Raw genomic sequence first — 115343 nt, 5'->3', positions numbered from 1 at the left:
ATGTCGTTGCGTCAGACTAATGTCGTAAAACAGCAGGAAGGTCTGCTTTACTAATTAGAAGTTCTGACCAGAACACTTACCTGTTTTCACGTTGTAGTTACCGCAGCTAAGTGGCGCACGCCAATCTGAAATCAAATCTTTAGAACCCGGTAAGAAATCAGACCATGCATCGCCCGCAACCAAACCAGCCGTTTCCCAAACAGTTTGGAACTGACCGTCATCTTGGATTTCTCCAATCAAAACAGGTTTAGTGATGTGGTGGTTAGGCATCATGGTTGAGTAACCGCCAGAAAGGTTAGGTACAGAGGTCCCAATCAGCGTGTTTTGTACTGCTGCTGGATCTGTTGTGCCTGCCGCTTCAACCGCTTTCACCCACATGTTGAAACCGATGTAAGTCGCTTCCATTGGGTCGTTGGTGGTGCGTTTGTCGTCTTTGGTAAATTTGTGCCACGCTTCGATGAACTCTTCGTTTGCTGTTGAATCAACACTTTCAAAGTAATTCCACGCGGCTAAATGACCGACTAGTGGAGCCGTATCCATACCAGAAAGCTCTTCTTCACCGACGGAGAACGCCACCACTGGAATTTGGTCTGCGGTTACACCTTGGTTACCCAATTCTTTGTAGAAAGGTACGTTCGCATCACCGTTAACCGTAGAAACCACCGCTGTTTTCTTACCCGCAGAACCGAATTTTTTAATGTCAGATACAATGGATTGCCAATCAGAGTGACCGAAAGGCGTGTAGTTGATCATGATGTCTGATTCCGCCACACCTTTGCCTTTCAAATACGCTTCAAGGATTTTGTTGGTAGTACGAGGGTAAACATAGTCAGTACCTGCGAGAACCCAACGCTTCACACCTTGATCCATTAGATAATCAACCGCGGGAATCGCCTGTTGGTTTGGCGCAGCGCCTGTGTAGAATACGTTTTTCGAAGACTCTTCACCTTCGTATTGAACTGGGTAGAACAGAATGCTGTTCAACTCTTCAAATACTGGCAGTACAGATTTACGAGATACTGAAGTCCAGCAACCGAATACTGCTGAGACTTTGTCTTTTGAAATCAATTCGCGTGCTTTTTCAGCAAACAGAGGCCAGTTAGACGCTGGGTCAACAACCACAGGCTCTAGCTTTTTACCTAGCAGGCCACCCTTTTTGTTTTGCTCTTCAATCAGCATCAACATTGTATCTTTCAGTGTTGTTTCACTAATTGCCATAGTGCCTGACAATGAGTGCAACACACCGACTTTAATCGTGTCTGCTGCTAGTGCATGTGCACTCAGTAGTGACGCCGCCAGTACTGCAGTGGAGAGAAATTTCCGTTTCATTTTTCATCTTCCCTTGATTAATAAATGGTCCAAACTTACACCCCCAATGACAGGCATCAGAAGCAAGCTCCGGAAAAGTATCGGTGAGATAGAGAGTTAGCGGTATGCGCGTATTGCGCACTTTGTCTACGTCAAACTACGCATATTAGATTTAAACAAATCGAGCTATACTCGCGCGATCAAGGTATAAATAGAGTTGGTCGCAACCTGTTTTCAAGCGAAACACACAACAAGCTGCCAATGCCCATACTTGCAAGGAGTGCAGGTAAGAACTTAAAGGATTAAGAGACAATGAGATGCAGAAGGTTCCGATAACGCGCAGGCGTTATAACAAACTGGTTGGCAATGAATTACTGGAAGATTTTGCGCTGCGTTTTACCGCCAAACGTGCAAGAAAGTGGTCCGCAGGCTGGATAGCTAATACCGCTTTGGGTATCGTTTCGTTTCTGGTTCTTGAAGCCATCGGCGGCACTATCACTCTCAACTACGGTGTTATTAACTCGCTTTGGGCGATAGTCGGCGTTTCTCTGGTGGTCATTTTAAGTGGCATACCTATCTGCTATTACGCCGCCAAATATGGTGTTGATGCCGACCTACTTAGTCGTGGTGCAGGCTTTGGCTATATTGGCTCGACCATAGTGTCACTTATCTACGCTTCGTTCACCTTTATCTTTTTTGCCCTCGAAGCCGCTATTATGTCGATGGCGATAGAACTGCTGTTTGGGATTCCGCTGTTTTGGGGATACATCATCAGCGCCGTGATAGTGATTCCGTTAGTAGCGTTGGGTATATCAAACATCGGACGGTTTCAGATGTGGTCACAGCCGCTTTGGCTCGCAATGCAGCTCATTCCTCTGTTCTTCGTTTTCTCTCACCCAGACAGTCAAATTGACCAATGGCTTTCCTACGGGGGCTTGGTTGGACACAGCCCGGAGTTCGATTGGATGTTGTTTGGCGCTGCATCGGCAGTACTACTTTCGGTTGTGGCGCAAATTGGTGAACAGGTCGATTTTCTGCGCTTTCTTCCCGCACAAACTCCATCCACTAAATTGCGTTGGTGGGCTGCGATGCTGATCGGTGGCCCAGGATGGATGCTATTTGGCGCGTTGAAAATCGCACTGGGCAGTTTCTTGGCGTGGCTTGCTATCAGTCACGGTATTGCGCCAGATCTGGCAGGAGACCCTGCGCATATGTACGTCAATGTATTCAGATATATGACTGACAACACCAAACTCGCCCTTATCTGCGCTGGTCTGTTCGTTATCATTTCCCAACTGAAAATTAACGTCGCCAATGCGTATGCTGGATCTCTGGCTTGGTCGAACTTCTTCTCACGTTTAACCCATCACCACCCCGGTCGCGTGGTGTGGATGATTTTTAACGTTCTGATTGCCTTGTTGTTGATGGAGCTTGGTGTTTATCAACTCATTGAACAGACACTGCAAATTTATTCGGTGTTGGTGCTCTCTTGGATAGGCAGCATAGTGGCCGATTTAGCCATCAACAAACCACTTGGGCTTAGCCCGAAACACATCGAATTTAAACGTTCTAAGCTGTATGACATTAACCCCGTAGGGTTGGGTTCAATGATCATTGCATCCTTGTTTGGATTCGCGGCCCACTTTGGCGTGTTTAATGATGTAATCAAAGCATTCGCCTCATATCTTGCGTTTATTCTGCCATTTATCACTGCTCCATTAATTGCTCTCGCGACACGCAGTCGCTACTACTTAGTCCACGACGAAATCATTGTTCACCATGGACATCAAGAACATGAGTGTGTGGTTTGCCAACACACATTCGAGGAAGAAGACATGGCGATATGCCCTGCTTATCAAGGTCACATCTGCTCACTTTGCTGCTCTCTCGATGTTCGTTGCCATGATAAGTGCCGCCCGCAAGCCACCTTTCACGCACAGGTTAAACACGCATTAAAGCCTTATTTACCGCTCGCATGGATAAACAAACTCTCCTCTTCTATCAGCCAATTTTTTATGGTGATGGTATTAATGAGCCTTACGATTGGCGCGATTCTCGCCCTGGCTTACAGCCAGGTTCCGAGTTTAGATCCAACCAAAATGAATGCGCTCTCTATCAGTCTGTTTAAAGCCTTTGCATTGCTGCTGATTCCAATTGGGATAATCAGTTGGTTATTTGTCTTGGCTAGAAGCAGCAGCAGCCTTGCGATGAAAGAGCTTCAAGCACACACCAATTTGCTTTCTGATGAAATTACCGCGCACGAGAAAACCTCTCTGGAGCTTGAACGGGCAAAGAAAAAAGCAGAAAACGCCAACGACGCGAAAAGTCGTTATCTGGCTGGGCTGAGTCATGAATTGAGAACACCGCTTAACGTGCTACTCGGTTACGCCCAACTGCTCAGCAAGGATAAAGAGTTAACGCCGAAAAAACGCCAATATGCCGAAACACTGGAACGAAACGGTAAGCATCTGGGTGATTTACTGGAAAGTCTGTTAGAGATTTCAAAAATTGAAGCGGGGCGATTAGAGCTGCATCGGGACTCGTTTAACCTGCATTCTTTATTGCAACAACTGGTTGAAATGTTCCGAATGCAAGCAGAACAAAAACATCTCGCCTTCCATTATAGTTGTGCTGGTCATTTACCGGTGTTTATCAGTGCTGATAAGCAAAGGCTGAGGCAGATCCTTATTAATATGCTCAATAATGCGGTTAAATACACAGAATCTGGGCATGTACACTTCTCGGTGACGTATCGAAACCAAGTTGCACGCTTCAGTGTTGAAGACTCGGGGATTGGTATTTCACCAAACGAGCAGCAACTGATATTCCGCCCTTTTGAGCGTATTCAATCTGACCATACCAAGCATATCAGCGGAACAGGTTTGGGATTAACCATCTCTAATGCGCTAGCCGACTTGATGGGTGGTGAAATTGAATGTGTCAGCGAAAAAGGCAAAGGCAGTACCTTTACCTTGAAAATGATGTTGTCAGAAGTGAATGATTATCTGAATGAGCCTGAATTAACTAACCTTGATGTCACTGGTTATAAAGGACCGAAGAAAACCATTCTGGTAGTAGACGATATTGATGACCAGCGTATGCTTATCAGCAATATTCTAAGTCCTCTCGGATTTAATGTCCTTCAAGCAAATTCCGCACAAGCGGCATTGGAACTGGCGGAAAGCAAAGCGATCGACATTTTCATGCTGGATATTTTTATGCCACAAGTGAATGGCTGGCAATTGGCTATTAAATTACGTCAAAAGCACTACTATCAACCTATACTCATGCTCTCAGCTAATATTCAGGAGTTAGAAACCAACAATCAGCTATACAGTTATCACAATGGCTACCTGACCAAGCCCGTTTCACTGTCACTCCTGCTTGGAAAACTGAGCCAATTGTTGGGCATTGAATGGGTATATCAACCTGATGAAAAAGAGCGCCATCAAGAAATGGCGGACTTCTACCCGAATCATTCTGAACTTTATAAATTGAAAAGTTATGCCGAGATCGGATTTATGTCCGCATTCAGTGACCTGCTCGATCATTTAGAAAGCAACGGTCACCAAGGAACAAAATTTATCAGCACCATGCGAGAAGAGGCGCACCATTGCCGCTTCGCAAACATCGTCGAACATATTAATGGATTAATAGATTCATGAACGGTTTCTCAGCGAAAAACATCATCGTATTAGTCGTCGATGACTCTCCTGAATCATTGGGAATGTTAAACGCAACACTCAATGAAGCGGGACTTACCGTGCTGGTCGCACTGGACGGTCATCAGGCATTATCGATAGTGGAAAAAATCCAGCCAGACGTCATCTTGCTTGACGCCGTCATGCCCGTACTGGACGGCTTCGATACCTGTTTGAAGTTAAAGGAACGCTTGCCAGCGATTCCTATCATTTTTATGACGGGGTTAAATGACTCCAAACACGTCATCAAAGGGTTTGAAGCAGGCGGAGTAGATTACATCACTAAGCCAGTGGTTCCAGCTGAAGTGCTCGCTCGTATTCGTGTTCACAGCCATAACGCGCGCATGGCTAAATCTGCGCAAGCCGCGTTGGATTACGCTGGTCAGTTTATTTTCTGTGTCTCAAAGAACGGTGACTTGGAATGGGCAACACCGCACGCGCAAGAACTGTTGTGCGACATTAGCCGTCGCTCGGACAGCACGCAAGACATTGCGCATACTTGGTCGCAAATCCAAACCGACATCGCTCTATGGCTCAACAGTGGTGATACTTCTGCACCATTGTCCATTACCCAATTTGACTCGCCTCTCGAAGCAACCTTTGCAGGAAATGACAGTAATACGCATGTTCTGATTCGAGTCAATGTACCTAAACAAGCAGGAACCGAGGATGACCTACGCGAAGTGTTTAACATCACCAAGCGCGAATCTCAGGTACTCTACTGGCTCTCTTTCGGCAAAACAAACTGGGAAATTGCACAGATACTCGACATGAGCCCACGTACTGTGAACAAACATCTTGAGCAGATTTATAAGAAGCTGGAAGTCGATAACCGCACTTCAGCGGTAAGTATGTCGATACGGGTGTTGGAAAAGTCGTAGTGCCAGAAATATTGGGCAAACCACAGCAAGTTTGCCCTTCTCTTTTAACCAACTAACCGACGTTAGTTCAAACCTTTTAAATACTGCTTGTTTGTTGTCCCTATAATGTTTGATAACAACACTTGCTGCGCGGCTTCACCACCATCCAATGTTTGCTTAAACAGCTCAATCAACTCTGCTTTACTCACGGCCAGTTTGGTGTGGGTTGGGATATCTCGCAGATCAATCATTATGTCGGTAAACAGATTCGGCACTTCAGCTAATAGATCTAAGTTTAGGAAGTTCTCGTTTCCATACAGGCAATTGTGGTTGCCACGCTGTTTGTGAATGATATGAGACTGATCTTTTAAGTTGATTATTGATGCAGTTTTCTCACAGCGTTTCATGCAGCCTTTATTCATACTCTGCTTCTTACAGCCAATGCTTTGAATGAGCAGGCACTGTCTACTGGTCATCAAATGAATTGGATGATAGAGGCTGTAAAACAATCGAAAACCTTCCGGTCTCACTAACCGCTTCATCTGGTTAGCGCTCAGCTCATTGGAAATAAACGCACCGCTGCCCATAAGCTCTTGCTTAACACACTGCAAAGACAGTGAGTTAGTGATATTAAGTTGAGGCCCTGCTACCCAAGGTAAACCCATGCTTTGCGCTATTTCAGCCATACCCAGATTATTGGTCACCAACCATTTTGGTTTGATGTGTTCAAGTAAACGGCACGCGGCTTGATAATGTTCACCAATTAATATCGCAGGGAAATAAGGAATAAGGGTTGGATAGCGAGTAAACACATCCAAGACTTCTTGATACTGAAGCTCTAGAGCATCCGGTATTTGATAGAAAAACTCTGTTTCGCTAGCTTGTTCAATTAAATCTAAATCACAGGCATTGTTGATCAGTACCGAAAGCTTCTTAGCACCGTTTAACTTGGCGTTAGCATCGGACTTAGGTAGTGGAATATCCGCTATAAAGCCGTTTCCTTTCAAGCTCCGCTTGGCATTGACCGTAATTGGCATAGCCTGAGTAATCGCATCGACCTTGCGAATAAGATCGGTGTTGCGGTCATAAATAAACTTCTTCGCTTCTTGTAACGCTGCATCCGCATTAACTGCCTGACTTACTTGTGAATTCACTGGAGTAACGTTCTTTGCGGCAAATTCTTTATATGCCAAACCTTTAGAAGTTACACTTTTAGAAGCAAAATGAGCAGCCGCAAAATTTCTTGGATTATCAATGTACATATCGCGATGGATATCGCCTTTGAGAAAGCCATTGGTAAAGTCGCGATTGAAAACAGTATAAAGCTCAGACATATCACTGAGCATCTCACCCGTTTGGCAGTAATGGTCAATTTGTTTGCGCCAATTATCAACCACGGTGTAAACATAATGGGACTTCTTAATTCGCCCTTCCACTTTCAGCGAATAGACGCCCGCACGAGCCAGTGCTTCCATATCTTCAAAAGCAGAGTTGTCTTTAAGGTTGAGCGGATAGTTGCTACCAGTACGTGTGGTTTTGTACTGTTCACGACAAGGCTGACTGCAACGACCACGGTTACCGGATGAACCATTGAGCACCGAACTGAAATAACACAAGCCTGAGAAACCGATGCAATAAGAGCCATGCACAAACACTTCCATTGATACATTGCGCTCTCGTCCATATTGCGCCAGATGGGCGATTTCATCGATATTCAGCTCTCGGGATAAATTCACTCGGCTAGATCCGAGTTTGCTCAACAGCTTAATTTGCCCTTCATTATGTGTGTTCATTTGCGTCGAGGCATGCATATCCAAGCGAGGGAAATTGTGTTTGATGAGAAACGCTAGACCCAGGTCCTGAACAATAACGCCATCAACGTTAGTCTCGTTAAGCTGTATCAACAAGCGAATAATGGATGGTATTTCACTTTCAATCAGAACAATGTTGAGGGTGAGAAAGATCTTACAGTTGTGTTGATGAGCAAGTTCAACCACCCCCTCAAGGACATCAAGCGTAATATTGGTTGCGCGGTTACGTGCATTAAACCTATCCAGTCCGCAGTAAACTGCGTCTGCACCTGCTGCAATTGCTGCTTTAATCGAATCTAAATCGCCACCAGGGGCAAGTAGCTCAAATTGCTCTTTTAAAAAAACCAAACCACACTACTCTCTCAGCCAATATGAACAGAGAATTATAGCGACCTTGATCACAATTCCTTTGATATGGCTCAGGTGTCCATCAAGTTTGTACAACTCGTTCATAACCGGTGATTTATTAAAAACGAAGCTTGACAGCATCAACAAACAAGACTTTGCTCTTATGATAGCCAAAACAGTATGATGCAGAATCAGAAAACACCCATATTGTTGTGCAAAATGATTCGCTATGATGTACCCATAGCTATCTTTATCGTGCATAAAAAGAGCCCAAGCCCATGATCAAAAAAGCATTAAAATCACTTCTTTTACCTTTAGTCGCTCTGACATTTGCGGGTTGTGCAAGTTATAGCGTGACAGAGCAGGATATGACCAAGTATCTGCATGATAACGTCAGTTTCGAGCAGTCGGTTGGGGTTCAAAATGTTATGCATGCCTTTGTTTCTATTCACGATCTCGATGTGAATATTGGCCGAGCCGATGCAGACCGAGTGTCTGTGCTTGCAAACACCAGCGCCAAAGTACAAATCTGGAACCAACCTGAGAAAAAGTTGGAACTGGATTTAGAATTCAGTGCTGTCCCTGAATATGACAAAGAGACAGGCGAAATTTTCTTGAAATCTCTGCGTCTAGACCGCTTTGATGAAGAAGGTCAACTACTGACACCTGAAATTAAACAGCTACTGAAGCCAGCAGTTTCAATGATTGGCACAGCCTTATCACAGTATCCTGTATACAAACTGGACAGCAGTAAAGTGGAACAGGCATTATTGAAATCAGCTGAGCCAAATCTGGTGATCAAAGATAATAAGTTAGTTATTGAACTCTTTGACTAGACAAGCCATAGACATTCATGGTGTGCTAGACATTCTTTGTTACAAGTTCTAAACAATCGGGGAGACTGGAATATGAACAGAACGGTCACTTCAGCGGTAAAAGTAGCCGTTATGTACGCGCTGTTCGCAACCTTGTGGATTCTTTTTTCCGATCTTGCCGTTGAAACCCTAATACTCAATCCTCAAGCGAGGGCTGTCGCGCAGACATACAAAGGATTAGCCTTTGTAGTGCTCACAGCAGGACTGCTGCTTGCCATGGTCCTAAAAGGTAACAATGCTTTAGAAAAAGCCAACGACATGGATAGCCTAACGGGCTTACACAGTATGACCATGTTCGTTCGAACGTTAAACCTCACAATCAGACAACTCAAACCGAATGAACAGCTTATTCTTGGCTATCTCGATATCGATGATTTCAAAAGAATCAACGATTCTATTGGATTTGAAAAAGCCGATGCTTTTCTTCGAGACCTAGCCCAAGCACTTAATGACGCCTTATTACCCGGTTCATTTGCATCTCGCTTACATGCGGATCAATTTGCTAGCTTCGCCAAAATCGACAATAAATACGATATGGACGAACACATGCAAGATATCCAGCGTCTATACAATAGACTCGCCAAAGAGTACGGAATTGAGTCGACTTGCTGCATCAGTGTTGCCCTTTACCCTCAAGATGGCAGTACAGCTAAAGAACTAATGGTTTCGGCAACAGAGGCGCTCAATGTTGCGAAAGAGAAAAAAAACGCCATTCAGTACCACGATAAAGCACTAACGGAAAAAGCATTACAACGCCGCCAGATGATGTTGGATTTACGCAATGCCATCGACAATGACGTTCTCAGCGTTGTGTATCAACCCAAATACGATTTGAATACATTGAACGTTAATGGGGTTGAAGTCTTAGTACGTTGGAATCATCCATCCAAAGGATTTATCGCTCCCGATGTGTTTATCCCACTCGCTGAAATTCATGGTTTAACTGGCGCAATATCAAGGTTGGTGATCAGCAAAGTCGCCAATGAGCTGAGTTCAACAGACTTGTTGGGCAGTAAGATTAAAACCATAGCGGTTAACGTATCAGCGGCTGAATTCAACAATGCGGACGAAATGCATGAGTTAGTTAGGTTTATCCAGGCTCATGAATCTATTGCTCCATTCGTTAGCATTGAAATCACTGAAACTGCTACGTTAGACAACCTAAATAACAGTGTTGAATTGATTTCATCACTGCAGAAGTGTGGTATTGCGATTTCCATTGATGACTTTGGCACGGGTTATACGTCCCTTGCCATGCTTAAAGATTTAACTGTCGATGAAATCAAAATCGACCGCAGTTATATTGCCGAAGTCGATAACGATGACCGTTCCAAAACCATTGTCAGTGCCATCATTGCCATGACCAACAGCTTTGGTATTAATCTCGTCGCCGAAGGTGTGGAAACAGAAACTCAACTAAAAATCCTGCAAAAAATGGGCTGTCAACAAGCACAAGGGTATTATTTAGGTAGGCCCATGCCACTGCAGCAGTTGATTGAACACCTCGCCTAAACGAACCATCTTAGCGTCCCAACACCTTACCTGCTGACAACTGGTAGGTCGCGTCATCTCGAGACTTGAAAGCGAATCTCCTAACAATTGGCTCATTGTCACAGTACCAAATCAATTTTCTTTGCTGCGAATAGCAGTTCTTCCGTTTTAGCCTAAGCTATTAATTAATACATAAACTTTCTGACTAGTTCCACCTCTTAACCAGCCATTCTTTTAGCTGGCATTTTATGAGCCTCAAACTCTGTCTAACATCAAAATACGGAAGGTATTCACTCAATGTTAATTGATAAACTTACGCTAAAAAGCAGATTGATTATTACTGTAGCAATCCCCTGCTTGGCATTGATCTTTGTAGGTTTAGCTAGCCTGAACGCCATGTCGGCAATGGCCAGTAAAACCGAAGAAATGTACCTCAATACGGCAGCGCCGATGAGGGCTGTAGCGGAAGCGGCTTCCCGAATTCCCAGAATGCGTGTTGGCATTGACATGATGCTACTTCAGGAAACTAGCCTACGCGATGCTAAAGGGGTAAAAACCCGAGTTAAAGAAACGCGAGAAGAAGATATTCCACAAATGCGTGATGCGCTTAATCTTGCGGTTAGTACTCAAGTAAACCCAGAATTGAAAGCACAAGTGCAACGCTTGCTAAATGACTTTGAAAAGATGGTGAACACGGAGCTCAACCCACTGCTTCAAGCGCTTGACAACGATGACACAGCAACCGCACAACAAATATATAAAGAGAAATACGCGGTGACCTACGGCACGATGCGTAAAGATGCTAACACCTTATTGGAAACCTTGTTAGCTCAGGCGGAATCACAAAATAAGCTGAGCCACGATAGTTATATGTCCGGCAGAACAATGCAAATTATCATCATTAGTGCTGGTCTTATTATCTCCTTTATCATCTCTTTTGCGATTGTTATGAGCTTACGCAACAGAGTGGCAACATTAAGAGATACCATTACGACCGCCGCACAAGACATGTCATTAAATACGCGAATCAAGTTGGATGGTAAAGATGAGCTGACTGAGATTGGCGACAGCTTTAACTTGTTTATGGAAAAAGTCCACAGTGCGATTAATCAGGTAGCGGAAAACTCTCGTCAACTGGCAGTAATGGCGCGGGATGTATCAGAGCGAGCTCGCCATACTCAAAGTAACTGCACATCTCAACGAGACCGAACGGTGCAAGTGGCAACGGCGATTCACGAATTGGGCGCAACGGTAAGTGAAATAGCGGCCAATGCTGCTCAGGCTGCAGACGCAGCCAACGAAGCGACTCACCAGTCGAGTGATGGTCAGAAAGTCGTTATGCAGGCACGAGATCAAATTGGTGATCTGTCCCTTGAGCTACAAAAAGCGACAAATGTTGTTGAATCGCTTGCGAAACAAGTGAACGACATCAGTTCAACCTTAGATACAATTCGCAACATTTCCGATCAAACCAACCTACTTGCTCTCAACGCAGCCATTGAGGCCGCACGAGCTGGCGACCAAGGCCGAGGTTTTGCGGTGGTTGCCGACGAAGTCAGAACCTTGGCTAGCCGCTCAGCCAATTCAACAGAAGAAATTCAACAGGTGATCGATAAACTTCAATCTGAGTCCAAACGTGCAGTTGAAGCGATGCAGCAAGGTCGTGAACAAAGTGATCGAGTGGTTGAATATGCAGACAACGCCACCAGCGCCTTGGAACAAATCAACAGCCACATAGACCAAATTAGCGGACAAAACATACAGGTGGCGACAGCAACGGAAGAGCAATCTACCGTAGTCGTAGATATCAACCGCAATGTTGAAGAAATTAACCATCTGACCACTGAAACAACCGATATTGCAATGCAGCTAAATCAATCAAGTAACAGCCTGCAGCAGCTCTCCTGTCAGTTAGACAAACTGGTCGGTAACTTCAAGCTCTAACTTTTCCTAACGATACCCCTATGAACAAGTTTTTGAGTTCATAGGGGTCAACCCTGTTTTAATTAAACTCATTTAAATTTATGAAAATTCTATAATTCCTCGCAATCTAAGCATGTCGTCCTGCAAAACTGTGTCCACATTCACATCCGATTAAAAATCCACCGTTTTAATTATTGGCAAATTGGTAAAGTCCTTACCCATAACAGCAACAGACATGGACACTTACCGTTATGCTCATCAATAATTTCACATTAAAAACCCGTTTGCTTATTACTGTCACCATTCCCTGCTTGGCGTTAATTACGGTTGGCTTACAAAGCCTTAATTCAATGGATTCCATCGATAAGAAAACCGAAGCGATGTACTTAAACACTGCAGCACCAATGCGTGCCATAGCAGAAACGGCGTCTAGAATTCCAAGAATGCGTGTAGGAATAGATATGATGCTGCTACAGGAAACCGCCCTTCGTGATGCCAAAGGCATTGCTACACGCGTCAAAGAAGCAAGAACAGAAGACATACCTGAAATGAGAGTGGCTTTAGATGACGCAGTTAAAGCCCAGTCTGATTTAGTGCTTAAAGAGCGCGTTCAAAAACTCGCAGATGCATTTGAGGTGGTAGTGAAAGACGAACTCAACCCCATGCTCGACGCTTTGGACAAAGGTGACCTACCTACTGCACAACAAATCTACCGTGACAAATACGCGAAAAGTTACGGTGTAATGAGAAAGGAAGCCAATGTTATATTGGATACCTTGTTACAACAGGCAGAGGTACAGAACTCACTCAGTCACGAAACTTATATTTCGAACCGTAATACACTGATTGTGATCAGCATTATTGGACTGCTGGCTTCATTCATTATCTCGTCGTCCATCGTGCTGAATCTTCGCAGACGTGTCACCTATCTGCGTGAAACCATGAACAATGCAGCACAGGATATGGCATTGAATACCCGAATCGAAGTCGAGGGCAGAGATGAGCTGACCCATATCGCGTACAGCTTCAACCAATTCATTGAGAAGGTTCATACCTCAATGGTTCAAGTGGCAAGAAATTCACGTGATTTGGCCGAAATGGCTGGCAACGTCTCTGAACGTGCAGACCATACTCGCCATAACTGCACTTCGCAAAGAGATCGCACCGTTCAAGTATCTACCGCAATTCATCAATTAGGTGCGACCGTTGAAGAGATTGCTGCCAATGCCTCACAGGCTGCAGAAGCCGCAAACGAAGCAACGCATCAATCCAGCGATGGGCGTAATGTGGTCGGTCAGGCACGTGAGCAAATTGGTGAACTGTCGAGAGAACTCGAAGAAGCGACAGAGATTGTTCAGTCGCTAGCGAAACAAGTCGACGATATCAGCTTAACTTTGGACACTATTCGCAACATCTCTGATCAAACAAACTTACTGGCACTTAATGCGGCGATTGAAGCAGCGCGCGCCGGAGAACAAGGGCGCGGTTTCGCTGTTGTGGCCGACGAAGTTCGTACACTTGCTAGTCGCTCAGCGCAATCAACCGAAGAAATCCAAAACATCATCGATCGATTGCAGACTGAATCTCGTAGAGCAGTTAATGCTATGGATAAAGGACGAAATCAAAGTAACTTAGTTGTCGGCTTTGCCGATAACGCCACGACTTCTCTGGGACAGATCAGCAGTCACATTGAACAAATCAACGCGCAGAACATTCAAGTTGCGACAGCCACTGAAGAGCAATCGACCGTTGTTGTCGATATCAATCGAAATCTGGAAGAGATTAACCAACTGACTTCTGAAACCACAGATATTTCAGAACAACTTAATCAGTCCAGCACTCATTTGCAAAAACTCTCCTCTGAGCTCGACAAGCTGGTGGGTAACTTCAGACTTTAGCCAAGAATCATAAAATAAACCACACCAAGCCATTACTGGGCAAAGCAGAAGATGAATTTCTGATACATTCGGTAATGGCTTTTTACATTAAATAATTGTGAATTATTAACGAGATAGGTTGAAATTGGAGCTTGCTTTAGATATTCATGGCGCAACAACGATAAAGGAAGCTTATTTACATGTTCACTATCTTCAAAACCTTCTTCTGGTTAGGTTGGATTAGCTTCGGCGGCCCAGCGGCTCACATTGGTTATTTTCGCCAAACCTTCGTTGAAAAACTCAGATGGTTAGACGACAACGAATATGCTCAGATAGTGGCACTCAGCCAGTTTTTACCCGGGCCAGGTTCTAGTCAGGTCGGTTTTTCAATTGGCTATAAACGTGGTGGTTTACTCGGAGCCACAGCCGCATTCATCGGCTTCACTGCCCCTTCGATCATTCTGATGCTGATTCTTGCTTTAGTGAGCAGTCAGATCACCGATACTACTCTGTTCCACAACATCGTACACGGGCTTAAACTGCTTGCTGTGGTTGTGGTAGCCGATGCAACTTGGGGAATGTACAAGAACTTCTGCTCAACCAAACTCTCGGCAGGTTTAGCCCTTTTCACAGCAAGCATGCTGCTGATTGTTCCAAGTATTACCACGCAACTTTTGGTATTAATTTTGGCGGCTGTTATCGGCGCAATCTATATCAAAGGTGACACAGCCAAAGCACAAAGTTCATTCAAACCCAGCTATGTGCCGTTACTGTTGTTTGTTGCCATTTTGATTGGCACTTCTTTGCTATCGAGTCATCCAAGCGTCCAGTTGTTCGGTGATTTCTTCCAAGCGGGTAGCTTAGTGTTTGGTGGCGGACATGTCGTTCTGCCATTGCTGCAAAATCTTGTAGGCGATCAGCTTAGTCAAGATACGTTTCTAACGGGTTACGCGGCAGCTCAGGCAGTGCCGGGGCCGATGTTCACTTTCGCGACGTATTTAGGTTACGCTTTAATGCCCAACGCTCCAGTTTTGGGAGCATTGTTAGCGAATATAGCGGTGTTCCTACCCGGTTTCTTACTGCTGTTAGCGGTGTTGAAGAACTGGCATGCACTGGCAGATAACCCCACAATTTCAGGTGCGCTGAACGGCGTAAATGCTTCCGTAGTTGGTTTACTGGCCGCAGCACTATACCAACCGGTATTAACCAGCGCGGTGTTTAATGCAACCGACATTGCCTTGGTATTGGTTGGCTTTTATCTGCTTAAGCAGCTTAAGTTACCCATCGTTGTATGTGTCGCATTCTTCATTGTTGCAGGGGCAGCTTTAGGGATATAGTGTCCTCACGTTTTTGCTAAGGTCAGATGATCTTTAATATCGAAAATTGATGAATGCTTAATTCCAACTCTCTCTCAATTCGCTCATACAGCCGTCAAAAGAACGGGCATAGCCACGATTTTCATCAGTTGGTTTTGCCTGTTCGTGGTGTCATTAACATTGAAGTCGAAGCATTTAAAGGTGCAGTAAGGCCCGGAGAGTGCGTTGTTGTTCGCGCAAATGAAATGCATTATTTCGCGGCAGAAACAGAAGCGCGTTTTGTGGTGGCCGATCTAGAACATCTGCCACCACACATTTTAGATTCTGACACTATCGTCTTTTCAATCAGCCCACCCTTAATGCACTATTTGAGCTTTATAGAAGAGCAACTGAAGTATCAAGTGAATACACAAATTGAACAACTGATGTTAACCACTTTCTCGCTTTTGCTTAGTGAACAACAAATACTTAAGCAGTTCGACCATAGGATCAGGAAAGTTCAAGAATATATCGAAGCCCATCTCGCCCAGCCGCTTTCGATTACTCAACTGGCGACAATTGCTTTTTTAAGTCCAACTCAGTTAAAAAAGCTGTTCAAAGAGCAAACGGCTTTAACGGTTATCCAATACATTACTCACAAGCGAATGGAAAAAGCACAAGCGTTGCTTATCCATACTGACTACCCTATTCAAATCGTTGCGGAATCTGTGGGCTATGCCGACCACAGTGCTTTTAGCCGCCGTTTTTCGCAACATTTTGGTCTTCCTCCCTCAAAGTTAACCCGTTAAGTCCGTCTTCACTGCCAACACAAGCGTCCAATCTGCACAAACAAAATATGAAAATACGCATACCATTTCACTCGTATTAAGTCAGTTAATGGAGTGGCTATGTTGAAGAGTAATACCAATATCAGCGGAATATTCGCCGTTGTTTTAGCGAGTGTGTTCTGGGGAACAACCGGAACCGCCGCCAGTTTCGCGTCAGATATTAGCCCTCTTGCCATCGGTGCATCAGCCATGGGTGGCGGTGGCTTATTGCTGCTGATTAATGCCCGAAAGAAGCTGACCAAAGATATCGCCACACTGGTAAGAAACTACAAGCTTCTGTTATGTGGCGGCGCAGCTGTGGCTATCTACCCTCTAGCTTTTTATTCCTCAATGCGTTTTTCAGGCGTGGCGATTGGGACATTAATCTCTATTGCCAGCGCCCCTTTCTTTACGGTTCTTCTTGAGCGTCTAATCAGCAAAAAATCAATATCACTACACTGGGTGATTTCTTTTATTGTGGGTGCAATAGGAATCGTGTTACTCACGCTGGGTAAACAAGACGGCTCATACTCTGCCGAAGCCTCTCTGCTGCACTTAATCGGCATAGGGCTGGGACTTATCGCCGCGTTAACTTACGCAACGTATTCATGGGCGGCTCGCGGCATGATTGAACGAGGGGTGAGTTCTCAGTCAGCGATGGCGAGTATGTTTGGTTTAGCTGCCACACTATTGCTGCCGTCATTGTGGGTGACTGGTGACAACCTTTTTGCCGATGCAAAGCATACGGCTGTGGTGATCTATATGGCAACCATACCTATGTTTTTAGGCTATCTGCTGTTTGGTCATGCACTAAAACAATTGGAGGCCAGTACCGCAACATTGATCACTCTGCTAGAACCTGCTGTTGCCACTTTGTTTGCCGTGAGTTTAGTCGGCGAAAGGTTCTCTCTTATTGGCTGGTATGGCTTAGCGTTTATTGTTGTTTGCTTGTTGCTGCAAGTTGTTCCGTTTTCAACATCGCGACTTGGCAAGAATCCTGCGGCAGACAGTTATTAATCAGCGTTATAAGTTTACTCAGTAAATGCTCAATTTCCTTGTTTAGAGCAAACCCAATATTTATTCGAACACAATCATCGTAGCGTTGCGATTCGGTAAATACACTGCCAACCCGTATATCCATACTGGATTTAATCGCCTCGGCATTGAGTTTATCTGACTTTAAACCAGCAACCTGAAGCCAAAGTACCAGACCACCATCAGGTTGAGTAATGCGGCTGTTTTTCGGCAGATGCTGTGCTAAGAAACGGGTGTAATCTTGCTTGTTGATCGCCAGTTGATGTCTGGTGCGCTTGAGATGTCGGCTGTAAGCGCCAGTTTGAATGAAGTCGGCTATCGCAGTTTGAATAAGCGTGGGTACGCCTTCGTACTGCTGAGTATATTTTGCAACGAATTTACCCGGCCGGCACCAACCCAAACGGTAACTTGGTGAAAGAGTCTTAGAGAAAGAGCCACACCAAATCACATAACCACTTTCATCGTAATAGGCCGTCGGCAAATGCAATTTATCCGAATGATTCAGTTCGAAATACACGTCATCTTCAATCACAGGAATTTGATACTGGCTTGCGAGCAAACTTAAGCGCTGTTTCTGTTTAGCCGACATGGTAATGCCTTGCGGGTTCATATGCGTGGTGCAAAACAGCCCCGCTTGCGCTTGCTTGTTTTGAAACAGTCGCTCCAGAGCATCGAGATCGATGCCATCTTCTACAGATGGAATCTCAATGACTTTTAAACCCAAGTTAGCAAGTAATTCCAACAACCCGTTAAAGCACGGTGAGCTGACTGCAACGGTATCTCCAACATTAACGCAAATTTGCAATGCTGTTTTTACTGCATCCATACAACCATGTGTAATCACCAGTTCATCCGGGCGTAATGCAAATCCCAACTGACTGAAATGAGAGCACAAAGCTTCCCGCAGAACAGGTTCACCCTGTTTATTTGGATACTGTGTCAATCTGGATGGCGATTGCGTCATGACGCGGCGAAAACTCTTGTCCAACGCACGTTGTGCTGTGACATCCAACTCAATACAAGCGATGCCTAGTGGGCCCGATTTTACTTGAGGTTTAATACGTGGCCTAACATTTGTCGCAAGCTGAGTCGCAAATCGCGGCCAAGATGGCGTAGCCACAACAGGCGTTTGTGAACAGATAAAAAAGCCCGACTGAGGACGAGCTTCCAGCCATCCTCTCTGTTCTAGCTCTTGATAGCAACTTACCGCCGTCGAAACACTCACATCATGCTGTTTGGCAAACAAACGTAGTGAAAGCATACGGTCACCATGCTTAAGTTTGGTGGACTGAATATCTTCAATGATCTTCTCTGCTAACTGTTTGTATTTCTGCATAGCGATAAATTGTACTGATTAAATTTCCAAAAATTGTATCTGTACTGGTTTCATTACTCAAGCAATACTCTGATCATATTGTGAACACTAGGAGTTTATTGTGCAGGGAAAACATTTATTACTCGTTATTGGGGTTATGGTCATTTGGGGCGTGAATTTTTCCGCTATCAAACTCGGTGTAAACCAACTCGATCCTTTTTTGATTGCGGCTGCTCGATTCATACTTGCGACTTTTCCCATCATCTTTTTTGTTAAAAAACCTAACGTCCCAATCAAATACTTAATGGCTTACGGTTTAGTCTTCGGCACAGGTATTTGGGGAATGGCGTACTGCTCCATTGCTTTTGGGCTTTCATCGGGAATGGCCTCTGTTTTGCTGCAACTGGACGTGTTAACCAGTATCGCGGTAGGCGCTTTGCTTTATAAAGAAATCATCACCAAACAGATGTGGTTTGGGATTATAGCGGCACTGATTGGTTTAACTCTGTCGATTATCTATACCAATGGCAACATCACCTTGCTGGGTTTTGTTTTCATTCTTATTGCTGCCATTTGCTGGCCTATGATGGGCGTGATTATCCGCCATTCAGGCACCAAAGCGCCCTTCGCCTTTAACATCTGGGGAATGTTGTTTGCACCTATCCCGCTTGTTCTGCTGAGCATTGCCATTAACGGAGTGGAAGGCCTTATCACCACTTACGAGCAGTGGAATGGCAGTGCATGGTTCTCGGTACTGTTTCAAGCCTACCCGACCACCCTATTCGGCTACTGGGTTTGGAACAAAATGGTACTCAGCTATCCAATGTCTAAGCTTGCACCGCTAACCCTATTAACCAGTGTGTTTGCTTTGCTGAGCGGATATCTGTTCTTTGCTGAAACACTCTCCACCGTTCAGTGGATTTCGTGCACGCTATTTTTAGCAGGTATTGTGGCTGTGCTCTATCCGAGCAAAGAGAAGCCGAATACCAGCATTGGAAAATCTAAATATCGGCGCATTCCTACTTAATAGTGACATGGTTTATCTGTATACTTGACGGCTGTTTATCACTCGTGCAGCCAAGTTTCAGAGCTTGCCTAGTGGTAAGAAAACCAGATTAACCAAATGCGGAGAACTTGATGACTGAGCAAAATGTTGGGCAGATTCTCAAAGCCTTCAACAGTATTGAAGCCAAAATTGAACAACAAAACAGTGCTTTAAGAGAGCTCAATCTGAAAGTGAAAACGTTGGAAAGCCAAAACAAACAATTGGCACAAATGATTAATAAGCTTCAAACCCCGGCGGCGCCAAAAAACGATGTTGAGCAGGTCGCGCTAAACAAACAGTTTCAGGCTAGCGTTGCGAAAAGCTTGGATTCGATTGAAGACAAATCGAAGAAAGCGATAGAGCTGATTAAAGCGAACGCAGGCGGCAAGAAACGCGCTTGGCCGTAAAAATTCAAAAGGCTGCAAAATGCAGCCTTTTTCAATTCCAAACCATCCGGTTAACTCAAGCTCGCCAAACGAGCTGCGAATCCCATAAAGAACATACCTAACAAGCCATTACCTAGGTTCGCTAATGCTTTGTTGTTCTTAAACAGTTGAGTGAGTGATGTGCCTAAGAAGATAAGAGCACTTAAATACACAATGCTGAACACTTCCAAAATGGTCGCCAGAATCAGATAGGAAGCCCACGTGTGCTCGTAGTTGTAATCAATAAATTGAATGAAAAACGAGACATAAAAAAGAATCGCTTTTGGGTTAGTCAAACTCAGGGTCAGTGACTTAGCAAATACGTTCTCTTTTTTCTTAGGACGAGCAATATCATCACCATCGTCACTCTTTTTACTCATCAATTGATGAAGGATTTTAATACCCAAGTACAAAAGATACGCTGCGCCAAGGTAACGGATGATGGTAAACAACATAGGTGAAGCTTGAATCAAAGACGCAATACCCAAGTAAGAAAGCAGGATCAAAATAGCGTCACCCAGTAAAACGCCAGAAGCCGCTTTATAACCAGCCTTCACACCTAGTGATGAACTCGATTTCAATACATAAAGCGAGTTTGGGCCTGGCGCAAGAATGATCATTGTCAAACCTACCAAATATGTCCAAATATTGATAACGCCAAACGCTTCTAACATCTTGTCCTCGACTTAACTATTCAACTTCTCAATCTGTATAACCAAAACAACGCACCATGTCTATATGTCACACAATACTTTATGCATACTTCGTATCGCAATTAACCGAGGATAACCTCAATACCTTGTTGTTTTAAAAAGCTAAGGTCGCTTTGCGAAGCGTTATTATCAGTAAGAAGAATAGATATCTGGTCAAAACGTCCAATGGTCGAAGGGTATATCTGTCCGAACTTACTCGAGTCGGTCAATATGATATTTCGACGCTGTTTCGCCAATATTGTCGAGGCAATATCCGCGCGCATCATGTCCCGACTGGTAAAGCCCGTATCTTGATGAAAGCCATCCACGCCCAAAAATGCGGTACTAAAATGGATATTTTCAATACACAGCTTGGTTAACGGGCCAACGAGACTTTCACCTTGATGCTGATATACCCCGCCGAGCAATATGATATTGGCTGAGGTATTACGAATGAGGTGTGCGATATAGGCCGACGGAGTAACAATTGTAACGTCGCCACGCTCTGCAAGGGTTCTCGCTAACAAAGCATTTGCGCTTCCACCTTCGATTAGCACAGTTTCATTACGCGCAACCAAATCTGCGGCTTTATTGGCTAGAGATTGTTTGATATTGAAATGAACCTCCAAGCGGTTATCTATATCATCACTTTGCAGAGTGGTCGCCGCACCATGAACTCGTTTGAGATAACCTTCCTGCTCCAGAAAATTCAAATCTTGACGGATGGTAACGCCAGACACACCAATAAGCTCGACAAGTTCTGTCACTTGAACTCGTTTACGGTCATTAACCAACTGTACTATTTGATTTTGTCTAGCGTTCATAACATTGCTCTAAAATAAAAAGAGGCTCCATTATAGAACCTCTTCTTTTCATTTGAAACCAAAGTGAAAGTTTAATTACAACTCATGTTCCGTACGAGCAATGATATCGTCCTGCGCATCCGGTGACAGCGCTGTAAAGAAAGCGGAGTAACCTGCAACTCGAACAACCAAATCTCGGTATTGTTCTGGGTTCTTCTTCGCCGCCAATAAAGTCTCACGCGATACAATGTTGTATTGAACATGCCAGCCTTTGTGATGGTTAAAGAAGGTACGAATTAACATTGATAGCTTCAGTTTATCGCTTTCAGATTCAACAGCCGCAGGGCTTAACTTCTGATTAAGCAGTACGCCGCCTAAAATCTTATTGGCTTGGATCTTAGCGACAGAATTATAAACCGCAGTTGGCCCAAGTTGATCTGAGCCAGAAGCAGGGCTAGCGCCTTCCGCCAGTGGTGTTTTGGCTTTTCGGCCATCAGGAGTAGCCATGGTAGAGGCGCCAAACGGGACATTGGCAGAAATACTTGAAGTACCTGCGTAGTAACCACCACCTATCGGTCCACGTCCATGACGTGTATTCACAAAGTTGTCGAGTTCATCAATGTATACCTGATAAGCTTGCGCAAGTAGTGAGTCGACAGAATCATCGTCGTTACCATACTTAGGTGCAAAGTTGATAAGACGCTGACGTAGCTGTTCTTGTTCAGAACTTGCGAAATTATCAGCAAGAGCTTTAGCCAGCTCAGGTTGTGAAATCTGAGCGTCATCAAAGACCATGTGTTTAATCGCAGCAAGGCTATTACCTAAGTTAGCAATACCCACTTGCAGTCCCGATACCCAATCGTATTTTGCTCCGCCCTCTTTTACGGTTTTGCCTCGCTCTAAACAGCTATCGACCAACGACGAACAGAAAATATCGTGAGCTTGTTGCTCAAGCACAGTATCCACAACGGTATCAATTTCGATAGATTTACGAGTGTAGTAGCGGATTTGTTCTGCCCATGATGCCATCACTTCATCGAAGTTAGCGAAGCTGCCTTCCGCCAGCGATTTCTCGTGCGCTAAGAAGGTTTTACCTGAACTCGCATCTTCGCCCTTGTTCAATGCTGCAAGCAAAATTCGGGCGAAGTTAATAAAGCTCATTCCCGTACAACGGTAGCCCCATTTCCCCGGTACCGCCGTCTCTATACAACCAATAGAGGCATAGTTGTAAGCATCTTCTTTCTCTACCCCCAGCTTAATGAATTCAGGGATAACAATTTCATCATTATTAAATGCTGGCATTCCAAAACCGCATTTAATCACTTCAATACAACCCATTAAGAACTCTTGATTTAGCCCCTCGTGATAGCGAACGCTCAAATTAGGTTGTGTTGAACGAAGCTGACCACAAGATTCCAGAATCGCCCACGACAGAGGATTAACCGCATCTTCTGGTTCGCCGTTCGCATTGAGTTTTTGCCCACCAATACAGACGTTTTGATACAGAGGAGAACCCGCTGACGCTTTAGAGTGCGCGCCCGAACGGATCTTGTTCACTTCTAACAATTTCAGCCAGCAACTTTGTAGTAACTCAAGCGCAAAGCCTTTCTCAAGCTTACCGCTCTCCAAATCAGCAACATAGAATCGATTAAGGAACTGATCCATTCGACCAAACGAAACCGAGTGTCCGTTTGATTCGATTTGTAGCATCAGCTGAACAAAATAAGACAGTTGCATAGCTTGCCAGAAGTTCTGTGGGGCGTGGTAAGCCACGTGACGACAGTTTTCAGCGATAGCTTCCAACTCGGCTTTACGTTCTGGACGGGATTCGGCTAGCGCCATTTCCGCGGCCAGTGTGGCATAGCTAGCCATATGCTCTTGTATCGCTAAAAGCACGATTTCTGTCGCTTTGTAGAATTGCTCCTTTCTAAGCCCCTCGAATGTCGATATGTCATTGTGAGATCTTAATTCGCGAACTTCTGCAACTAACCCATTCATGCCTATTTTGAGAATTTTCTCGTTATCCACCGCAAGGTGAGCGTCACCTGAAGTCATGTTACCTTCAGCTTTGATGATGGTTGTTGCGAGGATATCTTGCTGCTCATCCGTAAACAGGCCGTAACAGCGATCTTGCACTGTCTTACCTCGCCAATATGGCGTCAGAGAATGAATTATCTCTTTATCTTGTTCAGTAACCGCAAAACCAGCTCCGGGTCTATCGGCCAAGTCGTCAATCTCTGCTTCTATCCAACGAACGGTGTACTCAGGGAAAATCGGTGCGGCTCTTAGCTTACTCGCTTGGTTACCAACAATTAGCTCATCATTTTTAATCCAGATAGTACGAGTTTCAAGGTGCTCTTTAAGTGCAAGAGCGCGTTGAATAATCACAGGTTTATCTTCATTTTCGGCGTATGCGCGTGTATATGCTTGGGCTCGCTCGGTACAAACCGGAGGCGTAACAATATTAATCAGTTCCGATTTGTGCGCTTTAATTCGCTCAGGTAAGTAATTTAAATCCATGATTAGCCTCTCACAGTGACATTGAGTTGAGTATGTTTACGCGCGTATTGTTGAGCTCTCTCTAAAAGTTGAGGGTTGCTCAGCGGTTTGTTTGAGCACAAGTACGGCATATCCAATAAACGGTATTTGTTGATCCCTAGCGTGTGGTAGGACAACAAGTGAAGTTCTTTGCAGCTTTGTAGAGAAGCAGCAAAGTCGATAATTTGTTTGAGTTCTTGGTCTGTATCGTTGAACTCCGGCACAACAGGTACACGGATAACGATGCGCTTGGCGATAGAATCTAACTTGCGGAAATTGTCCTTGATGCGCTTAAGTGAACCTTTAGCCCATTGATTGAATTTCACCTCTTCGGTGTGTTTTAAATCGGCTAACCAGCAATCAATAAAAGGCGCGACTTTTTCAACGTTTTTCCAAGGTGCGTGCATACAGGATTCAATTGCAGTAGAGACATTGTTTTGCTTCAGTTTTTTGGCAATATCGGCAACCAAATCCGCTTGCATCAAGGGTTCGCCACCAGAAAACGTAACGCCTCCAGAGCTTTGGTCATAAAAGGGTTTGTCTTTAATCAATTCTTTGAACAGTTGTTCAGCATCTGCTTCTTGCCCACACACGGTTAGCGCTTGTGTCGGGCAGATATTGTTTAGTTCTGCGAGATCTTCATCGGTAAGCAAATCTCTATCAATCGAAATAACACCGTCTTGTTTGCTGATTGCCGAGCACGCTTTACTGCATATGTCACAATCCTGTAGGCAGACTCTATGATCAAACAACAGCGAACGTTTTTCACTACGACTTTCAGGATTCTGGCACCAAGGACAAGCAAGCGAACATCCCTTCAAGAAAAGGATAGAACGGATTCCATCACCATCATGGGTTGAAAATCGTTGAATGTTGAAATACATGCCTTTCACCTAATAGCGCTAAATTCGATAATTTAGCTTTTTAAATTTTCCATATTTGAAATAATCAAACTTTCAAATGAAAGTTACATTGATCAAAATCAAAGGCTGGATAGGTAGTGTTCTTTATAGTTATGACAACGATGAAACTGAGATCTCGAACAGAGAGAGAAATATCATGATTGAACTGTACCTAGACACAGCCGATGTCGAACAGACAAAACGTTTTAACCAGTGCCTGCCATTGAAAGGAATTACCACTAATCCAAGTATTCTGGCCAAATCAAATCAAGGGTTAAAAGAGACGCTTCAAGGCATGCAACAAGCATTAGGTGGTACACCAAGATTCCATGCTCAAGTGGTCAGTTCTACAGCCCAAGAGATGTTGGAAGAAGCGCGCCAGATTAACGAACTGCCTTACGATATGGTGGTAAAAGTTCCAGCGACGGAAGTTGGTTTAACGGCAATTAAGTTAATGAAAAAAGAGGGAATTCAAGTTCTCGCCACTGCTATTTATTCAGCTCAACAAGGCTTTTTGGCCGCGCTATGCGGTGCTGATTACCTTGCGCCGTATGTAAACCGTATTGATGCAATGAATGGTAATGGCGTGGAAGTTGTTGCCGATCTTCAACTGCTTTTGGATCAAAATCAGTTGCCAGCAAAGATACTTGCTGCGAGTTTTAAAAATACTCAGCAGGCGATGGAAGTGATGAAACTTGGTATCGAAGCTATCACACTTCCTGTCGATGTTGCTGCTGCAATGTTTGCTCATCCAGCGGTTGCACCAGCGGTTGAGCAGTTCGATAAAGATTGGAAGGAAGCATTTGGTGATAAACTTTCATTTGAAAGCTAACTTATATAAAAATAACAATTGGCTGACCTTCTGGTCAGCTACTTGTATTAGCAGTAATAACAATAAAAACGCCACAACCATTTTTCAGCGCAATCTGACTATTCTGATGTAGAAGAACCGTGGCTTGATTTGGTATCGCAATACTTTGTTGTATCGCTTGCGACTGCACCAACAATTCACAATCACTGTTGGCATAGAAACCAGTGAACAGTGTGTTCGAATCGATAGTAATATCGCGAGATGCTTGAGAGAAAGCCGCTTCCACCTCCGAACTGGCTTTGCCTTCTCTCACCATAATGTTGAGATCTTCAATTGCCCCGTTTGATAGGGTCGCATAGGTACTATCACCACCAGCGAAATGCGCAACAGACAACACTTGTTCAAGGTTATGTTGATATTCTTTCTGTGCGTTTTTATGGGACAGAAGCATCCCGTTGCCTTTGAGCAAAACAAGCGTACGATGCAAACCAGAAAAATCTGAGAACGCACCATCTTCAACCACAGCAGCTTGGCTAACGCGATACAGCACCTCATCGTTTTCTCGACTCACCGCAATTTCTAGCGTTTCACCCAAACCATTTTTCCACGGCATGCGCAGATAGTCAGACTGAGGAATAACAGTAAACAAGCCTGTGTGATTAGACATCGTAAATCACCTTCTTAATCACTTTAGCGAACTCTGAACGGCTTATAACATCGAGCTCATGTCGACCTTCGCTAATCACTTGCTTGCCTGCAACAAACACATCTTTCACCACATTTTCGCTGCATGCGAACAACCAACGATTCAGTACGTCTTTTGATTCGCTTGCCCCAATAAACGGATGAGTATCATCAAGCACCATAAAGTCTGCACGGCGACCAACAGATAAGCCCAGCTCAACGCCACAAGATTGATTGCCGCCCAATAACGCTTGCTTAAACAGGTTATCACCAATGCTAGTTTGTTCGCCTCGGTATAGACGGTTACGTTGTTGATCACGAAGGCGTTGTCCGTATTCCAGAATACGCAATTCTTCAACGATCGACAGGCTCACATGGCTATCTGAACCGATACCCCAACGTCCATTCAAACATTCAAATTCAACGCCAGGGAAAATGCCATCACCCAAGTTTGCTTCTGTCGTCGGACATAATCCCACTACCGCTTTGCTGCTGGCAATTGCATTGAGTTCGTATTCATTCAGGTGTGTCGCGTGAATTAAGTTCCAACGCTCATTCAAACCTACATGTTCATGCAGCCATTCAACAGGGCGTTGACCGCTCCATGCCAAACAGTCATTCACTTCTTTCTGCTGTTCAGAAATATGAATGTGTACCACTTTGTTGCTGTCTAATGAGCTCAATACTTCTTTGATTTGCTGCTCTGTTACCGCACGTAGTGAATGGAAACAGATACCAAGGTTGTGCAGTTTAGAACCTGCTAAGGCTTGTTCACATTGACTTTGCAGTTCCAAATAAGAGTGTGACGAATTGATAAAGCGAGCTTGACCTTCGTTCGGAGCCTGCGCGCCAAAACCAGAATGAGAATACAGCACAGGTAGCAGCGTCAGACCAATACCAGAGCGATCCGCGGCATTGATTAACTGGTGAGACATCTCAGCTCGGTTGGCGTAGTGTTTACCCGCAACATCATTATGTAAGTAGTGGAATTCACCCACTTGGGTATAACCTGCTTTAAGCATGTCGATATAAAGCTGAGTCGCGATAACGTTGGCTTGTTCTGGCGAAAGTTTTTGTACAATTTTGTACATCAGATCGCGCCAACTCCAAAAGCTATCATTCGGGTTCAAACACACTTCTGCCATTCCCGCCATTACACGTTGGAAAGCATGTGAATGCACGTTTGCTAAGGTTGGCAATACTGGGCCAATAAGCTTTACAGCACCCTCAATAGCTGAAGTATCCGATTCGATACGAGTAAACACTCCATCGGTGACTTCGAAAGAGACATTGTTATGCCAACCATCAGCAAGCCAAGCTCGCTCAGCAAAGAAATAATGACGTGTTTGAGTCCCTGTCATGGTGAATTCCTAGTTCAAAAAAGTAATCACTTGCACTGTTTAAAATAAGTGTAATTTAGCTTTATATGTATATACAAGTTATATTTTACAACTCAATTCACCCACAGAAACAAGGGAATTCGATACAAGAAAAAGTGAGATAAACGCAATAATTAATTAACTTCTCACTTGCAACAACGTTTTATGACAGCTAGATTAACAAATGTATATACATTTAATAAAGATAACGGAGTATCTGTCAAATGAGTCAGCCAAATTGTGTGCGTTCACCATTCGAATTTCATCAAGGAAGCGTCCCTCTATTAGTGAGCATGCCTCACTCTGGTCTAGGTCTGACTCCAGAAGTTGAACAAGGTTTAACGCAAGCCGCAAAGAAACTTCCAGATACTGATTGGTTTATTCCAGAGCTTTATGAGTGCGTAAAAGAACTGGGTGCGAGTGTGATTTCAGCCAACTATTCTCGCTACGTGATTGACCTAAATCGACCAAGTGACGACAAGCCACTCTACACAACAAAAACGACAGGCTTGTTCCCAGAGATCCTTTTCGACTCAACTCCGGTTTTCGTTGATGGTAAAGCACCAAGCGAAAATGACCACGAACGCTACAAAGAACAGATTTGGCATCCATACCATTCCACTATTGAACAAGAACTCGCGCGCCTTAAATCCATTCACGGCTACGCAATCTTATTCGATGCTCACAGTATCGCCGCGCAAGTACCTATGTTGTTTGATGGAACGTTACCTGAGTTCAACTGGGGAACCAACCAAGGCGAATCATGCAGCAGCGCAATTGTAGATGCTGTGATGGGCGCTGTTTCTGACCGCTATAGCCAAGTAATCAACGGACGTTTCAAAGGCGGTTTCATCACTCGCGGATTTGGTAAACCGAGCGAAAACATTCACGCCATACAGCTTGAAATGTCACAAGACACTTATGTAAACAATGACGCGCTCACTCAAGGGAGATACGAGTTGGATGCGGACAAAGCCATCGCAATTAAATCGCAACTTAACGCGATTTTAAGTGCTGTTCTAAAGGCAAAGATTTAACTGTTCAAAGCAATAAACCTAAATATTTTCCGCTTGGATAAGCGGCGAGAAAAGAGCGTATAAACGCCAAGATTAAAAGTTCAGTCAAAAACACTGAGCACTGGGCAGAATGACTGCCTACGTTCAAAGTTTAACTCACTAAGGAAGGTAACTATGGAAGCAACCGGATCCATGCTCACTAAACCAATTTGGTCTTCAGCACTGAAACTGGTTTTGTTCAGCCTTATCGGCATCATCTTTTTCTTTGTACCGATCGAAATTAACGCAAAATCCACCATACCACTCGACCATATGGTTTCTTGGCTACGTGCAGCATCACCTAAAGGTGTTGAGATTTATGCACTGCTGATGATCATCGCTGGCGGTGTTTACCCTTTCATCTCTGGGAGTTGGAACGCAAACACAACACAGAAAGTGCTTTCTGTACTTAAAGTTGTCGGCGTAATTACTGCTCTAATGGCGTTTTTTTCAGTGGGCCCAGCACTGCTATTTGAGAAAGACATGCTGCCATTTCTATTTGGCAAACTTGTTGTGCCAGTCGGTTTGATTGTTCCTGTTGGCGCAATCTTCTTAGCGTTTTTAATCGGCTTTGGTTTGCTTGAAATGGTTGGCGTGCTGCTTCAACCTGTGATGCGCCCTATTTTCAAAACACCGGGTAAATCAGCCATTGATGCTGTTGCTTCTTTTGTAGGCAGCTACTCAATTGGCCTTTTGATAACCAACCGTGTCTACAAGTCTGGTCAATACTCAGCAAAAGAAGCCGCTATTATCGCGACTGGTTTTTCGACAGTCTCTGCCACCTTTATGGTTATCGTTGCAAAAACGTTGGGATTGATGGAGATCTGGAACCTGTTCTTCTGGAGCACATTAGTTCTGACTTTTGTAGTAACAGCCATTACGGTGCGTCTGCGTCCACTTGCACGTTTAGACGATTCAAAGCCCATTGCTGACGAAACACCAAGTGATTTGCCACGCATCAAACAAGCAGTGAATGAAGGTCTACAAATTGCAGACAAATCTGACCCCGTAGTAAGCAGCATCATTAAGAACCTAAAAGAAGGTCTGTTAATGGCAATGAGTATTCTGCCATCCATCATGTCTGTGGGTTTAATTGGTTTGCTTCTGGCTAAATACACGCCTGTATTCGAATGGCTAGGCATCCTTTTCTACCCATTCGCATGGGTCGCACAAATACCAGATCCAATGCTAGTTGCGAAAGCGTCGGCTACTGGCCTTGCAGAGATGTTCTTACCTGCACTGATTGCAGCAAAAAGTGATTTCATCACTCGCTTTGTAGTTGGTCAGATTTCGATTTCTTCCATATTGTTCTTCTCTGCGTCTATTCCTTGTATTTTGTCGACTGAGATTCCAATCTCAGTAAAACAGATCGTTGTAGTTTGGTTCCAACGTACTGTATTAACGCTGCTGCTAAGTTCTCCAGTGGCATATGCGATTCAGCATTTCGCGATGAATTAAAAACACAAACACTAACAACGTTTTCCATCCCCGCAAACTGCGGGGATTTTTATTAGTGAGCGACTTCAAGCGACCGTTTTGATCACTTCATAACAATATGATTATTTAGGAAATTAATATTATTAATTTTAATTAATCCCACAGTTAGCCACTTCTCGTTAACGTTGCCAACATATCAACACCTTATGATCATGCTCGGCACAACGCTAAAGATAGGATGTCATTTCAGGAAAGAGCGGCTCAATTGGAAAATTAAACATTGGGGTTATCTTATGAAGATATTCATCATCATCCTTGTTCTGACCGTTAGCGGTTGTGTATCTATCCAAACACCGACCTCTCCTCCAAACAACGATGTTCATTCAGTCACAATCGTTGAGGACCTCCCAAAAGATTTACCGAGTGGCACGGCACAGTTTAAACAGTCTCAATTGATTTTTGTTCATGCGGATCAAGCTTCGGAATTTGTTGCGGGTCTCTTAATTCCTGTTCCTTTTGTGACGGGCATTGTTGTCGACTATGTAAAAGACAGTGCAGCTGAAGACTATGAAAAGCGTCTGAATCAGCTTCGAGTGTACGATATCGTCAACAATGAACTCGCAAGCTATGACAACCTGCAATCAAGTCAAGATGGCTATAAATTGTATCCTCTAATCTTTATCGAAGAGTGCTATGACGATGTTTATCGCCTCTCTCTAACATATCAGATTGAAAAAGATGGCTGGGTTGGACGCTACTACTATCACTTACCCACCACAATCAAAACGGAAGACATCACCGCCCCACCTTTAGATGCGTTAGATTCAATTGTTGACGATTTACACGTAGAGGCGAGAACACTGCTTGACATGGTTGATCGTGATTTAAGAGGCGAACTGACACCTTCAGGTGAAAAAGCGAAAGTAGGTAGCTTATTTATTGTGGGTGGAAATATTTCAGGCGTGGTAACTCCAACCATTCTCGCATATAGAAATGCACAAATTATAGAGGAAACCGAATCTTCTGTTACATTAAGCATTCCTGGCGATCCAACGGGTAAAGCAAAAAATGGCGGCATGGCTTACGGAGTGCACTATTTTGAAAAAAGCCAACTACACACCTTTGAACCCGGGAAAAGTTAAACCTTTGCTTCTTACTTTTAACTCTGTCTCAAAATGAGCGAATCTGTCATGAACATGAAAAATGCCAATACCAAGCTTTGGATTGAAAAGTCTGGCGATGATTTCCCTTTCTACAACGGCAAACCCTGCACTATCAACGCCTATCAATGGGCTGCTTTGCTTGCATCTGTTGCTTTAGGCTTTGCCTTTTTGAGTGTGAAGATAGATGTGTTAAGCGGCACATTTGGCGGAATAGCCCGCTCAACTCTGTTTTTTGCCGTGCCTTTAACGGTGTTTTATCTGATTACTAATAAAGAGGTTACAGCTCTTTTTCGCAAGTTAAGATGGCGAGACGCGCGAGTAATGATTTCAATCGCTTTGGTAAATCTGCTTGTCACCATAGCATTAGGCGCGCTTTTTCATAATACACTTGGGGCTGACACCAACACCGCTATAGGTGCTTTGAAAGATTTATCAAACCACGAGCGCCTCTTGTTTTTCGTGCAAAGTTTGCCGCAACTTTTTGGCGAAGAGGTGTTAACTGTTCTACCATTTCTTGCGTTTTTACACTTTAGCTATCGCTATTTAGGGCTATCAAGAACGCGCTCGGTCTTGTTGGCGTGGCTACTGTCTTCGTTGGTTTTTGGACTTGTTCACTTACCGACTTACAATTGGAACTGGCTACAATGCATTATTGTCATCGGTAGCGCACGCCTCATCCTCTCATTGGCTTACATCAGAACCAAAAATATTTGGGTTTCAACAGGTGCTCACATCATCAATGATTGGGTTATATTTTCATTGGTCATGATCGCTCATTAACTCATGACTTATTTATAGGCGTGCAGCGTGTCTACTTTGCTTGCCAATTGTGTTTACTTAAGCCATATACCGCATGGTCAACAACGCGACCGTTGAGGTTTTCCGCGCAAGTAATAATGCCTTCCAAGTTGAAGCCTAAACGCTTACAAACGTTGCGACTAGGTGCGTTATCAACAGCGGCGGAAATCTGCACTTTCTGCATTTTCAATTCACGAAAAGCTATGTCGATGAGCTTGGATACTGAACGGGTGACGATGCCCTTACCTCTAAATTGTTCCCTCAACCAGTAGCCAATTTCGACCTTTTTAAGATCATGATTAATGGTATTAAAGCTGATGTTACCTACTAGTTCGTCCTCATAGAACATCGCGCACACTAGAGATTTTCCATCCGCATAATCGTGCAGTGAACGTTGAATGAAACTGAGGAAAAATTCTTCATTATCGGCATGAGGAGGCCAAGCCAACCACTGACTTAAATATTCACGTTCACTTTGAACAATTTCGAAATAGCGAGGTGCGAATGAACGCTGTACCAAAACCAGCTTTAAATCCTTTTCTATTTGCAGGCTAAACATTGTTTCCCTCTATAACGTATCGCATCATTTGGGCTCTTCAAATGGATGGCTGAGTTATCTTTGTTTATATGTACGGGTCTCAGAATGACAGCTTCAAATGAAAGTCGCAATCAAGGATAACTAATTAAGTTCATTGTGGTTCCAGAAGAACCTTTGCTTCTCTTTATCAATCGCTCCCAACTTGCGGTAAAAGCCAATGGCGTTGGTATTTGATGTTGGTGTTTGCCATTGAATTTCTGATAAAGAAAGTTCTTCAGCAAACTCTGAAGCTTTCATCAGCATCGCTTTGCCTATGTCTTTACCTCTGACTTCAGGACTAAGATAAAGACAGTCCAAGTAGAGATAGTGTTTCATATTCCATGTTGAAAACTGCCTTATCAGGCTCATATACCCCACAACAATGCCATCGATTTCAGCAACCCAAATTGTTGCGGGGTATATTTGATTCTGTAAAGTCTGAAGCTGGCCGGATTCCACCAGAGTGTGACCTTCATAATCCGCGTGCTCGCACATTAGTTGCCAAATATCGTAAGCATCATCTGAACAACTCATTCGGATATCGATTCGTTGATTCACTGTTTCACTCCAAGTTAACCTGTTCACAGCTTCAGCTTTATTTTACTCTCTTAAACCATCATTTAGCTTTGTGCATCACCTAGCCGGCGATTCACAGGGTATCGCTCGAAGTCTTCCCAATACTGAATTCCACCAATCATCTCTTTAACAGAAAAACCCAAGGCTGAAATTTTTTTAGCCGCTTTCGTCGCGCCGTTACAGCCGGGCCCCCAGCAATAAACAACAAAGGCAGTGTCTTTAGGATAATGCGCAAAAGATTCCGCACTGATGTTGGCGTGAGGCATGCTATCTGCAGTAATGGCGTGACTTTTGTTATAGGCCTCGACACTTCGAACATCTAGCAAAATGAACTGTTTGTTGTTCTCTCTGATATCGGCGTAAACATCTGAGCAATCCGTTTCAAAATTCAACTTGTTGCTAAAAAATGCATTCGCTGTTTCACTGTCAGCCGCTGGGTGGGCAAGTACACTCGACATAGTCATAATGATTTCTTTCCTTAACGTTGTATAACCAAAGCCATGTTGTTTCCTAGCCAGTGTATTGACCAAGCATAGCGATGAGAATTCGTAGTTTCTGAAGGGAGCGTTAAGAGAAAACAAATATACTTTTGCATCTGATAGCCGATAATGAGGCATCAATTGCTGCTAATGAAACGTGCTGGATTACATGGAATTTTATCACCTACGCTCATTTGTTGTTGTCGCTCAAACAGGAAACTTAACCCTAGCGGCTAAGCAACTCTATACAACGCCACCAGCCGTCAGCGCACACATCAAAGCGCTGGAAGAAGAACTGCAAGTTCCACTTTTTGTACGTACCAGTAAAGGGATGACACTGACCGAAAAAGGCGAACTGTTACTTAAAAAAGCGCAAAAAACCTTAGATTCCGCGTTTGATTTAGTGAACGCTGCTGCATCGAGTCAGGATGAAATTGTTGGTACGTTTCGCTTAGCATTGAATCAAAAACCAGCACAGCTTGAGATCCCTCGCCTAATAGAGAATTTGCTGCAAAGTACACCCGGTATTACATTGCAAATCTACCCTATGTCTACAGGGAAAACGATTGAAGCAATACGCGCTGAAGAGATGGACGGAGGTTTTGTGTATGGGGAAGTACCAAGCGATTTTTTTTCAGTGAAAGTTAAATCGCAAAAAATCACAACGATTGCCCCATTTGGTTTTGACTCCGATACGCCCTTAGAAAAGAGTCACTGGATTACCATGGGGTACTACTGTCCGTTTGATGATTTTCTAAAAATAAAGATGGGGAATGATATCAATGCCATTACCAGCAGTGATGATGATGCAACTCGCTTAGAACTTGTAAGAAGTGGGTTGGGGCTAAGCTTTTATGAATTTGAAGAAGCAAAGGAACATGTGCAGAACAATCAAATCACCATCATTCCAGATTTAGACTTCGAGGCTGAGCTCTATTTTATAGTGCCTAAAAACAAAGCTAATTCACCAATTGCCAAAGCCGTTATGCAAGAGATCTGTGTCATCTGGGAAATAGAGTAAACTTCTAGTACCTATCAGAAACCCCATATATTGACTGCTAAATAAGAGACTCCTAATACCATAAAAGCCGAAAGCAGGAACGATACATGGACTAGTGAAGCTCTACATTAAGATTTAGAGAAGAAATACCATTGATGTTTGCACTAGCTTTGTTCAACCGTTGACCAAGATCGCTTTCTTATTAGGAAAAATTTAGTAATGTTTTAAGAAAATTTTTAGAGAATTTTCCTTGGCAACGTTAAAAGACATCGCAGACAAAGTTGGTGTAGCATCATCAACAGTATCTAGAGTCCTGAATCAGGACGATACACTTTCGATCACTGCTGAAAAGCGACAGTTAATCAATAAAGTGGCAATTGAGCTAGGTTATCTTTCTCCTGTCCAGCGTAAGAAGCAGCGCCAACAACAAAATGCCATAGCAGCTCGCACCCACTACAAGCTGGCAAATGGAGACGCGCTAAACTTGGTGGTCGTTCATTGCCTTAGTCCCAATGAAGAACTAAACGACCCTTACTATACAGCGATTCGAATTGGCATAGAGAATAGCTGCCATCAACACAACATCGCTTTGCGTAATACTTTTGCCAATAACTTAGCTGCGAACAGCAGTTTCTTACAACAAGCTCAAGCCGTTATTTGTGTTGGCCATTTTAAAGATCAAGATGTCACCCTCATCCAGTCACTAAATCCTAACCTGATATTTGTTGATTCAAACCCGCTAGATAAACAGTGTGATGTAGTGCAATTCGATAGAGAAGCTGCCTCACGAGAAATTGTTGGCAATATGATATCAGCCGATGTTCAGCGACCTGCATTCATTGGTAATGATGAGACCCGTTTGCATGTATTTCGAGAAATAACCCAAACTCACGGCATTTACGATTCAGCACGCTGCAAGGTTAGCACGAACTTTTGCATTGAATCCGGCTATTTAGCGATGACAGAAATGCTGTCCACTCAACCTTGGCCTGATGTAGTTTTTGCTGCAACAGACATTATCGCCATAGGTGTCTATCGCGCTATCCAAGAAAGGGATATCGAAATCCCTAAAGATATCCAAGTGATCAGTATGAACGACATCCCTACCGCACAGCATATGAATCCAAGTCTCACAACGATGAGACTCTATGCGACGGAGATGGGTGAAGCAGCTGTAGCTCTATTTATGGAGCTCGTTGCTGGACGCCAGTATCACAAAACAGTTCAGCTCGGCTATGAGATGATATGGCGGAAAAGTTTTGCAAAACCACTCTAACTTCAGCTTCACCTATGTTTAGAAGCAAAATAGATAGAAAAAGCGGCCGTTCAACGACCGCTTTTCTTTTTATCAAGTTTCAAACGATTTCGTTAGTTTATACGCAGGCCTTCTTCATTAAACAGATGGCATTGTTCACTGAAGCAGCTCAGTCCAACATCACAGTAGCTTTCTAATACTTGATCTCCCACTAAGTGTACTTTGAAACTGTCAACGCCAGCACAATGGCCAAACATATATGTAGCGTTACCTAGCCGCTCTGTTACTTCATTACGCATCGTCAGATGAACATCCCCTTCTCTTTCCAAATTGAGATGTTCTGGACGGATACCGATTGTCACTGGTTGCCCTTCTGAGACCGTGTAATCACGGCGTAACAAGCTCACTGTATTGCCGTCCTTCAGTTTTATATTCACTCGTTCTTGTTCGCAGCTCACTACCGTTGCGGGTAACAAATTCATCTTAGGAGAGCCAATGAAACCCGCCACAAACAGATTTTGTGGCCTATTATAAAGATCGATTGGAGAACCCACCTGTTCGATTCGCCCATGATTGAGTACAACAATTTTATCCGCTAACGTCATCGCTTCAACCTGATCATGGGTAACATAAATCATGGTGTTCCCCATTTCCTGATGCAGCTTTGCTATTTGCAAACGCATTTCAACTCTTAACTCAGCATCCAAATTTGACAAAGGCTCGTCAAACAAAAATACTTTGGGGTCTCGAACGATTGCCCGTCCTATTGCGACTCGCTGACGCTGACCACCCGATAGCTCTTTGGGCTTACGATCGAGTAGCTGTTCTAGCTGCAACGTTTTTGCTGCTCTCTGCACCAGTTGCTCAACTTCCAACTTTGGTCGACCATTCATTTTCAGACCAAAACCGATATTTTCAGCAACCGACATATGTGGGTATAGAGCATAAGACTGAAACACCATCGCAATACCACGTGCCGCTGGGTCAAGTTCGTTTACTCTCTGGTCGTCTATTTCAATTGCACCATCAGAAATCTGCTCTAATCCCGCAACCATGCGAAGCAAGGTTGATTTTCCGCATCCCGACGGTCCCACAAAAACCACAAACTCTCCAGACTCAATATCCAGATTAACATTGTGTATGGTTTGAACACTGCCGTAACGCTTAACGATGTTTTCTAAAGTGATATTAGCCATATTGAACCTCATTTTGAGTTTTTTGGCTGATGACCTGTTGATGTTGAACCGAAATAGCTCGAGAGAATTCGCCAAAACACGAACTCTTCAGTTTGATTTCACCAGTTCCCTCTTGAAACGCTCGCACCCAGAAGCTGGCAACGCCGCCCTCTAAAGGTATTGCTGTTGGGCCGATTACAGCAAGATTGTCACTGCTGCTGATCTGAATAACATCTTTGAAATAAGGCAGTATTTGACCTTTTTGATCGAGAGCTTTAATGACCACGTGACAGGTATCACCACAGTGAGCATGTAAGCTATCTGTCTGCAAACTGATATCTAGTCGCGTTGGCAACGGAGAGGCCGCAAGTTCGGTTTCAATACAAGCAGTGCCATCCACATAACCAGTGAACTTAATATCTTGCCAAGAGTTACCCCAGTCGCCTACAGGCAGATCTCGCTGATTAGTCACATCAACCACAACAGGCGGGTTTGGCAGATTCGGGAAGCGGCCTTTGTCAGGGAAAAAGCTGCGACAAACTCCATCACCAATCTGAATATCAACACGATCGCAGTTGGTCAAAATAATTAATGGCAGAGCTTTTGCCTCCGGACGTTCACCACGAGTCCAGTAGGTCACAGGATTGAGAATGGCTTGATGTTTCGGCGATATCTGACTGGCATAAACTGATGCAGCAAACTTTGGAACCCTGAATGCGTCATTAACACCGTGGTAGCAAATTTTGTCACCACTTCCGAAATCCCTGTGGGTGTTGTAATCAAATAAACACCAAGTGATGGCGCCGCTAATATTCGGGTTCGAAAAACTGGCATTCAGCACTCGTAGATGACGCATCACATGCTCATTTTGCCAAACTTCGCAGTCAGTACGTTTGGTTGGGAACATATGCCCTGCATACTCAGTAACTAAATACGGAACAGGTTTATCTAAACCAGTCACAGTTTGCGGACTGCGCAGTTCAATATCCCCATGAGGATTCAAATGGCTATCGCTCAAAATGAAGTCGTTCATGGTATAAACATCCTCAAGATATTCACTGTTCTGAATGCAGCGTACACCACCCGTTTGTCGGCTAGGATCGAGTTTACGAGCCAATGCGTTTGTCTGAGTATAAAAGTCGTGATTGTCCACAGATTCATTAATGCGTACGCCCCACAAAATGATGCTAGGGTGATTCCAATCGCGTTCAATCATCGCTTGCACATTATCAATTGATTTTTGCTGCCAAGCTTGATCACCGACATGTTGCCAGCCTGAAATTTCCTCAAAAACGAGTAATCCCAGTTCATCGCATCGATCGAGAAAATGTACAGACTGAGGATAGTGAGAAGTACGGATCAAGTTGAAGCCTAGTTTTTTCTTAGCCAGCTCCGCATCGAGTTGTTGGGCGCGTTTGCCCATCGCATAGCCCGCATAAGGATAGCTTTGATGACGGTTTACCCCAACCAACTGAAGTCTTTCATTGTTGAGATAAAATCCATCTATCCTGAACTCCGCTTCACGAAGCCCAAAACGACACTGATAATGATCACTCAGATTTTCACCACGCAACTCTACTTGCAACGTATATAAATTCGGGTGGTCTGGATGCCACAATTGCGCCTCAGTAAGCGGCTCGAAACACACTTTTATCGCTTGTTCATCTGACTGGCAATTCGTGATTTGCTGACTAGCGACTGTATTACCTTCGGCAGAGACTAGTGTTAGCTTCATCGTCAATGGCGCGTTGTAATCAGCCAGTTTTTCTAGATAAACCGTTGCTTCCACTGTTGGCTTTGTCAGAACGTTAAAGGTATCGACTTTAACGTTCTTCACGCGCACCTCATCAAAGCGAGTTAAGGTCACGTCACGATAAATGCCAGGAAAGCAAAGAAAATCAATCATGCCACCAAAAGGTGGAATCGCTGGATTTTCTCGTCCACTTAACGTGACAGTAATGTGATTGTTGCCCTCTTGTAACCAAGGTGACAGATGTACATCAAATGGCGTATAGCCATCGCTATGCTGCTTGGTCAACTTACCATTAACGTATACGTGTGCGTCACACATTACCCCTTCAAAATGCATAACGAGTTGGTTGCTAAGATCGGTTTGCGTCGCTTTTAAGCAATACTGATAAGTAAAATCTTGATGAAGTTTTGTTTCGTCAAAATAGTTCAGAGGCACATCAACCGCGTTGTGCGGTAACTCTATTTGCTGGCTACCCTGCACTTGATCAAGTGAAGCGTTGATGTGAAAGCCTGGGCAAAACACCCAGTTTTGAGACAATAATTGGGTATTTCGCATTATTTAACGGCTCCGGTCATACTGGCGATAAATTGCTTTTGCATCGCGAAGAAAATCAAAAGGCTTGGCAATGTGGAAAGTACGGTGCCAACCATAATCAGCCCAAAATCGGGTGAATAAGCAGAAGCAAAGCTAGAGAGAATAAGGTTTATTGTTTTAAGTTCATTAGATTGCAGGACTATTAAGGGCCACAAGAATGAGTTCCAAGAAGACATGAATACGATAATGAAGGCGGCAGAGTAACTGGCTCGCATTATTGGCACGTAGACAAAAAGGAAAATTTTCCACTCCGCAACGCCTTCTACCCTAGCAGCATCAATAAGCTCCAGAGGGAAAGATTTGGTGCATTGGCGAAAATAGAAAATGATGAACGCGCCAGAAATGGTCGGCATTATCACAGCAAAGTGAGTATCGAGTAACCCCGCTTTACCAAACATTGTGAACAGCGGAATCATCAAGGCAGCAAACGGGATCATCATTGTCGTTAACAAAGCGGTATAAACACGTTCACGATTCTTACTTTGATAAATTTCAAACGCATAACCAGCAATAGAACATATCGCTAGTGTCGCGACTGTACTGATAATGGCTATTTTGGCTGTATTCCAGAAAATTAAAGCCAAATCCACTTGGCTAGTCAGATTGTTTAAATTAACCAGTAGTTGGTCGCCAAATGTATATTTCCCAATGTTGATATCGCTAGTACGGTTGGTACTCGATACCACCATCCAGTAAAACGGAAATAGCGAGAATAGACTGACAATACCTAAAAACAAGTGCATGAATAAGGTATAAAGTTCACTACGTTTCATGATTACTTGTTCCTCGCAGCTTTAAATTGCACGACAGCGAGAATCGCCGATAGCACAACAATCACATAAGAAACTGTGGCCGCGTAACCGAAGTTCGGCACATAAGAAAATGATAAGTTGTAGATATAGAGTGACAAAGTCATCGTTGAGTTCGCAGGCCCGCCATTAGTGATGTTCATTGCTTCATCAAATAACTGAAGCGTACCTATGGTGGAAGTTACCGTAGTAAATAAGATCACGGGTTTCAGTAATGGAACGGTGATGAAGAAGAACTGCTTTATTGGACTCACACCGTCAATTCGAGCTGCTTCATATATCGACTTATCAATATTCTGCATCGCCGACAGAAAGAAGATCATGTTGTAACCAGTCCAACGCCAAGTAATTGCGATGATAACCGTTACTTTCGCCCAGAATGGGTCGGCTAACCACGGAATCGGTTCAGAAATGATGTGAATCGCCATCAAGACCGAGTTCACAACGCCATCGAGCTCAAACATACTCTTAAACAGTATTGAGTAAGCCACCAAAGAAGTTACGCAAGGCAAGAAAATAGCCAATCGGAACCACTGTTTGTACCTTAATTTAGATGAATTCAAACACGATGAGACCGCCAGAGAAAGGAAGATCATGATCGGTACTTGAATGGCTAGAAATGTCAGAGTATTCCAAAGGGCTTTTTTAAACATGGGATCATAAAAAAGCCTGATCACGTTAGAGACGCCTGAAAATTCTAATATTACCCCACGACCGGAATGCAATGATAACCAAAGCGACTTTCCAATCGGATAGAGAGTCATTAAGGCAATTAAACCCACGGCAGTTGCGACAAAAGCCCAGCCGTTAATGTCATACAGCCTGTGCATCTTGGATTTATGCATGGTTACACCATTTAATCGGATTGAAGAGGCTTGGGGACGCCCCCCAAGCCGAACTGGTTTACATCAGTTGGTATTTAAGTGCGGTTTCGACGCGTTTTAACACTTCATCAACCGAATCACCGGATAGAAGAGCGGGAATTTCAGCAGAGATAGCGTTGTCTACTTCTTGTGTGTACATGCCATAAGAAACTTGCGGAATTTCTGCTACCCACTTGGAGAAATCAGAGAAAACAGGTTGCCCAGAGAAGAACGCATCTTCGACTGTATAGGCATATCCCACACTTGCTGGCAAATATGTGGCCAAAGCACCACGTTCAACTAGCAAGGTTTGGTACATGTCGTCATCAGCTGCGAATGTTTTTTTGAGGAAATTGATAGCAGCTTCTTTATCTTTGCTGGTACTTAGCACATACCAACTTGAACCACCTTGGTTGGAAGCATGTTTTGCATTAGGTAGATTAAGACTTGGGATTGGTGCCACTCGCCATTTACCTTTTTGCTCCTCAACGGCTTTAATTGAACCCATGATCCAAACACCAGACGTTACTGTCGCCACCTGACCCGCGTTAAAGCTGCCGACAAAACTAGACCAACCTGATGTTGGGCGAGTAATTTTAGCCTCATTGATAGCTTTGATGGTTTTTAGCGTCTCTTTAAGCGCTTGGTTATTAGCGATGTTCATCTCTCCTTCAGGAGTAAAGAACCATTCACCACCTGACTGCATCATGATGTGAGGTAACACTACGTCATTGATGTCATATGTGAGCATACTAATACCAGTCTTAGCTTTGACGTCTTTACCGATTTCAATAAACCTGTCCCACGAAATATTAACCAAATCTTTGTGGGTATAGCCTGCTTTCTCTAGATAATCACTTCGGTAAAACATTCCAGCGACACCAGAGTCAAAAGGAATGCCATACACTTTGTCACCAATGGTCATCACTTTAACTTTATATGGTGCAAACTGGCTGTAGTCGATTTGCTCCTGCAGCGGCAGAAAAGAGCCTGGGTAAGCCTGCAAATACTTCTGAGCATTGTAATCTTCAATTAAGACAATATCGGGCAACGAACTAGTAACACCGGAGGCCAGCATGGTATGTAGTTTTTGTTCAATGTCTTCCTTGCCTGAATCAATAACCTTGAGATTAAAACTAGGGTCGATTTTCTTATAGCGATCGGCAGCTTCATTCATGGCAGCCACATTGAAGTTTGGGTCCCAGGCCCAAACAGTCACATCAGCAGCTAAGCTTTTGGCAGAAATTCCAGCAGTAAGCAAAGTGGTTACCGCCAGCGAAAATACCTTATTCTTGTTGTTCATAGGCTTTCAGTCCTTTGTTTTAAGTAGCAGACTGAGGATAGGGTTGGTATGAGATAAAGACAACGGCGTTTGACCGCAAGGAAAAAGCATCTAGTGATAGCGTTCACATTACTTTTCAAGAAAAGTAAAAAAGCGGGATCCCAACAATAAATATTCAGGAAAATTTTCCTAACTACTATAAACAGCATCTAAGAGACTACGAATCCATAGACTATGACTACGAATTACCTTCACTGAACGTAGGATAGGTACATCCAATATCCATTTTACGTAACTGAAAAGCTGCTCGATTTAAGGCATAGCGCGAGAATTGAGCTAAGGGCCTGAACTGGCGGCTACATTTACATATTAAAAAGTGTATGAGTTTGACGCATGATTTTGCACTTAATTCTGTTGGAAACCTTGCTAATCGTTAGTTGGATTAACTAGAAGTGCAAATAAATGAGGGGGGAGTTAGGGATAGAAAGCCACAAGATCAAGCGAGACTGTGGCAAATCAATCTTGAGTTATTGGTGCTGCTTAAAGAAGCGTTCAGCACTAGCGAAAAGAGATTCACAGAGTTTTTCTTGCGCCTTGAATTCATCGGAACCAGCCGTCATCGTTTCAAGAGTCTCTTTTGCACTATGGTATTCACCTACCATTTGCGCAAATTTTGCTTCATAGCCACTTTTCCAAGCTTTCTTTGCAACTTTATCTCGTCTTTTTCTCATTCACTATTCCTATACTGAAAAGCATTTTTAAAAGATATTCACTTTGATATTTATAATTTATAAACAAGAATAAAAATTTAGTTACAACGAAATAAGAATCATAGTTACATCTAAATAAAATAAATTTAAAAATATCGATTAAATAGACTATTCAGGTCATTAAAAATAAGGTGTTCACTTGCGTGAATTTAGGATAAAAACTTATCGAAATATTTTTATCCTACTCGTTTTTCTTCCATTTAAATAAGCAACTCGTGCTTATTTATTTCAAGAGCTAACTTAAGCTGCTAAAACGTTAGTAGCTTGAGCGCCTTTAGCACCCTGCTCAACGCTAAATGTTACTTTCTGTCCTTCAGCTAAAGTTTTAAAACCTTCTGAAACGATAGAATTGAAGTGAACAAATAGGTCTGGACCGCCATTGTCTTGAGAAATGAAACCAAAACCTTTTGTTTCGTTAAACCACTTTACTGAACCAGTTGCTTTATTAGACATAATAAATACCTCGTTAATCATCATAAAATCCAAAATCGAGGCTATTTGATGGAAGATGAAGAATAAGTTGCCGCAGGAGTAGTATAACGAAATCGATCGAAAGAAAACTGAGAAGAGACTTGAACTAAACATTTCATAAATAGCTCACGTTTAAGAGCTGCGTGCACTATACACCGATTAGGTCAAATAGATATAAATATTTCCGAATATTTTTACCTTTTCACTTTAGAGAGCAATAAAATATGTCGTATTTGGGATGATTAAGAGTGATTTTTCATGCATTAAATATTTTCATTTTGTTGCTTTGATACAAAAAGCATTCGTCAGAATTACTGAATGAGAGACACCGTATATTTAACTCTATTTACTTGCCAGAAGAGAAAAAACCCGCACTTCACATCGTAAAGTGCAGGCTTTTCTCATTCAATTCAAAGCAATTACATTACGTATTCGTAAGGTGCTTGAATACCTAGTGGAATGCCCACCGCCCAGTAAGCAAGCAAGAAGGCAGTCCAACCAATCAACATGGCGATTGAGAATGGCATCATCAGAGAAGCCAGAGTACCAATACCTGTTGATTTCACGTAACGTTGGCAGTAAACCACCACTAGTGGGAAGAACACCATCAGAGGTGAAATGATGTTAGATACTGAATCACCCACACGGTAAGCCGCTTGAGAAAGCTCAGGTGAGATACCAACAGCCATTAACATTGGCACTAGGATTGGACCAATCAATGCCCATTTCGCAGACGCAGAACCGATAATCAGGTTTACTGAAGCAGTCAGAAGGATCATACCCACAATTGTTGCTTCACCCGGCAGGTTCATTGCTTTCAAACCTTCCGCGCCGTACAACGCTAGCATAGTACCGATGTTTGATTGTGCGAAAACCGATAGGAACTGTGCACAGAAGAACGACATTACGATGTATGCGCCCATGGTAGACATAGTCGTTGCCATTGCTTTGATGATGTCATTACTGGTTTTAAACGTGCCAGAAACTCGACCGTAGACATAACCTGGAATGATAAACAGGATGAAGATCAACGGAACAATAGACTTCATAATTGGCGCAGAAAACGCAGTAATTTGACCATCAGGCGAGCGCAAAGCTGAGTTTTCAGGCATTAGCGCTGCAACAAGAAGCGCGATACCAGCAACCATTGCCCAACCTGCGTAACGGAAAGCTTTTGATTCTAGCTCAGTGAAAGACGCAAGATCCGGTGCTTTTTCCGCATCTTCATCGATTGGCGTGTTTGCCAAACGAGGTTCGATGATTTTCTCGGTTACGTACCAACCAATAGCGACAACAACAACAGATGAAAGGCCAGTAAAGATGATATTGGCCAGAGGGTTCACCACGTATTCAGGGTCAAGAACTTGCGCTGCCGTCTGAGTGAAACCCGCTAGCAATGGGTCGATACCAGAAGGGATAAAGTTAGCCGAGAAGCCACCAGAAACACCAGCAAATGCCGCTGCAATACCAGCTAAAGGATGGCGACCCGCTGCGTGGAAAATGATACCACCAAGAGGAATAACCAGTACGTAACCAGCGTCTGCTGCGGTGTGTGACACAATCGCTACCAGAATCAGCATCGGCGTTAACAGTTTCGCTGGCGTAAAGTTCAGCATCTTCTTCAGGCCAGTAGTGATAAAGCCTGAAGAGTCGGCAACACCGACACCTAACATCGCAACCAACACGATGCCTAGCGGTGCAAAGCCCGTGAACGTTGTTACCATACTCGCAAGGAAATTCGCTAAAGACTCACCAGTAAGCAGGTTCTTGATTACCAGTGCCTCGCCTGTTCTTGGGTTTACAAGGTCGAACGAAACGTTTGATAAAAGTGCGGATGCAACCCAAGTAATAACAAGGGCCCAAAAAAATAAAATGGCAGGATCAGGGATCTTATTGCCTGCCCGTTCAATAAAATTAAGAAAGCGATCCATACCACTCGGCTTAGGTGATGACGCTTGATTTAATGCTTGGTTACTCATGGTAACTCCATAATCAAAGATGTTGGTTCCAAAGGCTTTCTAAAAATTATAATTTCAGCCCATTTTCAACGTTTGATTCTATTAAATCCACCACTCAAAAGCACATAGCACTACCTATATGGTAATACCTAGATACATATTTCGAAGAAACACAAATAATGTGCAACAAATAAACACCAAAGAAGATCGAAAGTTAAAACAACCCTAAAACCGATATGAAACAGAACTCAATAAAACTTAAAAAATAACCATGGTTAAACGAATATCTCTCAGCTAAATAGATAACGGTTATCTATTTGATTTTATGACGCTGTTAACATTTACTACTCAAGACAGTCAATGAATGTGCACTCTGACAATCTTTCACTTGTTTCATTTATTCACCTAACCGCTCACAAACCACCAGCAAGATCCAAAAAGTTACCTGTAGAAAATGATGACTTTTCTGAAGCTAACCAGTAGATAGCTTCTGCTACTTCTTCGGGTAAACCACCTCGTTGGAGCGGGATTTTGGATTTCAATCGTTCAATTCGCTCAGGCTCACCGCCATCAGCATGCATGTCGGTATGAATTAATCCGGGTCGGACGCAGTTAACGCGAATACCTTCAGCCGCCACTTCAAGTGATAAACCTTTCGTCAGAGTATCTATCGCGCCTTTCGATGCAGCGTAATCGATATATTCATTTGGGGAACCAGAACGAGAGGCGGTTGATGATACATTCACAATCACACCACCCTGCCCACCATGAAGGGTAGACATGCGTTTAACGGCTTCTCGGCAACAGAGAAAATAACTGGTGACATTATTACAAAGGATAGCGTTGATTCTCTCAGCGCTCATCTCATCCAGACGCGTCTGCTTTTGCAAAATCCCTGCGTTGTTAACGAGAACCGCGAGTGTACCCAACTCTTTATCAACGGTTTCAAACAGACGCATAACATCTGCCTCTTGGGAGACATCAGCCTGTACCGCAATACATTGACCGCCCATTACCACAATATCTTCCACAACACTTGCCGCCGCATCGGCATTTGATTTGTAGTTGATGCATACCACATAACCTTGGCGAGCAAAGAGTTTTGCTGTCTCTGCGCCAATACCTCGCCCACCACCGGTGATAATCGCGACTTTTCGTGAATTCATACTGCTTCCTTGTTGTCTGACTTTCTCAAGTTGTGAAAAGTTATCTTGACGTACAGTAACTTAATTACCGAGAAGCACAAAATGCCTGTAAACCATTAAAGACAAACCGTTTATAAACTTGATGAGAAAGCAACAGCAATTAAAGCATAGGAGGTGGTATAGATTCGGCGTTTCAAAGCAGTTGCCTCTACAGGCTATCCAACTCTTTCATTGCCACATTAACGGCATGAGTTAGCTCAGCATGAGTCATTCCCGAACGGGCAACAGCAATTTTATCCAGCAGCGCTTGATTAGCTTCAAGTGATCCGCCTTCTGATTTTTTAAGGCGATCGAATTCCAATACAACATAGTTAAAATCTAGGAAGGTTTGCTTTATCTGAGCTATCGACTTATCCGTTTCAAGGCCAGAGTGCTTAAGCTCTGCCATTTTTAACTTTGTTCGTGTCAGATCATTCATGATCCCGCCGCTGGATGGATGCTGCTTGGTGAAGGCATTAATATTGTTTGAAGAGAGAGTGTCGCCCCAGCCTGTGTATTTATCTTCATCACCACAGCCTACAAAGAAAATGCAGAGCAAAGAGATTAACGAAGAACCTATCCTTGTGTTCATCACAATTCCCGTTGATATCCAATCTTATTTATGAGAATTAATCAAAGCACAAATTTGTTCAAAATCCATTATCTCAATGAATATTAATCAATTTTTTATCAGACTTGTGGATTACATCAACATACAACACTTCATTCTGTTTGCTTAAGAAACTCGATATAAGCATTAGCGTCGAACGAGTAAAACTGAACGCTGTTATTTGTTAAACCAATCCAATTTGTTGTGCAGCTCGGTGACACTACCCACCACAATCAGTGCGGGACTTTGAGCTTGTTCTGCGAGTTGGGCTAATTCACTGAGTGGGCCTTGGAATACACGCTGCTCTGGTCGTGTGCCGTTTTCAATAATCGCACACGAGATCTGTGGGTCTAAACCGTGAGCAATCAGGTTTTCCATGATATGACCGCTCTGTTTTAAACCCATATAAAACACCAACGTGTTGTTTGATTGCGCCAGAGATTGCCATTCAATTTCACGGCCATCTTTTTGCACATGACCAGTAATAAACTGAACACTTTGCGCATGATCTCTATGAGTGAGCGGAATGCCAGCATAAGCCGTTGCGCCAGCCGCAGCGGTAATTCCCGGAACCACTTCGTAGGCAATGCCATATTCCGCAAGCTCTTCTAACTCTTCACCGCCACGACCAAAGATAAACGAGTCACCGCCCTTTAAACGCACAACACGCTTACCTTCTTGTGCTTTCTGCACCAGAATTTGATTGATTTGATCTTGAGGAACACAGTGATAGTCGAGCTTTTTGCCGACATAGATTAGCTCTGCACTTTCATCTGCTAAGGCTAGGATTTGCTCTGACACCAAACGGTCATACACGACAACTTCCGCCTGTTGAATGACTCGATATCCTTTCACGGTCAACAAATCTGGGTCACCTGGCCCTGCACCTACAAGAGAGACAAAACCCGTTTTTAAATCAAGGTTGTTCACAGTGATATCTGTATTCATAGCAACGCCTGCCGTTTCAAATTTGGATATAAAAAGAGGCACTCGTCGGTTATGCAAGTCACTGCTTTTTATAGCCAAAAATCTGTATTAAAAAAGGCTCCATCACTTTAATGACAGAGCCCATAAACATTATTTGCTGAGTGCTACTTCTGCGTTTACTTCAGTTTCTGCACTTAATGCTGGCGCTGTTTTCGCGTGAGTTAGGTATAGAGGGATACAAGTAAATACCAGACCACCTACGATGTTGCCAAGAATGGTTGGGATTAGGTTGAAGTTCAACCAAGTTGCCACGCCGAAATCCGCACCTAGCATCATACCTAGTGGGAACAGGAACATGTTTACGACTGCGTGTTCAAATACCAAAGCGAAGAAAATGAAGATTGGGAGCCACATTGCTGCAATTTTGCCAGCAACAGAACGTGCGGTCATATTACCGATGACACCTAGGCACACCATTAGGTTACAAAGGATACCGCGCACAAAACAGGTAATCCAACCATCAGCACCTAGGTTTTCAAAACCTACTGTACGAGCTGTTGCAACAGCAATGAATTTTTGACCAACGGCATTTGGCTCTACGCTAAAGTTCATAGTTAAAGAGAGTGCGATTAAACCAGCCACGATCAATGAACCTACAAGGTTACCGAAACCAACAAGTCCCCAACAACGAAGAACGCGACCCCAAGTGATACCAGGGCGGTTTTCAAATTTAGCCAGTGGTGCAATGCCAAACACTCCTGTAACTAGGTCATAGCCCATTAAGCTCAGAATACAGAAGCCCACAGGGAACACGAGTGCGCCTACAACGCCCAAGCCTGTTTGAACAATCGTTGTAATCGCAACAACAACCGCTAACGACAAAATCACACCTGCCATCATGCCACGTAAAATAAGGTCACGAGTGCTAGTTTTTACTTTTGCCTCACCAATGTCGATCATGGTTTGGACAAACTCTACAGGTTTTAATGCAGACATGTGGATCTCCTAAAATTTAAAATATAAAAATGTGTAAAACGGAAGATTAAATAGAGAAAGGCTTTCAAACGGATTCTCGACTAAAGCCTTTGCCTATTGAATCTGCCCCTCCCATTGAGAGGGGCATCAATCAGTTAGGCTGCGATTTCAACTTCGCCTTTGGTGACTCGCGCTTGGTAAGACTTCACGCTAAAACGTTCATCTTCCATGCACACACCTGTCGCTAAGTTGAAGCGCTGCTTTTTCAGCGGGCTTGCTACCCAAAGTTCGCCTTTGTGCTCACAAATTAAACCGCGAGACAGCAAGTTCGATTGGTAAAACGGGTCGGTATTACTGATAGCAAACACTTCTTCGGCATCAGTAGGACGAAACACAGCAACTTGCTCACCGTTCACCAGCGCACAAACGCCTGTACCCGGAATGATGTCGCTAATTTGGCAAATTTTTTCAAATGACATATCTAACCTTCCCTTATGCTTCTGTCGCAGCTACGTGCAAAATGTCGCCTTTCGCTTCAGGATGCTTTTCCGTGAAGGTGGCTGGGCGGTGTTGCTCGCGCTCTGGCACAAACACAACGTTTTCATCACGCTGGTCTGAGTTAATAAAGTGAGCAAAACGAGTCAGCTGTGATTTATCATTGATGGTCGCAGCCCACTCACATTCGAACTCATCCACTAACTTCTCTAAATCAGCTTCAAGTTGAACATTGATGCCTAGCTTGTCTTCAACAATCACTTTACGCAGGTAGTCCACACCACCTTCCATGTTATCCATCCAAACCGATGTGCGTTGCAGTGGCGCAGCCGTACGGATATAGAACATCATGAAACGGTCGATGTACTTGAGCAGCGTTTCTTTGTCTAGGTCGCTTGCTAAAAGATCGGCATGGCGAGGCTTCATACCACCGTTACCACACACGTACATGTTCCAGCCTGCGTCTGTCGCGATAATGCCTAAGTCTTTACCTTGAGCTTCCGCACATTCACGAGTACAGCCAGACACACCAAACTTCATCTTGTGAGGAGTACGAATGCCTTTGTAACGGTTTTCAAGCAACGAACCTAAACCAACAGAATCCTGAACTCCGTAACGACACCAAGTAGAGCCCACACAAGTCTTCGCCATACGTAGTGCTTTGGCATACGCTTGACCCGTTTCAAAACCAGCTTCAATCAGCTTGCGCCAGATCTCAGGTAAATCATCTTTTTGCGCACCAAACAGACCAATACGTTGAGCACCGGTCACTTTGGTGTAAAGCTTGTATTCTTCAGCTACCGCAGCCAGAGCGCCTAACGCTTGTGGTGTTACTTCACCACCCGCCATACGAGGAATAACAGAGTAAGTACCGTCTTTCTGGATGTTGCCTAGGAAGTTGTCATTGGTGTCATGCAGTTTCACTAACTGAGGTTTCAGAATATGCTCACCCCAGCAAGACGCCAAAATAGAACCTGCTAGCGGCTTACAGACTTCACAGCCGTAGCCTTTGCCATATTTGGCGAGTAGTTCATCGTAGGTTTTGATTTCTTCAATACGGATAAGATGGAATAGCTCTTGGCGCGAGTAAGCAAAGTGCTCACACACATCACTCTTCACTTCGATACCAGACTTAGCAAGTTCGGCATTCAAAACAGAAGTGACCAATGGAACACATCCACCACAGCCTGTGCCTGCACCAGTTACTGCTTTGATATCTGCAAGAGTATGATGGCCATCGGCAACCGCTTGTGCGATCTTGCCTTTGGTCACATCAAAACATGAACAGATCACCGCGCTTTCTGGCAGAGCATCTGCACCTAACGCTGGCTTTTCTGCACCAGCATGAGCCGGCAGAATCAGTGCGTCTGGATGTTCAGGCAAGTCAATCTCATTCAGCATTAACTGCAGCAAATCGCCATAGTCAGACGTGTCACCAACCATAACAGCGCCAAGTAATTTCTTGTTGTCTTTAGATACGATCAGGCGTTTGTAAACTTCTTGCTCTTCGTTTTGGTAAACGTAGCTTTTACAACCTTCAGTGCGACCATTCGCATCACCGATAGAACCGACTTTCACACCAAGCAATTTCAGTTTTGCAGACATATCTGCACCTTCGAACTTGCTTTCCGTTTTTCCAAGTAAGTGATCAACCGCTACTGTCGCCATCTTGTAACCCGGAGCCACAAGACCGAAGAACATTTGATTCCAAGACGCACATTCACCAATCGCGTAAATATTTTCATCTGAAGTTTGGCAGTGGTCGTTAATTGCTACACCACCACGAGGAGCGATATCCAGATTCATCTGACGAGCAAGTTTGTCTTGCGGGCGAATACCTGCGGAAAATACCACAAAGTCGGTTTCTAGCTCGGTGCCATCAGCAAAACGCATTACGTTACGTGCGCTTGTGCCTTCTGGTGCAATTTCCAACGTATTTTTGCTGGTGTGGACTTGTACGCCCATACGCTCTATTTTCTGGCGTAACTGATTACCACCAGCCAAATCTAATTGTTCTGCCATCAATTTAGGCGCGAACTCAACAACATGAGTTTGCACACCCAAGGCTTTTAAAGCGCCCGCAGCTTCAAGGCCTAACAGACCGCCACCGATAACAACACCTGACTTGCTTTTCTTCGCACAAGCTTCGATTGCTTTCAAATCTTCAATTGTACGGTATACAAAGCAATCTTTACTTTCATGACCTTTAATAGGAGGAACAAATGGGAAGGAACCAGTAGCAAGGATCAGCTTGTCATATTGAATTTCACGACCAGTGCTTGAATACACAATTCGGTTTTCGCGGTTAACGTTAATTGCACGCTCACCAAGAAGAATGTTGATGCCGTGCTTTTCATAGAAACCTTCTTTAACTAAAGAAAGTTCATCCGCGGTGTGATGTGAAAAGTAAGAGGACAAATGCACACGGTCGTATGCTACGCGAGGCTCTTCACAGAAAACCGTGATATCCATTTGAGAGACATCGGTTTTCTCGACTAAATCTTCGATGTAACGGTGACCTACCATCCCGTTACCGATAACGACTAGCTTCAACTTGCTCATTATAATTCCTAAGGGTTAGGTTCTTAACTAAGCGAAGTTTTATTTTTCTGCGTAAATTAATACATGATGTAGGTCAATTGAGCTTTTAAACTACCCTAAAGTGGTATGAGATTTATCAATAAATTGAGTGGAATTTATTAATAATCAATTGTGTTTTACTAAACGACGGCATCTGTACTCGGTCATGCCTTGAATGGTGAGTTGGATACATCTAACAATCTCGCGTACAATAGCCGCCATTCAAATTAACCAATGATCATCTGACTTCTTAGATTTGCTGTATAGCAACGCACATTTCAGATGAAGACTAAGGCAATAAATTCAAATGGTTAACAACAATATTCAGTGGTTTCCTGGGCATATGCATAAAGCGCGCAAGGAGATCGAAGAAGTTATTCCACAAGTCGATGTGATCATCGAAGTGTTGGACGCACGTATTCCTTTCAGTAGTGAAAACCCGATTATTTCGAAACTTCGCAAAGAAAAGCCTTGTGTAAAAGTGCTGAACAAGCGCGACTTGGCTGATCCTGAAATGACTCAGCTTTGGATTGAGCACTTAGAGAAAGAACAAGGTGTAAAGGCGATTGCGATTACCACTTCTAACCAGAATGAAGTGATGCAAATCATGGAGTTGTGCCGCAAGTTAGCGCCAAACCGCGAAGCTTTGGGCAAAAACGTTCGCACCATGATCATGGGTATTCCAAATGTTGGTAAATCAACCATTATCAACTGTTTAGCAGGTCGTGCGATTGCTCAGACTGGCAACCAGCCTGCGGTTACTCGCCGTCAGCAACGTATTAATCTGCAAAACGGTATTGTGCTTTCTGATACGCCGGGGATCTTATGGCCGAAAGTGGAAAACCCGCACAGTGGTTTCCGTTTAGCGGCGACAGGCGCAATTAAAGATACGGCAATGGAATATGAGGAAGTGGCGTTCTACACCGTAGAATACCTTGCTGAACGTTATCCTGACCTATTGAAAGCACGTTACAACATTGACGAATCGCCAGAGTCTGACCTTGAGTGGATGGAAGAGATTGGTCGCAAACGTGGTGCGCTGCGTGCCGGTGGTCGTGTTGATTTACACAAAGCGTCCGAAATTCTTCTGCATGAACTGCGTCAAGGTATTCTGGGGCAAATTACCCTTGAGCACCCTGAGATGATTACTCAGGAACTGATTGAAGTGGAAATCGAAGAAGCGCGTAAAGCGGAAGAGAAAGCGAAAAACAAAGAAGAGCGTCGTAAGCGCTATCTACGTAACAAACGTTAATCTTTTCGTTATAAATAAAAATTAAGGGCGACTCATGTCGCCCTTGTTGTATCTTCTGTTTATCACTTATGAAGTAACTTGGTGGTTACTTGGAAATTCCTGCCAGTTTTAGCAGAATGCTTTCCAACTGATCCCACGGCATTAGCTGAGAATCAATCACTTCAAGGCGCGACTCAAAGCCTTCAAGACTCAACTCATTCACGGAAACCACACCATTGGCTGAGTTAAACGCGTAGCAACCACGGTCTGTGTTCACTACTGCTTTGACACGCTCTGCGGTTAAATCGCTGATCATTGAGAAAAGCTCATCAAAGTTAAAACGGTACTCAGCACCAAATAACCAACCACAGCTGTAATAACCCTGCCCTTTGTTCTCTTTACGAGCAAAAGCTTGGTTTGGATTTAACTGGAACTCAGGTTCCATCTGAGCATGCTGATGATGGTGAGATTCAATATGAGATGATGCGCCACCATGAACTCGTTCAATATCTAATACTTCAATCGGTAGTTGACCGCGCGTGACCAGTTTATGGAACACTTTTGCTGGTGTTTGGTCCGTTACCCAGTCGTTGAATACGTCGATATCATGAGCGGTACACTCATCCACCTTGTTACCAATGATCACATCTGCCGTTTGCAATTGGTCGTTGAAATTCTGGTTGCTGGTGTATTTTTCATTACTCAAGTTTCGCGGATCAACCAGACCAATAGTTGCTTTAAGGTTGACATACGGTGTGTATTGGTCAGAAGTTAAAGTGGCAATCACTTGTTTAGGATGTCCAAGCCCTGTTGGTTCGATGATCAAACGGTCAGGTTTCTGGCGTAACAAGGCATTAATACCCACAGACATAGGCACACCTGCGGTACAACACATACAACCACCCGGTACTTCTTTAATCAAAGCCCCTTGGTCAGTCATCATGGCTCCATCAATGCCAATTTCACCAAATTCATTCACAAGCACAGCCCACTTTTCGTTTTCAGGCTTGTTGTTTAAAAGATTTAATATCGTTGTCGTTTTCCCTACCCCGAGGAAACCCGTGATGATATTGGTTGGGACTTTATTCGTCATGGTCATACTCCTTTTCCAAGGAGTATACATAGGAGGTTAAAAGCTTTCTATATACTCGCTTCTACAAAGCAATGAGTGATAACCAGTGGGTGAGAATTGCTCAATGATTGACGCCCAGCATTACAATTAACACAGCTGATAGTTAGAAGCAGGAAACGGGAAGTAAGCAGAACAAATAATATGAGCAGAAAGCAGACAGTATAAAGGCGCACTGCGGGAGCGCGCCTTATATCCTCGTTACTCAATCGTGAGTGTGCGGATTCTGTCATCTGTAGATAGATGTTATTGAATCAAATACGAGGTCAATCGAATAGAATTTTGATTCCTTCCAAATTGTAAGTAAGGCTCTTTTCACATCCTCCGTAAGAAATATCGATAAACGCCTTACGATTTAAATATGGCTCATATCCCTTGAAATACAAGTTTCTCAGCCAATTTTATAAGTAAAATTTTTATCTAAATCACCTTTTTGAAAAGTGGTAAAAACATCTGTTTTCATTTCAAAGTCATATATGAAATTCTAATTTGCAACTTTGCAGCTATAGTTGACTGTAATGGTAAGTATAATCTGACATTCCTCACATAAAACCAACCAAGAGACCCGTTTTAAATGACCAATAGAGAGAAGTTTACGCACAGCCTTCTAGCAAAAGTTCCAAAAGATGCTATCAACCAGTTTCTCTCTAAAGACAAAACGCCCATCTCTGTTCTCTTTCTCTCTCTAGCAGTCGGTATATTAGCTGGCATTGTTGGTACTTACTTTGAAAAAGCTGTTCATTTCGTCTCAGAAACCCGTACAGAATGGCTAAGAAGTGAGATTGGTAACCTACTTCCATTATGGTTAGCGGCGTTTATTATTAGTGCGGTATTAGCGCTTGTTGGTTATTACCTTGTTCACCGTTTTGCACCGGAAGCGGCAGGCTCTGGTATTCCTGAAATTGAAGGGGCAATGGACGGCATTCGACCTGTTCGTTGGTGGCGCGTCATTCCTGTGAAATTCTTTGGCGGTATGGGTGCATTAGGTTCCGGTATGGTTTTGGGTCGTGAGGGTCCAACCGTCCAAATGGGTGGTGCTATCGGCCGTATGATTTCTGATATCTTTCGCGTTAACAATGAGGATACTCGTCACTCACTTCTCGCATCCGGTGCAGCAGGTGGTTTGGCAGCGGCTTTTAATGCGCCTCTTGCTGGCATCATGTTTGTTGTAGAGGAAATGCGCCCTCAGTTTCGTTACTCATTGATCTCCATTCGTGCAGTTATTATTTCTGCGGTTTCCGCCAATATTGTGTTTCGCTTAATCAATGGTCAGGAAGCCGTCATCACCATGCCGGAATATGATGCGCCTGAGTTGAAAGCGCTTGGTCTATTTCTGTTTCTGGGTATGTTGTTCGGCATTTTCGGTGTGATATTCAACCGCCTGATTACGTTTTCTCAAGACATATTTGTTCGTATCCATCAAAACCAACGCAAACGTTATTTGATCACTGGCTCGCTGCTTGGCGGTTTTTTTGGTTTGACCCTGCTTTATGTTCCTGAGCTGACTGGTGGTGGTATCAGCTTTATTCCTGATATTACCAACGGCAGCTATAGCGCAACAGTGCTGCTCCTGTTGTTTATTGGACGAATATTTACCACGGTAATCTGTTTTGGTTCAGGCGCTCCGGGCGGCATTTTTGCCCCAATGCTGGCTCTAGGTACACTGTTTGGTTATGCCTTTGGACTGTTTGCGAAAAGCTTCTTCCCAGAACTTGATATTGAACCGGGCATGTTTGCAATTGCTGGTATGGGCGCTCTGTTTTGTGCCACAGTTCGAGCACCGATTACGGGTATCTTACTAGTTATCGAAATGACGGGTAACTACAACCTGATTCTGCCACTGATCATCACCGGCTTAGGCGCAGTGATCTTTGCGCAGATGTTTGGTGGACAACCTATCTACAGTCAACTTCTGAACCGTACATTGAAGAACGAAAAACTTCGTCAGCAAGATCTGCCGCAGCAGGAGTAAAAAGAGGATTAATATTTAGTCTTCCGCCTAAATGTTATGAATTTGCTGCGTATTTTGTGACAATCGCACACATTATTGTCGTACAGGAAGTGACGAAACTTGTTAATATCGCCACCCAAATGACAGTGGTAACGGTGTGCCTTATCTAAGACACTAAAACTGCATGACACCACTGTATGGCGATGGAATGCGGAGTTTTCGTTGAACTGGAAAAGGTTTCTTCAAGTACAAGCTGTTCCCCCTTCTCAGGCAGCCCTTGCATTAGGCATGATTGGCTTAGGTCAGGCGTGGGCTCTATATCTGCCAACGTTCGGCCTTGCTGTACGTCCTTATCTGGTTGCGATGGGCGCTATATTACTGTTGCCCGTTCTAGCGAAGTACCTCACCAGTTACAAAACTTTTATTGCTGATATTAAGCACCCGCTTTCTGGCAGCCTTATGGCTCCTATGAGCATGGCACTGTTGATTCTGTGTGATTACCTAGTGGTGATCTCACCACTGATTGCCTACCCATTATGGGCGTTAGCGCTCATGCTGCATTTTACAATGATGATGTTGTTCTTCGGCTTTCAGTTAATGAATTTCAAGATGTCGAACATCGTACCTAGCTGGTTCTTATATCCGGTGGGAATGATCAGTAGCTCATTGGCGGGAACACAGTTTGGTCACAACTTATTTTCTGAAACACTCGTACAGGTGTGTGTCGCTATCTACTTTATTATGTTGCCTGTGGTGTTGTATCGCTTGGTGTTCTTTGGTTCGCTACCACGTAGAGCGAGACCAACGCTGGCTATTATGGCGGCACCGATTAACTTAACCCTTGCTAGCTATCTGGTCAATTTCTCTGACCCTGACCCGATATTGACCGGAGCGTTGGCGGGTATTGCCATCACCATGACACTACTAATCTACCTGTGCTATTTACGACTATTACGTTTGAAGTTTCAGCCTTCAATAGCAGCAGTCACTTTCCCATCCGTGATCAGCGCCATCGCAATGCACAGGCTGACAACCTTTTTTGCGTCAGATTTTCCGCACTGGCACTGGCTACACAATTTCGGATTTCTTGAACTCACCATTGCGACAGTATTGGTAATATGGGTTTCAGCCGGTTATATCAGAATGTACTGGCCAGAGTTTTTCCCAAAAAAGAGCAACCATTAGCTTTCGTCGGCATTGATGTAGGCCACGCCGTTTTTGCCGCTGTGTTTTACTTGATACATAGCTTTGTCCGCAAGTTCATAAAGCTCTTCGAAAGTGTAATTGGAAGTGGTGAACTCGCACACGCCGATACTAAAACCGATATGAGCTAATCCATTGTCGACTTTCATCGGCTCACTGACATTCGTCAGCAACTGGTCGATATATCGACTGATGACTTCCCTGGGATGATCCACGCACAGAACGACAAATTCGTCACCACCTAAGCGCGCAATAATCGACTCGCTCGGAGCGTACTGGTTGAGCCATTCTGCAACCTTTATCAACACAGAGTCACCCGCTTTATGACCTGAGTGATCATTCACTGTTTTGAAGTTATCAAGGTCGATAAATATAAGAGAGGCGGGTTGGCCCAATAAACCGCGACATATTTCATTGCACTTTTCGACCAGCACTTTGCGGTTAAGTAGATTTGTGAGTGGGTCTAACGTCGCTAATCTCGATAGTTCGAGTTCGTAACGCTTTTCTTTGGTGATGTCGATGTGTGTACCCATCATGCGCAGCGGTTTACCATCTTGATCGTATTCAACAACTCGTCCCCGATCTGCTACCCAACTCGTACTACCGTCATTGTGGATCATGCGATGAATCACCTGATAAGTATCGACTTTACCATTGACGTGATCTTCGAACGCACCAACGGCCAAATCATAATCATCGGGATGAAGGCGGCTTTTCCAAATCTCAACAGTCGCTTCCAGTTCCTGAGGCTGAAAGCCCAGCATCTTACCCCACTCCATATTAAATATGGTGAGTTTGCCTGTGGGTAAATGATTCTCCCACAAACATAAACCGTTGCCATCGAGTGCGACGTTAAGCTTTTCTTCCAAGCGCTGGTTTTCACGAGTCAGTTTTTCTACTTGCTGTTCTAGCTGATTAATTCGCTTTAAGTAATCTTCCATGAATTCCAGTACTTCTAGTGCGCCTAACATTTGAAAGCTAATAGTTTAGCACCATATCAATAGACGTAAATTATGATTCGCTAGCAAAATGCAACTTCACTCCATCAATGAAAAGCGCCGAAAAGAAATTATCAGTTGCTACTGTGGGGTGAAAGCCTCAGAATGTCGCACTTTTCGCCATCAATAAACTTTTATCTGTGGCGAGTATTAATTAAGTACAATATTGAGAATTAAATATGGGTTTTACCTCGTTAGGTCTATCTGCTCCAATCCTTAAAGCTATTGAAGAAAAAGGATATACCACTCCTTCACCTATTCAGATGCAAGCGATTCCGGCTGTATTAGAAGGCAAAGATGTAATGGCGGCGGCACAGACTGGTACAGGTAAAACCGCTGGCTTTACTCTGCCTATTTTAGAGCTTCTATCACGCGGACCAAAAGTTCGCGGCAATCAGGTTCGCGCTTTGGTTCTCACTCCAACCCGTGAGCTTGCAGCTCAAGTTGAAGACAACGTCAACACCTATGGCAGCCATTTACCTCTGACAAGTGCTGTAGTTTTTGGTGGTGTGAAGATTAACCCGCAAATGCTGCGTTTACGTAAAGGCGCGGATGTTCTGGTAGCAACACCGGGGCGTCTGTTGGATCTATACAATCAAAATGCGGTTAAGTTTGACCAACTGGAAGTTCTGGTTCTTGATGAAGCAGACCGCATGCTTGATATGGGTTTCATCCGTGATATCCGTAAAATCCTTGAGTTGTTACCGAAGAAACGCCAGAACCTGCTGTTCTCAGCGACTTTTTCTGACGAAATTCGTGCCTTAGCCAAAACGATGGTCAACAACCCAGTTGAGATATCAGTAAGCCCTGCTAACTCAACAGCAAGAACGGTAGAGCAATGTATTTACCCAGCAGATGTGAAAAAGAAAGCACCGATGCTGGTGAAACTGATCAAAGACGGCAACTGGCAACAAGTGCTGGTGTTTACCAAAACCAAGCATGGCGCAAACAAGCTGTCAGCATTTTTAAATGATGAAGGTATTACCTCAGCACCAATTCATGGCAACAAGAGCCAAGGCGCGCGCACCAAAGCACTGGCGGATTTTAAATCTGGCGAAGTTCGCGTGCTCGTGGCAACCGATATTGCTGCTCGTGGTATTGATATCCCTCAGCTACCACAAGTGGTGAACTTTGAACTGCCTAAAGTAGCCGAAGATTATGTGCACCGTATTGGTCGTACAGGTCGTGCTGGCGAAGTGGGTAAAGCGATTACTTTGGTGTCAGCGATTGAAGCACCAGAACTTTTTGCTATTGAGCGTCTTATTCAACAAGTGCTTCCACGTATGGAGCTGCAAGGATTTGCGCCAAGCAATAAAGTACCTGAATCTGTTTTAGATACTCGCCCGATAAAACCAAAGAAGCCTAAGAAACCGAAAAAGCCTAATACTCCTAACGCAGAAGGTAACCGAACTGCTCAAGGGGCTTCAAAAGATGGCAAACCTGCTGCTAAAAACACCTCGAAGCCCAAACGCCATAAACCAAGTGGTGAAGGTCATCGTGATGGAAATCCAAACGGTAAGCCAAAAGCCAATGGCGAGAATAAACATCGCAGCAAAGGATTTGGTGACAAGCCAAATTCGGATAACAAGCCAAATGCCAACAAACCGAGTGGCAGCGGTAAACCAAACAGAAATGGTAAACCTAGCTCAAATGGCAACCCTGCTACAAGCGGCAAGCCAAGCGGAAACAGAAAGCCGAATCGCGGTTCAAACCAAAACCGCAATCAGAACCGCAGTCAAAACAATGGTAAGCAAGCGCCATCGGCATAATATCGGTTCCTAAAAAAAGAGTGTGGCCCCAAAGCCACACTCTTTTTCATTCCGCGTCCTTACTCTTCAATCCTGTCTTCTCATTCTCACCATACGACTTGAGTTGACACTAGCTTGAACCGTTACGATTCCATAGGCACAACTAAAATATCAATCGGTGACTTGTTAATCAGGTCTCTTGAGTAGGAAACCATATTGCTCCAGAAGTCATGATGATGACCGCAGATCAACAGATCGTACTCGTGTTGCTCGATAACTTTTTTAAGCTTGCTCCCCAAACTGCCTGTACCAACCCAGAAATGTTTGAGCGGAAAATCGGGAAACTGTTCTTTGGTATAGTTCTGGAATTTATGGAGGAGATCATTGGCATGCTGATTGAGCGGCTTTTGTGTTGGATCCTGTTGAATATCAATTAACTGGCTATAAACCTCACCAACCGCCCCATCTACATGTATGAATGAGACATCAGCATCAAACGTGTCCGCCATTGCGATCGCTTTGTTGATTAAAACTTTGTTCTCTTCGGTCAGCTCTAACGCGACCAATATATGTTGGTATTTCATCATTCTGCCCTCATGCCAATATGACTGTTGAGAGCATAGTCTTTATGCAGAAAAAAGGTGTCACTGAGATCACATGATGAAAAGAACAGTTAATCCTGAAACTTCAAAAGCTTAATAAGCAACTTTCCCACGTAAAGACTTGTTCGTGCCATTTCGTTTCTTAGCCTCGACACGGCGATGTTGCGATGCTTTGGTAGGCTTGGTTGGTCGACGTTTCTTCACCACCACCATAGCGGCGACAATCATCTCTCGCAGACGATTCAGCGCATCTTCTCGGTTTTGTTCTTGAGTTCGGTAATTCTGCGCTTTAATGATAATCACCCCTTCTTTGGTGATTCTGCTGTCTGAAAGCGCAAGCAGTTTTTCTTTGTAGACTGGCGGTAGTGTGGAGCGCGGAACATCAAATCGTAGATGAATAGCACTCGATACTTTATTCACATTCTGCCCGCCACTGCCCATTGCGCGAATGGCTGACAACTCGATTTCCCAGTCCGCCAGTTCTACAGTGTTTGATATTTTAAGCATGGCATTATGTTCAAAGGTAAAGAATGAGCCGTCATTCTAGAGAACTTCTGCTATGAATTCTATGTTTAAGACTAGCTCGACTCTGAACCCGACTGAAGCTTAGAACACAAAAGCTCGCCGATAGAATCGATGGTCAAAGGCGGCGCAAAATAGTAGCCCTGAACGGCATTACAACCATATTCAGCCAATTCATTGTACTGTTCCATCGTCTCCACCCCTTCGGCAACCACGGTCATTTGACACGATTCACCGATGGCAATGATCGCTTTTACCAAAGTCTTGGTTTGCTCACTGATTAACAGCTTCTCTATAAAAGAGCGATCGATTTTAATCTCAGTAATTGGAAGGGTATTGAGATAGCTCAGTGAAGAATATCCCGTACCGAAGTCGTCTAACGAGAGTCCAAAGCCAAAACTTTTCATGCTATTGAGACGTTCGGCAACGGTATCTAAATCCTCCAATAAAACGTTCTCGGTGATCTCTAGTATTACGCGATAAATATCAATCCCCACTTCTTGCGTAATTTCAACTAAGGTTTCAGGAAAGTTCGGTTCCATCAGTTGTTTAGGTGATATGTTGATTGAAACACCCATAGCCTCAGGGCCATTAGGACTGATCGACAGAATATCATCACAAGCTTTACGGAAGACAAAACGACCCAGCTCATGTATCACCCCAATGTCTTCTGCCAACGCGATAAATTTTACTGGCGATATTGGTCCTAATCGAGCGCTGTTCCAACGAGCCAGCGCTTCAACACCGATGATCTTGCCACTCTCTACGTTGACTTGTGGCTGATAGAGCACTTTAAACTCATCGCCTTTGAGAGCTTTTCTCAGCTCTTCTTCTATCATGTAATCGAGCTGTATTTCTTTATTGACGTCGCTGCTATAAAACATGGAGCTGCCTTTACGCTGCGCTTTTGATTTATATAAAACAACATCCGCTTTGCGAATCAACGCCTCTGGCTCAGTATCATCACGCGGGAACATAGCCACACCGATACTGCAATTGGTGGTCATTACGTTGCCGTCAATAATGAACTTATCTTCAAAGACTTGCTGTATTAGCATCACTTTTTCTTGGGCAGCCATGTCATCAGCCAGATCAGGGAAACAGAAAATAAACTCATCGCCGCCAAAACGTGACACGGTATCGTGAGGACCTAATAGGGTCTCAAATTTACGGCTGATGGTTTTAAGAAGTTTGTCTCCTGATGAGTGCCCATGAAGATCATTGATCTTCTTAAAATCATCCACATCCAGCAGCATTACCGCGCCACAACTTTGGTTGTGATGAGCATAGTCAATCCCCGTGTGAATAATGCCGTTGAGAAGAAGTCTATTGGGCAAGTCTGTTAAAGAGTCATGCTCCGCCAAATATTTAAGCTTGTCTTTGACTTGGTTGAGCTCAGTGAAATCTTTAGTTATACGCTCCTGAAAACGGTTGAATCGATCACCAATTACCCGTCCCAATTTGAGTGAAAGTGCAATGATAACTAGCGTGGAAATCAAACTTGCATACAAGACGCGTTTTAATTCCTCATTGTTACTGGCCTCTAGAGCGCGAATATTTTCGGCCAGATAAGCTTCAAAACGCTGCACATAAAAGCCAGTACCGATTGTCCAATCCCAACCATCGATCATCTTGAGATAACTGATTTTCTCTCCACCATTGGGAGCTCCAGGCATGTATTTCGCCATGTAATGAGTAAAGCCGGAACGATCGGTATCTTTTGCTCGAATTTCATCAATCTGCAGTCGCAGTTCGTCAGAGACAGGAGTGTTAACCATGGAAGCTTCAGGGTGTGAGAGGATTATCCCTTGGTTATCAATAACAAAGATATAATCATTGTTGCCATATCGATAATCACTCAACCAATCTATAACCTGTTTTTGTATGTCAGCTTGTACATCAACGACATATTCCCCAGTACCGATATACCAACCATAGGGCTCAAAATACTTACCAAACCCTATTTTCTCGAAATGCTTGTTAGGGTCTTCATTTGGCTTGCTATACCACCAGCGATAAAAAGCTTCACCACCAGAGTTGTTCACTTTGTCAATGTGCTCCTGAACAATCAAGGTACCTTTAACGTCTTTGGTTTCCCAAACCGACTGCCCTTCTAACTGTGGGATATAACTGTGCAGGACATTCATACCTTCACGATCGAAAATAAAGAAGTAACCACGCCCAGAGTTGAAACGAATGGGGCGCAGAGCTTCCCTTATCATACGGACAACATCTTCTTTCGGTTTGTCTCTATGCTGCAGATAAATATTGGTGGCTATGTTGTGCGCTTCATACACACGACTTCGCAACTGATCTTCCAGAGTTTTAACCGTGAGGCTCTTTTGTTTTTCAATTTGATTGGAGATTTGTTGAATTTGTTCTTGAACAACCTGCTTTTGCTGTTCAACAATATTTTCGCGAATGAAGTCTATCTTTTCTTCTGACTCAACCCGATTGCTTTGAATCAGAATAACGTTAACCACAACAGCAAATAGTGTGATGAACACTGCTGGTGCATATCGGATAATATTCAGCAATTTTCTATCATTTAGTGGAGTCATCGCTGCCTACTTAAGGATGTGGTTACTCATTAAGAATAGTCAATTTTAACTAGTTACAAGTAATGAAAGATCTAAACTGATAATTCGAGCAAGTTAGAGTACAGTTTAATGATTTTGAAGATTTTCAGACGTAACAAAAAAGCGAACCGTTTATAAAACAGCTCGCTTTGAGGAACATTTTCAAATTGTTAAGCAACCAGTTTAATTGAACTGCCCGTTCTCGCAGCTTCAACATCCAGCCTTAGCGAAATCTGTTCTTTGAGCTCACTGACATGCGAAATAATGCCAATCGTTCTGCCCCCCTGCTGTAAATCAATTAAGGTTTGAATCGCCAAATCGAGCGATTCAGGATCAAGACTGCCAAAACCTTCATCAATAAACAGAGTATCAAGACGAATGCCTCCGCTATACGACTGCACCACATCCGACAAGCCAAGCGCCAGCGAAAGCGCAGCCATAAACGATTCACCACCGGAAAGGGTCGCGACATCTCGCCATTTTCCGGTGTAGCCGTCTTCCACCATCAGATCCAAGCCAGAACCACTATTGCCTTTTGCTCGCTCCTCTTTACGTTTCAGAAGATAACGACCTTTGCTCATTAATTGCAAACGCTGGGATGCCTGAATCAAGACATCATCCAGTAGCACGCCAAGCACAAAACGATGCAAGCTGACTTTCGCTCCCGTTCTTCCGTTGGCAATATCACTTAATGTGCCAAACACCTGATAGGCTTTTTCTAACTCTTCATTCTTCGCATAAAGCGCGGTGAGTTTCTGTTGAACTTGATTAAGGCTATCCATTCGTGAGCGAAGTTGCGTATAGCTTTGCAACGCTTGTTCGACTTGTTGCTGTTTTGCCGTCAAGGCTTGTTCTAAAGGCTCTAACTCAGGTTGCTGTTTGTCTTTCAACTCACCATTAATCGATTCAAGCTGAGTTTTCAGAGATGCCCCTTTATCTTCGTATTGACGAATTGTCGATTCCAGTTCGGCTATCGCCGCTTCTACCAGTTTGGCGCTTAAATAGGCGTCTTGGTTTTCAAACGAGCTTGCAGACAGTGCTTCTAACCAAGCTTTTTCGGTGCTCTGCTTTTCATCAGACCACTGTTTCTGTAGCGCCAAAGCATCATTTAATGATGATTCAATCGCGGAAAGCTGCTTCTGTGTTTCAGCAAACTGTTGCTGCATCTGCTGCTCGGCTTTTTGTAGATCTTCGATCTGCTTTTTAACTGCAACATATTGTGCTCTTACCTGCTCGACATTATCGAAACCAGATGAAACACCTTCGAGCAGTGAAGCCACTTCCGTTTCAAAAACCGTCATTGCATGTTTGCTGTCCGCAGTGCCTGCAATAGACTTTTCAAGATTAGCCTTGGTTTGTAAATGACGACCTTCCAGAGCTTCCAACTGAGCTTTCAATGCTTGAGGCTGCATTGATGCCAAAGTTTGAATCTCTTTCTCTAACGTTTCTTTGCTTTGCCCAAGCACCGCGAGTTCGGCTATCGATTGCTCTGCAATTTTGGCTAACAATTGGTTCAGTTCACGTTCAATTTGACCAAGATTTGATACCGCAGACTGATGATTTTTCAGCGCTTCGAGCTCGTTTGACGCGCACAACTGCTGCGCATCTCGTGCAACTTTCACTTCCGCACGCGTAACCACGTCACCGGTAAAACTTGCTAGCTGAGGATGTTCCAAACTGCCACAGACAGGACAAGCATCACCCTCGCTTAACGACTTCGCCAATTCAGCCGCTTGGTTGGTGTGCCAGATCATTTCCAGTCTGTCAGCATCTTTCTTAGCATTAACGGTGGCGGCTTGCGCTTCGGCATATCTTTTTTCCGCCTGAGCCACGGCTTGCTTAAGTTTACTTTGTTGTTCGTTTAGCTGTTCACTGCTTTGACGAACTTTGATCTGTTCAACCACATTCGCGAGCGACAAGCGCTTTGCATCTAGACTCGATACTGAATGAGTAATTTGTTCGTATTCCGCTCGTTTGCTTTGAATTTCTGTATCCAGCTCTTTTAGCTGTTTCTCAAACGACTCTTCTTCAGCTTTCGCTTTGACAAAGGCTTGCTTAGCCGTCTCAAGCGCTTTTTGTTTGTCATCGAGTATGCGGTATTTTTTTCCTATCTCTTCGAGTTGATAAAGCTGTTGTGACAACTCAGGAGCCACTTGCACATTCTTAACCGCTTGCTGCCACAATGATTCCGCTTGTTCAACCTTGGCTTTAGTTTGCACTACCAGCAGTTGTTTCTCGGTAACGCTTTTTTCTGCCTGTTCAAATTGCTTCGTTGCACTGACCCATTGGTTAAACGGCAGATCGAGCGTCAACGCTTGCCTTGCTTTGGTCCTTTTCTGGCGCAACTGTTCAACATTCGGCAACTCAGATTGATGTTCGGTTACCGCTTTCTCAATCTCGGTCTTCTGTACAAATTTCTGTTTCAGATCCTGAGCAGCGTTGAGTCGTTTTTTCGCTTCATCCAGCTGCTGTTGTAGTGATTGATAACTCTGTTCGCTTTGCTTTAGTTCAGGTTTAAGTTTTTCCTGTTCTTCTTTCAACTCTTCTTCCGAAGCCACAGAAACAACATTCAGCGCACCTTTGATCTGGTTATCGAACTCATCTTTTTCTTTACGAATTCCCGCTGCTTTTTCAAACAGAGCGCGCTCTATCTGAGTATAAATTTGTGTTTGAAATAACTGACCAAAGATTTGTTCACGTTCTTTTGAGTTAGCGACTAAAAGCTCCCGAAACTTACCTTGTGGAATCACCATCACCTGGCGGAACTGCTTCACATCTAGGCCAATCAAATCCACCATCGCTTTTGCAACAGGGTTCGGGCGGTTTGCCAGTAGCTTCTGTTCACAGTCTACGATTTCAACCAAGGTAGCGGTGTGAGTCTTTTTGGTTGTGCCCTCGCCCCGCTTTTTCGGCGTTTCCTGATCTGGGCTGCGGATCACAAGGTACACTCGACCTGCAAGTTCAAACTCAAACTCAATTTCCGTTATAAGTTCAGCGTCTGCATAATCACAGCGCATCTGATCACCAGTGCGTTCGCTGCCAGTGGTTTCACCATAAAGCGCAAAACAGATCGCATCTAAGATCGAGCTTTTGCCTGCCCCAGTAGGGCCATTAATTAGAAACAGCGGAGATGCACCAAGGCTGGTAAAGTCCACCACCTCTTTGCCAGCAAAAGGACCAAATGCTTGAATGGATAATCTTAATGGGCGCATTCTATTCCCCTTGCTTCAATGACTGGATAACAGCACTAACAGCTTGCTCTTGAGCTTCTGTTAATGTTTCCTGCTTGGCTTCTATGAAGAAGTCTTTAAACATCTCCATTTCTCCGCGTGCAAGACGAGCCTTGCCCATTTCCTGATCAACACCAATTAACATCCCCGGTTTTTCAAGGTGCAACACATTTGGGTAGACCTTACGCAGCTTTTCCATTGGGTCGAGAATCGCATGCTTGTCTTGCAGACGCACCAGCAGGTAATCATGGCTATTTGGGTCCGTTCGACCTTGCTCTAAAATCTGGTCTAACTCACCTTCAACAATTCGCATGTTATGAGGCGCATTGAGTGGAATTTGGTTGGTAGAGACAAAACCTTCTTTATTAATCTCAACCAAAGTCATCGCTTTCTTGTGGTGCTGCTCACTGAAGCTGTACTTCATCAAAGAACCGGAATAGCGAATATAGTCAGTACCTTTCATTTGCGGCTGATGCAAATGACCAAGAGCGACATAATCAAAGGCTAAAAAGTGTTCGTGACTAACTCTGTCAGAACCACCGATAGAAAGTGGGCGTTCTGACTCTGACTCAATAGCGCCATCAACAAAACAATGGCTGATCAATACGTTTTTTTGAGAAAGCTTAAACTGCTCAGTAATTAACCCGCAAAGATGCTGATGCGCTTCGTCATGAGTGCTAACCGCAGTTTGATAGTAGTGACGTACCAACTCAGGATCGTTATAAGGCATGCCGTAAAAAGCAACTTCACCGGCTTGTTCACTGGTAAGAACCACTGGCTCAAGCATATGTTCAAAGTCAGCGATGATGTGCAAACCGGATTGCTTCATCTGTTTCGCCGCAAAGCCTAATCGCTTTGCTCCGTCATGGTTGCCCGGTATGACAAGCATAGGTACGCCAAGCTCACCACAAATCTTCGTGACGACGTCATCCAGCAACTCAATAGCAAGCGTTGGAGGAACAGAACGATCATACACATCACCGGCGAGCACTAAGGCATCAACCGAGTTAGTTTTTATGTAATCAACGATTTGAGATAATACGTGCCTTTGATCTTCAAGTAGCGACACGTTATGAAACTGACGGCCTAAGTGCCAATCTGAGGTGTGAAGAAACTTCATGCCTTTCCTGTGCAACGAACACTTTTTAAAATAGTTGCCGAATATGATACCCGTTTTACTAGCAAATGCGACGCTGAAAAGACAAAGAGTGAGTGATGATGCAGGAATGATTACCCTTTGTATTTCATCAACGAAATCAAAGGGCAATCAGGATCGAGATTTATTTGAGCGCTTATCTTACGCTCTGACTTTCAAACGACGTGGAACCAACTCAACACCGGATTGATAGCGTTTTGCTGAAGCATTCAACGCAAGCGCCAACGCACTGTCGGCAATCACTTCAAACTGTTGTGGGAGTGAATTGATTTTCACTGGTAGAAAATCCAATAAACGGTTATCACCAAACGTTGCTAAACGAATTTTTTTCAGCAGGTCTGGATGCTCCATCAACACATCTAATATCCCTTCTAGCAGAGTATAAGACGTCGTCACTATCGCATCAGGCAAGCGCTCTTTCTTCACCCATTGTTCAAATACTCTGCGTCCTTCTTCACGGTTAAAGTGTTCGCCATAACCGAGCATAAATTCGCGCTGGTTTGATTTAACCGCAGACTCAAAACCAAGTTGACGCTCTTGAGAAATGTTCAGCTCGGGTAACGCTCCAATTAAGCCGACACTTTTCACGTTGTCTGTCAGCAGTGAAGACGTTAAGTCAAAGGCTGCACCGTAATCTTCACTGATCACACAGGCGAAGTATTCGTCATCCAACGGACGGTCAATCGCAATAACGGGAGTGCCTGAGTTTTGCATTTTCAAATAGTAATCACTGGCGTTTGGAATTGAACTCGCGACAAAAAGCGCATCTATTCGTCTTGATACCAACGCCTCTGCTGCACTGATTTCAGTTTCAGGATCATCATCAGAACAAGCTATCAAAATCTGGTAGCCCGCTTGACGAGAGTTTTGCTCAATCAATTTTGCCAATCTGGCGTAACTGGTGTTCTCTAGATCCGGAATAATCAAACCGAATGAACGGCTGTTACCCGCTCTCAAAGAGGATGCCGCGTGGTCAGGTCGGTAATTGTATTCATTAACCACAGCCATCACTTTTTGCTGTGTCTTTTCACTAATACGGTACTTCTGGGCTTTTCCATTGATCACATAGCTTGCAGTCGTTTTCGAAACTCCAGCTAATTTTGCTATTTCATCTAGTGTCATATCAACTGCTCTATTTATGTGCGGCGGATCATAGAAACAATTTTTCGATCCTCATTGGTGTTGAATTATACGCTGAATCGATTCAGTATAAAAGCTGAAAGGATTCAGCAAAGTTGGGAATTGATAACGGTGTCAATGTTTACGGTAAAATTCTCAACAATCGGTAGATGTGCCACCCGCTTGTAAAAAAGTATCTTGGCAACTTTGCTGAATTTTTTTGGACCAAATGCTGAATCGTTTCAGCCAAGGTTAAGCGAAAGTTACTACAATAAAAAAGAACTAAAAAATCATCCTGTCTAACTACGACAGAAGAAGGGGCAAACAATGCTGCAATTAACCACTCAAAATATCCAACTTAGTCAAGCTCACGCTAATAAGTTGGACGCAATTCGCGCTATCGCTGCCGACCTCACCCAGAAAGGTTTAGTCGACAGTGGCTACGTTGAAGGCATGTTAAACCGTGAAGCTCAGAACTCTACGTTCCTAGGTAACGGTATTGCTATTCCTCACGGCACAACTGACACACGTGATTTAGTGAAAAAAACTGGTGTTGCTGTTCACCACTTTCCTAACGGTGTGAACTGGGGTGACGACAATACGGTTTATGTTGCTATCGGCATCGCTGCGAAGTCAGATGAGCACTTAGGTATTCTAAAACAGTTAACCAAAGTGCTTTCAGCTGACGGCGTGGAAGAGAAACTGAAAAATGCAAAATCTGCAAATGACATCATTGCTCTGCTCAATGGTGAAGTTCAGTTCGAAGCTGATTTCGACGCATCACTAATTCAACTTCTTTTCCCTGCAAGTGACATGGTGCAAATGAGCGCTGTTGCTGGCGGTCTGTTAAAGAATAGCGGCTGTGCGGACTCTGAGTTCGTTGCTGACCTAGTGACTAAAAAACCAACTCACCTTGGTAAAGGTCTATGGGTTGTGAGCAGTGACAAAGCCGTAAAACGCACAGGTATGTCTTTCGTTTCTACTGCTAATAATTGTGAATCCGAGGGTTTACCAGTTAAAGCTCTTATCGCGTTCGCGGCCTGCAATAGCGCACATGAAAACATGCTAAACACGCTGTCACAAAAAGTCTTTGCTGGCGAACAAGACGTGTTCCTGAAAGCAAACCCTGAACAGCTACTAGCTTTATTCAACAACGAAACGGAAGAAGAAAAGGTAACAGAAGCGACTGGCGATAATGTTGCTGTATTTAAGATTAAGAACTCACACGGTCTTCATGCTCGTCCGGGCGCGATGCTGGTTGCTGAAGCGAAGAAATTCGAATCTGCAATCAAAGTGTCTAACTTAGACGGCGATGGCAAAGTTGTTAATGCTAAGAGCTTGATGAAAGTCATCGCACTAGGTGTTAAACACGGTCACCAACTTCAGTTCACTGCTGAAGGCCCAGATGCGGCTAAAGCACTGGAGTCCATCGGTGCTGCTATCAACGCTGGCCTAGGTGAAGGTTAAGGGGCGACTTATGCTAAATAACGCCATGACAAAGAAAGTCGTCACCATCACCCTAAATCCAGCGCTGGATCTTACTGGTAGCTTGGACACGCTCAACGTGGGCACTGTGAGCCTTGTTAAAAAAGGTTCACTGCACGCGGCAGGCAAAGGTGTGAACGTAGCGAAAGTACTGAGTGACCTTGGTGCAGACGTTACTGTGACTGGCTTTCTAGGCAGAGACAATCAAGAGATGTTCTGCCAGCTGTTTGAAGAGATGGGTGCGCATGATGAGTTCATCCGCATTCAGGGCTCAACTCGTATCAACGTTAAACTCGTTGAAACGAGCGGTGAAGTTAGCGACATCAACTTCCCAGGCATCAACGTAACCAACGAAGATATTGCGGCTTTCGAAGAGACTTTACTTCGCCTTGCGAAAGACCATGATTATTTCGTTCTTGCAGGCAGTCTGCCTACAGGTGTTTCTCCAAGCTTATGTGCTTCTTGGATTGAAAAACTGCATTCATTAGGTAAACGAGTTCTGTTTGATAGCAGTCGTGATGCTTTGGCAGCAGGCTTGAACGCTCACCCTTGGCTGATTAAGCCAAACGATGAAGAGCTATCTCAGTTTGTTGGTCGTGAGTTGGTTACTCCTGAAGAGTGTCGAGCAGCGGCGGCTGAACTTGCAGAAAAAGGTATCGAAAACATTGTTGTCTCAATGGGAGCCAACGGGACTATGTGGCTTAACCAAGGCCAATGGCTTCATGCAAAACCACCACGTATGAGCGTTGTCAGCACGGTCGGTGCAGGTGACACCCTCGTTGCCGGTCTTTGCTGGGGTCATATGCAAAATATGGACAAAGAATCTTTAATCACATTCGCTACAGCGTTATCTGCCCTCGCAGTTACGCAGGTAGGTGTGGGTGTGACTTCAGAAACTCAACTAATCACCCTACAAAAAGAAATCCAATTACAACCAGTTGGTACTTTTGAAGTATCTAACAAATAAGGACAGAAGGTCGTACTATGAATATTGCTATTATCACTGCATGCCCTAGCGGCGTTGCAAACAGCATTATTGCTGCAGGACTGCTTGAACAAGCCGCAAAATCACTAAACTGGACTTCCGTTGTGGAATGTCACTCTTCTGTGATTGAAGGCTACAAGCTTACCGATTCAGACATCAACAACGCTGAAGTCGTTATTATTGCAACCAATACACCTGTGGATACTACTCGCTTTGTTGGTAAAAAAGTCTACCAAAGTGATATCTCAGCATGCACAAGTAACCCAACGGCTTACTTAAAAACAGCGGTTGAACAAGCGTCTGAGCTTAACGCAAGCGCTGCAACAACTTACCAAGCACCTGCTGCTCCTACTGCAAGCGCGAAGAAAATTGTTGCTATCACTGCATGCCCTACTGGTGTTGCACACACTTTCATGGCTGCTGAAGCGTTGGAAGAGACGGGTTCTCGTCTTGGCCACAAAGTCAAAGTAGAAACACGCGGTTCTGTTGGCGCAAAAAACCAACTGACTGCTCAAGAGATTGCTGAAGCTGATCTTGTTATCATTGCTGCAGACATCGACGTTCCGCTTGACCGCTTCAACGGCAAAAAACTTTACAAAACCAGTACGGGTCTTGCTCTGAAGAAAACAGAACAAGAGATCAACAACGCATTCGAAAAAGCAACGGTTTATACCCAAGCTGAAGCTTCTAGCAGTGCTGAAAGCACTGGTGAGAAAAAAGGTGTCTACAAACACTTAATGACAGGTGTTTCTCACATGCTACCAGTGGTAGTTGCCGGTGGTTTGATCATCGCACTGTCTTTCGTATTCGGTATCGAAGCATTTAAAGAAGAAGGTACTCTAGCAGCGGCATTGATGACTATCGGTGGTGGTTCAGCATTTGCTCTTATGATCCCTGTACTTGCTGGTTTCATCGCGTTTTCAATTGCTGACCGTCCTGGACTTGCACCGGGCTTGATTGGCGGTATGTTAGCAAGCTCGACTGGCGCAGGTTTCCTAGGTGGTATCGCTGCTGGTTTCATCGCGGGTTACTCGGCGAAGTTCATTGCTGATAAAGTTTCTCTTCCACAGTCAATGGAAGCATTGAAACCGATTCTTATCATTCCATTTATTGCTAGCTTAGTAACTGGTTTGATCATGATCTACATCGTTGGTGGACCTGTATCGAGCATCATGACTGCGATGACAACGTTCCTTAACGACATGGGTTCAGCAAACGCAGTACTGCTTGGTATTATTCTTGGCGCAATGATGTGTTTCGACCTTGGTGGTCCTGTCAACAAAGCGGCTTACACATTTGGTGTTGGTCTGTTGGCTTCACAGACTTACGCACCAATGGCAGCTATCATGGCAGCAGGTATGGTTCCGGCTCTAGGTATGGGCTTAGCGACTTTCCTTGCTAAAAACAAATTTGAACCAAGCGAGCGTGAAGCAGGTAAAGCATCATTCGTACTTGGTCTATGTTTCATCTCTGAAGGTGCTATCCCATTTGCAGCGAAAGACCCAATGCGTGTTATCCCAGCATGTATGGCAGGTGGTGCGCTAACTGGCGCTCTATCAATGCTATTCGGTGCAAAACTGATGGCTCCACACGGCGGTTTATTCGTACTAGCGATTCCTGGTGCTATTACTCCTGTGTTTATGTACCTAGTAGCAATCGCAGCGGGTACTGCAGTAACAGGCTTTGGTTACGCTTTCTTTAAAGCTCGCGCTACTGAAAAGTCTGCAGTAACTGCTTCTTAAGCTAAAACAAGAAGCTAAGCTCTAAGCTTAGCTTCTTATGAGTATCCAAGTCTTTGCCCCCGAAGGCTATTGCCAGTGACATTGTTCACTGGCTTTTTTATTTTAGTTCGATCATACGAATGACCAACTTGCTCTACTAACCACTGTTCCATAAATGTGTTTCACTAATGACATCACAGCCGATTAAGATAACTAAAGTTCACAAAGCACGTCAGAAATTGTCTAGGATCGAAGAATGGGTGCTTGAAGCGAACGGGGATTATAGCGGCCCTTCACAGTATTCATCACAACAGTGTGATTGTTTAACTTCAAAACCTTATTCTCTAACTTATTGAATTTATAGAAGTGTCATATCTATGTCGTCTATATGACGTTCTATGCTGGATACACAGTTGGTAAGTTCTGTTTCACAGCAGTAGAAGGAAATTTTAAATGATTATTAGAAAACTCAGACTAAAACATGGTTGGTCTCAGGAACAGTTGGCCGATCTAAGTGGCTTAAGCATCCGTACTATTCAGAGAATTGAACGTGGCCAAAAGCCTGGTTTGGAGTCACTAAAATCCCTAGCTGCTGTCTTTGAAACCAGTATCGAAGAACTTCAGCAGGAGCCAGAAATGACCAATGACACAAAGTATACTGAAGAAGAACAAACGGTGATCGACCAAGTCAGAGCTATCAAGGGTTTTTACTCTCACCTGATGACTTACGTTATGGTGATTAGCCTACTTTTCACCATCAACCTATTAACCAGTTCTGACTATATCTGGGCTTGGTGGCCTGCTCTAGGCTGGGGTATTGGAATTTTAAACCATGGGTTAAACGCCTTTGAGGTGTTTAATCTCTTTGGTCCTAAATGGGAAAAGCGTCAAATTGAAAAACGCCTTGGTAGGAAAATGTAAAAGATAGAAAAAGCCAGCTTCCGCTGGCTTTTTGATTATCCATTTCGAGCTTATTTGTGTTTTGGTTGAATGTACTTACGGCTTACATCCACCAGCGCAACATCTTTAAAGAAGCTGCGACCTAGCAACACAGGGAAAGTCAGGTGACTTCTATCTGTAAGCGTAAACTCAGTATATTCTTTCAAATCACCGATTTGGATCCACGCCATAACCACAGCGCGACGTTGCGTGCCTTCTGCGCTTGACTGACGAATATCAACCCAACGCTCAACAGGTAAAGCAAACTCTTTGCTCATCACATCGTCGTGTGCAATCTTGAATTTTACCCAGTCTTTACCGTCACGCTCGAATGGTACAACGTCGACAGCACTGACTGAAGAGGTTGTCGCACCTGTATCAATACGGGCACGAAAGTTCTCTTTCAAGCCCGTAACATAAACCCATTCTTGTTCCCCAAGAATCAAACGGCCATCGGCTGTTTTCTTAGCGTCAACCACTACCGGTGGTTTGGGATCCGGCTTTGGTTGTTGTTCAGGCCTTACTTCCGGCTTAGGTTCAGCAATAGGCTCAACCTTTGGCGTTACGGTTTCATATTTACTGAGGTCTCTTTCTGGTTGAGAAACCTCTTGTTTAGGTTCTTCAACTTGAACAGCTTGATCCTTTGCATCACCTTCATTAGACGTTGTAGAGCAAGCCATTAATCCGCCACTTAGCATCAAAGGAATTAAAAATTTCCACTGTTGTTTCATTCGTTCACCTACTCAAACTGAAAAATATCTATAAAACTTTCATTATCGCATCCGCCACATAAGGGATGTCTTTTTCTGTTAAACCAGCAATGTTAATACGACTATCGGCAACCCCATAGATACCGAAGTCTTCGCGTAGTCGTAACATTTGCTCTGCTGTTAAGCCTAGCATAGTAAACATACCTTTGTGACTTTCTATGAAATCAAATTGTGAAGTATTGTGTTGATTTCTCAACTGGTTACATAAACTTTTACGAAGACTTAACAGACGCTGTTGCATTTCAACCAACTCATTCTTCCAAATTATGGTCAATGCATCGCTTTGTAATACTGTTTTTACTAAAGCTGCGCCGTGGTCAGGCGGCATAGTGTAGGTGGTGCGCGCTAAAGTCAGCAGTTTCCCTCTAGCATTGGTTGCTTCTGTGGCATTTTTTCCCAGCACCATCGCAGCCCCAGTACGTTCGCGATACAGGCCGAAATTTTTTGAACATGAGGTCGTAATCAGCATCTCTTCTACACGCTCTGCCATGTAGCGAATGCCTTTTGCATCTTCTTGCAAACCATCACCAAAGCCTTGATAGGCAATATCCACAAAAGGCATAACACCATTTTTCTGTGCCAGTTCCGTTATCGCCTGCCAAGCTGAAAAATCAATGTCTGCACCCGTTGGGTTATGACAGCAGCCATGGACGACAACCACATCTTTTGGCCCTGCATGCGCCAAGTCAGCAAGCATGCGGTCAGCGTTCACCATTTTGGTCTTTTGACTAAAGTAGCTGTAAAACTTCACTTTAAGCCCTGCGGCTTCCATGATCGGTTTGTGGTTAACATAACTTGGGTCTGTTAACCAAACCGTTGTTTCTGGCTGAGCAAAATGCATGAGATCAGCAAGCATACGTAATGCGCCACTGGCACCCGGAGTCTGAATTACGGAGAGTCGTTCACGTACAGGCGTGTCACCTAGTACTAAGTCCGCCATGCATTGGTTGAACTCTTCGCATCCTGCAAGGCCAACGTACGACTTTGACTTCTGTGTTTTCGCTACAATATCTTGAGCTTGTAAAATGGCTTGCATGATTGGCGTTTCGCCTAAGCTATTTTTATAAACACCAATGCCTAAATCGACTTTTTCAGCTCGAGGATCGTCGCGGAAAGCCGCCGTCAGTGAAATGATTGGGTCAAGAGTTGGAGCAGTTAAATGAGAGAACATGAAAGTCACAGCCTTTTGAAATTCAAGTGATGAGTTTCAAAGTAACACTATCGCTGAAACGGCTCAAGATACTTGTTTCTTGGCAAGTTATTAGCTCCTAAACCGGAGCTAATAATTAAAATTGTGCTTAAGATTTGAGGTAGTGAATAACTTGATTACTGCTGCCTCGCCAATCTAGGCTTGGATCAGCAAGATCTTTAATAAATTTCCCATCTATCAGCACATCAATGTATTCCAGTACCTGTTGTTGCGCTTCGCTCAGTTCCGAGAGCAGATAACCCGTCCATAGCCAGATATCTTTATCGGTACATTCTTGCTTAACGCGTTTCACCAAATTGAGAATGGCAGAGACATTTTGCGGATGCAGTGGATCACCACCGGACAACGATAAGCCACGTTTCGGTATGCGGGTATCGCTCAAGTCCGCAATGATGCGATCTTCTAAATCTTGAGTATAGGGATGACCAGAGCGCAAAGACCATGTGCTCTGGTTGTAGCAACCTTTACAGTTGTGTTCACAGCCGGAGACAAACAGTGTACAGCGTGTCCCCGGTCCGTTGACCACATCAATAGGATGATATTGGTGGTAGTTCATTGCTCAATCGTATTTCGTTTAAAGGTGCTTAACGCGACGTTTAACTTCTTCTTGTTTACCGAAGTTGAACGGACGAGCATCAGGGCTACCCAAATAACCGCATACACGACGAGTTACGGATACTTTAGACGAATCATGGTTGCCGCACTTCGGACATACAAAGCCCTTGCTAGTACATTCAAATTCGCCAGTAAAGCCACAGTCGTAACACTCATCAATCGGTGTATTTGTGCCGTAATAAGGCACTCGAGAGTAGCTGTAATCCCAGACATTTTCTAACGCTTCGATATTGCGCTGCATGTTCGGGAACTCACCGTAACAGATAAAACCACCGCTCGAAATTTCTGGGTAAGGCATCTCAAAATCGATCTTATCGTATGGGTTTACTGTTTTTTGCACATCCAAGTGGAAGCTGTTGGTGTAATAACCTTTGTCAGTTACACCCTCAATAACACCAAACTCTTTTGCATCGATACGACAGAAGCGGCTACATAAGTTTTCGCTTGGTGTACCGTACAGGCTAAATGCGTACCCTGTTTCTTCTTTCCATTGGTCTACGGCGTTACGCAGACGTTGGATGATTTCAATCGCATGCTCACGCAGTTTTGCATCATCATAAACATGATCGTCAGCGCCGAACAATGCTGTGATAGTTTCATGTACACCGATGTAACCCAGTGAAATTGAAGCACGACCATTTTTGAAGATTTCAGTGATTGAATCGTCGGCTTTCAGACGAACACCACATGCGCCTTCCATATACAGAATTGGAGCAACACGAGCTTTCACCTTTTCCAGACGGCTGATTCGCGTTTCAAGTGCGCGACGAGCTAATTTCAGCTTCTCATCCAACAACTCGTGAAACTTTTTGATATCACCATTTGCTTTCAAAGCGATACGAGGTAGGTTCAAGCTCACTACACCAAGGTTATTACGACCTTCGTGAACAAGTTCACCATTTTCTTCGTATGTATTCAGGAAGCTACGACAGCCCATTGGAGTTTTAAATGACCCCGTAACCTCAACTACTTTGTCGTAGTTCAAAATGTCTGGATACATGCGTTTAGATGCACATTCCAGCGCAAGCTGTTTGATATCGTAGTTTGGATCAGCTTTCTTGTGGTTCAAGCCGTCTTTAATCGCGAATACCAGTTTAGGGAACACCGCCGTTTTGCGGTTTTTACCTAAGCCCGCTATACGGTTTTTCAAAATAGACTTCTGAATTAAACGCGATTCCCAACAGGTACCTAAACCAAAACCAAACGTCACAAATGGTGTTTGACCATTAGCCGTGTGAAGTGTGTTTACTTCGTATTCCAAAGACTGGAATGCGTCATAACACTCTTTCTCGGTGCGCGCTTTAGCGAACTCTTCAGGGCTGTGAATATCCCACTCTTTAGCGATTTCTAAATGTTTCTCATAGCTCGCAGCTACGTAAGGCGCAAGAATTTCATCGATACGGTTGATTGTAGTACCACCGTAGATATGGCTCGCGACCTGAGCGATGATTTGAGCTGTTACCGCTGTCGCAGTCGAAATTGATTTTGGTGTATCAATTTCCGCATTACCCATTTTAAAGCCGTGTGTTAGCATGCCCTGTAAGTCGATCAGCATGCAGTTAAACATCGGGAAGAATGGTGCGTAGTCAAGGTCATGATAGTGAATATCACCTTCTTCATGAGCCTGAACGATGTCACGAGGCAGGATGCGAGTTTTCGCATAGTGCTTAGCAACGATACCTGCTAACAGGTCACGCTGTGTTGGAATCACTTTGCCATCTTTGTTGGCATTTTCGTTTAGAAGATCGGCGTTGCTTTCTTGAATTAAGCCTTCAATTTCTCTGGTCAACGCGCTTTGCTTTTCACGAGAAATATCGCGGTCATGGCGATACTCAATGTATGAACGAGCTAATGCTTTGTACGGACCTTGCATTAGCTCGTTCTCTACCATCGTCTGAATTTCGGCGATGTGAACTTCTTCGTAATCTTTCAATTTCAGTTCAACAGCAAGTGCTACATTAAGAGCGTAAATAGCCAACTCTTTATCCACATGATCTGCGGCACTTTCAACTGCAGATTGAATACGATCCCTGTTAAACGGGGCTTTAGAGCCATCACGTTTGATCACGATAGGTTTCAAAATTTCTCCTTACCCCAGCATACTCACAGACTTATCCACAAACACACTATATAGGGCTTTTTATTATCCAACTGACACTATATGTTGTGGCGTATTTAACCTCCGACATCAAGTTGGAGTATTGATATAGATCAATGGATTTGGACCACCGAGCAGAATTGATTCAAACTTACAGCTCAAGATCTCAAACTCGTAAGAAATGCTGCAAACCGCAAAAATTGTGATATCCGTTGTTGATTTTTTAGGAAGCCTGATAAATTAAGCGCTGCAGAAATATCTATAAAAAACACGACACAAGGATTAATAAAATGCGCCTATTTTATGCTCTATTTGCAAGTGTGATTTCCTTAGGAATGCCACTCACTGCGCATGCTGAAAAATTAACCATGAGCACTTGGAATATGGAATGGCTCACCGTCAATCCAAACCATAGTGTCTATGAAGGGAAGCGAAACAATAACGATTTTTCTGCTTTGAAAGGCTATTTTGAGAAACTCAATGCGGATGTGATTGCTTTTCAGGAAGTTGATAGCATCGACGCATTTAAGCGAGTAAGCCAACCCGATTACACTATCTTATTGTCTGACAGAAAGATGCCGAAATATGCTCACCACCAGTTTTCAGACATCAATCAATACACGGGCTTTGCCATTCGTAATAACGTGCCTTTTTCTGATCCCAAAGATATCGACTTGTATGGCAAAACTAATCACAAACTAAGATTTGCTTCTTATGTCATTCTCTACCCTGATAGTGCCACACCTGTCCACGCGCTTTCTTTGCATCTCAAAGCGGGTTGCGTGGGGAAATTCTATTCTCAGAAAGAGACCTGTCAGACTCTGTTAGCACAAGGAAAAAAACTTAACCGTTGGATTAAAGAACGTGAAAAACAGGGACAGGAATATGTGATTATGGGGGATTTCAATCACAACCTGAGCTTTAATGGCGACTGGTTGTGGCAAGAGTTTACGCAGGGTTTGAAACAGAAACCTGAACTGGCAACCCGCAATACTCAGGCTTTATGCAAGGTTCGCAAACGCAATGATGCTTCACAGCTACATCAATTTCGTTCCGTGATTGACCATATGGTTATCAGCCCTAAACTTAACGCGACGCCGCCCAAACAAATGGTCTATAAAGACCAAGATGTACTCAACTACCACCTAAGTGATCACTGCCCTATTGTTTCTCAGTTCAATTGGTAGCTGCAGATACTGTTCAACTCAAAGTGACAAATACAAAAATGCCTCACACTGTATTGGCTTACATTGTGAGGCATTAAGACAAGTTTACTGACTACAAATCCCTATACCTAAACAGGACTTTTTTCGAAGCGTTTTCTCATCACTACGTAGTATAGGACAGGGATAACCAACAAGGTCAAAATTGTCGATACGAATATCCCGAAAATCAAACTTATAGCCAAGCCGTTAAAGATCGGGTCATCGAGGATGAATACCGCGCCTATCATCGCAGCCAGTGCTGTCAGCATAATGGGTTTAGCACGTACCGCTGCGGACTGAATCACCGCTTCAGAGAACACAATACCCTCTTCTACTTGTTGGTTGATAAAGTCCACCAGCAAAATCGAGTTACGCACGATAATACCGGCCAAAGCAATCATGCCGATCATTGAAGTCGCCGTGAACTGTGCGCCTAATAAGGCGTGCCCCGGCATCACACCAATAATGGTGAGTGGGATTGGCGCCATGATGATCAACGGCACTAAATATGACTTAAACTGCGCTACAACCAACAGGTAAATCAGAATCATACCGACAGCGTAAGCGATACCCATATCGCGGAAGGTTTCATAGGTGATGGTCCACTCACCGTCCCACAGTATAGAAATGCCGTTTAAACCATCTGGCTGATTGATGTAGTACTGATCCACCGTCATCGCCTTATCGATTTCACTACCAACCGTGAACATGCCGTACAGTGGGCTATCAACGCTTCCCGACATATCACCTACGACCATGACCATAGGCACAAGGTTCTTATGCACAATGTAATCTTCCATGGGCGATTGACGAACCGACACCAAATCAGACAGTGGATAAGCGTTACCCGTCATGCTGCCCACTTTCATATTCAGCACTTGTTCTAAACGCACTTTTGCTGTTTCACTCGCCTGAATCTGAATTGGGATCGGATACTTACTGTGCTCACTATGCAGATAAGTCACAGGTTTTCCGCCAATCGACGTTGCCAAGGCATCAACAATCGAAGCATAAGGTACTTGGTAGTGGGACGCTTTGCTTCTGTCGATCACCACTTGCCATTTCTGGTGCAGCTCTGGCAGGTACATGTCCACATCAACAATATCCTGAGTAGTACGGAATACTTCTCTTACTTGTCTTGCGGCTGCATTACGAATTTCCGGCGTTGGGCCATACACTTCCGCCAATATCGGAGACCAAACAGGAGGACCCGGTGGTACTTCAACCACTTTCACCTTACCGCCAAATTTATCTGCGACCGCTTTTAATACAGGGCGAATTGAGCTGGCGATTTCATGGCTGTCTCGATCACGCTCTTTGCGTCCAGCAAGGTTAACCTGAATGTCGCCCTGATTCGCCTGATTGCGCATAAAGTAGTGACGAACCAAACCGTTGAAGTTAATCGGCGCAGCCGTACCTGCATAGATTTGGTAACTTTCCATCTCTGGCACTTTGTTCAGTTCTGCGCCCATTTCGAATAATACGCGCTGAGTTCTCTCCAAAGACGTACCTTCCGGCATATCCAACACAACTTGAAACTCTGATTTGTTATCAAACGGCAACATCTTCAGTACAACCGCTTGGAACACAGGTAGCAGAATAGATCCCGCAATCAAGGCCAGAATAGCCAACAGCAGCATAAAACGATTACGCCCCTGATTTTTCGCCGTCACAAACGGAGTCATGATGCGATGGAATATAGAGTTGGTTGCGCCGCCTTCTTGATGACCATGCGCCGCGGGTTTTAAGAAATGCCCAGCAAGCCATGGCGAAACAATAAATGCCACCGCTAATGAAATCAGCATACCCATGGATGCATTGATTGGAATCGGGCTCATATATGGCCCCATCAAACCAGACACAAATGCCATAGGTAAGAGTGCCGCGATAACCGTTAATGTCGCGAGAATGGTTGGCCCGCCAACTTCATCAACCGCAGGAGGGATCAACTCGCTCAGCTTTTGCTTACCCATTGCCATATGTCGGTGAATGTTTTCCACCACCACGATCGCATCATCGACCAGAATACCGATTGAGAATATCAGTGCGAACAATGAGACTCGGTTAAGCGTAAAACCCCATGCCCATGAAGCAAATAGCGTGATCATCAACGTAACCACAATCGCTAAGCCTACCACTGCCGCTTCGCGCCAACCCATGGTTAGTACCACCAAGATAACCACCGCAGTGGTCGCAAACGCAAGTTTACCAATCAGAGTGTTACTTTTATCCGCGGCGGTTTTACCGTAATCACGGGTAATATCAACATCAATGCCTTGAGGAATAAGCTGGTTTTCTAACTCAACCAAGCGAGACTCGATAGCGTTCGCTACATTTACTGCGTTTTCACCACCTTTTTTGGCAATCGCCAACGTCACTGCAGGATAAATACCTTGCTTATCACTGGTCCAAACATTTTGCGTTGGTGTGTTGACCCCAAATTTTACGGTAGCGATATCTTCCAGATACACGGGCGTATTGTTGTGTAAGCCAACAACCAGTTGTTTGACTTCTTCCACACGAGTGAGGAACTGACCGACTTGAACCGGAAATTGTTGGTTATCATGAGTGAGTGACAGCATAGTCGAACTTGAGTTCGCTGAAGGCAGATGCTGATTCAGTTGATCAAGCGTGATGCCAAAGCTGTTCATTTTCACCGGATCAAGACGCACATCGACGATGGTGTTGTGCCCACCCACAGTGTAAATATCGCGAGTACCATCAATGCGCTTCAGTTCGGTTTCTAAACCGTGGGCAACTTGCGTCAGCTGCTGCTGATCAAACTCACCGCTCTTATCCGCCAAAGTGATGGTGACAATAGGCACATCTTCAATGCCCTTCGGTTTAATAATAGGTTCACCTACCCCAACACCTTGAGGCATCCAATCCTTGTTGGAATACAGTTTATTGTAGATACGAACCACAGCGTCATTGCGCGTTACACCAACATCAAATATGGCAACAATCATCGCACCGTCAGGCTGAGAGAAAGAGTAGATCTTGTCTATACCCTGAATTTCAGAGATCACTTGCTCCGCAGGCGTAGTTACTAAGCTTTCAACCTCAGCAGGAGAAGCGCCGGGGAACGGAATATAAACGTCTGCAAATGTTACATCTATTTGAGGCTCTTCTTCTTTCGGCGTCACAATGACCGCAAAAAGCCCCATCAACAGCCCGACTAAAGCGAGCAAAGGTGTCATAGCAGAATTTTGGAAGGCCGCGGCAATGCGACCCGAAATGCCGAGTCGTTTGTCCATAATTACTTACCTTCTGCGTTAAGAGCGGTTGTCGAAATGACGTCGCCTTCTTCAAGGCCAGACAACACTTCGGTGTAGTCGCCATAAGTTTGTCCTAATCGCACTGGATTAAGCACTCGGCTGTCCTCCTGAATTCGGTATACAGAACTCAGCTCGGCTCTGCGAACCACTGAACTGTTCGGAATCAGAATCGTGTCTCTGTTGCCGTAATGGAATTCAGTCTTCACCCACATGCCCGGAACAAAAGTCGAGATATCTTCGGGTAAGTTAAGACGGATTTTAAAGGTGTGAGATTGCGGGTCCGCGTAGCTGAACAAACTGTATTGCGTCGGAAGTATACGTTCACCTTGAGGTGAAACGACTTCAAATTGAGCAACGTCAGACACAGCGGGTTGGTAGCGTTGAGGTATTTCAGTCTCAACACGAAGTTTGTCAATCGAGAAGCCACTGACAAGCGGGGTTCCCGGAGCAACGGTTTCACCCAGTTCAACATGTCTTTGAGTCACAACACCGTCATAAGGTGCGGTCACACTGGTATAACCAAGAGATTCTTTGGCCTGAGCAACCGCTGCTTGAGCAGATTTCACCGCTGCAGATGCACTGCGAGCTCTTGCTTCAGCGGAATCCATCACATCTTGTGAAATCGCACCTTTGGGGAAAAGTTGACGATAGCGTTTCACTTGCGCTTGAGCTTCTCTGTCTTGTGCAATCGCACTTGCCAACTGAGCCTGAGCAGCATCTAAAGAAGCGGATTGCTGAACAGCACTGATTTCCAACAGCACTGTTCCTTTTTTCACATAGTCATTCACGTCGACATTTAAGCCAACAATGCGGCCCGATGTTTGTGAAGCTACCGTACCTTGATTAATGGGCTGAACCACGCCATCAAGTTGCACAACTTGCGCGAGTGACTCACTCTTTACGATGTAACGTTCACTGGCTTGTTCTGCATTCGCATAACCAGCACTGGCGAGTGCCGCAGCAATACTAAAAGTTAACCATCTCATAAGTCACTCTCCTTAGTGCCTAAATACTGCTCAAGACTATCTCGTTTGTATAAGCTACTCACTCATTTCTATAAGTCGTACCTACACTCGATTTCTATACCACTAATAGCATAGTGTGGCTAAGCTGTTTGTGATTGAACTTGTTTATTATTCTTAATACAGATCAATAAGTTTGTTGCGCCAAGGCCGACCATCATACTAGCGAAGAAAACCCACGCTCCTGAGTTGCCTAAAGCGAGGCTTGAAACCACAGGTCCCGGACAAATACCCGCGATACCCCAACCCAAGCCGAAGATCGCCGCACCGCTAAGTAAACGGCTGTCTACTGTTTTATTTGTGGCTAAACAGAATTTTTCAGCATTCACTGGCTTTTGCTTTGGCTTAATCAGTAAGAAATAAGCAGGCATAAACACCATCAGTGCGCCACCCATGACAAACATCAAACTCGGATCCCAATTTCCAGCGACATCAAGGAAACCCAGCACTTTTTCAGGATCTGCCATGCCAGAAATAATCATACCAATACCAAACAAAACACCCGCCAACAAAGACGTTAATCGAAACAACATATTATTCATTTGAATGCACCTATTAGTTTTAAATAAACCCAGTTCTTAAACCAATCTGGTTTTTAAACCACTGAGTTTTAAGCTTATGTTTTAACTATAAAAGCTAAAATTAAAGAACATGGAAACGGACAAACACCGTTGCTGCTGCTACTGCCATAAATACGCAAGTAGCGACAATCGAACGCTTAGATAAACGCCCAATGCCACAGATTCCATGTCCGCTGGTACATCCGTTACCTAAACGGGTACCAACGCCAACTAATAGGCCCGCAATTGCGAGCATCGCACTACTTGTTTCGAACTGAACCGGAGCTTCACCACCCAGCATTAACGCTGCCAGAACACCACCTGAAATCATTCCCAGAGCAAACAATAGTCGCCATGCGAAGTCCTTCGTTTTTGGTGTCATCAAGCCAGTTAAAATACCGCTGATACCTGCTACTTTTCCGTTCATTAGCAACATCAATGTCGCTGAAATACCTAATAAAATGCCTCCGGCTAAAGATTCCCATGGAATGGAAAACGCCATAACTACCTCTATACATTAAAGTTTTAAATTAAAAATTATTATCCACAAAATGTCATTTGTAGACTTTGAATCAATTGAGTTACACGGTTGTCTGCGAGCGAATAAAACACTTGTTGTGACTCTTTACGAGCCTTGATTAGACCATGTTTACGTAGCACGGTTAAGTGTTGGGAAAAAGCAGACTGACTCAGTGATGAGCCTTGTTGTAACACACCCACGCCAACTTCACCTTTAGTCAGTTGGCATAAAACCATTAGACGCTCAGGATGCGCCATAATTCTCAGAATTTCAGACACTTCCGCTGCATTTTGCTTCATTGTTTTAATGTTGACAGCTTCCATTGTCTTACCCTCATTTAAATCGATGAATTAGATTTTACTAATAAAACAATATTAGTCAACGCTTATTTAGATATTTAAAAATTAGCTCAATTAACATTAGACTTTTCTAATTAAAGGTTCTATAGTGACCTCATTAATCCAGCGGAGGGTAATATTATGACTATTGAAAACGGTGTAAGAGTATTAGCGGGCAGTATGATACTGATCTCAGTAATTTTAACTGCATTCGTTCACCCTAACTTTGTTTGGTTGACGGTATTTGTTGGTGCCAACCTGATTCAAAGTGCCTTCACAGGGATATGTCCAGCAGTTTATTTTCTGAAAAAATTAGGCTTACGTTAGTTGCTCGTCACAAGGCTGACAAATTGCTTTGTTAGCCTTTCGAGCCAGAACAAAAACTTGGAGTAAATTATGACTAAGATCGTGATCATTGGTGGTGTTGCAGGTGGCGCTTCTGCCGCGGCTCGTGCTCGTCGCTTAAGCGAAGATGCACAAATTATTATGTTTGAACGTGGGCCGTTCGTCTCTTTAGTGAAATAGATAATTAACTACATTTTTGACTTTTCCTTTTTAATTTATCTATCTCATTGATTTTATGGAGATTAACATGACCAAAATCGTAATTATTGGCGGTGTTGCAGGTGGCGCATCAGCAGCAGCTCGCGCAAGACGTCTTAGTGAAGATGCCGAAATCATTATGTTTGAACGCGGACAGTTCGTTTCGTTCGCTAATTGCGGGTTGCCATATCACATCGGTGGAGACATCAAAGAACGCGGTAATCTTCTACTACAAACGCCGGAAAGTTTCCTCGCTCGTTTTAATGTAGACGTACGTGTGATGAATGAAGTCCTCCGCATTAACCGTGAAGAAAAAACCATCACAGTTCGTAATCTGTTAGACCAAAGTGAATACACAGAAAGCTATGATTTTCTACTTCTAAGCCCAGGTGCTGGTCCAGTAGTTCCACCGATCCCAGGTTTAGATAACCCATTGACGCATTCACTGCGCAACATTCCAGATATGGATAAGATTATCCAAACCATTAATACCAACCAAGTTGACCACGCAACGGTTGTGGGTGGTGGTTTTATCGGTTTGGAAATGATGGAAGCGTTCCACCAACTTGGAATTAAAACCACTCTGTTAGAGATGGCTGACCAAGTGATGACGCCAGTAGACCGTGAAATGGCGGGGTTTGCTCACGCAGAGATCAAAGCAAAAGGCATCGACTTACGCCTATCTACTGCTCTGAAATCGGTAGAGTTCAAGCCAACAACATCACTAGCAAGCATGGATTCTGGTCAAGCAGTGCATCAACATGTGAATGGAGAACTTGAGCTAACGCTAAGCAATGGCGACACACTTACCACTGATATTCTTATCATGGCAATTGGTGTACGCCCTGAAATCAAATTGGCGTCAGAAGCAGGTTTGCAAATTGGTGAACTTGGCGGTATTTATACTAACGATTACATGCAAACCAGCGACCCATCTATCTATGCGGTTGGTGATGCTATCGAAGAGAAAGATTTCGTAACGGGCAAGCAAACATTGGTGCCTCTTGCAGGACCTGCAAACCGTCAAGGCCGTATGGCAGCAGACAACATGTTAGGCCGCAAAGAAACTTACCAAGGTACTCAAGGTACTGCGATTTGTAAGATCTTCGATTTGGCTGTCGCTTCAACTGGTAAGAACGAGAAGCAGCTAAAACGTGAAGGCGTTGAGTACGAAAAAGTGTATGTACACACAGCTAGCCACGCAAGCTACTACCCAGGTGCAGAAGTGGTTTCGTTCAAAATGTTGTTCGATCCAAAATCAGGCAAAATCTTCGGTGCGCAAGCGGTGGGTAAAGACGGTATCGACAAACGTATCGACGTGATGGCTGTTGCTCAACGTGCAGGTATGACTGTTGAGCAGTTACAGCACCTTGAGCTTACTTACGCGCCACCATTCGGCAGTGCGAAAGACGTGATCAACCAAGCGGCATTCGTAGCAAACAACCTCATCAAAGGCGATTCAACTGCAATTCACTTTGACGAGATTGATAACCTAACTGAAGACCAACTACTGCTTGATGTGCGTAACCCAGGTGAGCTGAAAAATGGTCACCTACCAGGTGCAGTAAACATCCCAGTAGACCAGTTACGTCAACGTATGAATGAACTGCCAAAAGACAAAGAGATTGTGATCTACTGTCAGGTGGGTCTGCGTGGAAACGTGGCGTACCGTCAGTTAGTTAACAACGGTTACAAAGCACGTAACCTGCTAGGTGGCTACCGCACTTACCTGTTTGCTAAAGCGTAATAGAACATTAGCTTCTATAAACTAGAGATTGACCAGCACACCTGTGCTGGTCTTTTTTATATTAGGGATAGATATATCTTGCACAGTCGCCATAATGGATTTATTTAATATGCACTGAATGTGTAATGATCTTGGGAGGGATAAAATATGAAAAATCGCGTATTGTATTTTGATGTCGGTAGCCTACTGCTGTCTGCCCCTTACAGAGAACGTTCACCAAAGGTGCAACAAACATTCGATTGTATTAGTCAATTTAGTCCAGAGTTCTTTGACAATATATCTTTAGACAGAGAGGCGATTGAATTGTTAACTGAATTTAGCCAAAAAGCTGATGTTCTCCTTTACCCTATACAGAAACGCTTTAATCGAGCGTTTTTAATCGAACAAGGATTCAATGAGTCTGTCTTAGCTCCTGACGCCTCATACACCGTGAGATACGGCGACGCTAATGAAGTAAACCATAAAATTTCACATGCGCACGCAATTGATTCGGATTGGTTCTTTGTAAGCGGCGGGGACGACAAAGCGTATATCGAACCTCAATTCCCTGAACGTTTTATTGACGCTGGAACTAAAGGTGTTTCACCTGATTTGATTCAAAATCTCATGGATAAATTTGATGTCACCGAGAAGTGAGACCTAATGGTCTCAACATCTACTTAAAACACTTTTGGACAATTCCGTGCCAGTGACTTTGCTAAATTAGCATTTCACAAATAACTACCAGTATGGGAAAACCGCTTATCTGACATCCCGTATTGATGGTACAGATAAAGTTGAAAGACTAACACTTCATATGACTTTTAAAGTTAATTTATCAATAAGATGAAGTAAGAGGTTTTAAACCCCTACTTCATTTTTTAGATACCTATTTTCCCTAGTGCGATAAAGAGCCATAGCAATCCACCCAATCTTGATGGAATTTATTAATTGCATCGTTTACACATGGGTTCTCCATCATTTGATACGCAAGCTCAACAGGTATGGTCACGCTAGATTGGCTGACACTTAAACACTCTATGACTTGTTTTGTGTTTTTGAAACTAGCTCCGATGATTCTGCATGTCTGAGCATGATAACAAAGTAGATGCGATATAGATTCAACAGTTTCAATAGCATTGCCTGTAAGTGTATCGATTCGATTGAAGTAAGGAGCAACAAAAGAAGCACCAGCTAGCGCAGCCAAAATGGCTTGTTGCGAAGTGTATATAGCTGTACCTAAGGTAGCAACACCTTCGCTTTTTAACATTTTAATAGCTCTTATTCCCTGCATATTAACCGGAATTTTCACTATGAAATTGTCAACCATCTGATTGAGCTTTAATGCCTCATCCACAATTTCATCTGCATTAGTGCTAATTACCTGCCCAAAAATCAGCCCATCACTAGCTAAAGCCTCTCGAATCTGAGGTAACAAATTGACCATTTTCACCCCTGACTTCGCCACGATTGTTGGATTAGTCGTGACACCTGCAATAGGTAATAAATCTGATAACGTCTTAATTTGTTCAATATCACTAGTATCAAGGTAAACGGACATAATGAGCCTCTCTTATCGCATTTTATAAAAAGGCTAATACAGGTAATTAGGAGCTTTGGGGGAATACCTGTATTAGCGCGTATTTGGAGTTTTAATTTCTACAAAATTCCTGCTTGGTGGATGGTACTTACATTGATGACACCTAAGAAGATGTCACTTTCTCGTCGAATGACAGGTAAAGCTGTTATTGAATTTTCATTCATGTATTTCAACGTGCTACTGCATAATTGGTCTGAATATGTGCACTTGAAACTCGACGTCATCACCTCACCAATGGGTAACATCAGGTCATCGCAACGATGAATAGCTCTGCGTAAATCACCATCAGTAAAAACACCGGAAACTTTGCTGTCCGACAATATCGCGATCAATCCAAACCCTGTGTTGCACATTAGATCTACCGCATCCGCTATTCTTGTATCGGCATTACAAAATGCTTGTTGATGTTTATCGCTAATTAATTGATCTAACGTGAGTAATAATTTATTACCTAAGGCTCCAGCAGGATGAGATAGGGCAAAATCATGCTTACTAAACCCCTTCATTGTCATGATTGTAAGAGCCAGTGTATCCCCTAAGATCAGAGTGTTAACGGTGCTTGCACTTGGTGCTAACCCTAATGGACAGGCTTCTTTATCAACCGCAGTCGATAAACGGTATGCACACTGCTTGGCAAGAACGCTATCAAGATTTTGAGTTATAGCTATGGTTGTTACCGCTTTTTTTGCTAGTAAGGGAGCCATTATTTTGAATTCTGGTGCTTCGCCTGAATTCGAAATAAAAATAATCAAATCTTCAGATTCAATCATCCCTAAATCGCCATGTAAGGCTTCAGCTAAATGAACAAAAAATGATGGAGTTCCAGTTGATGCAAATGTGGCAGCAATTTTTTTGCCTATATGCCCTGACTTTCCGATCCCAGAAACAATTATTTTGCCTTTACATTCACATATAGCTCGGCAGACATCAGTAAAGTTACTATCAATCACATCAACAAGCTTACTTGCTTGTGCCAGCTCCTCTTTCATTATTCTGAGTGCTGTAGAGCAAACCATTTCTGTTGTATGAGAAACTTTCATTTCGCAACGTTCATCTTTCATAATATTTCACTTGTCGAACTTAATTTTCATTTTGATAATTTAACTGGTTTACTCAACCAATTCAATTACCAAAATTTTTATTTAAATATAAAAACAAAAAAACATATCAACATATATCATTGATAAATATAACTTTAAAATAAAATATCTTTCGTTTTTACATTTCATGATTTTCATGTAGCTTTCATTTGATTTTCATAATGTGAATTAGATCGCTTTCATTGTGAAAATCAATGTGCATAATGCACCCACCAAATAACAAAAAGGTGAAACAACATGGATACCATAATTTTAGGAGCAGAATGGTTTATCGGACTATTCCAAAAAGGCGGAGAAACTTTGCTGGGTATGATGACAGGCATTCTTCCACTACTCATTTCCTTACTCTGTGCAATGAATGCATTGATTGCATTTATTGGAGAACACCGAGTAGAAAGACTGGCGAGCAGATGTGCAAGCAATCCAGTCTCTCGCTACTTGATTCTTCCCGTTGTCGGCACATTCATTTTTTGTAACCCGATGACTCTCTCATTGGGTAAATTTTTGCCAGAACGTTACAAACCGAGCTACTACGCAGCAGGTTCGTACTCGTGTCATTCGATGAATGGCTTATTTCCACACGTAAACCCAGGTGAGCTATTTGTTTACCTAGGTATTGCAAGTGGTATCACGACGTTAGGTTTACCTCTAGCCCCACTTGCTGTCGCGTATTTATTTGTAGGTATGATTTCGAACTTCTTCAGAGGTTGGGTAACTGACTTCACCACCATGATGGTCGAAAAGCAGCAAGGCATTCAATTGGACCGTGAAGTTCATTTCGGTTAATGAGGAAGAGAACATGACTACAACATTAAAAATCAAAGCAGGTAAAGGCGGTTGGGGTAAAGAGCTGATCGTTGATTTCCCCAAAAATAAAAAAATTATGTACATGGTAGGCGGTACTAGACCAGCACTCGTGGACCGTTTAGTTGAGTTGACTGGCCTAGAAGCGGTTGATGGATTCGCCGACGGTTGTGACTATGAGGACATGGCGGTAGCCGTAATTGACTGCGGTGGTTCAATGCGCTGTGGTCTGTACCCTAAAAACAATGTTCCTACTCTCAATGTGATGCCTACCGGAAAATCTGGCGTAATGGCGAAATACATAAATGAAAGTAACTATGTTTCTAGCGTTAATGCTGATTGCGTAAGTGTGGTTGACGCCTCTGAAGCTGTAACTCGGACTTCAGCGATTGCAGCTAACGAGATTTCTATCGATTCGAACGGCGCAGCCTTGATGACCGGGGGCATTGATACCACTAAAAAACTTACCGAACAATCTGATGGACTTTTAGCTCGCATCGGTATGGCTATGGGTAATGTTATGGCAGTGTTTTTCCAAGCAGGTCGAGACACGATTGATACCGTTATGTCCACCATCATTCCATTCATGGCATTCGTTTCGATGCTCATTGGCGTGATATTGGCAAGTGGTATTGGGGACACAATAGCTCACGTGCTAGTTCCTCTTGCAACTAATCCTGTTGGTTTAATCATATTGGCACTGATTTGTTCATTCCCGTTCTTGTCGCCATTCTTGGGTCCTGGCGCTGTTATTGCTCAAGTCATCGGTGTGTTGATCGGTACTCAGATCGGCTTAGGTAACATTCCACCACAACTAGCTCTACCTGCTCTATTTGCTATCAATGCTCAAGCTGCTTGTGACTTTATCCCGGTAGGTCTAGGCCTTGCTGAAGCGAAACCAGAAACGGTGCGTGTGGGCGTTCCATCTGTCCTTTATGGACGTTTCTTAACAGGTGCACCAACAGTGTTGTTGGCATGGTTTGCATCAATGTTCATTTACAACTAAGGACAAGAAGATGAGTTTGTATAGTGTTGAAATCATTAAAGTTGGTGAGTGTGCGTTAGAAGCACTTGAAGACGACATGTTGATTTTATTTAACCAGTCAGTGCCAGTTGATGCCGCGGAGTACTGTTTTGTGCACACTCATGATCAATTGAAAGGTGAAATTTCTGTTGGAGGTGAGGTGGTTATCGATGGCAATACTTACCCAATAACCGCTGTCGGTGATGGTGTTAATCAAAATTTAGGTAATTTGGGACATATTACATTGCGATTTGATTCATCAAGCGAAGCTGACTTCGTAGGTAGCCTTCATTTAGCCGGTACTCAACCTCGTTCATTGAGTGTTGGTTCAACTATTAGCTTTATTTGATTTTTTGGAGGTGTGCATAGCACCTCCACATTTTAGGAGATTCGTTATGAAAACAGCAGTCGTTGTCGGTGGTGGTCAAACACTTGGTGAGTATCTTTGTAAAGGACTTGCAGAAGCAGGATACAAAGTGGGGGTTGCTGACCTAAACGGCCAAAATGCAACAAAAGTAGCTGATGAGATCTGTACATTAAAAGGGCAAGATATCGCGGTTGGCGTCACTATTGATGCCACCGATGAGCAGAGTGTGGTCGATGCATTTAGAACCATCGAAGAGCAGCTCGGTAGTATTGATGTTTTGGTTTATAGCGCAGGTGTAGCAAAAGCAACGAAGATTACCGAGTTCACATTGCAAGATTTTAATTTTAACGTGAATGTAAACTTAAATGGCTACTTCTTGTGTGCTCGAGAAGCGGCTCGTTATATGGTTCAACAAGGTAATGGCGGACGCATTATTCAGATTAACAGCAAATCAGGTAAAGTGGGTAGCAAACACAATGCAGGTTATAGTTCAGCAAAATTTGGCGGGGTGGGCTTAACTCAGTCTATCGCACTTGACTTGGCCGATGACAAAATTACCGTAAATAGCTTGATGTTAGGAAACCTTCTGGAATCCCCAATGTTCCAAAGCTTAATCCCACAATATGCTAAAAAATTAGGTCTTGAAGAGCATGAAGTCATGCAGCATTACATTGACAAAGTTCCACTAAAAGCTGGTTGTGGTTATGATGACGTTTTAAATGTTCTCAAATTCTATATCAGTGACGGTGCTAAATACTGTACAGGTCAGTCGATCAACATTACAGGTGGTCAGGTGATGTTTTAATGGCTAACTAAGCAAACAGCATAAGTATACAGGGGCTTCAAAGCCCCTTAATTTTTCGTAGTCAGGAGAATGTTATGGATATCATTTTTGCTATTGGTCTATTACTTATTATGTCTTGGTGGACAAAGCTGTTCCTTAATCATATGAAGTTCACACCAAAGGCAAAAATCAAAGATAAAAAGATTGATAGTCAGTAAAGTAATTTTATCATTATGAAAATAGTGATAATCACTAGTTTCATGATCCGTCCTTGTTTTCATTAACCAAAGTATTCTGACTATTACTTAGAGGTAATCTATGGACTCTATTTCTTTATTCATCAGCATCGCTATTGTCGCCTGGGTCGCACAAATAGCGATGAGCTTTTTCCAAATCCGTGCCTTTAATAGGATGATCCAATCTATGGCAAGCAAAGGTAAAGTAAAAATTGGACGAACTAAAAGTCGTTGGAAAGCAAGAACAATTGTTGTCATAGTTGAATCTGAGGAAGGTATTATTACGGATGCCAAAGTACTCAATGGGGTTACAGTATTTGCACGCCCTAAAACATTGACCGAAGTGGTTGGAAGTTCATATCCACTCGATAAACATATTCTAAATGGGTTGAGTAACGGGATTCAGGAAGCTCTGTACGTTGCTTTTCAAACTGAATAACAGAATTTTCAAATCACATTCAATATGATAATAATCTGGTGTAGAATAACCTCAAATTAATCGGTAGATATAATGATGAGTATTGATAGCAGACAAAGTCAGTTGGTTTCTTACCTCCAAAAGAACGGCAAAACAGCAGTAAACGATCTTGCCTCTATTTTCCAGACATCTGGGGCCACGATTAGAAGTGATCTGAGAGCTTTAGAAGAGAAAGGCATTGTGGCAAGACGCTACGGAAGTGCGGAAGCAGTTTCCAGCAATGGTGCTACAACGAGCGCTTCTGAAGAAATTGCTATGGATGAAAAGAAAACTTTAAATCTTGATAAAAAAATCCGTATTGCAGAAAAAGCAGCTCAGTTAGTTCGAGATGGGGACTCCATAATCCTAGATTGTGGTAGTACAACACTACAAATGGTTCCCGAGTTTGAAAAAATTATGTCCTTGACTTTAATGACAAATAGTCTGGATATTGTTCATGCTATGAACGAACTAAACTCCGAACATACGGTGATTATGCCTGGAGGAACTTACAGAAAACGTTCAGCTTCGTTTCATGGAAGTTTAGCGGAAAGTGCCTTTAGTCATTTTACGTTTGATAAACTTTTTATTGGAGCTGACGGTTTTGATTTAACTCAAGGTTGTACGACTTACAACGAAGCTTATCAAGTTAGCCAAGCGATGTGCAAATCTGCCAAACAAATTATTGTTGTACTAGACTCGTCAAAATTTGGTCGAAGAAGCCCGAATGTTGTTGTTCCCCTAGATCTGGTTGATATCGTCGTCACTGACACAGAGCTATCAGCAGAACATTTAGGCGGATTGAAAAGTAAAGGAATTACTGTTTATCAGGTATGAAATTTTTAATTTGAAAATTTTTCTTTGATGATTGAAATCACATTTCAACACACTGATTGTGTTTAGCCTGTCGTTATGTATCAAAATAGCCCGACTGTTGTATCTGTATTTAGGTGGCCGTTATGGAGTATTTCACTTTAAGTGCCGAGTGGTTTTTAGGGTTGTTTGAAAAAGGTGGCGAAGTCCTTGTAAGCATGGTTACAGGAGTTCTTCCAGTGTTGATATGTTTGCTGATTGCCATGAATTCACTAATCCGCTTTATTGGTCAGCATCGAATTGAAAAACTGGCGGAAAAATGCGCTAGTAATCCTGTCTCTAGATACTTAATTCTTCCTGTGATTGGCACATTTGTTTTCTGTAATCCAATGACTCTGAGCCTAGGTAAGTTTCTCCCTGAACGTTATAAACCATCTTACTATGCTTCGGCTTCTTATAGTTGCCATTCTATGAACGGTATGTTTCCTCATGTTAACCCAGGTGAGTTGTTCATCTATCTCGGTGTAGCAAGTGGCTTGACTCAAATTGGTTTATCTTTAGCACCTTTAGCAATGAGCTATCTATTGGTCGGGTTAATTTCAAATTTTTTCAGAGGTTGGATAACTGATTTTACCACGGCAATGGTGTCTAAACAGCAAGGAAAAATATTGTCTGACCAAGTTAGTTTTTCAGACGGTAACAAGTCATGAAACGTACGTTAAGCGTAGTTGCGGGCAATCAAGGATGGGGTGGGCCCCTTCATATATCAATAATCTCAGGAAAGAAAATACTGTATGTCACTGGTGGGACTAAGCCTAAAGTTGTCGACTACATTAGCCAACTGACAGGACTTGAGGCAGTTGACGGCTTTAAAAACATAATTGCAGATGAAGATATTGCCCTAGTGGTTATTGATTGTGGTGGTACTCTGCGTTGTGGTTTATATCCCAAAAAAAATCTGTATACCCTAAATATTCATGCAACCGGAAAATCAGGACCTCTTGCCCAGTTTATTCATGAGGGAATCTATGCTTCTTCCGTAGATGAATCTTGTATCAGCATCGTGGAACACGACAACGTAGACGAACCAGAAAATGGAAAAATCAACGAAGATCATCCACTGACTTACGAAACAGATAAAAAGTTAAGTGAACAAAGTGGTAGCATCATTGCCAAAGTTGGCATGTCGATGGGCAATATCATGTCCACATTTTACCAAGCGGGTCGAGATACCATAGACACAGTGATAAAGACTATTTTGCCATTTATGGCATTTGTTTCGATGTTGATTGGGGTGATTCTTGCGTCAGGCCTTGGAGATTTAGTTGCCCACCTACTCACGCCGCTATCTTCTAATCCACTTGGCTTGATTGTTTTAGCTCTAATTTGTTCATTTCCGTTATTTTCTCCGTTTTTAGGCCCTGGAGCTGTGATTGCACAGGTCATAGGAGTACTAATCGGTGTGCAGATAGGTACAGGAGCAATTCCTCCTCATCTGGCACTACCCGCCTTGTTCGCTATCAATTCACAAGCAGCCTGCGACTTTATTCCTGTGGGTTTAGGACTTGCCGATGCGAAGCAGGAAACCGTAGAAGTGGGAGTACCTTCTGTGTTGTATTCCCGATTTATCACAGGTGCTCCAACAGTATTGTTAGCATGGTTTGTATCTATGTTCATATACCAATAGGTGGGGCGATGACTTTCCACTTTAAAGCAACAATTATTGAGATAGGTATGTTAGCGAATGAATCGCTAGAAGAAGACATGATCATTTTGTTTAATCAAACTGCACCAACAGACGTGAAAGACTACTGCTTTATTCACGATCAAGGGCAGCATATCGGAACGATCACGACTCAAAGCACATTACTTATTGCAGACAAAGACTTTATCGTCACGGCAGTCGGGAGTGCTGTAAGTCAAAATTTAGCCAATTTAGGTCATATTACGATTAAATTTGATGGACAACTCAAGCCAGAGCAACCAGGAACTGTGCATGTGATAGGACATTGCCCGAGTTCAATACATGTCGGTGATGAAATTGTATTCGGCTAATGGCTATGTTCCCTTTAACTGTTGCTATACTTGAAATAAGCAACGATGGAGAGAACATGGCCTTTAAAATAAATTAGATTGAATAATGACATGATGACCAAATTATTGGTTTGCTCCTTTTCGTAATACCTCAATATGTCGCTTAGGTGATATTCCAAAAAGCCTAGTATATTCACGACTAAAATGTGAAGGACTTTCATAGCCTACTTGAAATGCTGCACTTGATGCTTCTGAATTCTCGTTAAGCATCAGACGTTGGGCTTCGTTTAATCGTAACCATTTTTGATATTGCAAAGGACTCATCGAGGTATGTTTACGAAAATGGTGATACAACGTCGTCGTACTCATTTGTATGTATGAAGCCAACTCTTCAATATTTAATGGTTCGGAATAATGAACTCGAAGCCAACCGATAGCTTTAGATATTCGGTTAGCTTGATTTCCAGATAATGCAATCTGCCAAATCCGGCCTGCTAGTTCACTAGTAAGAAGACGATAATGTATCTCTCTCACAATGAGTGGCGAAAGTGTTTTAATGGCTTCAGGCTCATCAAGTAGATCTAATAACCGAATAAGCGGAACTAATAAATTTTCCTTCACCGTTCCTATGGCAGAGCTTCCATTGCCGGAATCATCATGAGGAGGGTTCATATCATTTTGAGCAATAATATCGGCCATAAGCTGCATATCAATTTTCAACATCAGCCCTAAACATGGTTTATCCAAGCTAGCATCGACGACTTGCGAACTAGCTGGCATATCCAATGAGTTGAGTAAAAAATGCTGTGTATCATAAATGAAGATTTGCTCTCCAACTAACAACTGCTTGCTTCCTTGAACGACAAAAAGAACACTTGGTTCAATTGCACAAGCGCAAGGTTCCGTGATCACTTCCCTACGAAACAAAGACAAACTTTCAATTGAAGTTGAACTATCTTCATTACCTACCGTTTTTTGCTCGATGATCTTCGCTAGCTTAGACTGCATATTGCTTATGTTCATATCTAATTGTCTATTTTCAGCTTTCGATTCATGTTGAGCTGTCATTCGATATCCCTCAAGTTTGATTTACTCAATCATAGGTCGCTCCATCCCTATAGTCACCTGAAATTCTAGCCACTCGGTGGATTGGGCAATCATTGAGTGGGATCTTGCTACCGTAAATCAGACAAAACTGTAAAACTTAATTCTAGTAAACAAATCACCCACTTTATTTCTTTACTTGGGTAAATATGAATGCCTATAACACGGGTCGAAAAGATTCATATCGACCAAATGTTTAGACGCTTTACACAACATGTACTCTGTAATACTCGGTCAATTTATCAGGAGAAAACCATGGACAAAGCCACTGAAAACGCCAACGTTATTTCTCAAAGAAATGAAGTCAATGAAGGTCGTAGAAATATGATGAAAATGGCTGGAGCCGGCGCTATTGCTTTAGGTGTAGGCTCGATCGTTTCAACTCAAGCTTTTGCTCAACCATCACTAAAGTTAAGCGATGAATGGGACAAAAAATTTACAAAAAGTGATAAGGTCATTCATAAAAAAGTCACTTTTAAAAATCGCTATGGTATTACCCTCGCAGCCGATCTTTACCAACCCAAAGAGGCTGAAGGTCAATTGCCAGCGATTGTGGTTGGTGGCCCTTTTGGTGCAGTGAAAGAACAATCGTCAGGTCTTTACGCTCAAACAATGGCTGAGCGTGGTTTTGTTACGCTTGCCTTTGACCCGTCTTACACCGGTGAAAGTGGTGGTGAGCCGCGTAACATTGCATCACCTGATATCAATACAGAAGACTTTAGCGCGGCGATAGATTGCATTGGAGTGCAAACAAATGTGGATCGTGATCGTATCGGGATGATAGGCATATGTGGTTGGGGGGGGATGGCATTAAATGCGTCGGCCTCCGACAAACGTGTCAAAGCTGTGGTCGCTAGCACTATGTATGATATGACTCGAGTGATGTCTAAAGGTTATAACGACAGTGTCACTCTAGATCAGCGCACACAAGCACTCGAACAGCTAAACCAGCAACGTTGGGAAGATGTCAAAAATGGCACGCCAGCTTATCAAGCACCTTACAACGTATTAAAAGGTGGAGAGCCTCAATTTATGCTTGATTACCATGAGTATTACATGACACCACGCGGATATCATCCACGTGCGGTTAACTCAGGTAATGCTTGGTCGCAAACGACACCACTATCCTTTATGAATATGCCAATATTGACCTACATAAATGAAATCTCACCTCGTCCGGTTTTATTCATTCATGGTGCAAAAGCTCATTCACTTTATATGGCTAAAACGGCCTATGAGAATGCTGCTGAGCCAAAGGAGTTAATGATTATTCCCGGTGCTAGCCACATTGATTTATATGATCAAATGGATGTTATTCCATTTGACAAGCTCACTAGTTTCTTCACGCAACATCTAGCTTAATCAATAGTTAGCATTTTATCGCTATATAGAGGTCTGGGCATAAGATCGTTCTTTTGCCCTTATTAACTCATTAATTGAATACGGCTTTTAAGTCAGGTGCGTTGTTTAAGTACATAAGGCACTTCTATAAAACCAAGGCTAAATAAACGAACTTATGAAATCAACGACGACCTCTGGTGGTTCATTTCCTGACTCAACGGATAAGTGCACCACGACACACAAAGCTCATTGGAGTGGCGTATTTGCCATGTCTTTATGTGTATTCACACTTATCGCATCCGAATTTATGCCTGTTAGTTTGCTAACACTAATTGCAAACGACTTACACATAACGGAAGGAATGGCAGGACAAGGTATTGCAATTTCTGGTACCTTTGCTGTACTGACTAGCCTATTATTGCCTGCTTTTATCGGTAGCATTGATCGCAAGATATTACTCTTAACACTTACTTTTTTAATGGGAATATCTGGCGCTATTATAGCTTTAGCTCCTAACTATATGACTTATATGTTGGGCCGTGGACTCATCGGCGTCGTCATTGGTGGATTCTGGTCAATGTCAGCCGCAATGGCGATTCGATTAGTACCCCCTGAAAAAGTCCCGAAAGCTCTTGCTATTTTTAATGGTGGCAATGCGATGGCAACCGTCATTGCCGCACCGCTAGGGAGTTATTTAGGATTTATTGTTGGGTGGCGTGGTGCTTTTCTAGCAATAATCCCTATCGCACTAATCACCTTCATATGGCAATGGTTAGCCTTACCAGCAATGAAAGCAGAAACAAAATCATCAGGACCTAGGCATATTTTAAGCACATTAAAAAACCGTAACGTTGCCCTTGGTATGGCAGGCTGCGGCGCTTTTTTTATGGGCCAATTTGCGCTATTTACTTACTTAAGACCTTTCCTTGAAACCGTGACACATACCAGTGTCTCTACATTGTCTCTTTTATTACTTGCTATCGGTTTTTCAGGGCTTATTGGCACACTCATTATTAGCACATTTCTTAAAAAAACGTTATATGCTTTGCTTATCGGTATTCCCTTCCTTATGGCCATGATTGCCATAACATTAATTCCATTCGGAAGTAATGTGTTCATTGTGGCAATCTTACTCTCGCTATGGGGTTTAGTCGCTACTGCTGCTCCTGTAGCATGGTGGACTTGGGTAGCAAAGGCGATGCCTGATAACGCGGAAGCTGGCGGTGGTTTGATGGTTGCGGTTGTTCAAATGTCTATCGCGTTAGGATCGACGGTTGGAGGGGTGCTCTTTGATGCAGAGGGCTACCAAAGTACTTTTATGGCTAGCGCAATTGTACTGTTAATGGGTGCTTTTCTTGCACTGAAAGCATCACGCATACAAGCACAGTAAAATCGACCTGTTTATAGAAATAATAAAATTGATGGAGTAACCACTGTTATGAATAATTTTTCTATTAACACCAAAGAAATAAGCACCTTCGGCATAATAGTGCCTAGGTTGCACTTAACGTTGATCAAACTAGCTAGCCTATTATTGCTATTATGCTTAGCACTAAGTAGCAGCTATGCTGCCCAGCTAGTAACAGATCCAATCTCAGCTAAACACATCGTAACTCAATCGGAGCATTCGTATATGTGGATTACCATTGGAAATCATCGTTTTAAAGCCAGCTTAATCAAAGCACCGGCAGCTAGTGAATTTTCAGCCATGTTACCATTGACTCTCAACATGGATGACCTGAATAATAATGAAAAGCATGCCCAACTACCGAAATCAATATCAACTGATGAACATCGCCCAAAACGTATCCATAATGGCGATCTCATGCTTTGGGGTAATCGAACTATAGTTATTTTCTATAAGGATTTTGATACATCATATGCATATACTCGTATTGGTCACATCGAAGACCCTAGCCAGCTACAACAAGTACTTGGACAAAATGAGGTAAGCGTAATATTTTCTAAAAACTAAAAACTGTCATAAAATTGTTTACTCTAGTGATAATAAACTTGTAGGAAAGTAATGACGAAAATAGAGCAATCCTATGGCCTTGTTACCGAATTCAGTTTAAGAGTTAACGCTGCCTGAATAGGCTATCTTTTAAACGATATGCTAAGTTTCGAACATACTTAGTCCAGTAAGCTTGTTCAACGCTTTAATCATGGCGTAACTCTCCCCATCCCCAACTTGTGAGTTGTAATTATGAAGAGTGAGTGATGCGCCAATTAACTGCTTAACCCGATATTTGGAGGTTTCAGACAATGAACGCCTGTGGTAACCATACTTCTGTTTCCACTTTTTGTTTGACCCATAGAGTTTCTGGCAACCAACCGCTAGATTGCGTGTATGTCCCTTTTCTCAGAAGGCTGCGTCCTCACGCGGAGTGATTAAAGCTATCGCTTTCTTAACCCTAATTGCCCTATGGCATTTTCTTGTATCGCATGCACCATCTCCCGATATCTCATTGATGGCTCAGTGTGTTTGTTTGAGTAGATTGGGGAGTACTTCCGCATCTGTCAAACCTGATAATGTCAGCTCAGCCGCGATAATTTCATGAGTATTGGTATCAACAGCAAGATGGAGTTTACGCCAGACTCGACGCTTACCATCGGTTCCATGTTTTTTCACTTTCCATTCGTCCTAACCGTATATCTTGAGTCCAGTTGCATCAATGGCTAGGTGCTGAATAATGCCTCGTGAAGAAGTTTTAAAACACCCCTCGACATCCTTAGCTCGGCGACGTATGCAGGTATAGTGGGGACAAATCAATGGAACATTTGCCAATGATAAAATCTTGTAGCGCCCTTAAAGGTAAGGAAAAGATGCGCTTTACCATAAGAGCAGTTGTGATAGCTAGGTCACTAAACAAACGCGGTCTACCACGTCTATCCTGTTTAGTTTGTTTCCACTCAGTTATCGCTTCTTCGTCAATCCAAAACGTGAGTGAACCTCGGTTTGGCCTCCAAAAGTCGATTGAATGAAAAAATGTGTCCTGCGGTTGAGCAAAAAAAGCTCTCTTTAATATCTCTGATGAAAAACATATTCTTTTCACAGGAACACAACTGGCTGTAATGGTCATCTCAGAATCGAAAAAGCGACTAATAGTATCTTTTTAACCGTTGCAGGATGCACACCGCGAGCAAGCTGTGACGAAGCATTGCTTAGCTGCGAATCAATATAAGTAGCAGCGAACTCCGGCGACATGTTAACAGAAAGCTCCCCCTTGGCCTTTGAACGCTCCACCCATTTTCTAAAAGCAATTAATCCCTGCTCTTCAAGAAGATCTAGTTGCGCTCGTGTTTCTTCACCCAAGTGGATTCGTGATTCACGCATTTTTATAAAAAGACAGCCATTTGGAGACTCATGATTACAACTGGCTGAAGACGCAAATGACACAAGATTATCAAGAACTTCTCGAAATGGCATTTTACTATTCAGCATCTTCTGGACTGGATCTAACACTTGCTCTTGATACCTAATAAGAACAGCTTTCATCAATCCATCTTCGTTAGAAAATTCTCGGTAAAGGCCTGGTTTAGATACACCAGCTCTTCTGCAAATTTCATTAATGGACAAATTTCCTATGTCATCTTTCCAATAAGAATCCATCGCCACATCTAAAACATGATCACGATCTAAGGTCTTGGGACGCCCTCTTAAAGGCCTAATTTCAATCGAACTCATTTAGTACCATCCGGTATTTTAATTTGACAGGCTATTCATTAGCGCTTATTGTACCAGCCGGTATTTAATTATCAAACCGAATAGGAAAGAAAAATGAGCGATGCAAAAAAAAGTATAGTTATCACTGGAAGCAGCAGTGGATTTGGCCAAAAATCAGTAAAAGATTTTGCAGATAAAGGCTACCAAGTGTTCGCTACAATGCGTGGTCCAGAAGGCAAGAACGCTGTAGTTAAAGCAGAGTTGGAAGCATATCGTGATTTTATACATGTTGTTGATATGGATGTTACCAATGACGAATCTGTCAAAACCGCTATTGCAAGCGTGCTAGATAAAGCGGGAAAAATTGATATTTTGCTAAATAATGCTGGTGTAATGTACCTCGGGATTACAGAAGCATTTAGTATTGCCCAAGCTCGCGAGCAGATGGAAACAAACTACTATGGCGCTATGCGTACTATTCAGGCTGTTTTACCAGCGATGCGTGAAGCCAAGTCAGGTCTGATCATCAACACATCATCCATGGTCGGCCAAATTTCAGCGCCATACTTCTCTACCTACGCTGCAACCAAACATGCTTTGGAAGGCTATCTCCAAGGTTTGCGTTACGAAGTGGCACCATTCGGCATCGATATCGCAATAATACAACCAGGCCCATTCCCTACCGGTTTAAGTGCATCAGGACAGCAACCTACACGCACAGACATACTGGACAGCTACGGTGAATTAGCAAATGTTCCCACCGTTATGTTTGAGGAATTCGGTAAATTTATGCAGAGCGATCAAGCCCCTAATCCACAAATGGTCGTAGATGCCTATTTAGCGCTAGCTGACATGCCTAAAGGCAAACGTCCAACACGCACAGCAGTCGGCTTAGTTTGGGGAGTTGATGAAATTAATACAGTTAAACAACCTATCCAAGACCGAGTTTTGACAGAAATGCAACTAGATAAGGTTTTAGGCGGCGCTGACGTGTAATCTAAATTATCAGGGGTAAGCTACTTTCTTGCCCCTATTTCCATCAAACTACAAACAAATTGTTCTGGAAGGTATCTTCAATTCTTAAGCTTCTGTAATGAATTACCACTGAATCAGTAGAGACAACCCTTTAACATGGATAATCAAGTAAACACATATTGATGCATTAGATAAATTTGGTCAAATTTTGGGTCAGTAAACGCGTGCTACATTGCTTTAAACACAGAAAGGGGCAAAAATAACTTAGAGGAATCAGTCAGATTTAGTCACACCGTGTTTTGGAAGATGACAGATTGCATCCAGACTAAACCACTTGAAATCTAGTCACAAATAGACAATGCTCTAACTCAATCGATTTATTGAAAGAGATTTGGATAGAATTCGACGTTGTCCTTTTCCTAACTTTTCCAAAAAAAGACTGTCTTCGAGTATTTTTACAGCATGGTTTATATAACCTTGCCATGACTGATACCCTTTATTCTTAATTTGATTGTTCCAGTTAAAAGTAACCTTCGATGCATCCCCTATTGAGATCCTGTCATTGCCTCTGGAATGTTGCATCCATACATACACAGCAAGAAACATGACAGATATCCTATTGGCATTTTTCCCCGCAGCCGATAATGCAGTTAAAAGGGCTTTGTTATCCCAGCTCCCCTTATACTTGCAAAACAAAAAGGTGGATAAAAGTGCTGGTTCTAATTCAAGCAATTGCTCTCTTGTGTACTTGTCATGATGAATGATCACGTCAGTAGCTTGAGATACTCTTCTCTCAAAATCATAGTCTCTACTATTATTGCTCTCGCACTTGTAACATTTCTTCTCGCCAAAGCCGTGTATTTTTTTGGGTGATAGCATGTTGCAACTTGGGCAATTGACAAGCTCAAGGTAACCATTCTCGATCGGGGCGTAGAGTTCTGAAGCGGCTCCGTTGATTAAAGATACTGTTCTTATGTCATGCTGTCCCCAGCTTAATACCTGCTGTGTCTCAGTCGTACTTAAATAACATTCTAGTAGTAGCCTAAAGGATTCATTTTCACTATCTTTTAGTACATAGCAAGCCCAAGATTCACACCAATAAATAGGGATATTCTTAGTTACCTGACAGTAGCTTAAGTTTGCATCTTCAATAATTTTGGAGCTAAAAGAACATTGAGCCTGCTGATCTATCACATGCTTTTTGTTTTCATATAAATTAATACCGAGACTAGCATATGCTCCCCTCTGCACTTCTACTGCATCTAAAATCGAAATGCATTTCGATGTAGCACGTGAATATGAACAAAAGAAGTCAACATCAGTCATTCTCGGATGAGAAAGTACTATTACAATAGGTTTTTCAAGTCCGCGATATTTACCAATATTCTCCACGCTAATACCTTGGGGTACCAGTCCATTTGGTACTGCCATAGAGAATGGAGTCAACACTGTAATATAGCGGTGAGGTATACCATCGGAGATTAGTTCATCAACTATTTGTTTTAACGCCGTATTAGGCTCACTGACTACTAGCTCCGCAAGCGTGTCATTTTCTCTGCTCCGTGGGTTTACGACAGAATAGGTAGGTTGGTTGAATAGCTTTAACCGTTCACATACCAGCTTAGGGATTCTAAGGCTCGTTGTAAGTGTATAAGGCTCGGTATTGGTAATTATTGATAGGTCACTAAGGCTTATTCTTTTTTCGTAATCAAATGCTTGAAACGCATCACACATAACTACGATTTTCTTGTTTTCAAAGGCAGAAACCAATGCTCGCCATGCTACGTCACATATTACTTGTCCTTCATCAACAATTAGGCAATCAAAACCTTTTAGATAACCTAATTCAGTCGCCTCTAGTAAATCTTGATAAGCACCTATGTTTACCCAGTCTTGGTTTCTTATCTCCGTTTCCTTTCCTAAGAACTTATGTGCTTCTCGGCAAAGAGAGTGGACGTTGTTCACTTGACAAGTTGAGTAATCTTCTAACTCTTCAGCGATCTTTTTCGACAAGAGTGTGTTGAATGTAACTACCAATACTTTTTGACCTTCATCGCATAGAACTCGCGCAGCTTGAATCGCAACAAGGGTCTTACCGCTCCCTGGCCAACCATTAACGAGAAATCGCGTGGACGTTACCGCTCTCGAAACGGCCTCATTTTGTTCATCCGTCAGCCTCAACCACAAATAGTTATCATGGCTGATCCTTGACAACCAACATGGCGAATAGTCAGCCGTAGGAACTATTTTTTCTATCAGCGCCTTCACGACATCAGGGCCTAAGTTTTGAGCTTTAAGGTGGTATTTGTGATAGCTCATTATCTCAATAATGCGCTTTTGAACAGACGAATGATCTCTGATATCCAAAGTCAGGTTGACCTTGTAATTGTTATAAGTAGGATCAGTAAATGCTGGAGGTAGGCTATTCGGAGTTGTCTCTGACTCGGGGAAATAATAAGCCCTACCAATTTTCACTTTAATATTTTGTTCAGATAGCCACTTTTGTATAGCAAAAATACCTCGATTAAGCTGGCTCACAGGGTCAATTTCAGAGACTGTATGTACTGAAGTCTTTGAATAGTAAAACCCTTGAATACCATGCTTCAACCGCCCGCCTTTTACTTCTATTGCCAATATACCTAGAGACTCATGAAGAACTAAAAAATCTATTTCACCAATTGGGCTGTGAGATTGGTGATACTCCATCACAAACGAAGAAAGCCAGGGAATACTGTGGATAACATGAAAACTATCATCCAACTGTTCTTGGAGTAGTTGATAAACTAGTGGCTCTGCAATTCTACTATCATTAGTTTTAGGGCCATATGAAGGGTACATTCTTGCCATACAAAGACTTATAAATCAGCTAATTAGTAAGTTTGATATTATCGTTATATCATATAAATATAAAAAAGCCCTTATAAAACCAAAACAAACTCATAGCTCCCGCTAATACTCTTTCAATCGCCAAGAGTTGTTATACCTTGTTTCAGGGAGGCAGTCTGCTACAGCCTCTGAATTTCTGGCATGTATCTAGAGCCTTTATGGTTATGGGCGTATCGCGTGACACTTTCTACCGTTATCAGGAGTTGATTGAAACTGGTAGAGTTGATGCACTCATTAACAAAAGCCTAAGAGCACCAAACCTTAAAAATCGAGTCGATAGTCAAACTGAGGAATCGGTTTTTAAGTATGATCTTGATTTCCCTGCACACAGACAAGTGAGTACAAGCAATGAACTGTGTGAGCTAGACGTATTTATATCGCCAAGTGTTGTCCGGTCGTTCTGGCTAAGAACGAACTTGAAAATTTCAAAAAGAGACTTGAACGATAGAACTTTATCATCGCTTTTCTGCCTTAACTTCTTCTCTAATACGTGCAATCGCCTGTACAAAATCTCTCTGATTTTCAACCATCTCATGCATAAGTTTAATCATCCAATATGGCGAGTGGTTTATCTCAGTCCAGAACTCCAACAACACCTGTCTTTTGATATGAATATTGTATGTACCCTTAAGCCTGTTGGAACAATAATCTACGAATCCTTCATCGATATCCGGAAATTCTTTAACCTGAGCTGACTGATAAAATGCAGCCTGGTCGTCCTCAAACAGTGACTGCACACGACTTGAACCTATAAAGATTACCGTTATACGAGAGCCATATTTATCGAACTGAGTTCGCAAAGCATAAATGAAATTATCAAAAGAAGATGATGTAGAAAGGTGCTGGAAGTCATCAAGAACTAAAACTATTTTTGGGCTTCCAACGACTTCAACTAACGAATTGAGATACAATTTGATGTTCGAAAGTTCTATGCTTGTCGCCGCTCTTGGCTGAGATTCTAGTGCCATGTCGGCGAACAGATTTTCTTTGTACTGTTTAATAATACCACTGTGTATAGACAGCTCATGAACTCCATCGTTTTCAAGCTCATCGAGTACTATAGAAAGTTGCTTTGTTAATTCAACATGTGGGGCATTTCCCTGCATGCTGATATAGATAGGTTTCATACCGTCTTGTATCAGCATCGGCTTCAACTCGTTAAGAAAGAAGTGCGATTTACCTATCCTAGGTTCTCCAAAATACGCGATTCTTGAAAACAAAGTATCTTGACACATATTACTCATTTGAATTGCCAGCTCTGGCCTACGATAGAACCAGAGTTCTGACTGGGAGGAATGACTTGACTGATTCATGAACGATAACCTCAGAAAGTAATCATTGGGGCGAAAGTACTAAATATCACTGCTATACCTTCCACTATTATCCTTATGCCGTTAGAATTTTCGTCGTCTGAATCTGAAGCGAACTAGACTTTTCAACCTGATGATTCGACCTGCTTCCATGAGAAAGTAAAAAGAAAACAACTACGCTGTTTTCTAATTCTTAAGAGCCTAAAAGTGAATGCTTATGCAGCACAATTACTCACAACGATAAACATCGATTAGAACAACCAGTCTAAGCGCTTAATGCTAAAATACTTGAAAATTAAGTAAAACGACGCTAAATGAAGCAAAAATCAGGAATAGTCATTAAAAATGATCCAATCTTTGGTCTATTAATGTTACAAAAATTATGCTATAACTATTATAACTGTTATAACTATTATAGAGTTATAATTTTAATATAAGGAGCGATCCTTGAAACTGACACGCTCTTGCAAGAAATCCCTACTACCTCGAAAAAAAACCTCTTCCAAAGTCAGAAGTTCAACTTCCATACTCGACAAATGTACTTCCATAAATAGAGATTCAACTTCCAAGAATGGCAAAAGGCTAGTGCGGACATAAAAACATCTCAAAAAACTACCGCAATAGGCTTTAGCGGTCATTTTGAGTGTCGCAGTATGGCAAAGCGGTTTACGGTACAATTAACGATTGAATAGTATTTGCATAAAACTAGAAATACAGGCCTTGAAGGGCTGTATATATCTACTTTGCTACTAAGCGGCCTACCCTGCCATTTTTAGCCAATTGTAATAAGTAGCGCGACTAACTGATTGCGCCTTGCAGGCAGATGTGATTGTTTCCCCATTTGTTACTAACAACTGTACTGTCTTACATTTTATTGTAGTGTTCTCATCAACTGGTCGACCTTTGTATCTGCCTAAACTTTTGGCTTTTTGAATGCCTTGTTGAGTCCTCTTATAACGAGTTTCATAGTCATCTCTTGCGATTGCTGCCGATAGATCGATCATAAAATTTGTTAACGCTTGCTGTATTGCCGATATAGAATCATCCGGCGATGTGATTAATGCTTGATGAGTCATTGGCTGATCTGCAACTACTATCTGCACGCCTTTTGCTTTTATTGAGGACTTTAATCCTTGCCACAAATTGAAAGGTAAACGAGTCAAACGATCCATTTTTTCCAAGAGTAAGACATCCCCTTCCTCAGAATCATCTAGTAATCGATTCAACTCCGGGCGCTCAGAAGTAGTCCCACTCACATTCTCTTGATAAAAACCCGCAATTCGTTGATTGTGACGCTCAGCAAAAGTCTTTAATTCATCTTTTGATCGACTAGCGTCTTGTTTATCTGTCGATGCACGTAAATAAGCTCGAATCATCATATAAAGCTCTCTTACTTATGAAATGTCTAATTTAAGGTGTTTAGCAAAAAAGGTCTATTTTAAGATGTCTAATAACTAATAGGTGAATAACTTTGACTTGTAAACTTTAACTATAGTTATAATTTACAATTTTTGATATAGACTTGTTTGCAAATAAATGCAAAAAGTTCTTTCTCAGTTACTATTCAGAGTATTAAGAATGAGATGCCTTCCCATCTGTAAATTTGTAATACAATAATGATATTTGCTCTGGCTACCACCAAATTTAGGGTTAAGTTTTTTAGAAAGAGCATAATCACTGATATGACGAGCAACGATCAGTTTGTCAATATGGTTAGTTTGAGAAATCATAGTCTGGCTCTAGCTTTCAGACGCAAGCAAAACCGCTTTATTACGCTCTAGCACTCAACCATCACCAGTTGAATTATGCATCTCTTCAAAATGCGCTTACTATTATTAAAACCTTACGGAAATAATTATGTAATCAAGAAATAAATATGGCAGCATACAGAACAATACTGCCAAGAGTTTTTCTGACAATCTTTAAATTTAAATATGAAGTATCATTAATGCTAAATATAACCTTTTGACCTTTCTTTCACTCTATAAGCAATTTTTGATAACGTATAATCTTTTTTCATTCTATCTGGATATTTTTTCCTAATCATTCGACTCTTGATATAATTATTTTTTATAAACTTTTTATCTGGTTTGAGATCAGATAAAGCAAGTTCACAAAGTTTTGTATAACAATTTTTAGATTTTGCAAATGAAATCAGTGTATTTACAAGATCTAATGCTGTTTCAATTATGACCTCAAAATCCGTCGATTTCTCAAAAATAGGGGACGAATGATCTTTAAAACAACCAAATTTGTACTCTTTGTTTACCTGTATTTCATTGTATTCAAATGTGGTGTAATGCTTTAATAGATATTCAAAAAAATCCGCATATTCAATATTTGGTTCGATAGCAGCATAGATAGCTTTCTTCGAATTAGCATATTGATTTTGTTTGAATTCAAGCATGTCTTTAGCTGCACGGTCTATCAATATTTTTGCATTCAAAAATTTTTGCTCGATTGATAAATCACCCCGTAGGGTTAGGTTACTAGATAAAAATGAGGTAAACGTCTCCGTGAGAGTTTGCAGCAGGCTACAGTGCAATTTATTTTTAAATACACAATCAAAATGAGTTGTTTCAGGGAGATTAACAGGAGTAACGATAAATGTAGTTGTAACCACATTTGTTGCTGTTGCAAATACTTGCGTAATCAAAAACTTAATTTCTGTACCTAGAAATTCAGCCGAGAATGTTGCTAGAGGATAGCTAAACGTAAGTTTTTGTTTGTGCGAAATCTCAACCGTGAGGCTACGAAAACAATCTGAATTTTGAAGATAATGCTCAAGCAGCTCTCCATTCATTAGCTTGTATTCATCTGATGCGTGGTAGCGACAAGTAGTAAAGTTTTTCAAGTTCAATAACTGTGCCACAATTTCCTGAACTATATGTTTCTTTGGAGGAGGACCAAGTCGGGTCAAACACTCTCTAGTGTGATCGACAAAAAGATCTAACTCTTGTTGATTAAAATTTTCTGTAATGACTGTTGAAAATTTTGAACGAAACTCATCTATATTTGTTGCAATTAAATTTTCTGTAGATTTCGGAGGCGTTGGCCTTGGCATTTTGTCTATCCATGTTAATTTAACACCAAACGTTATGAAGCCAAATGTTATGTTTGTCGCAGTAGGTAGGTTATAACGGTTAGTGTTAAAAAATATAAATAAACAAAATTTGTATTTAACAAACTAATATATTGCTGCTTTCGCTTGCGACATATAGCAGAGAAGCTATCTCTTGTGAACTATACAAGATGTACCTATGTAAAACTCAATTTTATTTAAGTGGAAATTTAAACAAAAGTCAATTAAAAATTTCAAATATGACGTACCCCCCCCACGAAATCTCATTTATTTTTAAACTTATTACTATTTAATTCATAGAAAACTCTCTATTCAACTTTATATACTAATGATTTTCGACAAATAATGAAGAAAATGAGTATCTAAATACCTTGTTGATTAACTTGAATAAGATCTAGTTAAATTTAATTATATTTAGCACAAAGTTACTGATTTTTCGGCTTCAGATTAAAGTTTTAATCTGCCCCCGACCATGCTGATTACATTGCAATTGCTCGCCAGCCTGATTTTGGAACAATAAGGAGTGACTAGGATCACCCCAAGGTTACAAACTATATTGTGTGAAAGCACTATTGCTTTCGAAACCTTTTCTCGACAATACCTAGTTAAACTGACCAAATTATTCAGGTGAATAACCCAATATTTTACGGCTAGATTTCATCTTAATGACGACTTCCAGACCAGCTTATCAGTAATACTCAGTTCAATATCTGCCCAAATTGTTCAGGCGAATAACCCAAGATTTCAAGGCTGGATTTCACCTTAATGAAACCACCTATAACTGTGTTAAAACAATAAAGATTGCCCGTAGCTCACACCTCATTGTTTCGATAAGTTGAATGTTGAAAGCTATCAATCGATACTTTGCGCAGATCTGAATAAAAGTCACCCCTAACGGGCAAGCTATTTTGTATTTTTACTGGTTATTAGTGGCAACCTTATTGTTCTTTCACATATGCTGTCTAAGGAATTGCTGTTGTGTTCGTAACTTCGGTGGTTCATGTGCAGGAACAATAAAGTCTTCCCGTTAAGGCTAGACGAATGACAATAGAGTTTGCCCGTAAGGTGTAGGTCTTACCCAGATCTGATCAGGGTATTGGCTTAACAGCCTTCAAAACGCTATCAACTGAAACAATGAGTTGTGCGCTACGGGCGAACTTTATTGCTTACGGGCAAACTTTATTGTCTCAATACAATAACTGACGTTCAGCAATGCTAAGCTAATTCTCCAGCCCAAATTATTCAGTTGAATAACCCAAGATTTCAAGGCTGGATTTCATCTTAATGGTGACTTCCGACTGTGCAGGAACAATAAAGTTTATATCCTTGGGGTGATCCTAGTCCCCCCTTACCACACCTTTTATCGACAATACTCAGTTATGTTCTGACTTATTTTTGGACAGAACCTTGTTAGACTTGATGATCTAAAAGAGTACTTCCAGATTAAAAAAAGTATGTTGATTCCTTGAACGTTTGTTATATGCGTACTAAAAGTTACTTACGTTCAGTAACTTCCACACCGTGATTATAAAAGTGATGTTCTCCAGTCACTACATTTTTAATAATAGCTTGTGCAATATGTTCAAAATGAGTTTCACTTCTTGTCGTATAAGTAATAGTGTCATAGCCAAACTTCAACTTTTTAAGTTTCAAAGGTGGAAAGCCACAGTCAGGAACATGAAAATACGCATCATCAAAATTGTATTCATAGATTAAGCCCTTCGTATTTTCCGGTTTTCTAGGCAGCTTATTTTCGAAATCCAGTATAGTTCCTAGCAAGTTATAATCTTTGTCTACTACCTTTATCGCATCCGTCATACCATCAAAAGTAAGCAAAGTTTCCTCGGTGATGTCTGTATTATTTAGCACCCATTCAGCGTCTAGATAGGGTTGCATTTGGATATTTGATATGCAAAGTGCGTTACCATTTACAACCAGAGTTCTAATTCCATCAATCGTTCTCAAATCATGAGCAGACGGCTCACTTACACACATTAAAGAAATACCACAATGCTTGGCATACTCAATTGCCCCCGATTGGTAAGCACTGCTAGTAACGAAAATACCATTTACATTACCAATATCATTCAGAGCATCATTAAAGTCTCGAATTTTGCCAATTGACACTTTACCCTTGTAATCTTTGCACTCAACTGCGACTCGGTGCTTAATTCCTGCTCGCACAAACTCCCAATAAACATCGATTTGATGCGAGACACCAGACTTACCCGAAATTTTGAGATCATGTTCAATAACAGTGTTTTCTACACTATCTAACGACAGAATTTCCTCATAAATAGCCTTCACTAGAAGCTCAAAATCTGTGCCTTTTTTCATTATTATCTCTTCGCATATAGCCGCGTTAAGTCGTGAGCAACGTTACCACCTAACCTAAACCGTTGCACCGTAAACACAAAACCCAACGACGGAATAAAAAATGCCATGCGTTGGGAATCTGTCTTAAACGCTTGTATGGGAAATTATCCCTCTTAATCGACCAGTTTCGGGTAATGTGAGACCCAGGCTTTAGCTGCAACTAAAGCTT

General features: G+C 42.9%; 96 protein-coding genes and 3 pseudogenes. 46 read left to right on the top strand and 53 right to left on the bottom strand.

Annotation, left to right across the window (positions count from 1 at the left end):
* Positions 1-54 precede the first annotated feature (54 nt).
* Positions 55-1329 carry an urea ABC transporter substrate-binding protein gene (gene urtA / locus ACRQQK_RS02140; RefSeq protein WP_457509861.1) on the bottom strand — a complete coding sequence of 425 codons (1275 nt, stop codon included), beginning with the start codon at positions 1327-1329 and terminating at the stop codon, positions 55-57.
* Between the two features lie 296 nt (positions 1330-1625).
* On the opposite strand from urtA, the gene ACRQQK_RS02135 reads away from it, so the two are divergent.
* Positions 1626-4973 carry a hybrid sensor histidine kinase/response regulator gene (locus ACRQQK_RS02135; RefSeq protein WP_457509860.1) on the top strand — a complete coding sequence of 1116 codons (3348 nt, stop codon included), beginning with the start codon at positions 1626-1628 and terminating at the stop codon, positions 4971-4973.
* Positions 4970-5890 (top strand): response regulator transcription factor, encoded by a 921-nt coding sequence (locus ACRQQK_RS02130; RefSeq protein ID WP_102968718.1) that lies wholly within the window; start codon positions 4970-4972, stop codon positions 5888-5890. Before ACRQQK_RS02135 ends, ACRQQK_RS02130 begins: the two co-directional genes overlap by 4 nt.
* 62 nt (positions 5891-5952) lie before the next feature.
* Here ACRQQK_RS02130 and ACRQQK_RS02125 read toward each other — a convergent pair whose 3' ends face one another.
* The gene (locus ACRQQK_RS02125; protein WP_457509859.1) at positions 5953-8028 is read right to left on the bottom strand and encodes a peptidase U32 family protein; all 2076 of its coding nucleotides are present in this window, start codon (positions 8026-8028) and stop codon (positions 5953-5955) included.
* Between the two features lie 278 nt (positions 8029-8306).
* On the opposite strand from ACRQQK_RS02125, the gene ACRQQK_RS02120 reads away from it, so the two are divergent.
* From ACRQQK_RS02120 to ACRQQK_RS02090, 7 genes are all read left to right on the top strand, one after another.
* Positions 8307-8864 carry a DUF1439 domain-containing protein gene (locus ACRQQK_RS02120; protein WP_457509858.1) on the top strand — a complete coding sequence of 186 codons (558 nt, stop codon included), beginning with the start codon at positions 8307-8309 and terminating at the stop codon, positions 8862-8864.
* Between the two features lie 72 nt (positions 8865-8936).
* Positions 8937-10415 carry a putative bifunctional diguanylate cyclase/phosphodiesterase gene (locus ACRQQK_RS02115; protein ID WP_457509857.1) on the top strand — a complete coding sequence of 493 codons (1479 nt, stop codon included), beginning with the start codon at positions 8937-8939 and terminating at the stop codon, positions 10413-10415.
* A gap of 276 nt (positions 10416-10691) precedes the next feature.
* Positions 10692-12338 (top strand): methyl-accepting chemotaxis protein, encoded by a 1647-nt coding sequence (locus tag ACRQQK_RS02110; protein WP_457509856.1) that lies wholly within the window; start codon positions 10692-10694, stop codon positions 12336-12338.
* Positions 12339-12568: 230 nt separating this feature from the next.
* Positions 12569-14215 (top strand): methyl-accepting chemotaxis protein, encoded by a 1647-nt coding sequence (locus ACRQQK_RS02105; RefSeq protein ID WP_457509855.1) that lies wholly within the window; start codon positions 12569-12571, stop codon positions 14213-14215.
* A 179-nt stretch (positions 14216-14394) separates the two neighbouring features.
* Complete coding sequence (gene chrA / locus ACRQQK_RS02100; protein WP_457509854.1) at positions 14395-15531, top strand: chromate efflux transporter; 1137 nt, start codon at positions 14395-14397, stop codon at positions 15529-15531.
* A 53-nt stretch (positions 15532-15584) separates the two neighbouring features.
* Positions 15585-16298, top strand: a complete 714-nt coding sequence (locus tag ACRQQK_RS02095) for a helix-turn-helix domain-containing protein (RefSeq protein ID WP_457509853.1) — start codon at positions 15585-15587, stop codon at positions 16296-16298.
* Between the two features lie 99 nt (positions 16299-16397).
* Positions 16398-17333 carry a DMT family transporter gene (locus ACRQQK_RS02090; protein ID WP_457509852.1) on the top strand — a complete coding sequence of 312 codons (936 nt, stop codon included), beginning with the start codon at positions 16398-16400 and terminating at the stop codon, positions 17331-17333.
* On the opposite strand, the gene ACRQQK_RS02085 is transcribed toward ACRQQK_RS02090, so the two are convergent.
* Positions 17251-18687 carry an aminotransferase-like domain-containing protein gene (locus ACRQQK_RS02085; protein WP_457509851.1) on the bottom strand — a complete coding sequence of 479 codons (1437 nt, stop codon included), beginning with the start codon at positions 18685-18687 and terminating at the stop codon, positions 17251-17253. The two genes, ACRQQK_RS02090 and ACRQQK_RS02085, sit on opposite strands and share 83 nt — an antisense overlap.
* Positions 18688-18787: 100 nt before the next feature.
* Between ACRQQK_RS02085 and ACRQQK_RS02080 the strand changes: the two genes are divergently transcribed.
* A complete protein-coding gene (locus ACRQQK_RS02080; RefSeq protein ID WP_457509850.1) occupies positions 18788-19693 on the top strand; it encodes an EamA family transporter in 906 nt (301 codons plus the stop codon).
* Positions 19694-19803: 110 nt separating this feature from the next.
* Positions 19804-20118, top strand: a complete 315-nt coding sequence (locus ACRQQK_RS02075) for a hypothetical protein (protein ID WP_457509849.1) — start codon at positions 19804-19806, stop codon at positions 20116-20118.
* Between the two features lie 50 nt (positions 20119-20168).
* Here ACRQQK_RS02075 and leuE read toward each other — a convergent pair whose 3' ends face one another.
* The 4 genes from leuE to ACRQQK_RS02055 all read right to left on the bottom strand — a co-directional run bounded on the left by leuE (position 20169) and on the right by ACRQQK_RS02055 (position 25053).
* On the bottom strand, positions 20169-20810 hold the full coding sequence (gene leuE / locus ACRQQK_RS02070) for a leucine efflux protein LeuE (RefSeq protein ID WP_457509848.1): 642 nt from the start codon (positions 20808-20810) through the stop codon (positions 20169-20171).
* Between the two features lie 101 nt (positions 20811-20911).
* Positions 20912-21652, bottom strand: a complete 741-nt coding sequence (locus tag ACRQQK_RS02065; protein WP_102962538.1) for a DeoR/GlpR family DNA-binding transcription regulator — start codon at positions 21650-21652, stop codon at positions 20912-20914.
* 75 nt (positions 21653-21727) lie between these two features.
* Positions 21728-24151: a formate C-acetyltransferase/glycerol dehydratase family glycyl radical enzyme gene (locus ACRQQK_RS02060; protein ID WP_457509847.1), complete on the bottom strand. Its 2424-nt coding sequence runs from the start codon at positions 24149-24151 to the stop codon at positions 21728-21730.
* Positions 24152-24153: 2 nt separating this feature from the next.
* Entirely contained in the window at positions 24154-25053 is a 900-nt protein-coding gene (locus ACRQQK_RS02055; RefSeq protein ID WP_457509846.1) for a glycyl-radical enzyme activating protein, read from the bottom strand.
* Between the two features lie 175 nt (positions 25054-25228).
* Between ACRQQK_RS02055 and ACRQQK_RS02050 the strand changes: the two genes are divergently transcribed.
* Positions 25229-25903 (top strand): fructose-6-phosphate aldolase, encoded by a 675-nt coding sequence (locus tag ACRQQK_RS02050; RefSeq protein WP_102954824.1) that lies wholly within the window; start codon positions 25229-25231, stop codon positions 25901-25903.
* Positions 25904-25937: 34 nt separating this feature from the next.
* Here ACRQQK_RS02050 and ACRQQK_RS02045 read toward each other — a convergent pair whose 3' ends face one another.
* Both ACRQQK_RS02045 and ACRQQK_RS02040 read right to left on the bottom strand, forming a co-directional pair.
* Positions 25938-26549, bottom strand: a complete 612-nt coding sequence (locus ACRQQK_RS02045) for a HutD/Ves family protein (protein ID WP_457509845.1) — start codon at positions 26547-26549, stop codon at positions 25938-25940.
* Positions 26542-27927 carry a formimidoylglutamate deiminase gene (locus ACRQQK_RS02040; RefSeq protein ID WP_457509844.1) on the bottom strand — a complete coding sequence of 462 codons (1386 nt, stop codon included), beginning with the start codon at positions 27925-27927 and terminating at the stop codon, positions 26542-26544. Before ACRQQK_RS02040 ends, ACRQQK_RS02045 begins: the two co-directional genes overlap by 8 nt.
* 242 nt (positions 27928-28169) lie before the next feature.
* Here ACRQQK_RS02040 and hutG point away from each other — a divergent pair, with 242 nt between their 5' ends.
* From hutG to ACRQQK_RS02020, 4 genes are all read left to right on the top strand, one after another.
* Positions 28170-28982, top strand: coding sequence for an N-formylglutamate deformylase (gene hutG, locus ACRQQK_RS02035; RefSeq protein WP_457509843.1), 813 nt, complete (start codon positions 28170-28172; stop codon positions 28980-28982).
* A 153-nt stretch (positions 28983-29135) separates the two neighbouring features.
* Positions 29136-30458, top strand: a complete 1323-nt coding sequence (locus ACRQQK_RS02030; protein WP_457509842.1) for a YjiH family protein — start codon at positions 29136-29138, stop codon at positions 30456-30458.
* Between the two features lie 272 nt (positions 30459-30730).
* A complete protein-coding gene (locus ACRQQK_RS02025) occupies positions 30731-31579 on the top strand; it encodes a hypothetical protein (RefSeq protein ID WP_457509841.1) in 849 nt (282 codons plus the stop codon).
* Between the two features lie 48 nt (positions 31580-31627).
* A complete protein-coding gene (locus ACRQQK_RS02020) occupies positions 31628-32380 on the top strand; it encodes a CPBP family intramembrane glutamic endopeptidase (RefSeq protein WP_457509839.1) in 753 nt (250 codons plus the stop codon).
* Positions 32381-32411: 31 nt separating this feature from the next.
* Here ACRQQK_RS02020 and ACRQQK_RS02015 read toward each other — a convergent pair whose 3' ends face one another.
* The 3 genes from ACRQQK_RS02015 to ACRQQK_RS02005 all read right to left on the bottom strand — a co-directional run bounded on the left by ACRQQK_RS02015 (position 32412) and on the right by ACRQQK_RS02005 (position 34015).
* Positions 32412-32957: a GNAT family N-acetyltransferase gene (locus tag ACRQQK_RS02015; RefSeq protein ID WP_457509837.1), complete on the bottom strand. Its 546-nt coding sequence runs from the start codon at positions 32955-32957 to the stop codon at positions 32412-32414.
* Positions 32958-33077: 120 nt separating this feature from the next.
* The gene (locus ACRQQK_RS02010; protein ID WP_457509835.1) at positions 33078-33533 is read right to left on the bottom strand and encodes an N-acetyltransferase family protein; all 456 of its coding nucleotides are present in this window, start codon (positions 33531-33533) and stop codon (positions 33078-33080) included.
* Between the two features lie 62 nt (positions 33534-33595).
* Positions 33596-34015 carry a rhodanese-like domain-containing protein gene (locus ACRQQK_RS02005; protein ID WP_457509833.1) on the bottom strand — a complete coding sequence of 140 codons (420 nt, stop codon included), beginning with the start codon at positions 34013-34015 and terminating at the stop codon, positions 33596-33598.
* Positions 34016-34199: 184 nt separating this feature from the next.
* Here ACRQQK_RS02005 and ACRQQK_RS02000 point away from each other — a divergent pair, with 184 nt between their 5' ends.
* Together ACRQQK_RS02000 and ACRQQK_RS01995 are read left to right on the top strand one after the other, a co-directional pair.
* Entirely contained in the window at positions 34200-35051 is an 852-nt protein-coding gene (locus tag ACRQQK_RS02000; RefSeq protein WP_457509831.1) for a LysR family transcriptional regulator, read from the top strand.
* A gap of 229 nt (positions 35052-35280) precedes the next feature.
* Complete coding sequence (locus ACRQQK_RS01995) at positions 35281-36306, top strand: LacI family DNA-binding transcriptional regulator (protein ID WP_457509829.1); 1026 nt, start codon at positions 35281-35283, stop codon at positions 36304-36306.
* Positions 36307-36398: 92 nt separating this feature from the next.
* On the opposite strand, the gene ACRQQK_RS01990 is transcribed toward ACRQQK_RS01995, so the two are convergent.
* From ACRQQK_RS01990 to nirB, 14 genes are all read right to left on the bottom strand, one after another.
* Entirely contained in the window at positions 36399-37481 is a 1083-nt protein-coding gene (locus ACRQQK_RS01990) for an ABC transporter ATP-binding protein (RefSeq protein WP_457509827.1), read from the bottom strand.
* Positions 37474-39768, bottom strand: coding sequence for a glycoside hydrolase family 2 protein (locus ACRQQK_RS01985; protein WP_457509825.1), 2295 nt, complete (start codon positions 39766-39768; stop codon positions 37474-37476). Before ACRQQK_RS01985 ends, ACRQQK_RS01990 begins: the two co-directional genes overlap by 8 nt.
* Positions 39768-40580: a carbohydrate ABC transporter permease gene (locus ACRQQK_RS01980; RefSeq protein WP_457509823.1), complete on the bottom strand. Its 813-nt coding sequence runs from the start codon at positions 40578-40580 to the stop codon at positions 39768-39770. Before ACRQQK_RS01980 ends, ACRQQK_RS01985 begins: the two co-directional genes overlap by 1 nt.
* A 2-nt stretch (positions 40581-40582) precedes the next feature.
* Positions 40583-41461 (bottom strand): carbohydrate ABC transporter permease, encoded by an 879-nt coding sequence (locus ACRQQK_RS01975; RefSeq protein WP_457509822.1) that lies wholly within the window; start codon positions 41459-41461, stop codon positions 40583-40585.
* Positions 41462-41519: 58 nt separating this feature from the next.
* Positions 41520-42782, bottom strand: a complete 1263-nt coding sequence (locus ACRQQK_RS01970) for an extracellular solute-binding protein (protein ID WP_457509820.1) — start codon at positions 42780-42782, stop codon at positions 41520-41522.
* 506 nt (positions 42783-43288) lie between these two features.
* The gene (locus ACRQQK_RS01965; RefSeq protein WP_457509818.1) at positions 43289-43492 is read right to left on the bottom strand and encodes a hypothetical protein; all 204 of its coding nucleotides are present in this window, start codon (positions 43490-43492) and stop codon (positions 43289-43291) included.
* A 279-nt stretch (positions 43493-43771) separates the two neighbouring features.
* The gene (locus ACRQQK_RS01960) at positions 43772-43984 is read right to left on the bottom strand and encodes a cold-shock protein (protein ID WP_102942271.1); all 213 of its coding nucleotides are present in this window, start codon (positions 43982-43984) and stop codon (positions 43772-43774) included.
* Between the two features lie 437 nt (positions 43985-44421).
* Positions 44422-45981, bottom strand: a complete 1560-nt coding sequence (locus ACRQQK_RS01955; protein WP_457509816.1) for an AbgT family transporter — start codon at positions 45979-45981, stop codon at positions 44422-44424.
* 392 nt (positions 45982-46373) lie between these two features.
* On the bottom strand, positions 46374-47126 hold the full coding sequence (locus ACRQQK_RS01950; protein ID WP_457509814.1) for an SDR family oxidoreductase: 753 nt from the start codon (positions 47124-47126) through the stop codon (positions 46374-46376).
* A gap of 187 nt (positions 47127-47313) precedes the next feature.
* A complete protein-coding gene (locus tag ACRQQK_RS01945) occupies positions 47314-47736 on the bottom strand; it encodes a hypothetical protein (RefSeq protein ID WP_457509812.1) in 423 nt (140 codons plus the stop codon).
* Positions 47737-47931: 195 nt separating this feature from the next.
* Entirely contained in the window at positions 47932-48702 is a 771-nt protein-coding gene (gene cobA, locus ACRQQK_RS01940; protein WP_457509810.1) for a uroporphyrinogen-III C-methyltransferase, read from the bottom strand.
* A 129-nt stretch (positions 48703-48831) separates the two neighbouring features.
* Positions 48832-49677 carry a formate/nitrite transporter family protein gene (locus ACRQQK_RS01935; RefSeq protein ID WP_430525192.1) on the bottom strand — a complete coding sequence of 282 codons (846 nt, stop codon included), beginning with the start codon at positions 49675-49677 and terminating at the stop codon, positions 48832-48834.
* Positions 49678-49811: 134 nt separating this feature from the next.
* Positions 49812-50135: a nitrite reductase small subunit NirD gene (gene nirD, locus ACRQQK_RS01930; RefSeq protein WP_457509808.1), complete on the bottom strand. Its 324-nt coding sequence runs from the start codon at positions 50133-50135 to the stop codon at positions 49812-49814.
* Between the two features lie 13 nt (positions 50136-50148).
* A complete protein-coding gene (nirB, locus tag ACRQQK_RS01925; RefSeq protein WP_457509806.1) occupies positions 50149-52713 on the bottom strand; it encodes a nitrite reductase large subunit NirB in 2565 nt (854 codons plus the stop codon).
* A 325-nt stretch (positions 52714-53038) separates the two neighbouring features.
* On the opposite strand from nirB, the gene ylqF reads away from it, so the two are divergent.
* Positions 53039-53983: a ribosome biogenesis GTPase YlqF gene (gene ylqF, locus ACRQQK_RS01920; protein ID WP_042482908.1), complete on the top strand. Its 945-nt coding sequence runs from the start codon at positions 53039-53041 to the stop codon at positions 53981-53983.
* An 85-nt stretch (positions 53984-54068) separates the two neighbouring features.
* Here the strand turns inward: ylqF and ACRQQK_RS01915 are convergent, their stop codons facing one another.
* On the bottom strand, positions 54069-55055 hold the full coding sequence (locus ACRQQK_RS01915) for a CobW family GTP-binding protein (protein ID WP_457509804.1): 987 nt from the start codon (positions 55053-55055) through the stop codon (positions 54069-54071).
* A gap of 610 nt (positions 55056-55665) precedes the next feature.
* Between ACRQQK_RS01915 and clcA the strand changes: the two genes are divergently transcribed.
* Together clcA and ACRQQK_RS01905 are read left to right on the top strand one after the other, a co-directional pair.
* Complete coding sequence (clcA, locus tag ACRQQK_RS01910) at positions 55666-57063, top strand: H(+)/Cl(-) exchange transporter ClcA (RefSeq protein ID WP_457509802.1); 1398 nt, start codon at positions 55666-55668, stop codon at positions 57061-57063.
* A 201-nt stretch (positions 57064-57264) separates the two neighbouring features.
* Positions 57265-58227 (top strand): TDT family transporter, encoded by a 963-nt coding sequence (locus ACRQQK_RS01905; RefSeq protein WP_457509800.1) that lies wholly within the window; start codon positions 57265-57267, stop codon positions 58225-58227.
* Here ACRQQK_RS01905 and ACRQQK_RS01900 read toward each other — a convergent pair.
* Entirely contained in the window at positions 58224-59186 is a 963-nt protein-coding gene (locus tag ACRQQK_RS01900; protein ID WP_457509895.1) for a diguanylate cyclase domain-containing protein, read from the bottom strand. The genes ACRQQK_RS01905 and ACRQQK_RS01900 overlap by 4 nt on opposite strands.
* 236 nt (positions 59187-59422) lie before the next feature.
* On the opposite strand from ACRQQK_RS01900, the gene ACRQQK_RS01895 reads away from it, so the two are divergent.
* Positions 59423-61012 (top strand): DEAD/DEAH box helicase, encoded by a 1590-nt coding sequence (locus ACRQQK_RS01895; RefSeq protein WP_457509798.1) that lies wholly within the window; start codon positions 59423-59425, stop codon positions 61010-61012.
* A gap of 122 nt (positions 61013-61134) precedes the next feature.
* Here ACRQQK_RS01895 and ACRQQK_RS01890 read toward each other — a convergent pair whose 3' ends face one another.
* The 6 genes from ACRQQK_RS01890 to cra all read right to left on the bottom strand — a co-directional run bounded on the left by ACRQQK_RS01890 (position 61135) and on the right by cra (position 70202).
* Positions 61135-61575 carry a universal stress protein gene (locus ACRQQK_RS01890; protein ID WP_457509894.1) on the bottom strand — a complete coding sequence of 147 codons (441 nt, stop codon included), beginning with the start codon at positions 61573-61575 and terminating at the stop codon, positions 61135-61137.
* A gap of 111 nt (positions 61576-61686) precedes the next feature.
* A complete protein-coding gene (gene arfB / locus ACRQQK_RS01885; RefSeq protein WP_457509796.1) occupies positions 61687-62100 on the bottom strand; it encodes an alternative ribosome rescue aminoacyl-tRNA hydrolase ArfB in 414 nt (137 codons plus the stop codon).
* Positions 62101-62171: 71 nt separating this feature from the next.
* On the bottom strand, positions 62172-64676 hold the full coding sequence (locus ACRQQK_RS01880) for a bifunctional diguanylate cyclase/phosphodiesterase (RefSeq protein ID WP_457509794.1): 2505 nt from the start codon (positions 64674-64676) through the stop codon (positions 62172-62174).
* A 188-nt stretch (positions 64677-64864) separates the two neighbouring features.
* Positions 64865-67906: an AAA family ATPase gene (locus ACRQQK_RS01875; protein WP_457509792.1), complete on the bottom strand. Its 3042-nt coding sequence runs from the start codon at positions 67904-67906 to the stop codon at positions 64865-64867.
* A gap of 1 nt (position 67907) precedes the next feature.
* On the bottom strand, positions 67908-69044 hold the full coding sequence (locus tag ACRQQK_RS01870; protein ID WP_457509790.1) for an exonuclease SbcCD subunit D: 1137 nt from the start codon (positions 69042-69044) through the stop codon (positions 67908-67910).
* Positions 69045-69221: 177 nt separating this feature from the next.
* A complete protein-coding gene (gene cra, locus ACRQQK_RS01865; RefSeq protein WP_102962505.1) occupies positions 69222-70202 on the bottom strand; it encodes a catabolite repressor/activator in 981 nt (326 codons plus the stop codon).
* Between the two features lie 324 nt (positions 70203-70526).
* On the opposite strand from cra, the gene fruB reads away from it, so the two are divergent.
* The 4 genes from fruB (at position 70527) to ACRQQK_RS01845 (ending at position 75311) form a co-directional block, all read left to right on the top strand.
* Complete coding sequence (fruB, locus tag ACRQQK_RS01860; RefSeq protein WP_457509788.1) at positions 70527-71666, top strand: fused PTS fructose transporter subunit IIA/HPr protein; 1140 nt, start codon at positions 70527-70529, stop codon at positions 71664-71666.
* 25 nt (positions 71667-71691) lie between these two features.
* Positions 71692-72651 (top strand): 1-phosphofructokinase, encoded by a 960-nt coding sequence (pfkB, locus tag ACRQQK_RS01855; protein ID WP_457509893.1) that lies wholly within the window; start codon positions 71692-71694, stop codon positions 72649-72651.
* A 17-nt stretch (positions 72652-72668) separates the two neighbouring features.
* Entirely contained in the window at positions 72669-74411 is a 1743-nt protein-coding gene (gene fruA / locus ACRQQK_RS01850; RefSeq protein WP_457509786.1) for a PTS fructose transporter subunit IIBC, read from the top strand.
* A gap of 432 nt (positions 74412-74843) precedes the next feature.
* On the top strand, positions 74844-75311 hold the full coding sequence (locus tag ACRQQK_RS01845; protein WP_102954286.1) for a 2TM domain-containing protein: 468 nt from the start codon (positions 74844-74846) through the stop codon (positions 75309-75311).
* A gap of 50 nt (positions 75312-75361) precedes the next feature.
* Here ACRQQK_RS01845 and ACRQQK_RS01840 read toward each other — a convergent pair whose 3' ends face one another.
* The 4 genes from ACRQQK_RS01840 to nrdD all read right to left on the bottom strand — a co-directional run bounded on the left by ACRQQK_RS01840 (position 75362) and on the right by nrdD (position 80004).
* Positions 75362-76060 (bottom strand): ATP-dependent zinc protease family protein, encoded by a 699-nt coding sequence (locus tag ACRQQK_RS01840; protein WP_392477763.1) that lies wholly within the window; start codon positions 76058-76060, stop codon positions 75362-75364.
* 28 nt (positions 76061-76088) lie between these two features.
* Positions 76089-77270, bottom strand: coding sequence for an amino acid aminotransferase (locus ACRQQK_RS01835; protein ID WP_457509784.1), 1182 nt, complete (start codon positions 77268-77270; stop codon positions 76089-76091).
* 127 nt (positions 77271-77397) lie between these two features.
* On the bottom strand, positions 77398-77865 hold the full coding sequence (gene nrdG, locus ACRQQK_RS01830; protein WP_457509782.1) for an anaerobic ribonucleoside-triphosphate reductase-activating protein: 468 nt from the start codon (positions 77863-77865) through the stop codon (positions 77398-77400).
* Positions 77866-77883: 18 nt separating this feature from the next.
* Complete coding sequence (nrdD, locus tag ACRQQK_RS01825; RefSeq protein WP_457509781.1) at positions 77884-80004, bottom strand: anaerobic ribonucleoside-triphosphate reductase; 2121 nt, start codon at positions 80002-80004, stop codon at positions 77884-77886.
* A gap of 308 nt (positions 80005-80312) precedes the next feature.
* Between nrdD and ACRQQK_RS01820 the strand changes: the two genes are divergently transcribed.
* A complete protein-coding gene (locus ACRQQK_RS01820) occupies positions 80313-81209 on the top strand; it encodes an endonuclease/exonuclease/phosphatase family protein (protein WP_457509779.1) in 897 nt (298 codons plus the stop codon).
* A gap of 107 nt (positions 81210-81316) precedes the next feature.
* Here ACRQQK_RS01820 and ACRQQK_RS01815 read toward each other — a convergent pair whose 3' ends face one another.
* The 5 genes from ACRQQK_RS01815 to ACRQQK_RS01795 form a co-directional block, all read right to left on the bottom strand.
* Positions 81317-84484, bottom strand: coding sequence for an efflux RND transporter permease subunit (locus tag ACRQQK_RS01815; RefSeq protein WP_457509777.1), 3168 nt, complete (start codon positions 84482-84484; stop codon positions 81317-81319).
* Between the two features lie 2 nt (positions 84485-84486).
* Positions 84487-85491, bottom strand: a complete 1005-nt coding sequence (locus ACRQQK_RS01810) for an efflux RND transporter periplasmic adaptor subunit (protein WP_457509775.1) — start codon at positions 85489-85491, stop codon at positions 84487-84489.
* Between the two features lie 119 nt (positions 85492-85610).
* The gene (locus ACRQQK_RS01805; protein ID WP_457509773.1) at positions 85611-86069 is read right to left on the bottom strand and encodes a DUF6691 family protein; all 459 of its coding nucleotides are present in this window, start codon (positions 86067-86069) and stop codon (positions 85611-85613) included.
* A 100-nt stretch (positions 86070-86169) separates the two neighbouring features.
* On the bottom strand, positions 86170-86589 hold the full coding sequence (locus ACRQQK_RS01800; RefSeq protein WP_102942182.1) for a YeeE/YedE family protein: 420 nt from the start codon (positions 86587-86589) through the stop codon (positions 86170-86172).
* Positions 86590-86627: 38 nt separating this feature from the next.
* On the bottom strand, positions 86628-86930 hold the full coding sequence (locus ACRQQK_RS01795; RefSeq protein ID WP_167411469.1) for an ArsR/SmtB family transcription factor: 303 nt from the start codon (positions 86928-86930) through the stop codon (positions 86628-86630).
* A gap of 156 nt (positions 86931-87086) precedes the next feature.
* Between ACRQQK_RS01795 and ACRQQK_RS01790 the strand changes: the two genes are divergently transcribed.
* The 4 genes and pseudogenes from ACRQQK_RS01790 to ACRQQK_RS01775 all read left to right on the top strand — a co-directional run bounded on the left by ACRQQK_RS01790 (position 87087) and on the right by ACRQQK_RS01775 (position 89871).
* Positions 87087-87272 carry a YgaP family membrane protein gene (locus tag ACRQQK_RS01790; protein ID WP_102942180.1) on the top strand — a complete coding sequence of 62 codons (186 nt, stop codon included), beginning with the start codon at positions 87087-87089 and terminating at the stop codon, positions 87270-87272.
* Between the two features lie 69 nt (positions 87273-87341).
* Positions 87342-87458: pseudogene (locus tag ACRQQK_RS01785) on the top strand (pyridine nucleotide-disulfide oxidoreductase); the annotation flags it as partial.
* A gap of 79 nt (positions 87459-87537) precedes the next feature.
* A complete protein-coding gene (locus ACRQQK_RS01780; protein WP_457509770.1) occupies positions 87538-89235 on the top strand; it encodes an FAD-dependent oxidoreductase in 1698 nt (565 codons plus the stop codon).
* Between the two features lie 147 nt (positions 89236-89382).
* A complete protein-coding gene (locus ACRQQK_RS01775; protein WP_457509768.1) occupies positions 89383-89871 on the top strand; it encodes a hypothetical protein in 489 nt (162 codons plus the stop codon).
* Between the two features lie 241 nt (positions 89872-90112).
* Here ACRQQK_RS01775 and ACRQQK_RS01770 read toward each other — a convergent pair whose 3' ends face one another.
* Both ACRQQK_RS01770 and ACRQQK_RS01765 read right to left on the bottom strand, forming a co-directional pair.
* Positions 90113-90775, bottom strand: a complete 663-nt coding sequence (locus ACRQQK_RS01770; RefSeq protein WP_102964486.1) for a transaldolase family protein — start codon at positions 90773-90775, stop codon at positions 90113-90115.
* Between the two features lie 98 nt (positions 90776-90873).
* Complete coding sequence (locus tag ACRQQK_RS01765) at positions 90874-91875, bottom strand: KpsF/GutQ family sugar-phosphate isomerase (protein ID WP_245879116.1); 1002 nt, start codon at positions 91873-91875, stop codon at positions 90874-90876.
* Positions 91876-92151: 276 nt separating this feature from the next.
* Here ACRQQK_RS01765 and srlA (ACRQQK_RS01760) point away from each other — a divergent pair, with 276 nt between their 5' ends.
* The 10 genes from srlA (ACRQQK_RS01760) (at position 92152) to ACRQQK_RS01715 (ending at position 98454) form a co-directional block, all read left to right on the top strand.
* The gene (gene srlA / locus ACRQQK_RS01760; protein WP_020328020.1) at positions 92152-92700 is read left to right on the top strand and encodes a PTS glucitol/sorbitol transporter subunit IIC; all 549 of its coding nucleotides are present in this window, start codon (positions 92152-92154) and stop codon (positions 92698-92700) included.
* Between the two features lie 13 nt (positions 92701-92713).
* Complete coding sequence (gene srlE, locus ACRQQK_RS01755) at positions 92714-93724, top strand: PTS glucitol/sorbitol transporter subunit IIB (protein WP_102964485.1); 1011 nt, start codon at positions 92714-92716, stop codon at positions 93722-93724.
* Positions 93725-93734: 10 nt separating this feature from the next.
* Positions 93735-94091, top strand: a complete 357-nt coding sequence (locus ACRQQK_RS01750; protein ID WP_102964484.1) for a PTS glucitol/sorbitol transporter subunit IIA — start codon at positions 93735-93737, stop codon at positions 94089-94091.
* Between the two features lie 46 nt (positions 94092-94137).
* Positions 94138-94914: a sorbitol-6-phosphate dehydrogenase gene (gene srlD, locus ACRQQK_RS01745; RefSeq protein WP_457509764.1), complete on the top strand. Its 777-nt coding sequence runs from the start codon at positions 94138-94140 to the stop codon at positions 94912-94914.
* A 74-nt stretch (positions 94915-94988) separates the two neighbouring features.
* Entirely contained in the window at positions 94989-95111 is a 123-nt protein-coding gene (locus ACRQQK_RS01740) for a hypothetical protein (RefSeq protein ID WP_281252121.1), read from the top strand.
* Between the two features lie 100 nt (positions 95112-95211).
* Entirely contained in the window at positions 95212-95568 is a 357-nt protein-coding gene (locus tag ACRQQK_RS01735; RefSeq protein ID WP_102942981.1) for a transcriptional regulator GutM, read from the top strand.
* Between the two features lie 72 nt (positions 95569-95640).
* A complete protein-coding gene (srlR, locus tag ACRQQK_RS01730) occupies positions 95641-96423 on the top strand; it encodes a glucitol operon DNA-binding transcriptional repressor SrlR (RefSeq protein ID WP_457509762.1) in 783 nt (260 codons plus the stop codon).
* A 122-nt stretch (positions 96424-96545) separates the two neighbouring features.
* On the top strand, positions 96546-97109 hold the full coding sequence (gene srlA, locus ACRQQK_RS01725; protein ID WP_102964482.1) for a PTS glucitol/sorbitol transporter subunit IIC: 564 nt from the start codon (positions 96546-96548) through the stop codon (positions 97107-97109).
* A complete protein-coding gene (gene srlE / locus ACRQQK_RS01720; protein WP_102955702.1) occupies positions 97106-98086 on the top strand; it encodes a PTS glucitol/sorbitol transporter subunit IIB in 981 nt (326 codons plus the stop codon). The genes srlA (ACRQQK_RS01725) and srlE (ACRQQK_RS01720) overlap by 4 nt, the downstream gene beginning before the upstream one ends.
* Positions 98087-98094: 8 nt before the next feature.
* Positions 98095-98454, top strand: a complete 360-nt coding sequence (locus tag ACRQQK_RS01715; RefSeq protein ID WP_102964481.1) for a PTS glucitol/sorbitol transporter subunit IIA — start codon at positions 98095-98097, stop codon at positions 98452-98454.
* A 102-nt stretch (positions 98455-98556) separates the two neighbouring features.
* Here the strand turns inward: ACRQQK_RS01715 and ACRQQK_RS01710 are convergent, their stop codons facing one another.
* On the bottom strand, positions 98557-99501 hold the full coding sequence (locus ACRQQK_RS01710; protein WP_102964480.1) for an AraC family transcriptional regulator: 945 nt from the start codon (positions 99499-99501) through the stop codon (positions 98557-98559).
* Positions 99502-99792: 291 nt separating this feature from the next.
* Here ACRQQK_RS01710 and ACRQQK_RS01705 point away from each other — a divergent pair, with 291 nt between their 5' ends.
* From ACRQQK_RS01705 to ACRQQK_RS01695, 3 genes are all read left to right on the top strand, one after another.
* Positions 99793-100899: a CocE/NonD family hydrolase gene (locus ACRQQK_RS01705; RefSeq protein ID WP_102964479.1), complete on the top strand. Its 1107-nt coding sequence runs from the start codon at positions 99793-99795 to the stop codon at positions 100897-100899.
* A 154-nt stretch (positions 100900-101053) separates the two neighbouring features.
* Complete coding sequence (locus tag ACRQQK_RS01700; RefSeq protein ID WP_457509759.1) at positions 101054-102268, top strand: MFS transporter; 1215 nt, start codon at positions 101054-101056, stop codon at positions 102266-102268.
* A 48-nt stretch (positions 102269-102316) separates the two neighbouring features.
* Entirely contained in the window at positions 102317-102853 is a 537-nt protein-coding gene (locus ACRQQK_RS01695) for a cyclophilin-like fold protein (protein ID WP_170963371.1), read from the top strand.
* Between the two features lie 141 nt (positions 102854-102994).
* Here ACRQQK_RS01695 and ACRQQK_RS01690 read toward each other — a convergent pair.
* A pseudogene (locus ACRQQK_RS01690) lies at positions 102995-103856 on the bottom strand (IS5 family transposase).
* 101 nt (positions 103857-103957) lie between these two features.
* A complete protein-coding gene (locus ACRQQK_RS01685) occupies positions 103958-104566 on the bottom strand; it encodes a TetR/AcrR family transcriptional regulator (RefSeq protein ID WP_102964477.1) in 609 nt (202 codons plus the stop codon).
* 93 nt (positions 104567-104659) lie between these two features.
* On the opposite strand from ACRQQK_RS01685, the gene ACRQQK_RS01680 reads away from it, so the two are divergent.
* Entirely contained in the window at positions 104660-105541 is an 882-nt protein-coding gene (locus tag ACRQQK_RS01680; protein WP_457509756.1) for an SDR family oxidoreductase, read from the top strand.
* A 342-nt stretch (positions 105542-105883) separates the two neighbouring features.
* Here the strand turns inward: ACRQQK_RS01680 and ACRQQK_RS01675 are convergent, their stop codons facing one another.
* Positions 105884-108367 carry a DEAD/DEAH box helicase family protein gene (locus ACRQQK_RS01675; RefSeq protein WP_457509754.1) on the bottom strand — a complete coding sequence of 828 codons (2484 nt, stop codon included), beginning with the start codon at positions 108365-108367 and terminating at the stop codon, positions 105884-105886.
* A 137-nt stretch (positions 108368-108504) separates the two neighbouring features.
* Here ACRQQK_RS01675 and ACRQQK_RS01670 point away from each other — a divergent pair.
* A pseudogene (locus ACRQQK_RS01670) lies at positions 108505-108848 on the top strand (helix-turn-helix domain-containing protein); the annotation flags it as partial.
* Between the two features lie 13 nt (positions 108849-108861).
* Here the strand turns inward: ACRQQK_RS01670 and ACRQQK_RS01665 are convergent.
* The 4 genes from ACRQQK_RS01665 to ACRQQK_RS01650 form a co-directional block, all read right to left on the bottom strand.
* The gene (locus ACRQQK_RS01665; RefSeq protein WP_457509752.1) at positions 108862-109719 is read right to left on the bottom strand and encodes a hypothetical protein; all 858 of its coding nucleotides are present in this window, start codon (positions 109717-109719) and stop codon (positions 108862-108864) included.
* Positions 109720-110474: 755 nt separating this feature from the next.
* On the bottom strand, positions 110475-111092 hold the full coding sequence (locus tag ACRQQK_RS01660; protein ID WP_457509892.1) for a recombinase family protein: 618 nt from the start codon (positions 111090-111092) through the stop codon (positions 110475-110477).
* A 575-nt stretch (positions 111093-111667) separates the two neighbouring features.
* Positions 111668-112780, bottom strand: a complete 1113-nt coding sequence (locus tag ACRQQK_RS01655) for a hypothetical protein (RefSeq protein ID WP_457509750.1) — start codon at positions 112778-112780, stop codon at positions 111668-111670.
* Between the two features lie 1512 nt (positions 112781-114292).
* Positions 114293-115135 carry a restriction endonuclease gene (locus ACRQQK_RS01650; RefSeq protein ID WP_457509748.1) on the bottom strand — a complete coding sequence of 281 codons (843 nt, stop codon included), beginning with the start codon at positions 115133-115135 and terminating at the stop codon, positions 114293-114295.
* Between the last annotated feature and the right edge of the window lie 208 nt (positions 115136-115343).

The organism is Vibrio sp. C8, assembly GCF_054051265.1.
The sequence above is the reverse complement of the archived record's forward strand: the minus strand, read 5'-3'. Positions and strand labels throughout refer to the sequence as shown.

Coding starts and splice junctions, on each gene's coding strand:
- urtA (WP_457509861.1), bottom strand. CDS start 1,329: ATGAAACGGAAATTTCTCTCCACTGCAGTACTGGCGGCGTCACTACTG.
- ACRQQK_RS02135 (WP_457509860.1), top strand. CDS start 1,626: ATGCAGAAGGTTCCGATAACGCGCAGGCGTTATAACAAACTGGTTGGC.
- ACRQQK_RS02130 (WP_102968718.1), top strand. CDS start 4,970: ATGAACGGTTTCTCAGCGAAAAACATCATCGTATTAGTCGTCGATGAC.
- ACRQQK_RS02120 (WP_457509858.1), top strand. CDS start 8,307: ATGATCAAAAAAGCATTAAAATCACTTCTTTTACCTTTAGTCGCTCTG.
- ACRQQK_RS02115 (WP_457509857.1), top strand. CDS start 8,937: ATGAACAGAACGGTCACTTCAGCGGTAAAAGTAGCCGTTATGTACGCG.
- ACRQQK_RS02110 (WP_457509856.1), top strand. CDS start 10,692: ATGTTAATTGATAAACTTACGCTAAAAAGCAGATTGATTATTACTGTA.
- ACRQQK_RS02105 (WP_457509855.1), top strand. CDS start 12,569: ATGCTCATCAATAATTTCACATTAAAAACCCGTTTGCTTATTACTGTC.
- chrA (WP_457509854.1), top strand. CDS start 14,395: ATGTTCACTATCTTCAAAACCTTCTTCTGGTTAGGTTGGATTAGCTTC.
- ACRQQK_RS02095 (WP_457509853.1), top strand. CDS start 15,585: ATGCTTAATTCCAACTCTCTCTCAATTCGCTCATACAGCCGTCAAAAG.
- ACRQQK_RS02090 (WP_457509852.1), top strand. CDS start 16,398: ATGTTGAAGAGTAATACCAATATCAGCGGAATATTCGCCGTTGTTTTA.
- ACRQQK_RS02085 (WP_457509851.1), bottom strand. CDS start 18,687: ATGCAGAAATACAAACAGTTAGCAGAGAAGATCATTGAAGATATTCAG.
- ACRQQK_RS02075 (WP_457509849.1), top strand. CDS start 19,804: ATGACTGAGCAAAATGTTGGGCAGATTCTCAAAGCCTTCAACAGTATT.
- leuE (WP_457509848.1), bottom strand. CDS start 20,810: ATGTTAGAAGCGTTTGGCGTTATCAATATTTGGACATATTTGGTAGGT.
- ACRQQK_RS02065 (WP_102962538.1), bottom strand. CDS start 21,652: ATGAACGCTAGACAAAATCAAATAGTACAGTTGGTTAATGACCGTAAA.
- ACRQQK_RS02060 (WP_457509847.1), bottom strand. CDS start 24,151: ATGGATTTAAATTACTTACCTGAGCGAATTAAAGCGCACAAATCGGAA.
- ACRQQK_RS02055 (WP_457509846.1), bottom strand. CDS start 25,053: ATGTATTTCAACATTCAACGATTTTCAACCCATGATGGTGATGGAATC.
- ACRQQK_RS02050 (WP_102954824.1), top strand. CDS start 25,229: ATGATTGAACTGTACCTAGACACAGCCGATGTCGAACAGACAAAACGT.
- ACRQQK_RS02045 (WP_457509845.1), bottom strand. CDS start 26,549: ATGTCTAATCACACAGGCTTGTTTACTGTTATTCCTCAGTCTGACTAT.
- ACRQQK_RS02040 (WP_457509844.1), bottom strand. CDS start 27,927: ATGACAGGGACTCAAACACGTCATTATTTCTTTGCTGAGCGAGCTTGG.
- hutG (WP_457509843.1), top strand. CDS start 28,170: ATGAGTCAGCCAAATTGTGTGCGTTCACCATTCGAATTTCATCAAGGA.
- ACRQQK_RS02030 (WP_457509842.1), top strand. CDS start 29,136: ATGGAAGCAACCGGATCCATGCTCACTAAACCAATTTGGTCTTCAGCA.
- ACRQQK_RS02025 (WP_457509841.1), top strand. CDS start 30,731: ATGAAGATATTCATCATCATCCTTGTTCTGACCGTTAGCGGTTGTGTA.
- ACRQQK_RS02020 (WP_457509839.1), top strand. CDS start 31,628: ATGAACATGAAAAATGCCAATACCAAGCTTTGGATTGAAAAGTCTGGC.
- ACRQQK_RS02015 (WP_457509837.1), bottom strand. CDS start 32,957: ATGTTTAGCCTGCAAATAGAAAAGGATTTAAAGCTGGTTTTGGTACAG.
- ACRQQK_RS02005 (WP_457509833.1), bottom strand. CDS start 34,015: ATGACTATGTCGAGTGTACTTGCCCACCCAGCGGCTGACAGTGAAACA.
- ACRQQK_RS02000 (WP_457509831.1), top strand. CDS start 34,200: ATGGAATTTTATCACCTACGCTCATTTGTTGTTGTCGCTCAAACAGGA.
- ACRQQK_RS01990 (WP_457509827.1), bottom strand. CDS start 37,481: ATGGCTAATATCACTTTAGAAAACATCGTTAAGCGTTACGGCAGTGTT.
- ACRQQK_RS01985 (WP_457509825.1), bottom strand. CDS start 39,768: ATGCGAAATACCCAATTATTGTCTCAAAACTGGGTGTTTTGCCCAGGC.
- ACRQQK_RS01980 (WP_457509823.1), bottom strand. CDS start 40,580: ATGAAACGTAGTGAACTTTATACCTTATTCATGCACTTGTTTTTAGGT.
- ACRQQK_RS01975 (WP_457509822.1), bottom strand. CDS start 41,461: ATGCATAAATCCAAGATGCACAGGCTGTATGACATTAACGGCTGGGCT.
- ACRQQK_RS01970 (WP_457509820.1), bottom strand. CDS start 42,782: ATGAACAACAAGAATAAGGTATTTTCGCTGGCGGTAACCACTTTGCTT.
- ACRQQK_RS01965 (WP_457509818.1), bottom strand. CDS start 43,492: ATGAGAAAAAGACGAGATAAAGTTGCAAAGAAAGCTTGGAAAAGTGGC.
- ACRQQK_RS01960 (WP_102942271.1), bottom strand. CDS start 43,984: ATGTCTAATAAAGCAACTGGTTCAGTAAAGTGGTTTAACGAAACAAAA.
- ACRQQK_RS01955 (WP_457509816.1), bottom strand. CDS start 45,981: ATGAGTAACCAAGCATTAAATCAAGCGTCATCACCTAAGCCGAGTGGT.
- ACRQQK_RS01950 (WP_457509814.1), bottom strand. CDS start 47,126: ATGAATTCACGAAAAGTCGCGATTATCACCGGTGGTGGGCGAGGTATT.
- ACRQQK_RS01945 (WP_457509812.1), bottom strand. CDS start 47,736: ATGAACACAAGGATAGGTTCTTCGTTAATCTCTTTGCTCTGCATTTTC.
- cobA (WP_457509810.1), bottom strand. CDS start 48,702: ATGAATACAGATATCACTGTGAACAACCTTGATTTAAAAACGGGTTTT.
- ACRQQK_RS01935 (WP_430525192.1), bottom strand. CDS start 49,677: ATGTCTGCATTAAAACCTGTAGAGTTTGTCCAAACCATGATCGACATT.
- nirD (WP_457509808.1), bottom strand. CDS start 50,135: ATGTCATTTGAAAAAATTTGCCAAATTAGCGACATCATTCCGGGTACA.
- nirB (WP_457509806.1), bottom strand. CDS start 52,713: ATGAGCAAGTTGAAGCTAGTCGTTATCGGTAACGGGATGGTAGGTCAC.
- ylqF (WP_042482908.1), top strand. CDS start 53,039: ATGGTTAACAACAATATTCAGTGGTTTCCTGGGCATATGCATAAAGCG.
- ACRQQK_RS01915 (WP_457509804.1), bottom strand. CDS start 55,055: ATGACGAATAAAGTCCCAACCAATATCATCACGGGTTTCCTCGGGGTA.
- clcA (WP_457509802.1), top strand. CDS start 55,666: ATGACCAATAGAGAGAAGTTTACGCACAGCCTTCTAGCAAAAGTTCCA.
- ACRQQK_RS01900 (WP_457509895.1), bottom strand. CDS start 59,186: ATGGAAGATTACTTAAAGCGAATTAATCAGCTAGAACAGCAAGTAGAA.
- ACRQQK_RS01895 (WP_457509798.1), top strand. CDS start 59,423: ATGGGTTTTACCTCGTTAGGTCTATCTGCTCCAATCCTTAAAGCTATT.
- ACRQQK_RS01890 (WP_457509894.1), bottom strand. CDS start 61,575: ATGAAATACCAACATATATTGGTCGCGTTAGAGCTGACCGAAGAGAAC.
- arfB (WP_457509796.1), bottom strand. CDS start 62,100: ATGCTTAAAATATCAAACACTGTAGAACTGGCGGACTGGGAAATCGAG.
- ACRQQK_RS01880 (WP_457509794.1), bottom strand. CDS start 64,676: ATGACTCCACTAAATGATAGAAAATTGCTGAATATTATCCGATATGCA.
- ACRQQK_RS01875 (WP_457509792.1), bottom strand. CDS start 67,906: ATGCGCCCATTAAGATTATCCATTCAAGCATTTGGTCCTTTTGCTGGC.
- ACRQQK_RS01870 (WP_457509790.1), bottom strand. CDS start 69,044: ATGAAGTTTCTTCACACCTCAGATTGGCACTTAGGCCGTCAGTTTCAT.
- cra (WP_102962505.1), bottom strand. CDS start 70,202: ATGACACTAGATGAAATAGCAAAATTAGCTGGAGTTTCGAAAACGACT.
- fruB (WP_457509788.1), top strand. CDS start 70,527: ATGCTGCAATTAACCACTCAAAATATCCAACTTAGTCAAGCTCACGCT.
- pfkB (WP_457509893.1), top strand. CDS start 71,692: ATGACAAAGAAAGTCGTCACCATCACCCTAAATCCAGCGCTGGATCTT.
- fruA (WP_457509786.1), top strand. CDS start 72,669: ATGAATATTGCTATTATCACTGCATGCCCTAGCGGCGTTGCAAACAGC.
- ACRQQK_RS01845 (WP_102954286.1), top strand. CDS start 74,844: ATGATTATTAGAAAACTCAGACTAAAACATGGTTGGTCTCAGGAACAG.
- ACRQQK_RS01840 (WP_392477763.1), bottom strand. CDS start 76,060: ATGAAACAACAGTGGAAATTTTTAATTCCTTTGATGCTAAGTGGCGGA.
- ACRQQK_RS01835 (WP_457509784.1), bottom strand. CDS start 77,270: ATGTTCTCTCATTTAACTGCTCCAACTCTTGACCCAATCATTTCACTG.
- nrdG (WP_457509782.1), bottom strand. CDS start 77,865: ATGAACTACCACCAATATCATCCTATTGATGTGGTCAACGGACCGGGG.
- ACRQQK_RS01820 (WP_457509779.1), top strand. CDS start 80,313: ATGCGCCTATTTTATGCTCTATTTGCAAGTGTGATTTCCTTAGGAATG.
- ACRQQK_RS01815 (WP_457509777.1), bottom strand. CDS start 84,484: ATGGACAAACGACTCGGCATTTCGGGTCGCATTGCCGCGGCCTTCCAA.
- ACRQQK_RS01810 (WP_457509775.1), bottom strand. CDS start 85,491: ATGAGATGGTTAACTTTTAGTATTGCTGCGGCACTCGCCAGTGCTGGT.
- ACRQQK_RS01805 (WP_457509773.1), bottom strand. CDS start 86,069: ATGAATAATATGTTGTTTCGATTAACGTCTTTGTTGGCGGGTGTTTTG.
- ACRQQK_RS01800 (WP_102942182.1), bottom strand. CDS start 86,589: ATGGCGTTTTCCATTCCATGGGAATCTTTAGCCGGAGGCATTTTATTA.
- ACRQQK_RS01795 (WP_167411469.1), bottom strand. CDS start 86,930: ATGGAAGCTGTCAACATTAAAACAATGAAGCAAAATGCAGCGGAAGTG.
- ACRQQK_RS01790 (WP_102942180.1), top strand. CDS start 87,087: ATGACTATTGAAAACGGTGTAAGAGTATTAGCGGGCAGTATGATACTG.
- ACRQQK_RS01780 (WP_457509770.1), top strand. CDS start 87,538: ATGACCAAAATCGTAATTATTGGCGGTGTTGCAGGTGGCGCATCAGCA.
- ACRQQK_RS01775 (WP_457509768.1), top strand. CDS start 89,383: ATGAAAAATCGCGTATTGTATTTTGATGTCGGTAGCCTACTGCTGTCT.
- ACRQQK_RS01770 (WP_102964486.1), bottom strand. CDS start 90,775: ATGTCCGTTTACCTTGATACTAGTGATATTGAACAAATTAAGACGTTA.
- ACRQQK_RS01765 (WP_245879116.1), bottom strand. CDS start 91,875: ATGAAAGATGAACGTTGCGAAATGAAAGTTTCTCATACAACAGAAATG.
- srlA (WP_020328020.1), top strand. CDS start 92,152: ATGGATACCATAATTTTAGGAGCAGAATGGTTTATCGGACTATTCCAA.
- srlE (WP_102964485.1), top strand. CDS start 92,714: ATGACTACAACATTAAAAATCAAAGCAGGTAAAGGCGGTTGGGGTAAA.
- ACRQQK_RS01750 (WP_102964484.1), top strand. CDS start 93,735: ATGAGTTTGTATAGTGTTGAAATCATTAAAGTTGGTGAGTGTGCGTTA.
- srlD (WP_457509764.1), top strand. CDS start 94,138: ATGAAAACAGCAGTCGTTGTCGGTGGTGGTCAAACACTTGGTGAGTAT.
- ACRQQK_RS01740 (WP_281252121.1), top strand. CDS start 94,989: ATGGATATCATTTTTGCTATTGGTCTATTACTTATTATGTCTTGGTGG.
- ACRQQK_RS01735 (WP_102942981.1), top strand. CDS start 95,212: ATGGACTCTATTTCTTTATTCATCAGCATCGCTATTGTCGCCTGGGTC.
- srlR (WP_457509762.1), top strand. CDS start 95,641: ATGATGAGTATTGATAGCAGACAAAGTCAGTTGGTTTCTTACCTCCAA.
- srlA (WP_102964482.1), top strand. CDS start 96,546: ATGGAGTATTTCACTTTAAGTGCCGAGTGGTTTTTAGGGTTGTTTGAA.
- srlE (WP_102955702.1), top strand. CDS start 97,106: ATGAAACGTACGTTAAGCGTAGTTGCGGGCAATCAAGGATGGGGTGGG.
- ACRQQK_RS01715 (WP_102964481.1), top strand. CDS start 98,095: ATGACTTTCCACTTTAAAGCAACAATTATTGAGATAGGTATGTTAGCG.
- ACRQQK_RS01710 (WP_102964480.1), bottom strand. CDS start 99,501: ATGACAGCTCAACATGAATCGAAAGCTGAAAATAGACAATTAGATATG.
- ACRQQK_RS01705 (WP_102964479.1), top strand. CDS start 99,793: ATGGACAAAGCCACTGAAAACGCCAACGTTATTTCTCAAAGAAATGAA.
- ACRQQK_RS01700 (WP_457509759.1), top strand. CDS start 101,054: ATGAAATCAACGACGACCTCTGGTGGTTCATTTCCTGACTCAACGGAT.
- ACRQQK_RS01695 (WP_170963371.1), top strand. CDS start 102,317: ATGAATAATTTTTCTATTAACACCAAAGAAATAAGCACCTTCGGCATA.
- ACRQQK_RS01685 (WP_102964477.1), bottom strand. CDS start 104,566: ATGAGTTCGATTGAAATTAGGCCTTTAAGAGGGCGTCCCAAGACCTTA.
- ACRQQK_RS01680 (WP_457509756.1), top strand. CDS start 104,660: ATGAGCGATGCAAAAAAAAGTATAGTTATCACTGGAAGCAGCAGTGGA.
- ACRQQK_RS01675 (WP_457509754.1), bottom strand. CDS start 108,367: ATGGCAAGAATGTACCCTTCATATGGCCCTAAAACTAATGATAGTAGA.
- ACRQQK_RS01665 (WP_457509752.1), bottom strand. CDS start 109,719: ATGAATCAGTCAAGTCATTCCTCCCAGTCAGAACTCTGGTTCTATCGT.
- ACRQQK_RS01660 (WP_457509892.1), bottom strand. CDS start 111,092: ATGATTCGAGCTTATTTACGTGCATCGACAGATAAACAAGACGCTAGT.
- ACRQQK_RS01655 (WP_457509750.1), bottom strand. CDS start 112,780: ATGCCAAGGCCAACGCCTCCGAAATCTACAGAAAATTTAATTGCAACA.
- ACRQQK_RS01650 (WP_457509748.1), bottom strand. CDS start 115,135: ATGAAAAAAGGCACAGATTTTGAGCTTCTAGTGAAGGCTATTTATGAG.